Source organism: Streptomyces sp. SID5469, from assembly GCF_009862865.1.
GTDB lineage: Bacteria > Actinomycetota > Actinomycetes > Streptomycetales > Streptomycetaceae > Streptomyces > Streptomyces avermitilis.
Map to the genome: position 1 here is coordinate 5,208,966 of NZ_WWIN01000001.1, position 115,343 is coordinate 5,324,308.

Sequence of the window (115,343 nt, forward strand, 5' to 3'; positions counted from 1 at the left end):
ACCGTGGCGAGCGCTCGCTGTGCGGCCTTCTTGCCGAGGCCGTGCAACTCGGCGTTGGCGACGACGAATTCGCGGCCGGTGAGGAAGTCGTACATCGCCTCGCGCTCGGGGACGATGCCGATGTGCTGGTAGATCTGCTCGTTGCGCCAGACCGGCTGCCCGTCGAGGGTCACCGAGCCCGTGGAGGGGGCGAGGAATCCGCCCATCATGTTGATGAGGGTGGACTTTCCCGCGCCGTTCGGGCCGAGGAGGCCGGTGACGCCGGGGCCGATCGTCATCGTGATGTCGTTGACCGCCACCACGTTGCCGAACCAGCGTGAGACGTGGTCGATGTTCAGCGTGGTCACAGTCCGACCTTTCGGTAGCGGCGCATCAGAAGGCCGTAGCAGCCCGCGATGAGGCCCAGGACGACGATCAGGAAGACGACGCCCTGCGCGGACGAGGGTCCCGCTTCTCCGGGGAAGGAGGAGCTCGCGCCGAGGAAGGCGGTCTGCATTCCGTCGATGAGCGTGACGGGGGAGAAGAGGCCGAGCCAGGGGACGGCCGAGGTGCTGTTCTGCGCGTCGGCGATGGCCTGAACGGTGGAGACGGCCCCGTAGGAGATGGTCAGAACGGCGATGACGGCTGCGATACCGAAGCCGCGCCGGGGGGTCACCGCCGAGATGACGAGGCCGATGCCGGCGAAGAGCAGGGAGAGCAGTGCCACGGAGACCAGCCCTTGGGCGAATCCCTTCGTCTGGTCGGTGAAGTCGAGCTTGGCCAGCAGCGCGCCCACGTAGAGGACGAGCAGCGGCGCTGCCGTCAGGATGAACATCGCCGACGCCAGGGCCGCGTACTTGGCGCGAACGTAGTCGGCGGTCTCGATGGGACGTGAGAAGTACAGCGGTACGGTCTTGAAGCGCAGGTCTCGCGAGACGGACTGCGGCGCCTGGGAGGCCACGTACAGGCCGATGACGGCCTGCATGATGATCGCGTAGCGCGTGTAGTCGACGGGCAGGTCCTTCGCCTTGGTGGCGACGGCGACCGCGACCATGATCAGCGCGGGTACGCACATCACCACGAAGAGCAGCATCGGCAGCACCTTGGACTTCACCGAGCGGCCCAGGCCGTAGGCGCCGCGCAGGGACTGCGAATACAGGGAGCGGCGGGCGTACGCGCGGCCCAGGCGCGGCCCGTCGTAGTTGCGGTAGCCGATGTTGTGGATGCGGGACTGCTCGCCCGCGTGGGCCGGGGACTGCCCGCCCGCATGGGCCGTGGGCTGCTCAACCGCCATGGCCGACCGCCTCCTTCCGCTGCTCGTCGCTGTTCGTGAAGACCTCGGCGATCTGGTGCCTTCGCTGTTCCATCCGGACCAGGCCGAGGCCGAGGTCGGCCACCACGTCGCGGACCAGGTCGTACGTCTCCTCACCCGACGCGGTCAGCAGCAGGACATGACCCGCGCCCGGCAGCCCGCTGCCGTCGTGGGTGTCCACCCCGCGCGCGTGGAGCACGTCGCGGACCGCACGGGTGCCGTCCGGGTGCTCGTCGCTGTCGGTGACCTCGATCGCGAGGGTCGTGGTGGTCTGGGTGAAGTCCGTGGTGGAGCTGGAGCGCAGGAGCTTGCCGCCGTCGACGACGACGACGTGGTCGCAGGTGCGCTCCAGCTCGCCGAGCAGGTGCGAGGTGACCAGCACCGAGATGCCGAAGTCGGTGTGGATGCGGCGGATCAGGCCGAGCATCTCGTCGCGGCCGACCGGGTCGAGGCCGTTGGTCGGCTCGTCCAGGAAGACCAGCTGGGGGTCGTGGACCAGGGCCTGCGCGAGCTTCACGCGCTGCTTCATGCCCGTCGAGTAGCCGCCGATGGGGCGGTAGCGCTCCTCGTACAGGCCGACGTGGCGCAGCGTGTCGGCGGTGCGCTCGCGGGCGGCCGTGGGCGGGAGTCCGGACATGCGCGCCATGTGGACGACGAACTCGGTGGCCGAGACGTCGGGCGGCAGGCAGTCGTGCTCGGGCATGTACCCCACGCGCTCGCGGATGTCGCCGCCCTTGGTGGCGACATCGAGTCCGAGCACCTCGGCGCGGCCCTCGGTGGCGGGGGACAGACCCAGCAGGATCTTGATCAATGTGGACTTGCCGGCTCCGTTGGCACCGACGAGTCCGGTCACACCGGGTCCGACGTCCACAGAGAGCCGGTCAAGCGCGGTCACCCTGGGGTACCGCTTGCTCAGGCTTTCGGTCGCGATCACAGTCACGTCCTCGACGGTAGTGGCGCACACCACAGCAGTCGTCAGACCGGAGAGCTGTCTCCGCGTAAGACTCCAGTCGTACGGGCCCGTAAGGGACCCCTGCCTGAGAGCTAGACCGCAGGGTCCGGGAGTTTTCCACAGGCGGGCAGCGGCCTATTGACGCGACCCCCAACAACTGTCACATTCACCAGTGTCAAGTTACGGGCACGTACCGCAGTCGACGTGGACTGGACGGTGACATGACTGGCATGACTGGCATGACGCGCATGGTCGGCATGACCAAAGGAGCGGCAGCCGAACTCTCCGCGGAGCTGCGGGGGTTCAAAGAGGTGCAGCGCCTCGCGTACGCGTGTGCGGAGGCGGTCGCGGCGCAGCTGAAGCCCGGTGTGACCGAGCGCGAGGCGGCGCGGATGCAGCGGGTGTGGCTGCGCGAGCGCGGCGTGCGGGACTGGTTCCATCTGCCCTTCGCCTGGTTCGGCGACCGCACCGCGTTCGTGAACTTCCGCGTTCCGCTCCAGTTCTTCCCCACCGACCGCCGGCTGGAGCCGGGCATGCCGTTCATTCTCGACATGGCCCCCGTCCACAAGGGCTGCACGGCGGACATCGGCTACTCGGGCTCCCTGGGCCTCAACCCCGTGCAGGACAAGCTCCTCGCGGACCTGGAGGCGCACCGCGAGCTGATCCTGCGCGAGGTGCGCGAACGTCGCCCGCTGCGCGAGATCTACGAGGACGTGGACCGGCTCATGGTCCGCCAGGGGTATGCGAACCGGCATCGCGCGTACCCCTTCGGTGTGATCGCGCACAAGGTGGACCGGGTGAAGGAACGTGCCTGGTCACCGCATCTGTTCGGGTTCGGCACGCAGTCCCTGAAGGGGCTGGCGGGCGACGCGCTCCGTGGTCACCGCGACGGCTGGTCGCCGCTGTGGTCTCCGTACAGGTTCTCCGATCACCCGCCCAGGCCGGGGCTGTGGGCGGTCGAGCCGCACCTCGGCTTTCGGGGCACGGGCGCGAAGTTCGAGGAGATCCTGGTCGTCACCGACTCCCGGGACCCGGAACAGAGCGCCTTCTGGCTGGACGACGATCTGCCGCATGTGCGGCGCTGGGCGGAGGACAGATGAGTCTTGAGGGGGCGCGCGAGCGCTGGGTGCGGACAGGCGGAATCGAGCTGTGCGTAGCCGAGTTGGGGGACGAGACACAGCCCACGGTGGTCCTCGTGCACGGCTATCCGGACTCCAAGGAGGTGTGGTCCGAGGTCGCCGGGCGTCTGTCGGAGCGCTTCCACGTCGTGCTGTACGACGTGCGCGGGCACGGCAGGTCCACGGCGCCGCAGCCGCTGCGCGGCGGCTTCACGCTGGAGAAGCTGACGGACGACTTCCTCGCGGTCGCGGACGCGGTCAGTCCGGATCGGCCGGTGCACCTCGTGGGGCACGACTGGGGTTCGGTGCAGTCCTGGGAGTTCGTCACGGTCAAGCGCACCGAGGGCCGGATCGCGTCCTTCACGTCGATGTCCGGGCCGTCCCTCGACCACTTCGGCCACTGGATCAAGCGGCGGGTGAAGCGGCCGACTCCGCGTAGGGTGGGCCAGCTCCTGGGCCAGGGCGCCAAGTCCTGGTACGTCTACCTGTTGCACACCCCCGTGCTGCCCGAGCTCGCCTGGCGCGGCCCGCTCGGCAGACGCTGGCCCAAGATCCTCCAGCGGGTGGAGAAGGTACCGGCGGACGGCTATCCGACTCCGTCGCTCCCCTCGGACGCGGCGCACGGCGCCTGGCTGTACCGGGACAACGTACGGGCCCGGCTGAGCCGCCCGCGCACCGACGCGTACGCGCACGCGCCCGTGCAGCTCGTCACGCCCCTGGGGGACGCATTCCTGTCGGAGAAGCTCTACGACGAACTGGAACTGTGGGCTCCGCAGCTGGTCCGCCGCACCCTGCCGGCCAAACACTGGATCCCGCGGACGCGCCCCGACCAGCTGGCGTCATGGATCACGGAGTTCGTGATCGCGAGCGAGGGCGGGCGCCCGGCTCCGGTGGCGAGCGGCCCGTACGCCGACCGGTTCGGCGGGCAGCTCGTGCTGGTCACCGGCGCGGGCAGCGGCATCGGGCGGGCCACGGCCTACGCGTTCGCCGAGGCGGGCGCGCGCGTGGTGGCCGTCGACCGGAACGCGGAGGGCGCGGCCCGCACGGCGGAGATGTCCCGGCTGATCGGCGCTCCCGACGCCTGGGCCGAGACGGTCGACGTCTCCGACGAGCAGGCCATGGAGAAGCTCGCCGAGAAGGTCGCCACCGAGTACGGCGTGGTGGACGTCCTGGTGAACAACGCAGGAATCGGACTCTCGGGGTCCTTCTTCGACACGACCGCGGAGGACTGGCGGAAGGTCCTCGACGTGAACCTGTGGGGCGTGATCCACGGCTGCCGGCTCTTCGGGAAGCAGATGGCCGAGCGCGGACAGGGCGGCCACATCGTCAACACGGCGTCGGCGGCGGCGTACCAGCCCTCGAAGGCGCTGCCCGCCTACAGCACCTCCAAGGCGGCGGTGCTGATGCTCAGCGAGTGCCTGCGCGCGGAGCTGGCCGGGCAGGGCATCGGGGTGTCGGCGATCTGCCCCGGCTTCGTCCACACGAACATCACGTCGACCGCGCGTTTCGCGGGCGTGGCGGCGGAGGAGGAGAAGCGGCGGCAGAAGAGGGCGGCGCGGCTGTACCGGCTGCGGGGGTATCCGCCGGAGAAGGTCGCGGACGCGGTCCTGCGGGCCGTCGTACGCAACCAGGCCGTCGTGCCCGTCACCCCGGAGGCGCGCGGCGCCCACCTCATGTCCCGCTTCGCGCCCAGGGCACTGCGCGCGATCGCACGGCTGGAGCCTCCGCTGTGAGCGGTACCGCGAGCCACCCTCCGAGCGAGGGCCACCATGTGATCGCCCCGCGCCGGGTCTCCTTCGACTGGGGCCGGACTCCACTCCACTGGATCCCGGACGAGCCCGTCGCCACCCACGTCATCAACGTGCTGCATCTGCTGCTGCCGGCGGGGGAGCGGTGGTTCGTGAAGGTCTTCAAGGAGGGACTGCCGCTGATAACGGATCCCGGACTCCTCGACGACGTGAAGGGGTTCATGGGGCAGGAGGCCACGCACAGCGTGCAGCACGCGTACGTGCTGGAGCACCTCGCGGCGCAGCGGCTCGACGCCGCGGACTTCACCAAGTACGTCGACTTCCTCTTCGAGAGGCTGCTGGGCGAGCGGCCGCCCCTGAGCGCACCGATACCGGCCCGCGAGTGGCTGCGGTTCCGGCTCTCGGTGATCGCGGCGATCGAGCAGTTCACGGCGGTACTCGGCGACTGGGTGCTCGCCGCGGACGGCCTGGACCGGGCCGGGGCCGACGAGGTCATGACCGACCTGCTGCGCTGGCACGGGGCGGAGGAGGTCGAGCATCGCGCGGTCGCCTTCGACATGTATCAGCACTGCGGCGGCCAGGGCCTGCCCCGGTACGCCCGCCGGGTCGCGGGCATGGCGGTCACGGCACCCGTGATGCTCTACCTGTGGGCGTGGGGCGCCGCGCATCTTCTGCGCCACGACCCACAGCTCGCCGGACGGCTGCGCTACTCGCTCGCCGCGCACAACAGGGCCGTACGCAGGGGGCTGCTGCCCGGCTGGAAGGAGCTGGGCACGGCGATACCCCGGTATCTGCGGCGGTCGTACCATCCCTCGCAGGAGGGCTCGCTGCGCAGAGCCGTCACCTATCTGGCGCAGTCGCCGGCGGCACGAGCAGCGGCGGGGGCGGCCAGGCGGGCGGGTACAGCGTAGGCGGCCGCCGTCCGGCCGGGCAGGATCTGCCGGGGCCGGTCGGGTAGTCCAACGGGCCGGGGCCGTTGCCCGGTGAACGAGAAGGCAGGGAGCGCGTGAGCGAGTCGGGCGGGGTGACGTACCGGATCGAGGACCTGGCGCACCGCAGCGGTGCCACGGTCCGCACCATCCGCGCCTACCAGGACCGCGGGCTGCTCCCCCGGCCCGAGCGGCGCGGCCGCGCCAACGTGTACGCGGACGCGCATCTGGCCCGGCTGCGCCAGATCGCCGGCCTCCTCGACCGCGGCTACACCCTGGCCTCCATCAAGGAGCTCCTGGAGGCGTGGGACTCCGGCCGCGGCCTGGGCGGGGTGCTCGGGCTGGTCGCGGAGGTCGACGGTCCGTGGTCCGACGAGGAGGCGGGGCGGATCTCACGGGCCGAGCTGTCCGAGCGTTTCGGCGGCAGCCCCGACGACGCGGCGGTCGCGGACGCGCTCGAGCTCGGGGTGCTGGAGCCGGTACCCGGGCACGAGGACCTGTTCCTCGTGCCGAGCCCCCAAGAGCTCGCCGTGGCGGTCGAGTTGCATGAGGCGGGCGTTCCGCTGTCCGCGATCGCCGGGCACCTAAGGGAGTTGAGGGGGCAGGTGGAGCACATCGCCTCCCGTTTCCTGGAGTTCACGACCGAGCACGTGTTCGCGCGCTACCTCGGTGAACATCCGCCGAACGAGGTGGACGCGACGGAGGCGGCCTCGCTCGTTCGACGGCTGCGGCCACTGGCGCAGCAGACGGTGGACGCCGAACTCGCCCGCGCGATGCGCCTGTTCGCCACCCGGCACCTGCGCCTGCACCTCGGCGCGGACCAGCCGGCTCCCCCCGAGGAGGAGACCCGTTCCGTGTCGATTCCGGCGGACACGATGCGGGCCGTGGAGAGACTGGTTGGCTCGGACCAGGCCGCCTCCTTCGTCGCGTTGGCGGCCGAACGCGAGCTCCGGGCCAGGGCTTTGGACCAACTCGCCGCAAAGCATATGCATAAGCACATAGTTGACGAAGAGTCCTAAACAGCGGACCACTTGTCCACAGAATCGCCAATTCACCTGTGGATAACCGCACTTGGCTGTGGATCAAACCTCCGGACCGTCATCAGAATGCGTGATCAGCGTCTCGCTCGGGGCGCGCGGGATGAATGCCGGCGAGACGCACGTCACTCGCGCCATCGGTGCGGGCCCGGGACTCCGCCGCCGCACCGTTCACACCGCACCGTCGCGGACCGCTCACGCACTGTCATCACCACATCGCCCGCCCCCGCACCGTGCGTGGGCATTCCGCGGCTGCGCTTACGCTCGATGTATGAGTCTGCGTCTGAGCACCGTGATCCTGCCGTACGTCCGCTGGCACGAGGGCGGGCGTTCCGCATGGCAGCGTGCGGAGCAGCTCGGCTTCCACACCGCGTTCACCTACGACCACCTGTCGTGGCGGTCCTTCCGGGACGGCCCGTGGTTCGGCGCCGTGCCGACGCTGACCGCCGCGGCCGCCGTCACCGACCGCCTGCGCCTCGGCACGCTCGTGACCTCGCCGAACTTCCGGCACCCCGTGACGCTCGCCAAGGAGCTGATCTCCCTCGACGACATCTCCGGCGGGCGCGTCGCCCTGGGCATCGGCGCGGGCGGCACCGGCTTCGACGCCACCGCGCTCGGCCAGGAGCCCTGGACACCGCGGGAGCGCGCCGACCGCTTCGGCGAGTTCGTACCGCTGCTCGACCGGCTGCTGACCGAGGACTCCGTCTCGTACGAGGGCGACTACTACTCCGCGCACGAGGCACGCAACATCCCGGGCTGCGTCCAGCGCCCCCGGCTGCCGTTCGCGGTGGCCGCCACCGGTCCGCGCGGGCTGAAGCTCGCCGCGCGCCACGGGCAGGCCTGGGTGACCACCGGCGACCCGCGGCTGTACGAGAACGGCACCCCTGAACAGTCGGTTCAAGCCATTCGCGGACAGGCCGAGAAGCTGGCCGACGCGTGCGCCGCGATCGGCCGCGACGTGAAGGAGCTGGACAAGGTCCTGCTCACCGGCTTCACCCCGGACCGCGGTCGCCCGCTGGAGTCCCTCGACGCGTTCGTCGACTTCGCGGGCCGCCACATGGAGCTGGGCATCACCGACATCGCGATCCACTGGCCCATCCCCGACTCCGACTTCGCCGCGGACGAGAAGGTCTTCGAACAGATCGCCATGGAGGCACCGGCCCAGCTGCGCTGAGCCGGCCGAGGCAAGCCGCCCGAAGCGCGCGACGGCGCAAGCCGCGCAGAGCCCACCGCACGAGCCGCGCGGAGCTTGACCGGGCGAGGCCGAGCGTACTTTGACGGGGCGAGGCCGGGCGGCAGAGCTTGACGGGGCGTAACAGCGCTGGTGGGGACGGTTATCACTCACATGTGCGGACCACTGCACGGCCGTGCGCGCATATGCGGGAGAATGGGCCGGTGACCTCAGCGACTCGACGGCCCGAGACCCCGGCCTCCACCGTTCCGCCCCGGCTGATCGCCACGGACCTCGACGGCACCCTCCTGCGCGACGACAAGTCCGTCTCCGAGCGCACGGTCGCCGCCCTCGCGGCCGCCGAGGAGGCCGGCATCGAGGTCTTCTTCGTCACCGGCCGCCCGGCCCGCTGGATGGACGTCGTCAGCGACCACGTCCACGGGCACGGTCTGGCGATCTGCGGCAACGGCGCGGCCGTGGTCGACCTGCACGGCGGCCCCGGCGCGCACCGCTTCGTCAAGGTCCGGGAACTGGAGCGGGAGAACGCCCTCGACGCCGTGCGGCTGCTGCGCGACGCCGCGCCGGGCACGGTGTACGCCGTCGAGCAGACGTACGGCTTCTACCAGGAGCCCGCGTACCCGAAGCTGCACATGGAGGTCCCCGACAGCCTCGCGCCCGCCGAGAAGCTCCTGGCGCCGGACGCTCTCGGAGCCGACGAGCCCGTCCTGAAGATCCTCGCGTACCACCCGGAGATCGACCCGGACGCGTTCCTCACCCTCGCGCGCCTCGCCGTCGGCGACCGCGCCAACATCACCCGGTCGAGTCCCAGCGCCCTCCTCGAGATCAGCGGGCCCGGCGTCTCCAAGGCCAGCACCCTCGCGCTGTGCTGCGCCGAGCGCGGCATCTCCCACGAGGAGGTCGTCGCGTTCGGCGACATGCCGAACGACGTCGAGATGCTCACCTGGGCCGGCCGCTCGTACGCGATGGGCAACGCCCACCCGGACGTCCTCGCCGCGGCGTCCGGACGGACCGTCGCCAACAACGAGGACGGGGTGGCCGTGGTGATCGAACGGATACTCGCGGAGCGGTTGTAAGGAACACGCGGTTGTAAGGAACACGCGGTTGTATGGAACAGGATTGCCCCGTAGGCCTGTTGCCACGGCTTCGCGGCCCGTCAGTACGGCGCCTGCCACGTCACCGTCGTACCGGCCCCGTTCTCTCCCGTCCCCGGCCCGAACCAGCTGTCCCCGCCCAGTGACCCGGCGCGCCGCTCGAGGTTCGTCAGACCGCTGCGACGGCCGATGTCGGGGATGCCGACACCGTCGTCCGTGACCGTCAGCCGCACACCCGGCCGGCCGTCGGGCAGCGTCACCGTCGCGTCGACGACGACGTCGATGCGCGAGGCCCCCGCGTGCCGGAACGCGTTGGACAGGGCCTCGCGGAGAGCCGCGATGAGGTTGTTGCGGGTGAGTTCACCGACCGCCGTGTCGACGGGTCCGAGGAAACGGTACGACGGTGTGAAGCCGAGGGGGATCGCGGCCGTCTTGATCTCACGCAGCACCTGGGCCCGCAGCCCGGACGGCACCTCGGCGGGCCCCTGCTGGAGCGCGAAGATCGCCGTGCGGATCTCCTGGATGGTGACGTCGAGTTCGTCGACCGCCTTACCGACGCCTCGCCGCACCTCGGGCACGCCGGACCGGCGCTGCGCGCTCTCCAGCATCATCCCGGTGGCATAGAGCCGCTGAATGACGAGGTCGTGCAGATCACGGGCGATCCGGTCGCGGTCCTCGTACACCGCGAGCCGCTCCCGGTCCCGCTGTGCCTCGGCCATCATCAGCGCGAGCGCGGCCTGGGAGGCGAACTGCGCGGCAAGGGTGCGCTCGGTCTCCGTGAACGGGCGGCCGCCGCGTGCACGGGGGGTGACGAGGGCACCGTGCACCCGGCCGTCGCTCCGCAGCGGCAGCATCATGACCGGCCCGTAGTCGCGGAAGAGATGGGTGATCGTGCGGGGGTCGCCGGCCGCGTCCGCGAGGAACACGGCCCGGCCGTCGAGGAGTTCGGAGGCCAGTTCACTCTCCGGCGGGATGACCGCGCCCAGCGCCTTCGGGCGCTGATCCGCGGCCACGGCGACGATCTCCAGACCGCCCTCGTCCGCGGGCAGCAGCACGATCCCGGCCGTCGAACCGGAGAGCCGCCGTGCCTGTTCGGCGACGACCTGGAGGGCGTCCTCGGGATCGCCGCCGGACAGCAACGCGGTGGTGACGGCCACCGAGCCGTCGATCCACCGCTCGCGCTGCTTGGCGGCCTCGTACAGGCGGGCGTTGCCGATCGCGATGCCGGCCTCGATGGCCAGCACGCGGACCATGTCGAGGTCGTAGTCGTCGAACAGGCCGCCGCCGCGTTTCTCGGCGAGATAGAGGTTGCCGAAGGTCTTCCCCTGTACGCAAAGGGGAACTCCGAGGAAGCTGCGCATCGGCGGATGGTGCTCGGGGAAGCCGCACGAGCGCGGGTCCTCGGTCAGCTCCGCGAGCCGCACCGGCGCCGGGTCGTGGATGAGCGCACCGAGCAGCCCCTTGTGTCCGTCGGGCAGCCGGCCGATCAGGCGGGCGGTCTCCGCGTCGACCCCGTGGTGGACGAAATCCGCAAGACCGTCGCCGTCCTCGGCCACGACGCCGATAGCCGCATAGCGGGCGTTCGCCAGCTCGGCCGCCGTCTCGCAGATCCGGACCAGCGTGGAGTGCAGCTCGAGCCCGCTCCCGACCGACCGCATCGCCTTCAGCAACTGCGGCACCCGCGCGGTCAGCCCACGGGAATCGGCGTCATCCCCTCTGCCCGCTTCGGGCTCGGGGGCGTCGCCTGGCGATACGGGGGCTGCGGGCATGCCCGTAGCGTACTTAGTCCCATTTACAACGGAAAGTCCGAATACAAGTTCCGTCCGTCCCGCGCCCGCTCCACCTAGCGGGCCACCGCCCCCACCAGCAACCCGTCCTCGGTCTCCCGGCCCACCATCTCCCGCAGCGGCCCGTTCACGGCTGCCAGCTCCGCGTAGGCCCCGCGTTGCACCGCGCGCCCGTCCGCCAGCACGATCACCTCGTCGACCGCTTCCAGTCCGGCCAGCCGGTGGGTGATCAGCAGTGTCGTACGCCCCTCCGTCGCGGCCAGCAGGTCCGCCGTGAGCGCGTCCGCCGTCGGCAGGTCGAGGTGTTCCGCGGGTTCGTCGAGGACGAGCACCGGGAAGTCGGCCACCAGGGCACGGGCCAGCGCGAGCCGCTGACGCTGGCCGCCGGACAGCCGTGCCCCGTGCTCGCCGATCAGCGTGTCGAGCCCGTCGGGCAGCCCGTCCACCCAGTTGAGGAGCCGGGCCCGCGCCAGCGCGTCGCGCAGATCCCCCTCGGTGGCGTCCCTGCGGGCAAGGAGCAGGTTCTCGCGCACGGAACTGTCGAAGAGGTGCGCGTCCTGGGCACAGAGCCCGACGAGCCGCCGTACGTCGTCGCCGTCGAGGGCGTACGCATCCGTACCGCCCAGCGTGTACGTCCCCGCACCCGCGTCCAGGAACCGCAGCATCACCTGCGCGAGCGTCGTCTTGCCCGACCCGGAGGGGCCGACCACGGCGATCCTGCGACCCTTTTCGAGCGTGAGGTCGAGCCCGGCGAGCGCGTCCCGGTGCTGCCCCTCGTGGCGGGCGGTCAGCCCCGTGACGACGAGCGGGAACGGCGACGCGGGCGCCGTACGCGGCCGCTCCGGCTCCCGTACGGGCTCGGGGGCGTCCAGCACCTCGTACACGCGCTCGGCGCTCCTGCGCACGCGCTGCCGGTACTGCACGGCCGGCGGCAGTCCCAGCACGGCCTCGAACGCGGCCAGCGGGGTCAGGACGACGACGGCCATGGCCACCCCGCTCAGGCGCCCGTCGACGACCGCCTGCGCGCCTACGAGGGCGGCCGCCACCACGGTCAGTCCGGACAGCAGCGCGGTGAGCCCGTCGCCGAGCGCGGTGGCGGCAGCGGCACGGGAGGCGATACGGGTGAGCGTGGCGTCGGCCCGGCGTGCTCCGGCGATCCGTGCGGGCAGCGCGCCGGCCACCGTCAGCTCGGCCGTCCCGGTCAGCAGATCGGTCACCCGGGTCGCCAGCACGCCTCGGGCGGGCGCCAGCCTGCGCTCCGCGCGACGGGCCACGGCCGCGGTCACCAGCGGGACGCCGACCCCGGCCGCCAGCAGGCCGACGGCAAGGGCGGCCCCGGCCTCGGGCAGCAGCCAGGCGGTGAACCCGACCGAGGCGGCGGAGACGACCAGTGCGGCCCCGGCGGGCAGCAGCCACCGCAGCCAGTAGTCCTGAAGCGCGTCCACGTCGGCGACCAGCCGCGACAGCAGATCACCCCGCCGGGTCGTGCGCAGCCCGGCGGGGGCCAGCCGTTCCAGACGCCGGTAGACGGCGACCCGGGTGTCGGCGAGCATCCGCAGCACCGCGTCGTGCGACACGAGCCGCTCCGCGTAGCGGAAGACGGCCCGCCCGATCCCGAACGCCCTCGTGGCGGTCACGGCGACCATCAGATACAGCACGGGGGGCTGCTGCGAGGCCCGGGAGATCAGCCACCCGGAGGTCGCCATCAGCCCCACGGCGCTCCCGAGTGCGGCCGCACCGAGCAGCAGGGCGAACGTGAGGCGCCCTCGCCGGGGACCGGCCATGGCACGCACGCGAGAAAGCACTCGTCCGTGCCGCAGGGGAGAGCGGCGGACATCGTCCTCGGCGGCCGAGGGCACGGCATCGGCCGCCTCGCGACCGGACGTCTGGTCCCCTCCGCCGGACACAGCACCGGCGGCCCTGGCGGACTCCGCCGACTCCACGGCCGCGGCCGGCTCCGCGAGCTCCATCGCTGCCGACTCGACGGGCTCACACCGCACCACCCGGTCCGCCACCCCGAGCAGCGCCGGCCGGTGCACCACCAGCAGCACCGTCCGTCCCACTGCCAGCCGCCGCACCGCAGCCACCACCTCGGCCTCGGTCGCCCCGTCCAGGGCTGCCGTGGGTTCGTCGAGCAGCAGCACGGGCCGGTCCGCGAGGAACGCCCGGGCCAGGGCGAGCCGTTGGCGCTGCCCGGCGGAGAGCCCGGTGCCGTCCTCGCCGAGCAGCGTCTCGGCGCCCTCGGGCAGCGCGTCCACGAATTCCAGGGCTCCGGCGTCGGCGAGCGCCCGGCGCACCTCGGTGTCGTCCGCGCCGGGACGGGCCAGCCGCACGTTCTCGGCGATGGTCCCCGCGTACACGTGCGGCCGCTGCGGCACCCAGGCGATCCGCGAACGCCACTCCTCCAGGTCCGCCGAGGCGAGATCGGCTCCCCCGGCCCGCACCCGCCCCTCGGTGGGCGATACGAACCCCAGCAGGACGTTCAACAGCGTCGACTTCCCGACGCCGCTCGGCCCTACGAGCGCCACGGTCTCGCCGGCTGCCACCGTGAAGGACACCTTGGACACCGCGTCGGCCGACCGCCCGGGGTAGCGCACGGTCACGTCCTCGAAGGCGATCTCACCCTCCGGTGCCCGCAGTGAGCCGGAGACCGGCGCCGGGGTCTCCAGCACCGCGAAGATCTCCTCCGCCGCCGCGAGCCCCTCCGCCGCCGCGTGGTACTGGGCGCCCACCTGCCGCAGCGGCAGATACGCCTCGGGCGCCAGGACAAGGATGACCAGGCCGATGTACAGGTCCATCTCGCCGTGGACGAGCCGCATGCCGATGGTCACCGCGACCAGCGCGACGGAGATCGTGGCGAGCAGTTCCAGGGCGAAGGACGACAGGAACGCGATCCGCAGCGTCCGCATGGTCGCCTGCCGGTACTCGCCGGTGATCCGCCTGATGGACTCGGCCTGCGCCTTGGCACGGCCGAACACCTTGAGTGTCGGCAATCCGGCGACCACGTCGAGGAAATGTCCCGACAGCTGGGACAGCAGCCGCCACTGGCGGTCCATCTGGGTGCGCGTGGCCCAGCCGATCAGAATCATGAAGAACGGGATCAGCGGCAGCGTGCCGACGATGATCGCCGCCGACACCCAGTCCTCGGTGACGATCCGCGCGAGCACCGCCACGGGTACGACCACCGCGAGCCCCAGCTGCGGGAGATAGCGCGAGAAGTAGTCGTCGAGGGCGTCGATCCCCCGCGTGGCCAGGGCAACGAGCGAGCCGGTGCGCTGCCCGCTCAGCCACCCCGGTCCGAGCGAGGCCGCCCGCTCCAGCAGCCGCCTCCGCAGCTCCGACTTCACCGCCGCGCTCGCCCGATGCGCGGCAAGTTCGGTGAGCCACGCGACAAGACCGCGCCCGGCCGCGACGGCTGCCAGCAGCACAAGGGGCGTGCGGAGCTCAGCGACCGAGTGACCGTGCTGGAAGGCACCGACCACGATCTCGGCGATGAGCATCGCCTGAGCAATGACCAGCACCGCTCCGACAGCACCCAGAACGACGACCGCCGCCAGGAAGACGCGGGTGGCGCGAGCGTATCGAAGCAGACGCGGGTCGATTGGTTTCACGTGAAACACACCCTCGGTTCAACCGGCATGTTTCACGTGAAACATGCCTCTTCGTCGGACTCAGTGCGCAGCGTCGGCAATGTGCTGCGTGCCGATCCGCTTGCGGAACACCCAGTACGTCCAGCTCTGGTAGAGCAGAACGAACGGCGTGGCGATCCCGGCACACCAGGTCATGATCTTCAAGGTGTACGGGCTCGACGACGCGTTGGTCACCGTCAGGCTCCAGTCCGCGTTGAGGGAGGACGGCATGACGTTGGGGAACAGCGTCAGGAAGAGCATCACCACCGCGGCCACGATGGTCAGCCCCGACAGGGCGAACGCCCAGCCCTCACGCCTTACTTGGGCTGCCACCAGCGCGGCGACGAGCGCCAGCACGGCCACGATCATCGCCGCCATGGACTTGCCGTCGCCACTGTCGGCCTGGGTCCAGAGCAGGAAGACGAGCGCCAGCACGGCGGCCACCAGGCCGACCTTGAGCGCCAGCTTGCGCGCCCGCTCCCGGATATCCCCGACGGTCTTCAGGCCGACGAAAACGGTCCCGTGGAACGTGAACAGCGTCAGTGTGACCAGGCCGCCGAGAAGGGCGTACGGGTTGAGCAGATCCCCGAAGCTGCCCACGTACTCGAACTTCGAGTCGATCTTCACTCCGTGCACGATGTTGCCGAAGGCCACACCCCACAGGAACGCGGGGATCAGCGAGGTCCAGAAGATCGCGGTCTCCCAGTTGCGCTGCCAGCCCTCCTCGGGCCGCTTCGCCCGGTACTCGAAGGCGACACCGCGCACGATCAGGCAGACCAGGATGATCAGCAGCGGCAGATAGAAGCCGGAGAAGAGCGTGGCGTACCACTCGGGGAAGGCGGCGAAGGTCGCGGCGCCCGCGGAGATGAGCCACACCTCGTTGCCGTCCCAGACGGGTCCGATGGTGTTGATGAGGACCCGCTTCTCGGTGCGGTCGCGGGCCAGCAGCTTGGTGAGGACACCGACCCCGAAGTCGAAGCCCTCCAGGAAGAAGTAGCCGGTCCAGAGGACGGCGATGAGTACGAACCAGACGTCGTGAAGATGCATGACTCAGCTGCTCCCTGGCCTAGTAGGAGAAGGCCATCGGCTTGTCGGCGTCATGGGAGTCGCCGCCGATCCTGGTGGGCGGGTTGAGATCGGACTCGGTGAGTTCGGGCGGTCCGGCCTTGACGTACTTCGCGAGCAGCTTGACCTCGATGACGGCGAGGATCGCGTAGAGCGACGTGAAGATGATCATCGAGGTGAGGACCTCACCCTGCGAGACACCGGGGGAGACCGCGTCCCGGGTCCGCAGTACGCCGTAGACGGCCCACGGCTGCCGGCCCGTCTCGGTGAAGATCCAGCCCCACGAGTTGGCGATCAGCGGGAAGCCCAGGGTCAGGATCGCGATGCGCCAGTACCACTTGGTGAGCGTCGGACCGAGCGCCTTGTTCTTGAAGAGCACCAGGTGCGGCACCTCGTCGTCGCCGACCCGCAGCTGCTGCGGCAGCATGAACTTCTTCCTGGTCAGCCAGAGTCCGGCCAGTCCGATGGCGAAGGACGCCATGCCGAAGCCGATCATCCAGCGGAAGCCCCAGAAGGCGACCGGGATGTTGGGCCGGTAGTCGCCGGGCCCGTACTGCTCCTGCTCGGCCTTGTTGGTGTCGTTGATGCCGGGGACGTACGAGGTGAAGCTGTCCGAAGAGAGGAAGGAGAGTATTCCGGGGACCTCGATGGCAACGGTGTTGTGGCCCTTGTCCACATCCCCGTACGCGAAGATCGAGAACGGCGCGGAGTCCTGGCCGTCCCACAGCGCCTCGGCGGCTGCCATCTTCATCGGCTGCTGCTTGAACATGACCTTGCCGAGGAAGTCGCCGCTGACCGCGGTGAGCAGTCCGGCGATGACCACGGTGACCAGGCCGAGCCGCAGCGAGGTCTTCATCACGGGGATGTGCTTCTTGCGGGACAGGTGGTAGGCGGCGATGCCCACCATGAAGGCACCGCCCGTGAGGAAGGACGCGGAGAGGGTGTGGAAGACCTGCGTGAGCGTGGTGTTCTGGGTCAGCACCTGCCAGAAGTCGGTGAGCTCCGCGCGCCCCTTCTCCCTGTTGATCCGGTAGCCGACGGGGTGCTGCATCCAGGAGTTGGCCGCGAGGATGAAATACGCCGACAGGATCGTGCCGAGGGAGACCATCCAGAGGCAGGCCAGGTGGATCTTCTTCGGCAGCTTGTCCCAGCCGAAGATCCACAGCCCGATGAAGGTGGACTCGAAGAAGAAGGCGATCAGGGACTCGAAGGCGAGCGGGGCACCGAAGACGTCGCCGACGAAACGCGAGTAGTCGGACCAGTTCATGCCGAACTGGAACTCCTGGACGATGCCGGTGACGACACCCATCGCGATGTTGATCAGGAAGAGCTTGCCCCAGAACTTTGTGGCCCTGAGGTACTTCTCGTTCTCCGTGCGCACCCAGGCGGTCTGCAAGCCGGCGGTGAGCGCGGCGAGGGAGATCGTCAGGGGGATGAAGAGGAAGTGGTAGACGGTGGTGATGCCGAACTGCCATCGCGCCAGGGTCTCCGGCGCCAGAGCCAATTCCACGTCGTTCTCCTTTCGTCGCCGTGGTCACAGCGGCAGTTTGCCGTGCATGTCACACACATCACGGGACAACCCGGACACGCTTGTGAACGCGTTCACATTCACAAGCAATTATGACCCATGGCTGTTCGAAGTCAGAGGGGTGGGGGGTCCCTAAGAACGGACCCCGTCACCTCTCTGCCGAAAACGGGCCCCGCGGATACGGCTCTCCCGGCCCGCAGGACATCTCACCGCGACCCTCGCCGACACCCCGACCGACCCAGGCCCTGCCGAAGGCCCGTACGCGTAGAACACCTGGACAACGGACCGTCTTCGCCGGAGGGCCGGGAAGACCCCGGAGGGCCCCGGAGCGAGCCACGAAAACCCCGGGAGTCCCGGGATTCCCGGAGCCCCCGGAGCCCCCGGAGCCCCCCGGTGCACTAGAGCTCCTTGCGGAACCGTTCCGTCACCTTCAGGAAGATGTCGTTCGCCTCGTTCTCGCCGACCGTCACACGCACCCCTTCGCCGGCGAACGGCCGTACGACGACACCGGCCTGCTCACAGGCGGCCGCGAAGTCGAGCGTGCGCTCCCCCAGCCGCAGCCACACGAAGTTCGCCTGTGTCTCGGGCACCGTCCAGCCCTGCTCGCGCAGCGAGGCGACCACGCGCTGGCGCTCGCACACCAATGCGCCGACCCGGCCGAGCAGTTCGTCCTCGGCGCGCAGCGAGGCCACCGCGGCGTCCTGCGCCAGCTGGCTCACTCCGAACGGGACCGCCGTCTTGCGCAGCGCCGCCGCCACCGGCTCGTGGGCGATCGCGAACCCCACGCGCAGCCCCGCGAGGCCGTACGCCTTCGAGAACGTCCGCAGCACACAGACGTTCGGCCGCTCCCGGTAGATGGCCACGCCGTCCGGCACCTCGGGGTCACGGATGAACTCGCGGTACGCCTCGTCCAGCACCACCAGCACATCGCTGGGCACCCGGTCGAGGAACCGCTCCAGCTCGGCCCGGCGCACCACCGTGCCCGTGGGGTTGTTGGGGTTACAGACGAAGATCAGCCGCGTACGGTCGGTGATCGCGTCCGCCATCGCGTCCAGGTCGTGCACATCGCCCGGCGTCAGCGGCACCTGTACGGAGGTCGCGCCGCTGACCTGCGTGATGATCGGGTAGGCCTCGAAGGACCGCCAGGCGTAGATCACCTCGTCGCCCGGACCGCTCGTGGCCTGGAGGAGCTGCTGGGCGACCCCGACCGAGCCGGTACCGGTGGCCAGGTGCGACAGGGGCACTCCGAAGCGCTCCGACAGCTCGCTCATCAGCCCCGAGCACGCCATGTCCGGGTAACGGTTGAAGGACCCGACCGACGAGGCCACGCTCTCCAACACACCCGGCAGCGGCGGATAGGGATTCTCGTTGGAGGACAGCTTGTACGCCACCGGTCCGGCGGCCGCGGCCGGCTTGCCGGGCTTGTAGGTGGGGATACCCTCCAGCTCGGCACGCAGCTTCGGGCTCGTCTCGCTCACCGCATCCTCCTCACGCACACCGACTGGCTGATGACCGCCACCGGCTTCCAATGCTTCTCACCTTATGAGGATTCGGCGCGCCTGCGTATGGCCGAGCAGGCATCGGACCACGAAGGCGCACGAAATGGGGGCGCGCCCCGCTTCCACGCACGCGCCGGTGGCTCGCGCCGTGGCGCGCATCCCTCGTGAAGGTGAGTTGAGACCTCTTCGAAACATGACCCACTTGGCAGGCCCATGCGCGTCGACAAGTCAGGTATTGCCATTGGATCGTTCAACTCCCTTGTAATCCAAGGTACTTCCACTTATTGATCTTGCAGAAACGTGCCTGTCAACGCGTGCATATGCGTCCGCCCTACCCCACCGCATGAGCCCTACTATCGGCTCGCCATGACAGCAGCAGGGAAGCACCAGGTGAGCCGGGCGGAGACCTCCCGCCGAGGCGGTCGGCCAGGCCGGGCAGGCATCAGAGACGTGGCCGCGGCAGCCGGGGTCTCCATCACGACCGTCTCCGACGCCCTCAACGGCAAGGGCCGGCTGCCGGACGCCACCCGACGCCACGTCCGCGAGGTCGCCGACCGGCTGGGCTATCGCCCATCGGCAGCGGCCCGAACGCTCCGTACCGGCAAGTCGGGCCTCATCGGCCTGACCGTGACGACGTACGGGGATGAACCTTTCACCTTCACGGAGTTCGCGTACTTCGCGGAGATGGCCAGAGCCGCCACCTCGGCCGCGCTCGCCCGGGGCTACGCCCTGGTCATCCTCCCCGCGACCTCGCGCCACGACGTGTGGTCCAACGTCGCCCTGGACGGCACGGTCGTCATCGACCCGTCCGACCAGGACCCGGTGGTCAGCGAGCTGGTCCGGCAGGGCTTACCGGTCGTCTCCGACGGCCGCCCGGCCGGCACGCTCCCGGTGACCGCCTGGGTCGACAACGACCACGAGGCCGCGGTGCTGGGGATCCTCGACCACCTCGCCGACGCGGGCGCCCGCCGGATCGGACTCCTCACGGGGACCACCACGGACACCTACACCCACCTGTCGACGACCGCGTACCTGCACTGGTGCGAGCGCGTCGGCCAGGACCCCGTCTACGAGGCCTACCCGGCCCACGACCCGTGCGCGGGCGCCGTCGCCGCCGACCGGCTGCTGGCCCGCCCCGACCGCCCCGACGCGGTCTACGGGCTCTTCGACCCGAACGGCACCGATCTGCTGGCCGCGGCCCGCCGCTACGGCCTGCGCGTACCGGACGACCTCCTGCTGGTCTGCTGCAGCGAGTCCACCGTGTACGCGAACACCGAACCGCCCATCACCACGCTCTCCCTGAAACCGCGCCGGATCGGCACGGCCGTGGTCCAGCTCCTCATCGACGCCATCGAGGGCCTCGAGTCGGACCAACCGGTCGAGCAGGTGATACCGACCGAGCTGATCGTGCGTACGTCGTCCGAGCGACGTCCGCCGCGTACGACGGTCAGTCCGCCCCGCTCACCCGAGCAGGGGTAGCCGGACAGTGGCCCGCGGGTAGCTCACAGGTTGCCCGCGAGCGACCCAAAGACGGCGGCCCGGTGGGGAAAGCCCCTCCCAATTAGGGCGAAAGCCGCGGTGAACCGGGGTCCTTCCCCGATTCACCACCCCTGGGTCATCACATGGCGCGATCCGCATTCCTATGATGGGCGGACGACACCGCGGGCCGCTGCGACCAGGCAGTCCGATGCGGTGCAGATGCGGCGCGATGGTGGAGGGGTCGATGACTCAGGGGGCCGGTCAGGGACCCGAGGTGGTGCGCACGGAGACGCTGCGCGACTTCCGGGTACCCGCGTACGTCCACGAGACCGGTCCGTACGCGCAGAGCACACCTCCCGACGAGGTCACCGGACCCGTCGCGGAGCCGCGGGGCTACCCTGAGAGTTACCCGGAGGGGTACACGCCCACCCAGCGCGACCTGCCGGTCATCAATCGAGGTGACACGCTTCAGGTGACCATCGACCCCACGCCCCAGTCCGTCCCCCAGTCCGCCGACGGGCCCGGCCCCCTGTACGTCGTCGGTGACGTGCACGGCTATCTCGACCAGCTCGTCGCGGCGCTCCAGGAGCAGGGCCTCGTCGACGCCGCGGGCAGCTGGTCCGCGGGCACCGCGCGGCTGTGGTTCCTCGGCGACTTCACCGACCGCGGCCCCGACGGCATCGGCGTCATCGATCTTGTGATGCGGCTGTCCGCCGAGGCGGCCGCGGCCGGCGGGTACTGCAAGGCGCTCATGGGCAACCACGAGCTGCTGCTGCTCGGCGCGAAGCGGTTCGGCGACACCCCCGTCAACTCCGGCGCGGGCACCGCCACCTTCCAGGCCGCCTGGCTGCTCAACGGCGGCCAGAAGACCGACATGGACCGCCTCCAGGACCACCACCTTCAGTGGATGGCCCGCCTCGACGCCATGGAGCAGGCGGACGGACACCTCCTGGTGCACTCGGACACCACCGCCTACCTCGACTACGGCGACTCCATCGAAGCGGTCAACGACACCATCCGCGAGACCCTCACGCGCAACGACGCGGACGAGTGCTGGGACCTGTTCCGCAAGTTCACCAAGCGCTTCGCGTTCCGCGACGACGGCGGCGCCGAGGCGGCCCGGTCCCTGCTGGACGCCTACGGCGGTACGCGCATCGTCCATGGCCACAGCCCGATTCCCTACCTCCTGGGCGAGGTCGGCTCCGAGGACGACGAGGACGGCACCGGCCCCGTGGTGGAGGGTCCGCACGTCTACGCCGACGGGCTGGCCATCGCCATGGACGGTGGAGTGACCATGGCCGGAAAGCTGCTGGTCCAGCAACTTCCCCTGGATAGCTGAACGTTCACCGGGCAGGCGTCCCACGGCGGAAGACTGTGCTGGCCAGAGGGCAATTTCTGGAAACCCCCTGTCACCGTGTGCCGTCACCGCTCTACCATCGGCTTATCCGTAGCAGGCTCCCCTCCGTTTCTGCCCGACGGCTCGTCAGCGTGCGAGCCCCAAGCCCTACGGAGCATCGGGGGATGCAGATGAACAGCGTTCCGCAGCACCTGCTGAGCGAGGACCGCCAGGAATACGAGCGGATCCTCGGTGAGGTGCTGCGCTCCGCCCCACACCGCCCGGAACTCGCCGCCGTCGACCGGCGGCTCAACACCGAACAGCTGCGCACCATGGCACTCAACGCCACCGCACTCATCACAGCGGCCGCGGCGACCGAGTACCAGCACTATGTGAAGGTCCGCGAGGAACTGCGCCAGCCGGCGCCGTCCACCCCGCCCGTCCGCGAGGAAGCCGGTGCCATGGAGCCGGGCGCGGCCGCGGTGGGGCTCGCCACCACCCTGGGAGAGGCCGCCGAGACCGCCGGGGCCGGCGCCGTCGCCGTCGTCCTCGCCCCCGTCCTCGCCGGCACCGCCGCGGCGATATTCCTGCTCGTCGGCTACATCCTGAAGATGCTCAATCCCGAGCAGGCGTTCACCCAGACCCTCCTGACCACCGGGTGGGTCTTCGGCGCGGTCACCGCGGCAGCGATCCTGGTCGCCGCGGTCGGCCTGCTGCTCACCGCTCTGCGCAACAGCCCCAGCGCCCTGGAGACCAGCGCCCAGAGCGAGCTGACCGATGAAGTGGCCCGGGCCAGGGAGGCCTGGCACGAGGCCCTGCTGGAGCGGGGCCTCCTGCCGTTCCTCCGCGAGGCACTCGCCGACCCCGGCACGGCCGCACTGGGCAGCCCCGCCCCCTCGGAGGCACCCAGCCGCATCCCGCACCTCGGCTACCACCGCCCGGGCTTCACCAGCCCCGACGGCGGGCCCGCGGCGGGCCCCCGCCCCAGCTTCACGAGCCCGGACTTCACCAGCCCGGACTTCGGGGGGCCGGAGCACCAGCCGGAGTAACACCCGGCCGAACCGGCAGTCGGCCGCGACGACCATCGGCCGGTGCGGCCGGGCCCTTCGGACCTCAGCCGGAGTGACCGGGCCGCCGGAGGCCGACCGGCGCAGCCGGAAGCAACCCACCGGAGTCCGGCCCGCGCTCACCGAGAGCGCGGGCCGGAACTTCAGCTCCGGCTCTCTCGTCCCAGTCAGTCCGCCAACGGCAGATAGACCCGGTTCCCGGCCGCCGCGAACTCCTTGGACTTCTGTGCCATGCCTTCCTCGACCTCCGTCCGCGTCCCGCCGTGCTCACGGCGGATGTCCTGGGAGATCTTCATCGAACAGAACTTCGGCCCGCACATCGAGCAGAAGTGGGCCGTCTTGGCCGGCTCCGCCGGGAGCGTCTCGTCGTGGAACTCCCGTGCCGTGTCCGGGTCGAGGGCCAGGTTGAACTGGTCCTCCCAGCGGAACTCGAACCGGGCGTCGGACAGCGCGTCGTCCCACTCCTGCGCGCCTGGGTGCCCCTTGGCGAGGTCGGCGGCATGGGCGGCGATCTTGTAGGTGATGACGCCGGTCTTGACGTCGTCACGGTTGGGCAGACCCAAGTGCTCCTTGGGCGTGACGTAGCAGAGCATCGCCGTGCCCCACCAGGCGATCATCGCGGCACCGATGCCGGAGGTGATGTGGTCGTACGCCGGCGCGACGTCCGTCGTCAGTGGGCCGAGCGTATAGAAAGGAGCTTCATCGCAGATCTCCTGCTGAAGGTCGATGTTCTCCTTGATCTTGTGCATCGGGACGTGGCCCGGGCCCTCGATCATGGTCTGTACGTTGAAACGCTTCGCGATCCGGTTGAGTTCCCCCAGAGTTCGGAGTTCCGCGAACTGCGCCTCGTCGTTGGCGTCCGCGATCGAGCCGGGACGCAGACCGTCGCCGAGGGAGTACGTGACGTCGTATGCCGCGAGGATCTCGCAGAGCTCCTCGAAGTTCTCGTACAGGAAGCTCTCCTTGTGGTGCGCCAGGCACCACGCCGCCATGATCGAGCCGCCGCGCGAGACGATCCCGGTCTTGCGGTTCGCGGTGAGCGGCACATAGGGGAGGCGCACGCCCGCATGGACCGTCATGTAGTCCACGCCCTGCTCGGCCTGTTCGATGACCGTGTCCTTGTAGATCTCCCAGGTCAGTTCCTCGGCCCTGCCGTCGACCTTCTCGAGCGCCTGGTAGAGCGGGACCGTGCCGATCGGCACGGGGGAGTTGCGCAGGACCCATTCGCGCGTGGTGTGGATGTTGCGGCCGGTGGACAGGTCCATGACGGTGTCGGCGCCCCAGCGGGTCGCCCAGGTCATCTTCTCGACCTCCTCCTCGATGGAGGAAGTGACCGCGGAGTTGCCGATGTTGGCGTTGACCTTCACCAGGAACCGCTTGCCGATGATCATCGGCTCGATCTCCGGGTGGTTGACGTTCACGGGCATTACGGCCCGTCCGGCCGCGATCTCCTCGCGCACGACCTCCGCCGAGACGTTCTCCCGGACGGCCACGAACTCCATCTCGGGCGTGATCTCGCCGCGGCGCGCGTACGCGAGCTGCGTCACGGCCTGTCCGTCACGGCCCCGGCGCGGCTGACGTGGCCGCCCCGGGAACACCGCGTCCAGGTTGCGCAGCCCGCCGCGCGGCGAGGTGTGCTTGATCCCGTCGTCCTCGGGGCGAACGGGTCGGCCCGCGTACTCCTCGGTGTCGCCGCGGGCGATGATCCAGTTCTCCCGCAGCGGCGCGAGTCCCCTGCGGACATCGGTGTCGACGGACGGGTCGGTGTACGGGCCGGAGGTGTCGTAGAGCGTCACCGACTCCCCGTTGGTGAGGTGCACCTGACGGACCGGCACCCGCAGATCGGGGCGCGAACCCGCGACGTACGCCTTGTGCCAGCCGATGGATTTCCCGGCCTCCTGGTCGCCCTGGGGCGAGGCGAGCGCCTCGCCCGTCTGGCTGGAGGCAGGCGTGCGTGCGTCCTTGTTGGTCATGAGACCTACTCCCTACGCCGGCATTACCCGGTAACAGGTTCAGCGGTCGACGCAGCAATGTCCGCCCGACGATGTTCCACGTGAAACATCGCGGATGCGGAGGTCAGCGCCCTCTCAGCCCGGTGCTCCGAGCTCCCGCGTGTGCAAAGGTCCTCTCACGCTAGCGTCTGATTGGGCGAGCTGAACAGTGGGCCCCTCCCGTTCTTGCGATGATCGGTCGGTGACCACGACGCAACAGCCCCCATTCCCGCCGTCCGAGCCTCCGCGCGGCCAAGGCCCCGGCGGCGGCCGTGGACAAAGCGACGGTCCGGGGGGCCACAGCCCTGGAGACGGCCATGACCATGGCCAGGGCTCCGGAGGCGGGAACGGTCCCGGCCACTCGCACAGTCACAGTCATGGCCCGGCCGCCCCCGTTTCCCAACATCTGCGCAAGGTCATCGCCGCGATCCTGATCCCGTTCGCCGTGGCGGTCGTAGTGGGTCTCGCGGTGCTGTGGCCGGGCGGTGTCCCGGGACATGAGCGCAGCGGTGTGGGCTTCGACCGGCAGACCCAGCAGGCCACGGTCACCAAGGTCGACGAGGTCGACTGCAAGTCCGTGAACGCCTCGGGTGACACCCCGACCGGCGACACCTCCACCGCCGAAGGCTCCTCTGCCCAGCAGCAGGCCAGTGGCACCTGCAAGAAGGCAACCATCCGCGTCGACACCGGCAAGGACAAGGGCCGTACGTTCACCGAGATCGTCCAGCCGGACCAGACACGGCAGTTGCACCAGGGCGAGAAGGTCGTGGTCGCCTACGAACCCTCCGCACCCAAGAACTTGCAGTATTCGGTCACCGATGTGGAGCGCAAGTTCCCCATGGCTTTGCTCGCCGGCATCTTCGCACTCGCCGTCGTCGTCGTGGGCCGGATGCGCGGCGTCATGGCGCTGGTCGCGCTGGCCATCAGCTTCATGGTGCTGACCTTGTTCATCCTGCCCGCGATCCTGGAGGGCTCGAATCCACTGATCGTGGCGGTGGTCGGGGCGAGCGCCATCATGTTGATCGCGCTCTACATGTGTCACGGTCTTTCAGCCCGGACATCGGTGGCCGTACTGGGCACGCTGCTCTCGTTGGTGCTGATCGGCCTGCTCGGCTCACAGTTCATCGGCTGGGCCGCGCTGACCGGCAACACGGACGACAACACTGGCCTGATCCACGGCCTGTACCCGCACATCGACATGAGTGGTCTGCTGCTGGCGGGCGTGATCATCGGTTCCCTCGGTGTTCTCGACGACGTGACGGTCACTCAGACGTCGGCGGTATGGGAGCTGCACGAGGCCAATCCGACGATGGGCTGGCGCGGTCTGTATCGCGCGGGCATCCGCATCGGCCGCGACCACATCGCGTCGGTCGTCAACACGTTGGTCCTGGCGTATGCGGGTGCCGCCCTGCCCCTGCTGCTCCTCTTCTCGATCGCGCAGAGCAGCGTCGGCACGGTCGCCAACAGCGAACTGGTCGCCGAGGAGATCGTCCGCACACTCGTCGGCTCGATCGGCCTGGTCGCCTCTGTTCCCGTCACCACGGCCCTGGCCGCCCTGGTGGTCTCGGCGGACCGCCCGGGAACGCCCGCACCGGCTGCGGCCGCACCGCTGCGCTCCGGGAGGGGGCGCCGCCGCAAGCGCTGACGTCCACTCCAGGGCGGGGCGCATCCGCGGCTCGGCCCAGGAAGAAGGTGACTCCGGCCCGGCGGAGCGCCCGGCGAGGCGAACTGGCTCAATACCGCCGACACACGGCCGTCGGCGTTAAGCCATGTGAGTGCTGAACCGTTACGCCTCTGTTGACGTCAGGTGCGTCAACCCGCGCTCTGCTCCTCCGCGAGGATGCGGTCCAGCGCCTCGTCGAGATGGGCATCGAAGTCAGCAAGGGAACACTCCTGGCCCAGAGGCACCAGCTTGTCGGTGCGGTCGAGGAACGTCACCAGCGGTACCGCCCCGGACCGGAACAGTGCGTGATCGCCGCCCACCTGAAGCCGGATCAGCACCTCGCCGAACGCCTCGCGATCAGCGGGCGCGATGTGCACATCACCGTCACCGCACGGCCGGCCCACCCCGTCGATCAGCAGCTCCCGGCCGAACGTCCAGGTCACGGGCGCGTCGCCGGGCAGGTGGAAGGTCAGCTGCACGGCAAACGGATCACAGGTCTCGTATCGCAGCTCCACCGGAATGCGGAAAGAGAGCTCCTCCGACACGAGGAAGCTCATCATGACCTCTGCCTGCACCGACTCGCGCATCGCCTACCCCGTCGTTTGCCGTCGACTGGCCAGGAGTCAGCCCCTGACGCTGCAGGCATCTTGCTGAAAGTACACGTGAGATCACAAGGAGTGAGTTTTCAGATGCTGATAGAGATGGAGAGTGTCCCCAGCAGCCTTCCGATCTCTCCCTGCAACTGCCGTGCTGCCGGCAGCAACCGGTCGGCCTGGGAAAGCGGGAGGGAGAGCGCCATGGCCGCGGCCGTCGTGCCGGCCGTGATCGGAATCGCGGCGCAGACCGTACCCAGCGCGTACTCCTGCCGCTCGACCACGGGTTCCATCCGTCCCACGCGTTCCAGCCGCCTCAGAAGTGTGTGTTCGTCACGCACCGTATACGGGGTGATCGACTGCACCGGGTAGCGATCGAGGTGGTCCCGGCGGGCCCCCTCGTCGAGCTGGGACAGCAGACACTGGCCGATCGCGTGCGCATGCCCGGTCTCCCGGAAGTCGGCCCACTCCTCGACCGCCGGATTGCCCGGAGTATCGGCGACGCAGACGACCTCGATCTCGCCGTCGCGGTAGACCGCGAAGTACACGGGTACACCGATCGAATCGTGCCAGTGCGCAAGCACGTCGTTCACCGCGCTGCGACGTTTCTCCTGAGCTCCGCTGCTGCCCAGCCGCTCGGCCGCCTCCCCGAGGAAGAACAGCCCCTTCTCACGCCGTAGATAGCCTTCGTGGGCCAGCGTGCGCAGCAGATGGTAGGCGGTCGGCAGCGCCAGCCCGGCTTCGCGGGCCAGCTGTTTGGCGGGTGCCCCGTACTCGCGGGCGGCGACGGCTTCCAGCAGGCGCATCGCCCGCTGCACGGATCCGATCAGCGTGGTGGGGTGCGGCTCCGAGGGCAGAGCGGCCGATGGCAGAGCGGACGCTTCCGCTCGATGGGTGCGCGGCTCCGCCGGCGAACCGCGCCGCTGTGTGGGTGGGCCGATTGATCCGGTGGGTGCGGTGTCAGCGGTGGCCAAGGGGCACTCCCGAAGCGCGTGGAGGGGCCGCCCGTGCGAGGGAACACGGGAGGGGTGTGCGCCGCCCGCGGGGAGCAACCCCGGGTCGAATTCCGGACTTTAACCGCCCCTCACCGCACACAGACGGCCTCACCGGAAAACTTCCCCCACCCGAGGGAACCTGGCGTTCCTGTTACCGGCCCGCCCGTTACCAGCCGCTCACCCGTTCACGCGTCACCCCTGGCCGCGTGCTGACGGCTCACCAGTCGCTGTGCGACGAGGAGCTCGACATGAACTTCCGCACGACGAAGATCAGTCCGCCGACCAGCGCCACAAAGACCAGCAGCTTGAAAAGCAGGCCGATGACAAAGCCGACGACGCTCGCTATCAGGCCGCCGAAGACGACCAGGGCGATGACCGGCACCGCGACCCACTTAACCCACCACGGCATACCCGCGAAAATCTCTCGCATCGCCCTTGTCCTTACGTCTCCGCCCGTCGCCCCGAGTCCGGGGACCTGTTTCCGGGTCCTTCCATGTCCTGCATCCGATGCTAGGGCCGCAGAAGGCCCGAACGGGGGCCTCGCACCCCTTGTCGTCCCCTGACCGGTCCCCTAGGGAACCCTGAGACGGACATCAGCTCTCGGGCGGAGAGAACACCACCACGACCCGCAGATCCTCGGTGATGTGGTGGAACTTGTGGGCGACTCCGGCAGGCACGTACACGACGCTGCCGCGCGCGACCTGGGTGGTTTCCATACCGACCGTGATCGAGGCGCGCCCGCTGACGACCAGGTACACCTCGTCCTGCTGATGCGGCTTCTGCGGGTCGAGTTCGCCCGCGTCGAGCGCGTACAGGCCGACCGACATGTTCCGTTCGCGCAGGAACTGCAGGTAGGCGCCGTCGTTGGCGGCGCGCTCCGCCTCCAGTTCGTCCAGCCGGAATGCCTTCATCGCCCTTGTCCGCCCTCGTCCGCTCTCGTTCGCTCGCGTTCGCGATCAACCGTGATTAAAGCCGTGATCGCTGCCGTACTCGTTTGCCGATCTGTTCTGCCACGATCAGACACATGAAGAATTTCGTAGTCAAGACGATCGCCAACGCGGGGGCCCTCGCCGTCGCCGTGTGGCTGCTCGACAAGATCACCCTGACGGGCGACAGCACCGGCAAGAAGATCGGCACGCTGATAGTCGTCGCCCTGGTCTTCGGGCTGGTGAACTTCCTGGTCAAGCCGATCGTGAAGGTGCTGACCTTCCCGCTGTTCATTCTCACGCTCGGCCTGATCACGCTGGTGGTCAACGCCCTGATGCTGCTGCTCACCTCGTGGCTGGCCGACAAGCTCGACCTCAGCTTCCATGTCGAGGGCTTCTGGACCGCCGTCGTGGGCGGCCTCATCATCTCCGTCGTCTCCTGGGCCCTCAACGTCGTCCTGCCCGACGACAAGGACTGAGCGTCCCGATGACCTATCGCGTCTGCTTCGTCTGCACCGGCAACATCTGCCGCTCGCCGATGGCCGAGTCCGTCTTCCGCGCCCGGATCGCGGAGGCCGGACTCGACGGCCTGGTGGAGGTCTCCAGCGCGGGCACGGGCGGCTGGCACGAGGGCGACGGCGCCGATCCGCGCACTGTGGCCGTGCTGGAGGCGAACGGCTACGAAAGCGGTCATACGGCACGGCAGTTCCAGGCCTCGTGGTTCTCCCACCTCGACCTCGTGATCGCCCTCGACTCCGGCCATCTGAAGGCCCTGCGCCGGCTCGCGCCCGCCCCGGCGGACACGGAGAAGGTCCGACTCCTGCGTTCGTACGATCCCGCCGCGGACGCCGATCCGGACGTACCGGATCCGTATTACGGACAAATGGACGGCTTCGAAGAGTGTCTTGAAATGGTGGAGGCGGCGAGCCCAGGCCTGCTCGCCGCGGTACGGCAGCAACTGGAGGGACGGGCAGCATGACCTCAGGAGATTTCGTCGCGGAGACCGGTGACGGCACTCGGGCCGTTCGGGCCGGGCTACCGGACCCCGTGAAGCACGAGCCGACCCTCCCAGGCCCCGTCTTCGCCGCCCATTTCCATCTGCCCGGCGAGCCCACCGGCCCGTACACCTACGGCCGCGACGAGAACCCCACCTGGACCCATCTGGAACGGGCGATCGGCGAGTTGGAGGCGCCCGGACAGGACGGCGTCGAGACGCTGACCTTCGCCTCCGGCATGGCCGCCATCTCCGCGGTCCTCTTCTCCCAGCTGCGCGCCGGCGACACCGTGGTCCTGCCCGACGACGGCTACCAGGTACTGCCGCTGGTGCGCGAGCAGCTGACCGCGTACGGCATCGAGGTGCGCACCGCACCGACGGGCGGCGACGCCCAGCTCGACATCCTCGACGGCGCGAAGCTGCTGTGGATCGAGACCCCTTCGAACCCGGGTCTCGACGTGTGCGACGTACGGCGCCTCGTCGCGGCGGCCCACGCACAGGGCACCCTCGTCGCGGTCGACAACACCCTGGCGACCCCACTGGGGCAGCGGCCGCTTGAGCTGGGCGCCGACTTCGCCGTGGCCAGCGGCACCAAGATGCTCACCGGGCACGGAGACATCCTGCTCGGATACGTCACGGGCCGCGACGCGGCGCCGATGGCCGCCGTACGGCGCTGGCGCAAGATCGTCGGGGCGATTCCGGGGCCCATGGAGGCGTGGCTCGCGCACCGCTCGCTGGCCACACTGCAACTGCGCGCGGACCGGCAGAACGCCAATGCCCTCGCGGTCGCCGAGGCGCTGCGCGGCCGGTCCGAGGTGAGCGGACTGCGCTATCCCGGGCTGCCCGACGACCCCTCGCACAAGATCGCCTCGCAGCAGATGCGGCGCTACGGGTGCGTGGTGTCGTTTTCACTGCCCACGCGCGGGCGTGCCGAGCGTTTTCTCGACGCCCTGACACTCGTGGACGATGCGACCAGCTTCGGCGGGGTACGGTCCACCGCCGAGCGACGTGGCCGCTGGGGCGGCGACGCGGTGGCGGAGGGCTTCATCCGCTTCTCGGCCGGAGCCGAGGATCCAGAGGACCTGGTGGCGGATGTGCTGCGCGCGCTCGACGAGTCGGCACACTGACTACTTCCTGAGTGACCGGTCAGTAATCGGCTACGCACAACGGACGGTCCGAGCCTCCCCCCTCGTGGCTCGGACCGTCCCGGTTCCGCGCGCGAAGAACCGCGCGACCAAGGCTAGTTGACTCTGTGTCAGTGTCCAATCACAGTAGCGACAGAGACCTATCGACTTATTTATAGTTGGGCGCCGTCGGAGGTACCGGGAGGGGAGGGAGCGCCGTGGACCTGGCTCTGCTGCGCACCTTCGTGACCGTGCACCGGGCCGGCTCCTTCACCCGCGCCGCCGCCCTGCTCGGCCTCTCCCAGCCGGCCGTCACCTCGCAGATCCGCACACTGGAACGGCAACTGGGCCGCCCTCTGTTTCTGCGCCAGGCCCGCGGGGTGACCCCCACGACCATCGGCGACGAACTCGCCCACAAGGCCGCCCCGCATCTGGACGCCCTGGTGGAGATCGCCGAGACCGGCCTCGACGAGGAATCCTCGCTACGTACGCTCCATCTCGCCGGCCCGCCGGAGTTCACCGCCGAACGGGCCCTGCCCGCGCTCACGGAGCTGACCGGCGACGACGGCCAGGGCTTCGCGCTGCGGGCGTCCTTCGGCAACGCCGAGGAGACGCTGGAGGGGCTCGCCGCCGGACATCATGATCTGGCCATCACGACGGCCCAGCCACGCGGCGCCCTGCTCACCGCCACTCCGCTCTGCGACGAGGAGCACGTCCTGGTCGCCGCCCCTCGCTGGGCCGTCCGCATCGGCCACGGCAAGCTGCGCCGCAAGGGTGCGCCCGCCTTGGAGAACATCCCCCTGGTCGAGGTTCACGAGTCGCTGCCGTTCGTCGCCCGCTACTGGGCCTCCGTCTTCGACTCCCGCCCGGCCGCCTCCGGCACCGTCATCGTCCCGGACCTGCGCGCGGTCCTCGCCTGCGCCACCACGGGGGCGGGCCTCGCCGTACTGCCCCGCTATCTGTGCGCTCCGGCACTGGAACGTGGCGATGTCGTGCCGCTCCTGGACCCCGCGGTGCCGCCGCTGCGCACGTATTTCCTGGTGGTCCGCACCGGCACCCTCGCCATGCCGCACATCGCACGGGCGCACGAATGGCTCCTGCGGGCTGCCGCCGACTGGGTGTGAGGAGAGCTGCGGGCTGAGCACCGCGATGTTTCACGTGGAACAAGCTGGGCCACATTTCACCCATGACCGTTCGCCCCGTGGTCAAGCGCACCGCCCGCGCCATCCTGCTCGATGGTGACGACCTGATTCTGATCAAGCGGACCAAGCCCGGCGTCGATCCCTACTGGCTCACACCGGGCGGTGGGGTCGAACCGGAGGACACGACCGTCGTCGACGCGCTCCATCGTGAGGTGCACGAGGAGCTGGGCGCCAAGATCACCGATGTGGTGCCTTGTTTCGTGGACACCGTGGAACACATCGGGGAGGACGGCGGTGCCACCGGTGTGAAGGTGCAGCACTTCTTCGTCTGCCATCTGGAGTCCATGGACCCGGCACAGCGGCACGGCCCCGAGGTCGAGGACCCGTGCGGCGAGTACGAGATCGTCCGCATCCCCTTCACCCGGGTCGGAATCGCCTCCGTCCACCTCGTACCGCTGTCCCTGCGGCACTATCTCGACGGCAATATCGAGGGTGTACGGGCGATGCACGCGCCCGACCTGGGCTGACCCGTTCCTGACGCGGCCCCGGGTCAGTCCCCGGCCGCCACCAGTTCCTCCACCGAGTCATGGCGGATGCGGTCCGGCGGAATGCCGATGCCCCTCAGGGCGTCCACACCACTACGGATCATGCCTGGCGGGCCCGAGAGGTAGGCGTCGTACTCGTTCCAGGGCCCGTACTCGCGTATGACGTCGGGAAGCTGGAGATGCGCCCGCTGGTCCACGACAGGGCGAACCGAGAGCCAGGGGTGGCTCTGCTGCAACCGCAGCATCGTGTCGATGTCGTACAGGTCATGGTCCCTACGGGCGCCGTAGAAGACCTCGACCGGGCGGCGCTCACCGTGCTCGGCGACGTCCTCGACCAGCGCCTTGATGGGAGCGATACCGGTTCCGCCGCCCAGACAGAGCAATCCGCTCTCGGTGGTGTGGTCGACAGTCATCGAGCCGGCCGGCGGCCCGAGCCGGATGATGTCGCCGGGCCGGGCGCGGTGCACCAGCGCGTTGGACACCCAGCCCGCCGGGACCGCCTTCACGTGGAAGGACAGCAGGCCGTCGGAGCGGGGCGCCGAGGCGAAGGAGTAGTGCCGCCAGATCCGCGGCCACCACGGCGTCTCCAGGCTGGTGTACTGCCCGGCGAGGAAAGGATACGGCTGGTCGGGGCGGACCGTGATCACCGCGATGTCCGGGGTCCGGAGATCGTGCGAGACGACCTCCGCGTACCACCAGGCAGGGGCACGCAGCTCGTCCGCGGCCGCCGCGTCGATCATCACCTGGGAGATCGTCGTGTACGCACGGACCCAGGCCGCCTCGGTCTCCTCGTCCCAGATCCCGGACGCATACCGGCTCAGCGCACCGATGAGGCACTCGCCGACGGCCGGGTAGTGCTCCGGCCGGGTGCCGTACTTGCGGTGGCCGCGACCCAGGTTCTGCAGGTAAGCGACCAGGACTTCGGTGTTGTCGATGTGCTCGGCCGCGGTCAGCAGCGCCTTGAGCAGCCGGTCCCGCTGGGTGTCCATCGCGGCGGGGAACAGCGAGCGCAGATCGGGGTGGCGCACGAAGAGCAGCGCGTAGAAGTAGGAGGTCACCTTGCCGGCGACGGGCCCCACCTCGGCCATGGTGCGGCGGATGAGGACGGCGTCGGGGGACGCCTCCGGCCCCGGAGCGGGCCCCGGTGTGGGCACCTGCGGGTCGGGGCCAGGACGCGGGGAGCCGGGCTCCGGCGGCCCGGGTTCGCGCTGCGGGATGCCACGCTCGGGCAGCGCGGCCGCCGGCTGCGGCTGAACGGGGCCGGACTGCGGCTGTCCAAACTGCGGCTGTCCGGCCAGCGGCCGTAGGGCCTCGTGGGCCGACTCGGGCTGCGACGCCGCGATGGGAGCCGGGGCGGGCCGTGTCTCTTCGGTGAGCGTGGCCCCGAGATGTCGGGCGGGTGCGGGTGCCGCAGGGTCGGGGAGCGACCGGAGCGGCTCGCCGGACATGGGCTGGGTGGGCGCGACGACCGCTTCCTCCGTCGGCGGTATTCGCTGCTGCTCCGTGCCCTCACCCGCGGATGGCCGGCCGACCGGGCGCATCGCCGCGAGACGGCTGCCCTCGGGCGCTTCCTGGCCGCCGCCCTGAGGCGTCTCCGGCTGCTTGCGGGGCGTGAACCAGCCGGCCCCGCCGGTACCGCCGGACGTGCCGTTGTCGGCCGACGTAGTGGTCGGAGCGTCCATGGTGTGCCTCGCCTCGAACATCTTTCGGTCGGTCTGCGCACTTCCTCGGTCGGAAGACGCCTGCTTTCTCCGCAGACGGTCCTGCGCTTATCCCCGTTCAGTCCCTGATGGCCAATGCGGCCACTTTCAACCCGGATTCTTACCGCGTACGGACAAGTAAGGCGAGAGTGTGACATTGGCCGCAGTACTCACAGCGCAGCGTCCCACCCCGGACCAACGCCCGGCCGTGTAACGGAAAATGCGGGTCTTCGATCTCTCCGTCCCGTTAAGCTGCATCGGCCTGCGTTCGCGCCCCGCGGGACGTGCGGACATCACACCGGACGCGAACCGGACTCGACCATACCGGCCGCCGCCCCACACACAAGTCCCCCCTTGCTCCACCATGAATTGACGTTGGAGTGAACGAGCAATTCCTTCAATTACCGGGCGCGCCGCACCAATTCATAGGCATCCCACAGATCCCGGCCCGCGTAGGTGTAGGTGGCGAGGCCCAGCAGATGCCGGTCCGCATTGACCGCGACCGAGACCGGCACCGATCCGAAGAGTTCCGCGTCGGAGAGCGAGTCGCCGTAGGCAACACAGTCGGCCCGCGTCACCCCGAACTCTTCACAGAGCCGGTCGGCGATCTCCACCTTGGCCGCAGGAGTCAAAATCCCGGCCGGGTCCACGGGTTCGCTGAACGGCACGGCCGGGAACCTCGAACCGTACGCGGCGTGGGCGCCCCACCCGATGAGCCGCTCCACGAAGAACGAGGGTGAAAGCGAGACGACCGCACAGTACTCCCCACGCGAGCGGATGTCGGCCCAGGTGTACCGGATCCGCCGCAGCCAGGGTGCCTCTTGGAAGGCCGCCGCGACATGGGCCTCGGTGAGATCTCCCCATAGCGCATGCACACGCCGCGCATACCCGTGCGAGTCGATTCGCCGCGCCACGAAATCGCGCTCGAGATCGGCTATCTCCGCGTCGATACCCAGTTGCCTGGAAATCTCCACAGGGGCCGCCGTGCCGTGCAACAGCGTCCCGTCAAGATCGAAGAGGTGCAGTCGCGTCATGGAGGGCGAGATTAGCGATACCGGCACTCGCCCCTGCCCACCAGATCCGTGCCCGCTGTTTCACGTGAAACATCTGTCCTGGGGCTGTGGGGTGGGGCATGACATGTCCAAAGGCGTATCCGGCTGACGGCAAACCGGTGGACGTCCAGGGTGCCCTTCATGCAGCCTGACCTGCGTGTCGACACCTTCCTCCGCCTCTCTGCCCATCCGTCATCTGACGCCTCGCGATCTCACCGCCTGCGCCGACTTGTCCGAGGACCGGGGCTGGCCCCGCGAAGAGCACAAGTGGGGCCTGCTTCTCGCAGCGGGAAAGGGCTACGGCATCGACGACCCCGAAGGGGGTCTCGTGAGCGCCTGCGTCGTAACCGAGTACGGTCCTCAGGACCGCCCGGATCTGGGAGCGATCGGCATGGTCCTGGTCGCCGAACGGCATGCCCGCCAGGGCATCGGCCGCCGGCTGATGCGCCATGTGATGGCGGAGATGGCCACCACCCCCCTCACCCTGTGCGCGACCCCGTTCGGCCGTCCGCTCTATGAGGAGCTCGGTTTCAAGGTCGTGGGTCATTCCGAGATGGTGCGCGGGTACTTCGCTCCGGGTGGGGCGGAGCCAGCGGTGGTCACTCGGCCGGCCACGGCGGAGGACCTGATCCCGATCCTCCGGCTCGACGCCGAGGTCTTCGGTGCCGACCGCACCCATGTCCTCACCCGGCTTCCCGCCTTCGCCGATCAGCTGCGGGTGGCCGAGGAGAACGGCCGGATCATCGGGTACACGGCGGCCTGGCCCAACATGGACACTCATGTGGTGGGCCCGCTGACGGCCCGCGACACGGAGACCGCGAAGGCCCTCGTCGCCTCGCTCGCCGCTCACACCGACCGCCCGCTGCGGACAGACATCGATGTACGGCACGAAGAGCTGCTGGCCTGGCTGAAGGAGCGCGGGCTCGCGCCGGTCGGTCTCAACGCGGTGATGACGTACGGCATCCCGGACCTGCCCGGTGATGGAACCCGTCGATTCGCTCCGCTGACCGTGGCGGCGGGCTGAGCGTCGGCGCACTGAAAGACGCGTGCCCCCGAGGATCACCTGGGGACACGCGTCTCGTCGTGGAGCCCTGCGCACCGAGTCCGGTGCGCAGGGGCGGGAACGCGGTGGCGTCAGGAAAGCGCCTTCACGGCCGCGGCGGCGAAGCCGTGGTCCTGCTCCGGTGCGCCACCGCCGACCCCGAGCGCTCCGATCAGGCGTCCGTCGCGGTGGACCGGCACTCCGCCCGCGATGAAGAGCAGCGGCCGGTCGAGCGCGGTGGGCAGGGTGTGGAAGAGGCCGCCGGGCTGGACCGCCTCGACGAGGTCGGCGGTGGACGCGTTCAGCTGGAGCGCGGTGTACGCCTTGCGGGTGCTGGTCTCGCCCGAGATCAGCACGGCCCGGTCATCCCGGCGGAAGGCAAGCAGATGCCCGCCCGCGTCGAGGACGGTGATGCTGACCGTGACCCCGGCGGCCTCGGCTGCCCGGCGGGCGGCGGAGACGAGGACCTCCGCGTCCTCGGTGGAGAGCGGGGTGACAGCGGTGGTGCTCATGTGGTGGTTCTCCTTGGGAGGTGCTGCTGAGGTTGCGTGGAAAGTGGATCGAGGGGAGCGGGGCCGGCCCTGGCCCCGCTCCGAGTACGGTCCGGGCCGGCGGCTCGGCTTCTGTCCGGTCAACGGCCCTGATCCGGTCCAGTCAGTGGTGGACGGGGGTCTGCCGCTCTGCGGGCGCGGCGTCCGCGACGACGGCGCTCCGGCCCGTGTCACGGCGCTCCAGGGCGGCCGAGAGGACGGCGAGGACCAGGGCCGCCGCGGCGAGAACGGCGCCGACCCAGTTGGGAGCGGTGTATCCCAGACCGGCCGCGATGACGATGCCGCCGAGCCAGGCCGAGAGGGCGTTGCCGAGGTTGAAGGCGCCGATGTTCACGGCCGAGGCCAGCGTGGGCGCGCCGTGCGCATGGTCGAGGACCCGCTTCTGCAGTGGCGGCACGGTCGCGAAGCCAAGGGCACCGATCAGCATGATGGTGACCGCCGCGAGGACCTTGTTGTGCGCGGTAACGGTGAACAGGGCGAGCACGACAGCGAGGCCGCCCAGTGACACGTAGAGCATCGGCATCAGCGCACGGTCCGCGAACTTGCCGCCGATGAGGTTCCCGCCGACCATGCCGAGGCCGAAGAGGACCAGCAGCCAGGTCACCGAGCCGTCCGCGAAGCCGGCCACGTGCGTCATCATCGGCGCGATGTAGGTGATGGCCGCGAACACGCCGCCGAAGCCGAGGACGGTCATCGCCATCGCGAGCAGCACCTGGACGTTCTTGAAGGCGGCCAGTTCGTGGCGCAGACGGACACCCGGGGGCTTGGGCATCTCGGGCACCAGCTTGGCCACGCCCAGCAGCCCGACCACACCGAGCGCGGCGACCACCGCGAAGGTGACCCGCCAGCCGATGGACTGCCCGATGAGGGTGCCGAGGGGGACGCCGACGACATTGGCGACCGTCAGCCCGCTGAACATCATGGAGATGGCGCCGGCCTTCTTCTCGGGAGCCACCAACTCGGCGGCGACCACCGAGCCGATACCGAAGAAGGCGCCGTGGGCGAGGGAGGCGACCACTCGTCCCACCAGCATCAGCCCGAAGACGGGGGCGACGGCGGAGAGCAGGTTGCCGAGGACGAACAGGCCCATCAGCAGCATCAGCATCCGCTTGCGGGGCACCTTGGTGCCGAGCGCGGTCATGATCGGGGCGCCGAACACCACGCCGAGGGCGTAGCCGGTCACCAGAAGTCCGGCGGTGGGGATGGAGACACCGAAGTCGCCTGCGACCTCGGGCAGCACACCCATGATCACGAATTCGGTGGTTCCGATCCCGAAGGCCCCGATCGCGAGGGCCAGAAGCGCGAGAGGCATGGGGGACACCTTCCCAATGGATTGCAGGAGCGCTTTGCGTGCGTTCACAATAGTTGCAGACACTGGCTATATGCAAACGCGGTCTATTGCGTCCATGCTCTATCCTTGTGTTCAGTCACTCCAGGACGGAGGAAAACGCCATGACAGCGACGGACCCCGCGCTCACCGCCCTAGCCCAGGGCTGGTGCGCCCTTTCTCTGCTGCACGGGAGGATCGAGGGCCACATCGAGCGCGCGCTGCAGGCCAAGCACGGACTGAGCGTGCGGGAGTACTCCCTGCTCGACGTACTCAGCCGGCAGCACGACGGCGAGGGCGGCCATCTGCAGATGAAGCAGGTCGCCGACGCGGTCGTCCTCAGCCAGAGCGCCACCACCCGGCTGGTCACCCGGCTCGAGGACCGCGGGCTGCTCTCTCGCTACCTGTGCCCGACCGACCGTCGCGGCATCTACACGAATGTCAGCGAAGCGGGCCTCAAGCTCCTTGAGGAGGCGCGGCCCACCAACGACGCCGCCTTGCGCCAGGCTCTCGACGAAGCCGCCAGGAGCCCCGAGCTGGCCCCGCTGGTTCGGGTCGTGGAGTCGGTGAACGCGCCCGCATAGGCTGCGAGCATGGAAGATCTTGAGATACGGCCTGCCGTTGCGGGTGACATCCCCGCGATCGTCGCGATGCTCGCCGACGACCCGCTGGGCGCCCAGCGGGAGTCACCGGACGACCTGGCGCCCTATCTGACGGCGCTCGAGCGTCTGGCCAAGGATCCGAACCAGCACCTGGTCGTCGCCGTACGCGAGGACCGCGTCATCGGCACCCTGCAGCTCACGATCATTCCTGGTCTGTCCCGGCGCGGTTCCACCCGCTCGATCATCGAGGGCGTACGCATCCACGCGGACGAACGCGGCAGCGGGCTCGGTACACGGCTCATCGAGTGGGCGGTCGACGAGTCCCGGCGCCAGGGCTGCCAGCTGGTCCAGTTGACCTCCGACGCCACCCGCACCGCCGCTCACCGTTTCTATGAGCGGCTGGGCTTCGAGGCCTCGCACGTGGGCTTCAAGCTGCCACTCTGAGACGACCAGCCACAGCGCCGACACCCACAGCGTCGGCACCCCAGCGCGCCTCGCAGGCAAGAAGCGTCCTGTTTCACGTGAAACAGGACGCTCCGATGAGCTCACAACTGCGCACCGACGCCTATGGGATGCCGCGCCACCCCTCAGGATCCACCCCGCCCGGCACCGGAGCCCCCTCGTCGTACGGCTGCCGCGTGAACACGAACGACCCGAGGTCCAGGTGGCTCACGGACCCGTCAGGCCGTCGTACGGCCTTCAGGAGCTCTCCCGCGTAATAGCCGTCGAGCCCGGTCCAGGTGCCGTCACCGTTCGCCCGCAGGCGCGCCCGACGGCCGACGCCGCTCAGCGGCTCCAGCGAAACCCCTCCGTCGACGGTCAGCCGCAGCACGAAGGCCTGGGTCCCCCAGTACCACTGCCCCGCCAACTCCAGGACGCCCTCGTCGACATCGGGCAGCGGTCGCCACGGCTCGGGAATCCGGGGTTCGGCCTCGGCGACGATGCGCACGAGATCGGCGGCGACGGCCGACGGCATCGGGCCGGAAGTGCAGTTGACCAGCACGACGGCCGCCAGATCGTCCTCCACGCTGACGGTGAGGTTCGCAAGAAAGCCCGGCAGGGAACCGGAGTGCCCGACGAGGAGTCGACCGTCCCGGTACTGGAGCTGCATACCCAGCCCGTAGGCGGAGCCGGACATCACGTCCGCGGCCTCGGCGGGCGCGGCCGGCGTACGCATCTCCCGGACGGAATCCGCGCTCAGTACCCGCTCGTCTCCCTGGGCGAGGAAGACGGCGAAGCGCGCCAAGTCGCCGGTCGTGGACCAGAGCTGACCGGCCGGTGCCATCCTGCCGAGGTCCTCGGCAGGCTCCGGAAGCATCACATCGGCCCACGGATGCACCGCCCAGCCACCCGCATGAGGCGCCCGCGGGTCTCCGCTCGTCCGGCGCATGCCCAGCGGTTCGAGCACCTCGCGCCGCAGCACTTCCTCCCAGGGAGCGCCTCGCAGTTCCTCGACCAGAGCACCCAGAAGCGTGTAGCCGGGGTTCGAATAATGGTGCCGCCGGCCGACCGGATGCCTCAGCGGCAGTTCGCCCAGGACATCGGCAAGCTCCGGGCGAAGGGAGCCGGGCGTGCGCTCCCACCAGGGCGCGGGCGACTCGGCCGCCAACCCGCCCGTATGCGCGAGCAGTTCGGCGATGGTGGCCTCCCCCGCACCCGTGCCCGGCAGATGCTTCTCCAGGGGGTCGCCGAGGTCCAGCACTCCCTCGTCCCGCAGCCGCAGCACGAGTACGGCGGTGAAGGTCTTGGTGATCGAGCCGATCCTGTACTGCACGTTCTCGTCCGGCGCGTGCCCGTCCACCGAGGTCCGCGAGCCGTACCACACCGTCTGCCCGCCCCGTACGACCGCCGCTGCCAACGACGGGGCGCGCCCCTCGGCCTGAGCAACCGCGATCCGGTGCAGCAGAGCCCGGCGGGTTGCCGGGAGCAGCTCTTCTTGGGATGTCTTCATGGCCCCAGTCCACCCGGCCCCTCATCCCACGTCGAGCGCATTTCCTGAGAGGCGACAAAGCCGGCCGGGCGACGGATCAGGTTTGGGCCATGTCCACGAAGCGTGAGTAGTGGCCCTGGAAGGCGACCGTGATCGTGGCCGTCGGGCCGTTACGGTGCTTGCCCACGATGATGTCCGCCTCGCCCGCGCGCGGAGACTCCTTCTCGTACGCGTCCTCGCGGTGCAGCAGGATGACCATGTCAGCGTCCTGCTCGATGGATCCGGACTCACGCAGGTCGGAGACCATGGGCTTCTTGTCCGTGCGCTGTTCGGGGCCACGGTTCAGCTGCGAGAGCGCGATCACCGGCAGCTCCAGCTCCTTGGCCAGCAGCTTCAGGTTTCGCGACATGTCCGAGACTTCCTGTTGGCGGCTCTCGGACCGCTTGCCGCCCGACTGCATCAGTTGCAGGTAGTCGATGATGACGAGCTTCAGATCGTTGCGCTGCTTGAGGCGGCGGCACTTTGCGCGGATCTCCATCATCGACAGGTTCGGGGAGTCGTCGATGTAGAGCGGTGCGGCCGAGACGTCGGGCATACGGCGGGCGAGTCGTGTCCAGTCCTCGTCGGTCATCGTGCCGGACCGCATGTGGTGCAGGGCTACGCGCGCCTCGGCCGAGAGCAGACGCATCGCGATCTCGTTACGCCCCATTTCGAGCGAGAAGATCACGCTCGGCAGGTTGTTCTTGATGGAGGCGGCACGCGCGAAGTCCAGCGCGAGCGTCGACTTACCCATGGCGGGACGGGCCGCAATGATGATCATCTGGCCGGGATGCATGCCGTTGGTGAGCTGGTCGAGGTCGGTGAAGCCGGTGGGCACACCGGTCATCTCCCCCGATCGCGAACCGATCGCCTCGATCTCGTCGAGTGCGCCCTCCATGATGTCGCCGAGCGGCAGATAGTCCTCAGTGGTGCGCTGCTCGGTGACCGCGAAGATCTCGGCCTGGGCCCGGTTGACGATCTCGTCGACGTCGTCGTCCGCCGCGTAACCCATCTGCGTGATGCGCGTGCCGGCCTCGACCAGGCGACGCAGCACGGCACGCTCGTGGACGATCTCCGCGTAGTACTCGGCGTTCGCCGCCGTCGGAACCGTCTGGACGAGGGTGTGCAGATAGGAGGCGCCCCCGACCTTCGTGATCTCACCGCGCTTGGTCAGCTCGGCGGCGATGGTGATCGGGTCGGCCGGCTCGCCCTTGGCGTAGATGTCGAGGATCGCCTGGTAGATCGTCTCGTGCGCCGGCTTGTAGAAGTCATGGCCCTTGAGGACCTCGACGACGTCGGCGATCGCATCCTTGGAGAGGAGCATGCCGCCGAGGACGGACTGCTCGGCGTCCAGGTCCTGGGGCGGTACGCGCTCGAAGGACGAGCCCGCCCCCTCCCATGCGTCGCTGTCCCGACCACGGTCGTGCTGCTCGTCCCGTCCCCGGCCACCTTCGCGGCGCTGGCGGGAGGCAGGCAGACGATCACTGGGACCGCTGTCGGCCCAGGGGTCGTCCAAAGGCTCGGAAAGACTCACCGGGCCACCTCCTCCCGTCCGCCGCGCGGACCTCGCCGTGCCCTTCATTCGTACGGCACGACACTGACAACTAAGAGGCCCAACTCCGGTTCCGGTGCGTCGGTTTTGCCAGGTTTCCGAGGACGGAAGAAGGAGCGGGCGCCGGACCACGTTAGGCCTGTCGGCACCGTCAGCCAATCTGGTTATCCACAGGCCATGTGGACGACGGCCCCGATGCTGTGGAGAACTCCGCAAAACCTGTGCACGACACGGTGGACAGGCCTGTGAACAAGCCCTCAGCCCACCCGAGGGACTCGCTGTGACCTGCGCTTTTACCGTCCACGGGCTGTGCAGAAGAAAAAGTTTCCCCGTCGGCCCAAGATCTCCGCGAACGGTGCACAGCGACACGCCCGACCGACACGTCAGTAAGGGTCATAGCCATATTGCATCTCTTACCTGTGGAAGATTAGATTGGTGGCCATGACACAGGCTCCAGCGAGACCCAGCGCCGCCCGGCGTCGGCACGACCGAGAGATCGTCGCGCTGGCCGTTCCGGCCTTTGGCGCACTCGTCGCCGAGCCCCTCTTCGTGATGGCCGACAGTGCGATCGTCGGCCACCTCGGCACCGCGCAACTGGCCGGCCTCGGTGTCGCCTCCGCACTTCTCACCACTGCCGTGAGCGTGTTCGTCTTCCTCGCTTACGCGACCACGGCAGCCGTCGCACGCCGGGTCGGAGCCGGAGATCTGCGGGCCGCCATCCGTCAGGGCATGGACGGCATCTGGCTGGCCCTGCTGCTCGGCGCCGTCGTCATCGCCGTCTTCCTCCCCACGGCACCCGCCGTGGTGGACCTCTTCGGCGCCTCTGAGACAGCGGCCCCGTACGCGATCACCTATCTGCGGATCTCCGCGCTCGGCATTCCCGCCATGCTCGTGGTGCTGGCCGCCACCGGTGTGCTGCGCGGACTCCAGGACACCAAGACCCCGCTGTACGTCGCTGTTGCGGGCTTCGTTGCCAACGCCGTCCTCAACGTAGTCCTCGTCTACGGCGCCGGTCTCGGCATCGCAGGTTCCGCCTGGGGCACCGTCATCGCCCAGTACGGCATGGCCGTCGCATATCTGTACGTCGTCGTCCGGGGTGCCCGTAAACTCGGCGCCCCTCTGCGGCCGGACATCGCCGGGATACGGGCTTGCGCTCAGGCCGGCGCCCCCTTGCTGGTGCGCACCCTCTCGCTGCGCGCCGTCCTCATGATCGCCACTGCCGTGGCGGCCCGGCTCGGGGACGCGGACATCGCCGCACACCAGATCATCCTGTCTCTGTGGAGCCTGCTCGCGTTCGCCCTCGATGCGATCGCCATCGCCGGGCAGGCGATCATCGGGCGCTACCTCGGCGCGGGCGACACGGAGGGCGCCCGAGCAGCCTGCCGCCGCATGGTCGAGTGGGGGATCGCGGCCGGGGTGGTGCTCGGTCTGCTGGTGGTCGTCGCACGCCCCTTGTTCCTGCCGCTCTTCACCGGCGACTCCGCGGTCAAGGACGCTGCCCTGCCCGCACTGCTCCTGGTGGCGCTCTCCCAGCCGATCTGTGGCGTCGTCTTCGTTCTGGACGGAGTCCTGATGGGTGCCGGAGACGGCCTCTATCTGGCGTGGGCGATGTTGCTGACTCTGGCGGTCTTCACGCCCGTGGCTCTTTTGGTACCCATGCTCGGCGGCGGACTGACCGCCCTCTGGGGAGCGATGACCCTGATGATGACGGTACGCATGCTGACCCTGTGGCTACGCTCCCGCTCGGGCCGCTGGATCGTCACCGGTGCGAGCCGCTGACTGGCGCAGTGCCGATCGGTACGCGTTCGACGGGCGGAGGGATCACCGGGCCGGCTCCCCTCCGTTTCACGTGAAACAGAGCCCATCAGCCGCCCGTTTCACGTGAAACACGAGCGACGTCCGACTCGCTCCAGCCACGAAAAAGGGCCGCACCCGTCCGGATGCGGCCCTTCTCTCAGCTATGCCGAGCGCAGCGTTCAGGCCGCGACGACCTCGATGTTGACCTTGGCGGCAACCTCGGGGTGCAGACGCACGGACGTCTCGTGGGCGCCCAGCGTCTTGATCGGCGAGCCCAGCTCGATGCGGCGCTTGTCGACCTCGGGGCCACCGGAAGCCTTGATCGCCGAGGCGACGTCGGCCGGGGTGACGGAACCGAAGAGACGACCGGCGTCGCCGGAGCGGACGGCCAGGCGGACCTTGACGCCCTCGAGGCGGGCCTTGATCTCGTTGGCCTGCTCGATGGTCTGGATCTCGTGGATCTTGCGAGCACGACGGATCTGCTCGACGTCCTTCTCGCCGCCCTTGGTCCAGCGGATCGCGAAGTTCCGCGGGATCAGGTAGTTGCGAGCGTAACCGTCCTTGACGTCAACGACGTCGCCCGCGGCACCGAGGCCGGAGACCTCGTGGGTGAGGATGATCTTCATTTGTCGGTCACCCTTCCCTTATCGCGCGGTGGAGGTGTAGGGCAGCAGCGCCATCTCACGGCTGTTCTTCACAGCCGTGGCGACGTCACGCTGGTGCTGCGTGCAGTTGCCGGTCACGCGGCGGGCACGGATCTTGCCGCGGTCGGAAATGAACTTCCGCAGCATGTTCGTGTCCTTGTAGTCCACGTACGTGACCTTGTCCTTGCAGAATGCGCAGACCTTCTTCTTCGGCTTGCGCACAGGCGGCTTCGCCATGGTGTATCTCCTGTGTGATCAAGAAGTGTGGGTACGAACCACCCTTGGCCCGGGGGCCTAGAAGGGGGGTTCGTCCGAGTAGCCGCCGCCGCTGCCGCCGCTGCTGCCGCCGGAGCTTCCGCCCCAGCCGCCGCCACCGCCGCCGCCCTGGTTGCCACCGGCGGGAGTGCCGGTCGCCCAGGGGTCGTCGGCCGGAGCGCCGCCGCCCTGCGGAGCGCCGCCGGAGCCACCGCCCCAGCCGCCGCCCTGCTGGCCGCCGCCACCGCCGCCGTAACCGCCCTGGCCGCCCTGGCCGCTCCGGCCCGTGGTCTTGGTGACCTTGGCCGTGGCGTTCTTCAGGCTGGCGCCGACTTCCTCGACGTCCAGCTCGTAGACCGTGCGCTTGACGCCCTCACGGTCCTCGTAGGACCGCTGCTTCAGCCGGCCCTGCACGATGACGCGCATGCCTCGCTGGAGCGACTCGGCGACGTTCTCCGCCGCCTGACGCCAGACCGAGCAGGTCAGGAACAGGCTCTCGCCGTCCTTCCACTCATTGGTCTGACGGTCGAAGGTGCGGGGGGTGGACGCGACACGGAACTTCGCGACCGCCGCACCGGAAGGGGTGAAGCGCAGCTCGGGGTCGTCGACAAGATTGCCGACGACCGTGATGACGGTCTCGCCTGCCATGGGGGAACCTCTCGGCGGGTTTGCTGCTGGCTGCTTTTGGTGCTGCTACTCGAATCCCGAGATCAGCTGAGCGGGAGGCTCAGTGGGTCTCGGGGCGGAGGACCTTGGTCCGGAGGACCGACTCGTTCAGGTTCATCTGTCGGTCGAGCTCCTTGACGACCGCAGGCTCGGCCTGCAGGTCGATGACCGAGTAGATGCCCTCGGGCTTCTTCTTGATCTCGTAGGACAGACGACGACGGCCCCAGGTGTCGACCTTCTCGACCTTTCCGTTGCCCTCACGGACGACGGAGAGGAAGTTCTCGATCAGCGGGGAGACAGCGCGCTCTTCGAGATCGGGGTCGAGGATGACCATCACTTCGTAGTGACGCATGTGGAACCCACCTCCTTTGGACTCAGCGGCCACGGTCGTTCCGTGGCAGGAGGGTTGTGATGCGTACGCAACGGTATCGGCCGCCACTGACAATCGAATCCCACGATCGGAGGACCGAGCGGGATCCCTGTCGTGATCAGGGCTGCGACCTGGGTGGAACCTGGGTCGCGCCCCGGCCATGGGCTGGGCAGACACCGGTGCAGACGGTACACACTACCCGCACACACGCTTCCGGTTGAAATCCGACCGCAGGGACCGTCAGTCTGTACCCATCGGGTGTGTATGGCGCTACGATGCGCCGCCTTCCGCAGGAGGTGCCACATGGCACAGGCATTTCGACCCAACACCGCCGGATCCCTCTTCGCCACGGATGGAAAGGCCCATCCGCTCCAGGACACCTTGCTAGCGGTGACGCTGGTGCTCGGAGTGATCGCCTTCGTCACGGCGATGTTCCACGGTCTGCATCTGATCAGTTCCTGGGCCGGCCTGGTGGGGATCGCCACAGGCGCGTACGGGCAGTTCATCTCCGTGACGACCCGCGAGCGCTTCGGTCTGATCCTGGGCCTGGGTGCGTCCGCGGTCGGCTTCTTCCTCGGCATGGCCCATGGAGGTCTCTTCGGCGGGGTCTTCGGCTGACCCCGGGCCCCTCGGGGCCGGCTCTCCACTCACCATCGGCCGCTTCCGGTCGGAACATCCGGCCAAGCGGCCGATCCACACCGCTCGACGCTCCGGCAACACACCGGTCGGGGCCCAGGTTCGATGCGGCCAGACAGGGCGCTCGCAGGGCGCAGTAGGCTTCGGCGCGAGAGCCGGAGCCCCTGTACCCATGGGGACACACCAGCCCGAGGAGCGCCCCGAATGAGTCTGACCCTGAGGACCATCAGCCGAGAGCAGCATCTGGCATACATCCAGAGCCTGCCCGCGGCTAGTCACATGCAGGTCCCGGCCTGGGCAGATGTAAAGGCGGAGTGGCGCTCCGAGAGCCTCGGCTGGTTCGACGACAGGACCGGCGAGATGGTCGGCGCGGGGCTGGTCCTGTACCGGCAGCTGCCCAAGATCAAGCGCTATCTCGCCTATTTGCCCGAAGGCCCGGTCATCAACTGGTTCGCGCCGAACCTCGACGACTGGCTCCAGCCGATGCTCGCGCACCTCAAGCAGCAGGGCGCCTTCTCGGTGAAGATGGGCCCGCCGGTGATCATCCGGCGCTGGGAGGCCGCCTCCATCAAGGGCGGCATCCAGAACCCCGATGTGAAGCGTCTGCGCGACATCGAGGCGGACTTCATCGAACCGCGCGCCTTCGAGGTCGCCGACAAGCTGCGCCGCATGGGCTGGCAGCAGGGCGAGGACGGCGGCGCCGGCTTCGGCGACGTACAGCCTCGTTACGTCTTCCAGGTGCCGCTCGCCAACCGCTCCCTGGAAGAGGTTCACAAGAACTTCAACCAGCTCTGGCGCCGCAACATCAAGAAGGCCGAGAAGGCCGGCGTCGAGGTCGTCCAGGGCGGCTACCACGACCTGGAGGAGTGGCAGCGGCTGTACGAGATCACGGCCGTCCGCGACCACTTCCGGCCCCGGCCGCTGTCGTACTTCCAGCGCATGTGGACGGCCCTCAACACTGAGGACCCCAACCGCATGCGGCTGTACTTCGCGCGTCACAACGGCGTGAACCTGTCGGCCGCGACGATGCTCGTCGTCGGCGGGCACGTCTGGTACTCGTACGGCGCCTCGGACAACATCGGGCGTGAGGTCCGGCCCTCGAACGCGATGCAATGGCGAATGCTGCGCGACTCCTACGCCCTCGGCGCGACCGTCTACGACCTGCGCGGCATCTCCGACTCGCTGGACGAGACCGACCACCTCTTCGGCCTGATCCAGTTCAAGGTCGGCACGGGCGGCGAGGCCGCCGAGTACCTCGGCGAGTGGGACTTCCCGCTCAACAAGCTGCTCCACAAGGCGCTCGACATCTATATGTCGCGCCGCTGACCCCGCCCTGCTTGGCCCCGCCGGTCCGGCGGATGCACCACACTTTGCCTTGACACCTCTGATCAACCGCAGCCACCAGAAAGGTTCCGGGACCGGCCATGGCGCTCACGCTCTACGTCGACACCGCGCGCTGGCGAGCACACCACAAGCACGTGCAGGAGCAGTTCCCGGGACTCGTACCCGTCTGCAAAGGCAACGGCTATGGCTTCGGCCATGAGCGGCTCGCGGACGAGGCCACCCGCCTCGGCTCGGACGTCCTCGCCGTCGGCACCACGTACGAGGCCGCCCGGATCAAGGACTGGTTCGGCGGCGATCTGCTGGTGCTGACGCCGTTCAGGCGGGGCGAGGAGCCCGTGCCGCTGCCGGACCGCGTCATCCGCTCCGTGTCGTCCATCGACGGCGTGTACGGCCTCGTGGGCGCCCGTGTCGTCATCGAGGTGATGTCCTCGATGAAGCGGCACGGTGTGAGCGAGCAGGACCTCCCGCACCTGCACTCCGCCATAGAGAACGTCCGCCTCGAGGGCTTCGCCATCCACCTGCCGCTGGACCGCACCGACGGCTCGGACGCCGTCGAGGAGGTCATCGGCTGGATGGACCGTCTGCGCGCGGCCCGGCTGCCGCTGCACACGATGTTCGTCAGCCACCTCAAGGCCGAGGAACTCGCCCGGTTGCAGCAGCAGTTCCCGCAGACCCGCTTCCGCGCCCGTATCGGCACGCGGCTGTGGCTGGGGGACCACGAGGCGACGGAGTACCGCGGGGCGGTTCTGGACGTCACGCGCGTCTCCAAGGGCGACCGTTTCGGCTATCGGCAGCAGAAGGCGGCCTCCGACGGCTATCTGGTCGTCGTGGCGGGCGGCACGTCACACGGAGTGGGCCTGGAGGCTCCCAAGGCCCTGCACGGCGTCATGCCGCGCGCCAAGGGCGTCGCCCGCGCCGGCCTCGCGACCGTCAACCGGAACCTTTCGCCGTTCGTCTGGGCGGGCAAGCAGCGCTGGTTCGCCGAGCCCCCGCACATGCAGGTCTCGATCCTCTTCGTGCCCTCGGACGCCACGGAGCCGAAGGTCGGCGACGAGCTCGTGGCACACCTTCGGCACACCACCACGCAGTTCGACCGGATCCTGGACCGCTGAGGACCCCAGGACAGCGCCGCTGAGCCGAAAGGCCGTACACCCCGTGTACGGCCTTTCGCATGTCTTCCCCGCACCCTGTTCGCTCAGGGCGAACTGTCGCCGACCGACATCGGGCCCCTACTGCCCCATTCCACCTGCGGTCCCTCGAAGTGCACCGCGTGACGCGGCGGATGGGCGGCGGCACCGAGCACGAAGACGTCTGGAGCGCCGTCCAGCACGCCGCCGGACGGATCGTCGTCTCCGGCCCGGCGCACCACGTCCCGCTCCGGCATCAGGATGTCGCGTACGACCACCGCGCACAGGTACAGCGTCCCCAGCAGGTGCAGGACGACGGCGAGTTGGTAGCCCTCGGTCGGGAGCCCCTTGTGAGCGTCGCCGCTGGTCGTGTACGCGAGGTACATCCAGATCCCCAGGAAGTACGCGACCTCGCACGCCTGCCAGATCAGGAAGTCCCGCCAGCGCGGCCGGGCCAGGGCGGCGAGAGGGACCAGCCAGAGTACGTACTGCGGCGAGTAGACCTTGTTGGTGAGGATGAAGGCCGCCACGATCAGGAAGGCGAGCTGAGCGAGGCGTGGGCGGCGCGGGGCGGTCAGCGTGAGGGCGGCCAGGCCCGCGCAGACGGCCAGCATCATGACCATGGCCCAGGTGTTGGCCGCATCGGCGGTGATCTGGATGTTCCACCGCTGCGAGAGGACCAGGAAGACCGAGCCGAAGTCGACGCCGCGGTCATGGCTGAAGCGGTAGAACTTCGCCCAGCCCTCCGGTGCCAGGAACATCACCGGAAGGTTCACGACGAGCCAGGCGCCGACCGCGCCGAGCAGCGCGGTCGCGAACTCCCGCCACTTGCCGGCCCGCCAGCACAGCAGGAAGAGCGGTCCGAGCACCAGGAAGGGGTAGAACTTGGCAGCGGTGGCGAGTCCCAGCAGGATGCCGAAAGCGAGGGCCCGGCCCCGCGACCACATCAGCATCGCGGCGGCCAGGAGGGCCACGGCGAGCAGGTCCCAGTTGATGGTGGCCGTCAGCGCGAACGCGGGCGCCAAAGCCACCAGGAGCCCGTCCCAGGGCCGTCGGCGGTGTGTGCGGGAGGTGCACACGGCGATGATCGCGGTGCACACCATCAGCATCCCGGCGTTGGCCATCCAGTAGGCCTGCTCCTGGTGCTGGATGGTGCCGCTGCCCGGTGTGAGCCAGGAGGCGACCTCCATGAACACACCGGTGAGGACCGGGTACTCCAGGTAGTCCATGTCGCCGGGGAGCTTGTCGAAGTACGGCACGAGCCCGTCGGCGAAGCCGCGCCCCTGATAGAGGTGCGGGATGTCCGAATAGCACGCGTGCGTGTACTGCGAGCTGGCGCCGAAGAACCAGGCGCTGTCGTAGCAGGGCAGCTTCTGGACCATACCGAGGGCGAACATGCCGATCGCGACGAGCGCCACGATCCGCACGGGCGTCCACCAGGACGTCCCGAACAGTGCGCGTCGCCCGATGGGGCCGCCGATCAGCTCACTGCCGGCCGCGGCGACCTCGTCCTCCCTGGTCGGCCGTACCGGCTCCGGCTGGTGCACGCTCGCTCGCGTCGTCTCTGCACTGGGCATGCCGCACATCCTGCCGTACGCAGCTAGGAATACGCCGAGGGCCGCCACACCTGGTCGGTGTGACGGCCCTCGTTTCACGTGAAACAGACGGTTTCACGTGAAACACGCACGGTGACGGCTATCCGTTCGGTCCTCCGAAGATGCCTCCGTTGCCGTTGCCTCTGGTGTTCCCGTTCCCAGTGGACTCCGTCGGTGTCGCGGTGACGCCTCCATCGGTGCCACTGGTGTTCCCACCCGTGTCGGTGCCCCCGGTGTCGGTGCAGCCGAAGCCGAAGCAGCTGTCGGTCGGCGTGGGCGTCGGCGAGGTCGTGGTCTTGCTGGGCGTCGGAGTCGGCGTCGGGCTCTCCTCCACGCTCTTCGTGGGCGAGGGGATCACCGTCGGGGTCGGGTTGTCGTCGACCACCACACCGATGGGCTGCGGCGTCGGGAAGTCCTTCGGCGCCGTGTCCTTCAGGGCCTGTTCCATGTAGTCGTGCCAGATCTCGGCCGGGAACGAGGCGCCGTGGATCTTGTCCTGGCCACCCGTCCCGTACATCTCCAGGAACTGGCGCTTCTTGCTGGACTCGTTGTCGTCCATCCGGTACATCGTGATCGACGTCGAGAGCTGCGGGGTGTAGCCGACGAACCAGGCCGACTTGTTGCCGTCGGTGGTACCCGTCTTGCCCGCCACCTCACGGCCGGTCAGCTGAGCCGCGGTGCCGGTGCCCTGGTCGACCACGGTCTTCAGGACGTCGGTCACGTTGTCGGCGACCTTGGCGGTGAAGGCGTCGTCGACCTTGGCGATGTCACTGTGCTGGAAGACCGGACCGTCCTTGCTCGTGACCTTCTCGACCGAGTACGGGTCACGCTGCTTGCCGCTCGCCGCGAACGTGGCGTAGGCACCGGCCATGCGGATCGCGCTGGGGTCGGAGGTGCCGATCGAGAACGACGGGTAGTTGGCACTGGCCAGGCTGGTCTTGAGGATGCCCGCACTCAGGGCGGCATCCCTGACCTTGTCCAGGCCGACGTCCATACCGAGCTGGACGAAGGCGGAGTTCGCGGAGACCCTCATCGCCTCGCGGAGGTCGATCTTGTAGCTGGGCGCGTTGTACGACTCACCGCCGTCGTTCGTCTGGAGCCACTCCTTGCCCTTGTTGTCCGTCCAGACGTTGCCCTTGTAGTCCTCGATCTTGAGCTTGTTCTTGCCGCTGTACAGGCTCTTCGGGGAGACGACGGTGCGCTCGTCCTGCGACTGCGAGTCGTCGAGATCGGGGTCTTTCTTGCCCCACGACATGGCGGCCGCCAGCACGAACGGCTTGAACGTCGAGCCCACCTGGGCGCCGGTCTGGTCGGCGTTGTTGGTGAAGTGCTTGGTCGCGTCCTCACCGCCGTAGATGGCCTTGATCGCGCCGGTGGTCGGGTCCACGGAGGCTCCGCCGAACTGGACGTAGGTGTCCGTGTCCGGGCGCTGCTTGGGCTTGATGTTCTTCTTCCGGACCGCCTTCACCGCGTCCTCGAGCTCGGTGACCTTCTTCTTGTCGAAGGTCGTGTAGATCGAGTAGCCGCCCCGCTGAAGGTCATCGGCGGAGATCTCGCTGTTGTTGACGAGGTACGCCTTGGCGAGGTCGACGAGATAGCCGACCTGGCCGCTGAGGCGGGCGTTCGAGCGCGGGTTCTCGACCTTGGGGAGTTCCGTGTACTTGTTCCGCGTCGCCTCGTCCAGGTGGCCGTACTCGACCTCCTTGTCGAGGGTGTCCTGCATCTGGAGCTTCGCCCGCCGGCTGTTGGCCTCCGAAGTGGCGGCCGGGTCGAGCGACGTCGCACCCGCGGGGTCGTAGTACGTGGCGCCCTTGAGCATCGCCGCCAGGAAGGCGCACTGGCCGGGGTTCAGGTTCTTGGCATCTTCGTCGAAGTAAGCGCGCGCGCCCGCCTGGATCCCGTAGGCCCCGCGACCGTAGTACGCGGAGTTCAGATAGCCGGCCATGATCTCGTCCTTCGGGACCTTGGCCCCCACCTTTATCGCGACGAAGATCTCCTTGAACTTACGCGAGATCGTCTGCGACTGGTCGTCCAGCATCGCGTTCTTGACGTACTGCTGGGTGATGGTGGAACCACCCTGCGTCTCGCCGCCCCTGGCCATGTTGAAGAAGGCCCGGGCGATGCCCTTGGGGTCGACGCCGCTGTCGGTCTCGAAGGTCTTGTTCTCCTGCGAGATGACGGCGTACCGCATCGCCTTCGGGATCTGCGAGATGTTGACGATCTGGCGGTTCGTCTCACCACCGGTGGCAACCATCTGGCTGCCGTCCTTCCAGTAGTAGACGTTGTTCTGCGCCTTAGCGGTCAGAGCGACTTTGGGAACGCCCACCAGCGCGTACGCGACACCCGCGACCGCCACCATGCTGCCGAAGAAGGCGATGCACAGGCCCGTGACCAGCCTCCAGGACGGCAGCCAGCGCGCGGCTCCGTACTTACCGGCGCGCGGGTAGTCGATGAAGCGCTTCCGTTCGGGAACGGAGCGGCCCCTGCCGCGCCCTGGTCCATTCGGACCGCCTGGACCGCCTGGACCGCCTCGGCGGCCACCGCCGCCTCCGGAACCGCGTCCCGCGCCGTCGGCGGCCCTACGCCGGCCGGGCTCACTTCTCTGTGACGCCCGCCGGGCCTCGGCTCGGCCACCGTACGGGCGTTCCTCATCTCCCGCCCCATACGAGTCGGAAGGAGACCCGGTGGCGGCTCGCGGTGCCGCTCGGCGGCCGGAGGGCGCCGACTGGCCGCGTCGGGCCGCGGCACGTCCGCCTTCCTGCGGCTGCGGCAGTTTGCGACGGTGCTCGCTCATCGAACGATTACTCCTCGGGCAGGCGCACCTTTGCGCGCCTGGAAACGGCGGCTGGTTTCCGGTCCCCCCCAAGTACGGATGCGGTCGTTTTCGCATTCACCCGTACTGCACCGAGGACAGGGACGTCCTCGGGCGTCACTTGGTTCCCGGTGGTGTGCATGCCGCACAGACTACGCACCGTCAAAACCCACCGAGGACCGAAGTTCACCCCAAATCAGGCAACTTGCTTCCTACGAATCGGTGATGTGACCCCGTTCACCCTTCCCCCTCTTGTCGCATGCGGAGGAGCGATCTATCGTCATGATGTATCGAGTCGATACATCAGCTCGGCATAAAGGCCGTGCCGACACGGCCGCGACAGGGAGGAGGCGACGATGAGCCGGCGTTCCGGGATCCTCGAGTTCGCCGTACTCGGCCTGCTCCGCGAGTCCCCGATGCACGGCTATGAGCTGCGCAAACGACTCAATACGTCACTGGGTGTGTTCCGTGCGTTCAGCTACGGGACGCTCTACCCCTGCCTCAAGACGCTGGTCGCCAACGGCTGGTTGATCGAGGAATCGGGGAGCGCCCCTGAGGACGCCCTCGCCGCTTCACTCGCTGGGCGCCGCGCCAAGATCGTCTATCGGTTGACGGCGGAAGGTAAGGAGCACTTCGAGGAACTGCTCTCACAGACGGGTCCCGATGCGTACGAGGACGAGCACTTCGCCGCTCGTTTCGCCTTCTTCGGACAGACGTCGCGCGATGTACGCGTGCGTGTACTGGAGGGCCGCCGCAGTCGGCTGGAGGAGCGCCTGGAGAAGATGCGCGCCTCTCTGACACGCACCCGGGAGCGCCTCGACGACTACACCCTTGAGCTCCAGCGCCACGGAATGGAGTCCGTGGAGCGCGAAGTGCGCTGGCTGAACGAGCTCATCGAGAGTGAGCGGGCCGGACGGGACCTCAAAGGTTCCGCTTCCGCAGGCTCCGCTCAGCAGAACAGCACATCTGGAGAGACGGGCGGCCTGCCCCGGCACCGGGACGAGTCCCGGCCGGATCCGTCCGACGACACCACCACGTGAGGCCCATTCGGGGTTTCACCGAGTACACACAGGGAGCAACCGGAATGGGTTCGGTTCGCGTAGCCATCGTCGGCGTGGGCAACTGCGCCGCCTCGCTGGTGCAGGGCGTCGAGTACTACAAGGACGCCGACCCGGCGTCCAAGGTGCCCGGTCTGATGCACGTCCAGTTCGGCGAGTACCACGTCGGTGACGTCGAGTTCGTCGCCGCCTTCGACGTCGACGCGAAGAAGGTCGGCCTCGACCTCTCCGACGCCATCGGTGCCAGCGAGAACAACACCATCAAGATCTGTGACGTCCCGAACAAGGGCATCACGGTCCAGCGCGGCCACACCCTCGACGGTCTCGGCAAGTACTACCGCCAGACCATCGAGGAGTCCGCCGAGGCCCCGGTCGACGTCGTCCAGATCCTCAAGGACAAGCAGGTCGACGTCCTCGTCTGCTACCTGCCCGTCGGTTCCGAGGACGCGGCGAAGTTCTACGCCCAGTGCGCCATCGACGCCAAGGTCGCCTTCGTCAACGCCCTCCCGGTCTTCATCGCCGGCACCAAGGAGTGGGCGGACAAGTTCACCGAGGCCGGCGTCCCGATCGTCGGTGACGACATCAAGTCGCAGGTCGGCGCCACCATCACGCACCGTGTGATGGCGAAGCTGTTCGAGGACCGCGGTGTCCGTCTCGAGCGCACCATGCAGCTCAACGTCGGCGGCAACATGGACTTCAAGAACATGCTGGAGCGCGACCGCCTCGAGTCCAAGAAGATCTCGAAGACGCAGGCCGTCACCTCGCAGATCCCCGACCGCGACCTGGGCGAGAAGAACGTCCACATCGGTCCCTCGGACTACGTGGCCTGGCTCGACGACCGCAAGTGGGCGTACGTCCGCCTCGAGGGCCGTGCCTTCGGTGACGTTCCGCTGAACCTGGAGTACAAGCTCGAGGTCTGGGACTCCCCGAACTCCGCGGGTGTCATCATCGACGCCCTGCGCGCCGCGAAGATCGCCAAGGACCGCGGCATCGGCGGCCCGATCCTGTCGGCGTCTTCGTACTTCATGAAGTCTCCGCCGGTTCAGTACTTCGACGACGAGGCCTACGCCAACGTCGAGAAGTTCATCAAGGGCGAGGTCGAGCGCTAAAGCGCCTGTCCTTCCGGTCTTCGAGGGTCCCTGGGCATTCCGCCCGGGGGCCCTCACCGTATGTGAGGCTGTGCCCCATGGCTGTCGTGCGTGACCTGCGCATCCTCCTGCGCTTCCAGGGCTTCAGACGCCTGCTCGCCGTGCGGCTGTTCTCCCAGACCGCCGACGGGGTCTACCAGGTCGCACTCGCCACCTACGTCGTCTTCTCCCCGGAGAAGCAGACCTCGGCCGCGGCGATCGCCTCCGCGATGGCGGTACTGCTTCTTCCGTACTCCGTCATCGGCCCCTTCGCCGGCGTCCTGCTGGACCGCTGGCGGCGCCGACAGGTCTTCCTGTACGGCAACCTGCTGCGGGCCCTGCTGGCGTGCGTGACGGCTGTTCTGATGCTCGGCCATGTGCCGGACTGGCTCTTCTACGTCTCCGCGCTGTCCGTCACCGCGGTCAACCGCTTCGTCCTCGCCGGGCTCTCCGCCGCACTGCCCCGCGTGGTCGACGACAAGCGTCTGGTGATGGCCAACTCCCTGTCCCCGACCGCCGGAACGCTCGGGGCGACCGCGGGCGGCGGTCTCGCGTTCGCCGTCCGGCTGGTGGCCGCGGACTCCGACGCCGTGGTGGTACTGCTGGGTGCGGCCCTGTATCTGTGCGCGGCGCTCGCGTCGCTGCGCATCGCTCCGGACCTGCTCGGCCCCGACCAGAGGCCGGTACGGCCACGGTTGGGAGCGGCGCTCGTGGGCACCGCACGCGGCCTCGTGCTGGGCGTGCGCCATCTGGCCGAGGCCCCACGCCGGGAGGCGGCCTGGGCTCTCATCGCCATGACGCTGATGCGGTTCTGCTACGGCGCGCTGACGGTCATGGTGCTGATGCTCTGCCGGTACGCCCTGTCGTCGGATTCGGACGACGGTCTCGCTCTGCTGGGGCTGGCGGTGGGCGTCTCCGGGGCGGGGTTCTTCACGGCGGCCGTCCTGACGCCCTGGGCAGCGGGGAAGCTCGGCCCCGGGCGCTGGATCGTCGTCTGCGCCGCTGCCGCCGCCCTCCTGGAGCCCGCCCTCGGCCTGCCGTTCACCACCGTCCCGATGCTGGTCGCGTCCTTCGTCCTGGGGGTGACCACGCAGGGAGCCAAGATCGCCACTGACACGATCGTCCAGTCCTCGGTCGACGACAGCTTCCGTGGCCGGATCTTCTCGGTTTACGACGTGCTGTTCAATGTCGCATTTGTCGGAGCAGCCGCAGTGGCCGCCCTGATGCTGCCCCCTGACGGCCGCTCAGCCACCCTCGTGGTCACGGTGGCCGTTATCTACGGGGCAATTGCTGGCGCTATGGCCCGCTTTGATCTCCAGTAAGTGTCACATCAATGCCACAGCGCCCCTCCTGAGTTCAGAGTTGTCTGTGCGGACCGATAACTTACGGGCGTCTTATTTCGCGCCAACGCGCCCACGTTCGAGGGGGACCCCCAAGTGACCGTTCCGCCGCAGCCCCAGGGCCAGAACCCGTACGCTCAGCAGCCCGCCCCGCCCGAGGGTCAGCAGCCCGGCCAGCCGGGAGTTCCCCCGCAGCAGCCTTACGCGCCGTTCCCCAACCAGGGTGGACCGGTTCCGCCGCCGCCCGCGCCGGCCGGGCGTGCGGGCAAGAAGGTGATGCGCGTCCTCGGGATCATCGTCGTCGGCATAATCGTCATCGCCGTGAAGTTCGGCGCGGGCTGGTTCTTCAGCCGTAGCGATGCAGAGACCACCTCGGTGGGCGCGTGCATGCACAACGACGGCACGGACACCAACGCGGACCTCAACGAGGTCGACTGCTCTTCCGGCGACTCCCAGTACAAGGTCGTCGAGAAGTTCGACGACACCAGCGACGACAGCAAGTGCAAGGCCGTCAAGAGCTCCACGGTCTACTACGTCCAGTCGGGCGGCGGCCACAACGTGGTGCTCTGCCTCAAGGAGACCAAGTAACAACTAGGTCGACAGACGACGGAGGGGACGGTGTTTCACGTGAAACACCGTCCCCTCCGCGCATCCGGGGTCATGTTTCACGTGAAACATGACCCCGTTCCACAGCCCTCCACGGGCCTCAGTTCTGCTCGGCCCACCACTCCTTGAGCGCGGCCACCGCCGCGTCGTACTCCATCGGCCCGTTCTCCAGACGAAGTTCCAGCAGGAACTTGTACGCCTGACCGATGACCGGGCCGGGCCCGACGCCCAGAACCTCCATGATCTGGTTGCCGTCGAGGTCGGGACGGATCGCGTCCAGTTCCTCTTGTTCCTGGAGCTGGGCGATGCGCTCCTCCAGACCGTCGTACGCGCGGGACAGCGCGGCGGCCCTGCGCTTGTTGCGGGTCGTGCAGTCGGAGCGGGTCAGTTTGTGAAGACGGTCGAGGAGCGGGCCCGCGTCACGGACATAACGGCGCACGGCGGAGTCCGTCCACTCGCCCGTGCCGTAGCCGTGGAAGCGGAGGTGGAGTTCGACCAGCCGCGAGACGTCCTTCACCAGGTCGTTGGAGTACTTGAGCGCCGTCATCCGCTTCTTCGTCATCTTGGCGCCCACCACCTCGTGGTGATGGAAGGAGACCCGGCCGTCCTTCTCGAAGCGGCGCGTCCTCGGCTTGCCGATGTCGTGCAAGAGCGCGGCGAGCCTCAGCGTCAGGTCGGGGCCGTTCTCTTCCAGCGCGATCGCCTGCTCCAACACGATCAACGAGTGGTCGTAGACGTCCTTGTGCCGGTGATGCTCGTCACGTTCCAGCCGCAGCGCGGGCAGCTCCGGCAGGACGTGATCGGCGAGACCGGTGTCGACCAGCAGTGTCAGCCCCTTACGCGGGTGCGCGGACAGGACCAGCTTGTTCAGCTCGTCCCGTACCCGCTCCGCGGAGACGATGTCGATACGGCCGGCCATCTCCGTCATCGCCGTGACGACATCGGGGGCCACCTCGAAGTCGAGCTGCGCGGCGAAGCGCGCCGCCCGCATCATCCGCAGCGGGTCGTCCGAGAACGACTCCTCCGGGGTGCCCGGGGTGCGCAGAATGCGCGCGGCCAGGTCGTCGAGCCCACCGTGCGGGTCGATGAACTCCTTCTCGGGCAGTGCCACCGCCATCGCGTTGACCGTGAAGTCACGCCGGACGAGATCCTCCTCGATGGAGTCGCCGTACGACACCTCGGGCTTGCGTGAGGTGCGGTCGTACGCCTCCGACCGGTAGGTGGTCACCTCGATCTGGTAGCCCTCTTTCTGGGCCCCGACCGTGCCGAACGCGATCCCGACCTCCCACATGGCGTCCGCCCATGGACGGACGATCTTGAGTACGTCCTCGGGGCGGGCGTCGGTCGTGAAGTCCAGATCGTTGCCGAGCCGGCCGAGAAGGGCATCCCGCACCGAGCCGCCGACCAGGGCAAGCGAGAACCCGGCCTCCTGGAAGCGGCGGGCGAGCTCGTCGGCGACAGGGGACACCCGCAGCAGTTCACTCACCGCGCGGCGCTGCACCTGACTCAGGGCACTGGGGTTGTCTTCGTTGGCGTTCGGCACAACAGAAAAGGGTACGTGGCCGAGGCCACCGCGGGCGCCTCCATAAATCGCGCACGGACCCCGTCCCCGTGTACGAGCGCCGAACGGGCATCGACTACGAGCACATTCCGAGCACATAGCGGGACAGCCGGACCTTGCGCCCGATCTTGCGGAGCAGACCGCGGCACTTCCCCTCCGCGCACATCGTTACCATGCGTGGACGCACATTCCGACGACCACTGACGACGACGAGGGACGGGCGAGCGCGTGGCCGAGGCGGCAGACTTCCAAGGGATGAGTCCCTCACCTGCCCGCCGGTGGCTGAAGCGCACCGGCGCACTGCTCGCCGGAGCGCCTCTGCTGGCCGGCCTCCTCCAGCTGCCCGTGGCACCGTCCGCGTACGCCGCGGAGAAGGCCTCCCCGGCCGACGCTTCCGGATCCCGCACGGTCGACGTCTCCCTCGACTCGCTCAGCCCCAGCGTCCCCACCGACGGCGACACCGTCACCGTCTCGGGCACGGTCACGAACCACGGCAAGCAGACGATCACGGGCGCCCATGTGGGACTGCGGGTGAACGCGCCCCTGAGCGACCGCACGGCGATCACCGACGCCGCCGAGCGCAGGGGATACCAGCCGGGCGTGGACGGCGCCGAGATCGGCGGCAAGTACGTCGAGAAGTTCCCCCAGCTCGCCGCGGGCGTCTCACAGCACTTCGACATCTCCGTGCCCGTCAAGGAGCTGGACCTCGGTTCCGACGGGGTCTACCAGCTGGGCGTCTCGCTGTCCGGCCAGACCGCGGCTCAGCCGTGGGACCAGGTGCTCGGCATCCAGCGGACGTTCCTGCCCTGGCAGCCGGACGGCGCCGACCCGAAGACGAAGACCACCTACCTCTGGCCGCTGATCTCCACCGTCCACCAGACCGCGGAGACCGGCTCGAACGAACAGCAGACGCCCGTCTTCCGGAACGACGACCTGGCCAAGGAGATCTCCCCGGGCGGCCGCCTGGACCAGCTCCTGTCACTCGGCAAGGAACTCGACGTCACCTGGGTGATCGACCCCGACCTGCTCGCCTCAGTGGACGCGATGGCGGGCAGCTACAGCATCCAGAACGGGAACGGCAGCAAGACGGCGGGCAAGAACCAGGCGGTCGCCAAGCAGTGGCTCGCCGAACTGGAGAAGACGGTCGAGGACAAGGAGATCGTCGCCCTTCCCTTCGCCGACCCCGATCTCGCCTCGCTCGCGCACAACGGCAAGAACGTCACCGGCTCCCTGAGCCACCTGAAGGACGCCACGGACGTGGCGGCGAGCACCGTGGAGACCGTCCTCCATGTGAAGCCCAGCACGGACTTCGCCTGGCCCGCGGACGGTGCCGTCGACCCGTCGATCGTCAAGGTCGCCACCTCCGCGGGCGCCGACAAGGTGATCGCCCGCAGCGACAGCCTCAAGGAGACCGGCGGACTGTCCTACACGCCCTCCGCCGCCCGCCCCGTCGGCGGCGGCACCACGGCGGTCGTCGCGGACGCCCCCCTGTCCACGGCGTTCCAGGGCGACATGACCAAGGCCGACACCTCCACGCTCGCCGTGCAGCGATTCCTGGCCCAGAGCCTGATGATCAGCCTTCAGGATCCGGACAAGCAGCGCAGCATCGTCGTCGCCCCGCAGCGCATGCCGTCCGCGAGTCAGGCCCAGACGATGGCGCAGGCGCTGACGGCCCTCCAGGAAGGCAACTGGGCCCAGCCACAGGATCTGTCCGCGGCCGCGAAGGCCAAGCCGGACCCCGGCGCCACCACGCGGATCCCGTCCGCGTCCGCGTACCCCTCCTCGCTGCGCAAGCAGGAGCTGCCGCAGTCTGCGTTCGAAAAGATCGAGGCCATCCAGAGCAAGCTCGACAACTTCAAGGTGATCCTCACCGCCCCGCCCCGGGTCGTGACCCCCTTCGGGCGGGCCATAGACCGCGGCATCTCCGCCTCCTGGCGCGGCCGCGCCAGCGAGGCGGAGACCTTCCGCGAGGAGGTGGAGTCGTACCTCGACGTGCTCACCGAGCAGGTGAAGCTGATCGAGAAGTCCGACGCCAACCTGTCGGGCCGCAGTGCCACCATCCCCGTCACCGTGCAGAACAATCTGCTGCAAGGTGTCGAACACCTCGTGCTGCGTCTCAAGTCATCGAATCCGACTCGCCTCAAGATCGGCGACGGACCCTACGACGAGAAGCCCATCGCGGTCGCGGGCGGACACAGCCAGTCGGTGAAATTCACCACCTCCGCCAACGCCAACGGCCCCGTGACGGTCGTCGCCCAGCTCTTCACGGAGGACGGCCAGCCCTACGGCCCCGAGGTCGCCTTCGATGTGAAGGTCACCGAGGTCACGCCCACGGTGATGCTGGTCATCGCTGGTGGCGTCCTGCTCCTCGTGCTCGCCGGGTTCCGCATGTACACCCAGCGCAAGCGCGCCGCCGCCCGACGGACGGCGGAGGAACAGGAGGCCGGTCCGGGGGACGAGGGGCTGAACGAGGAACCCGAAGGCACCGTAGACACTGAGGACACCGAAGGCTCCACGGACGGTCCCCGGGACGAGTCCGGCACGGAGCCCGAGGCAGACGACCCGGAGCACCCGAGTGACCCGACACCGGACACCGCACCGGAAAGCGCCGACCCGTCCGGCACGGGTGAGAGAGTGGACCGTTGAGCGATGTCGTGGCCGGTGGGCCCGGGGACGATGAGGTGGGGTAACCATGAACGCGCCGTACGACGGTGACCGCGGCCAGGGCGCCGCGGGCAGCTCGGGGCACCCCGAGGGCCCGACGCCCGAGCCCGGCCAGGTGTCGCCGCAGCCCCCCGCGGACATGTACCTCCAGGACGCCTACGACCAGGACCCCTACCGGGCGCAGGACCTCTCCGCCCAGGACCCGGTCGCCGAGGCGCTCTACGACCGTGCCGCGCACCCCCCGCCGCCTCCGGGCGCGTACCAGCCGCAGCAGCCGCTCTACACGCAGCCGCCCACGTCGCAGTACGCCCCCGATCCGCGGGTGTGGGCCCAGACGCCGGCGCCCGAACCCGAAGGGCCGACGCAGTACCTGCCGTACGGCGACGACCCTCGTACGACCCAGTTCGTGGGTGTCGACGACCTGGTCACACAGGCCGGTGAGGAGCGCCACGAGCCGGACGCCTTCGCCCATCTCTTCCGCGACCAGCAGCAGGGCGGCGGACACCCGCGCACCGAGTCCCCGGCGGTCCCCGGTCCGTCTCCGGAGCCGTCCGCCGCGGGTCAGGGACCGGTGGCACAGGCCCAGGCGCCGGCGTCCGAGCAGACGATGCAGCTCACCCCCACAGCCGCTCCCACAGCCGCTCCGGCCGCCGCCCCGAAGAAGGGCGGGCGTGCCTCAGGTCTGCTGAAGTCGAGCGCGGTCATGGCGGCGGGCACGCTGGTGTCCCGGCTCACCGGCTTCGTCCGGTCCGCACTCATCGTCTCCGCGCTGGGCGTCGGCCTGCTCGGAGACACCTTCCAGGTCGCGTACCAGCTGCCGACCATGATCTACATCCTGACCGTGGGTGGCGGCCTCAACTCCGTCTTCGTGCCGCAGCTCGTGCGCGCCATGAAGGAGGACGACGATGGCGGCGAGGCATTCGCCAACCGCCTGCTGACCCTCGTGATGGTGGCCCTCGGCGCACTCACCGCGCTCGCGGTCTTCGCCGCGCCGCTCCTGATCCGCCTGCTGTCCGACTCGGTCGCCAGCGATCCGGCGGCCAACCAGGTCGGCATCACCTTCGTCCGCTACTTCCTGCCCTCGATCTTCTTCATGGGCATCCACGTGGTGATGGGCCAGGTTCTGAACGCGCGAGGCAAGTTCGGCGCGATGATGTGGACCCCGGTCCTCAACAACATCGTCATCATCATCACGCTCGGCATGTTCATCGGGGTGTACGGCTCCGCGGCGAGCTCCGGGATGAAGGTCACGACCATCCCGCCGGAGGGAGAGCGGCTCCTCGGCGTCGGTGTCCTCCTCGGCCTCGTCGTGCAGGCCCTCGCGATGATCCCGTATCTGCGCGAGACCGGATTCCGGCTGCGGCTGCGCTTCGACTGGAAGGGCCACGGCCTCGGCAAGGCAGCGATGCTCGCCAAGTGGACCGTGCTCTTCGTCCTCGCCAACCAGGCGGGCGCCCTCGTCGTCACCCAGCTGTCCACCGCGGCGGGCAAGGACTCTCCCGTCGACGGCACCGGCTTCGCGGCCTACGCCAACGCCCAGCTCATCTGGGGCCTGCCGCAGGCCATCATCACCGTGTCCCTGATGGCCGCCCTGCTGCCGAGACTCTCGCGCTCGGCCCACGAGGGCGACGCCGGCGCTGTCCGCGACGACATCTCCCAGGGGCTGCGCACCACGGCCGTCGCGATCGTGCCCGTCTCCTTCGGCTTCGTCGCACTCGGCATTCCGATGTGCACCCTGATCTTCGGTTCCTCGGGCACCAGCGAAGCCACGAACATGGGCTACATGCTGATGGCCTTCGGCCTCGGCCTGATCCCGTACTCCGTGCAGTACGTCGTGCTCCGCGCCTTCTACGCCTACGAGGACACCCGCACGCCCTTCTACAACACGGTCATCGTGGCCGCCGTGAACGCCGGCGCCTCGGCCCTGTGCTTCTTCCTGCTCCCGGGCCGGTGGGCCGTGGTCGGCATGGCGGCCTCGTACGGTCTCGCGTACGCGATCGGTGTCGGCGTCGCCTGGAACCGGCTGGGCAAGCGGCTCGGCGGCGACCTGGACGGCGCCCGCGTCCTGCGGACGTACGCGCGTCTCGGCATCGCCTCGTTGCCGGCGGCACTGCTCAGCGGTGCGGCCTGCTACGGCGTCGGTCAGACGCTGGGCCAGGGTGTCGGTGGGTCGTTCGTCGCCCTTCTCGGCGGCGGAGCCGTACTGCTCGGCGTCTTCTACGTAGCTGCGCGGAAGATGCGCATCGAGGAGCTCAACTCAATGGTCGGTATGGTTCGCGGGCGCCTGGGGCGCTGAGGCGGGGGTACGCGCACAACCATCGTCCGCCACCGTGTGTCGTGCATAGCGGCGGACTGTGGGCACAATTGGTTTCTGCGTCGGACAGCGCGCAACGGATGGGGAGGCAGGGACGACGGTGGCGGAACGGAGCACGGCTGCCGTCGACGTGGCAGACAACAGCGGCGATGAGCCGCTGACCGCCAAGGCGGACCAGTCCACGTCCGACGGGGTGGCCCAGAACCGGGAGCGGGACACGGACAGCAAAGAGGCACAGGGGAGCGGCGGGACCGAGAGTCCCGGAAAGGCCTCACCGCCCGAACTGCACAGCGGGCACAAACTCGCCAGACGCTACCGTCTCGAAGAGTGCGTCACCCGTCTGGACGGTTTCAGCAGTTGGCGTGCCGTGGACGAGAAGCTGCGTCGCGCCGTCGGCGTGCATCTGCTGCCCGCCGATCACACGCGCGCCCGCTCCGTGCTGGCCGCGGCCCGCTCGTCGGCGCTGCTCGGCGACCCGCGCTTCGTGCAGGTCCTGGACGCCGTCGACGAGAACGATCTCGTCTATGTGGTGCACGAGTGGCTGCCCGACGCCACGGAGCTGACCACGCTGCTGGCCTCGGGCCCGCTGGAGGTGCACGAGGCCTACCAGATGGTCACCCAGGTTTCCCAGGCCATGGCCGCCGCACACCGCGAGGGCCTTTCGCATCTGCGGCTGAACCCGGGTGCCGTGCTGCGCACCTCGTCCGGGCAGTGGCGTATCCGCGGGCTCGCCGTGAACGCCGCGCTGCGCGGCATCAGTTCCGACACCCCGCAGCGCACTGACACGGAAGCGATCGGCGCGCTCCTGTACGCCGCGCTCACCCAGCGCTGGCCGTACGAGAGCGACGCATACGGTCTCTCCGGGCTGCCCAAGGGCGTGGGGCTCATCGCTCCCGACCAGGTGCGGGCCGGCGTCCACCGGGGTCTGTCGGAGCTCGCCATGCGCGCGCTCGTCAACGACGGTGCGACCGCCTCACGTCAGGAGCCGCCGTGCACCACGCCGGAGGAACTGGTGAAGGCGATCAGCGAGATGCCGCGCATCCGCCCGCCGGAGCCCGCGTTCACCGCCCCGCCGGAGTACCAGCGCACGACGTACCAGCAGGGCACGTACGGCCGCCAGATGCCGCGTCCGGGTGTCACACAGGCCATTCCGGCCCCGCCGCCCCCGCTGCAGAGCCGTACCGGAAAGGCTCTCAAGTGGGCTGTCTCCGGGCTGCTCATCGCCGCGCTGGGCCTGGGCAGCTGGCAGCTCGCGGAAGTCTTGATGGACCACCGCAAGTCCGACGACACCGGACCGACGCACACGACGGACGGCAACGACAAGGGCGGCAGCAAGACCACACCTCTGAAGCCGATCACCATCCAGGATGCGCAGGAGTACTACCCGGACGGGAAGCCGCAGCACGCCAAGGACGTGGGGCTCACCTACGACGGTGACAGCTCCACCTACTGGCGCACCTACTCGTACAACGGCGGGCCGGTGCTGGCGCCGTTCAAGCAGGGTGTGGGCATCGTCTACGACCTGGGATCCGCGCGGAGCCTGTCGGCGGCCTCAATAGGGCTGAACTACGGCGGCAATCACACCACGGTGTCGCTGTACGCGGCCGACTCACTCTCGTCGTCGGCCCCACTCAGCTCCATGAAGAAGATCGACGGCGCCGATGCCACGACCTCCGGTCGGCAACTGAAGATCTCCGCTGCCAAGGCGGTGAAGACGCGGTATGTGCTTGTGTGGATCACCGCAGCCCCCTACTCGGGCAAGGACGAGTACAGCGGCGCCGGCTACAAGCAAGCGATCACCGATGTGAAGTTCACTGGCTGACAGCTCGTCGATGACGGGGAGGGGGTCCGATGGCCGATGAGGCCGCGTACGGCACCGCAAGCGATCAGGACCTCCTCTCCCGCCATGTGGCGGGCGACCCCGAGGCCTTCGGGGAACTCGTGCGCCGCCACCGCGACCGGCTGTGGGCGGTGGCGCTGCGGACGCTGGGGGACCGCGAGGAGGCCGCTGACGCCGTCCAGGACGCGCTGGTCTCCGCCTACCGGGCCGCCCACACCTTCCGCGGCCAGTCGGCCGTCACAACGTGGCTGCACCGCATCACGGTGAATGCCTGCCTGGACCGCGCCCGCAAGGCCGCCTCCAGGAAGACGTCCCCCGTCGACGACACCGAACGCCTGGAACAACTCCTGGAGCCGCACGAGTCCGCATCCGCCCCCGCCGAGCGCAACGATCTGCATCGCGAGCTGATGGAGGCACTGGGTACTCTGCCGGCCGACCAGCGAGCCGCCCTCGTCCTCGTGGACATGCAGGGCTACCCGGTGGCTGAGGCGGCCCGCATCCTCGACGTACCGACAGGGACGGTGAAGAGCCGCTGTGCGCGCGGCAGAGCCAGACTTCTGCCGCTGCTCACCCATCTCCGCGCGGAGAGCGGCGGCGAGGCCGGTAAGAAGTCGGCCGGCGGAAGGAACCGGACGCAGGGTGCATCCGTCCCACCGGCAGCGGGACCACATGATGCAGGGCCAAGCGATTCAGCTGCTGTGAAGGGCGGAGGTGGGCGAGCGTGACATCCACGACCGACACGGCCGGACACCCAGAAGTCGAGGAGATCTCGGACCTCACCGAAGGCCTTCTTCCGCCTTCCCGTACCGCGGATGTGCGTCGGCATCTGGACGACTGCGTCCTCTGTGCCGACGTCTACGACTCTCTGGAGGAGATCCGCGGGCTGCTGGGTACGCTGCCGACCCCGGCTCGTATGCCCGACGACGTAGCGGGGCGCATCGACGCGGCGCTCGCCGCAGAGGCCCTGTTGGACTCCTCCGCACCCGCCCTCGACTCCGGGGTCGCTGCTCCTGCGGAGTCCGCGACCGCTCATGTTTCACGTGAAACATCGGCCGCCACTCCGGCCGACCGCCCCACTGGTCGTCCTCGAGCGGCGACCGGCCCCGGCCGTACGAACGTCAGGCGCCGTGGTCGCCGCCGGATCGCCCTCGGCGCGGTCTTCACCGCCGCCGCTCTGGGGCTGGGGACACTGTGGGTACAGACGCTGAATGACGACACCGGGAAGACCTCCGGTCCCTCGGCACTTCACACCGATGCGGCGCACACCTACTCCGACGGCAAACTGGGGAGTCAGGTCGCGGACCTGCTCTCCACAAAGAAGGCCGGTGGCCGCACCGGGAGCGGCAAGCCGTCGATGGGTATCGAGTCCGACTCCACAGGGGCTACGGGCATGAAGCCGAACAACACCTTCGGGACCGCCACGGTGAAGGTGCCCACCTGCATCGAGCGGGCCATCCCCGATGACCACGTGCTGCTCGCCGCAGACAAGGGTGTCTACGAGGGAGTCGGCGTCTATCTCCTGGTGACCCCGGACTCCTCCGACAGCACGCGCGTCGCGGCCTACGTCGTCGATGCCGCCTGCACGAAGCAGGCCTCGCCAGCCCCCGGCAAGGTTCTGCTGAAGCGCTCGTACGCGCGGTCCTGAGCCCAGCCGCGTCGAATCGCTCTCTTCCCAGGCGCCCCATGGCATCTGTGTGCGGCGCCCCATCTCCGTGTGCCCGGACACACCGGGAATGCTGGCCCCTTAGGATCCGTTGGGTGGGGTGAGAGTTCTGAGAGAGGCTCCCACCGGTAGTACGAAGCAGTCTCCAGAGACGAGGAATCAAGCCGTGAGCGACGTCCGTAACGTGATCATCATCGGTTCAGGGCCCGCCGGCTACACGGCGGCGCTGTACACCGCACGCGCGTCGCTGAAGCCGCTGGTGTTCGAGGGCGCCGTCACCGCGGGCGGCGCGCTGATGAACACCACCGAGGTGGAGAACTTCCCCGGCTTCCAGGACGGCATCATGGGCCCCGAGCTCATGGACAACATGCGCGCGCAGGCCGAGCGCTTCGGTGCCGAGCTGGTTCCGGACGACGTCGTCGCCGTCGACCTGACGGGCGAGATCAAGACCGTCACGGACACCGCGGGCACCGTGCACCAGGCCAAGGCAGTCATCGTCACCACCGGCTCGCAGCACCGCAAGCTGGCCCTGCCCAACGAGGACGCTCTCTCCGGACGCGGCGTCTCCTGGTGCGCCACCTGTGACGGCTTCTTCTTCAAGGGCCAGGACATCGCCGTGATCGGCGGCGGCGACACCGCGATGGAGGAGGCCACCTTCCTCTCGCGCTTCGCCAAGTCCGTGACGATCGTCCACCGCCGGGACACGCTGCGCGCCTCCAAGGCGATGCAGGAGCGTGCCTTCGCCGACCCCAAGATCAAGTTTGTCTGGGACAGCGAGGTCGCGGAGATCAAGGGCGACCCGAAGCTGGCCGGCCTGTCGCTGCGGAACCTCAAGACCGGTGAGATCTCCGAGCTGCCGGTGACGGGGCTGTTCATCGCGATCGGCCACGACCCGCGCACCGAGCTCTTCAAGGGTCAGCTCGACCTGGACGAGGAGGGCTACCTCAAGGTCGACGCGCCCTCGACCCGGACGAACCTGAGCGGTGTCTTCGGCGCCGGCGATGTCGTCGACCACACCTACCGCCAGGCGATCACCGCGGCCGGCACCGGCTGCTCCGCCGCCCTGGACGCCGAGCGCTTCCTGTCCGCGCTCGCGGCCGCCGAGGACGCCGCGGAGCCCGAGAAGACCACTGTCTGACCCCCTTCCCGCCCCACCGCATCACCAAGTTAAGGAGCCCGCCGTGGCCGGCACCCTGAAGAATGTGACCGACGACTCCTTTGAGCAGGACGTCCTCAAGAGCGACAAGCCCGTCCTGGTGGACTTCTGGGCCGCCTGGTGCGGTCCGTGCCGCCAGATCGCGCCGTCGCTCGAGGCAATCGCCTCCGAGTACGGCGACAAGATCGAGATCGTCAAGCTCAACATCGACGAGAACCCGGGCACGGCCGCCAAGTACGGCGTCATGTCCATCCCCACCCTGAACGTCTACCAGGGTGGCGAGGTCGCCAAGACCATCGTCGGTGCGAAGCCGAAGGCCGCGATCGTGCGTGACCTCGAGGACTTCATCGCCGAGTAGTGCGCCGCCGCACACAGGCGGCGGATGTTTCACGTGAAACACGAATGGGCCAACCCTTCCGGGTTGGCCCATTCGCATGAGGGCCGTCGGCAGAGAAAGCACGCGTCCTCGACCACCGAGGAGCGACAGGGGCCATCGGTCACAGCGGGCGCAGGGCGGGTTCCTTCTGTACGGCTCCCAGGAGACGGTCGAGCGCCAACTCCACGTCTTCCTTCCAGGAGAGCGTCGTCCGCAGTTCCAGCCTCAGCCGCGGGTAAGTCGGGTGCGGTCGTACCGTCTTGAAGCCCACCGCCAGCAGATGGTCCGCGGGCAGAACACACGCCGTCTCTTTCCAGTGGGCATCACCGAAGGCCTCGATCGCCTTGAAGCCCCGACGCAGCAAATCCTTGGCGACCGTCTGGACCATCACACGGCCCAGCCCCTGCCCTTGGTATCCCGGCATGATGAAGGCGGTCATGAGCTGAACCGCGTCGGGCGACACCGGGCTTGTGGGGAACGCCGTGGAGCGGGGGACATAGGCCGGGGGCGCGTACAGCACAAAGCCCACCGGGACGTCGTCCACGTAGACCACACGGCCGCAGGATCCCCAGTCCAGAAGGACTGCAGAGATCCACGCCTCCTTCTCCAGTGCGGACGTACCCGCCTTTACCGCGGCCTCGCCGCTGACGGGGTCCAATTCCCAGAAGACACACGCGCGACAGCGCTTGGGAAGGTCCGGAAGGTTGTCCAGCGTGAGCGGTACGAGCCGGCGCCCCATGAAGGCAGTTCCTCGCTTCCTTCGCCCGCAGCGTCGCGGGCGGCCGTCAGAGCGCTCCGCTCCCTGAGGAGGCTGCCGACGAAGCCGCCGACCGCCCCGAGGCCCAGGCCAGCGGTCACCAGTCCGGTACGGCTCACGGTTCGCATGGCCCCCGCCTCCCCAATCACGGTGCCGTCAGGTGGATGCGCCATACCCGAAAGCATCGTATCCACGATGCGATTCCATCGATACCGTCTCAAAGCAAAGAGCGGACCGTGTTCCGGTACACACCGGACACGATCCGCTCTGGTGGTCGGCCGATAGGGAAAACCGTCCTGCCACCCGGCGACTCAGCTCTCCGTCTCCTCGGAGTCGTCCTCCGAGAGAACCTGCTGAAGAACCGGCCCCTCACCGGGGGCGAGGGAGCTGAGGATGCGCTGCAGGTCGTCCATCGAGGCGAACTCGACGACGATCTTCCCCTTCTTCTGGCCGAGGTCGACCTTCACCCGGGTTTCGAAGCGGTCCGAGAGCCGAGTCGCGAGTTCACTCAGCGCCGGGGAGAGCCGGGTACCGGCGCGCGGTCCCTTGGAGCGCGGAGCCGTCTGCGGACGCGATCCCATGAGGGTCACGATCTCCTCGACGGCCCGTACCGAAAGTCCCTCGGCCACGATCCGGTGAGCCAGGCGGTCCTGCTCCTCGGAGTCCTCGACGGACAGAAGAGCCCGTGCATGCCCCGCCGACAGCACCCCGGCGGCGACCCGGCGCTGGACTGCGGGAGAGAGCTTCAACAGACGCAGGGTGTTGGAGACCTGCGGACGGGACCGGCCGATGCGGTCCGCCAGCTGGTCGTGCGTGCAGTTGAAGTCCTTGAGGAGCTGGTCGTAGGCGGCAGCCTCTTCCAGCGGGTTCAGCTGGGCACGGTGCAGGTTCTCCAGCAGCGCGTCCAGGAGGAGCTTCTCGTCATCGGTGGCCCGCACGATCGCCGGGATGGCATCCAGCCCCGCCTCACGGCAGGCCCGCCAGCGCCGCTCGCCCATGATGAGCTCGTAGCGCGCCGGACCCACCTGCCGTACGACGACGGGCTGCAGCAGGCCGACCTCCTTGATGGAGGTGACAAGCTCCGCGAGCGCATCCTCGTCGAAGACCTCACGGGGCTGCCGTGAGTTCGGAGTGATGGCGTCGAGGGGCAGCTCGGCGAAGTGGGCGCCGACCGGCGCCGCGGGCGCCTCCCCGAATCCGTTCGATGACAGCTCGTCTGTTTCATGTGAAACAGGCGGGAGCGTAGCCACCTTCGCGGCCGCCACCCCTCGCTCCGCGGTCAGTACCGGCACCGCTGCCGGCGACGTGGACCCACCACCGCTTGCCGCAGCAGGAACTGCCGCCTTCTCCCCTGTCGGGGCTGCCGGGATCAGTGCGCCGAGACCACGGCCCAACCCCCTCCGTCGCTCGCTCACTGGATCCCCTCCACCATGCTCTGTTCGTTCTCTGCGCCCAGGTGGGCATGCTGCGCGTCGTAGGCCACACCGACGCCGCGCAGTGCGATCTCTCGTGCCGCCTCAAGATACGAGAGGGCACCGCTCGATCCCGGATCGTAGGTCAGCACCGTCTGCCCGTAACTCGGCGCCTCCGAGATGCGGACCGAGCGCGGAATGCTCGTCCGCAGCACCTCTTCGCCGAAGTGGCTGCGTACCTCGTCCGCGACCTGGGACGCGAGACGCGTCCGGCCGTCGTACATGGTGAGCAGGATGGTCGACACGTGCAGGTCGGGATTGAGGTGCCCCCGTACCAGGTCGACGTTGCGCAGCAGCTGGCCCAGGCCCTCCAATGCGTAGTACTCGCACTGGATCGGGATAAGGACCTCCGCGCCGGCGACCAGCGCGTTGACGGTCAGCAGTCCGAGCGACGGCGGGCAGTCGATGAGGATGTAGTCCAGCGGCTGCTCGTACGCCTGGATCGCCCGCTCCAGCCGACTCTCTCGGGCCACCAGGGACACCAGCTCGATCTCCGCACCGGCGAGATCGATCGTGGCGGGGGCACAGAAGAGGCCTTCGACATCGGGGACCGGCTGGACGACTTCCGAGAGTGGCTTGCTGTCGATCAACACGTCGTAGATGGAAGGAACCTCGGCGTGGTGGTCGATTCCCAGCGCGGTGGAGGCATTGCCCTGAGGGTCGAGGTCGATCACCAGGACGCGTCCGCCATGCAGGGCAAGCGAAGCGGCAAGGTTGACCGTGGTCGTGGTCTTGCCCACGCCGCCCTTCTGGTTGGCGACCACCATGACTCGGGTCTGCTCGGGCCGTGGCAGGCCCTCGCCGGCCCGGCCCAGTGCTTCCACCGCAAGTTGGGCAGCACGACCGATGGGAGTGTCGTCCATCGGGGGCGGTGTTTCACGTGAAACATCCTCCCCCATCGACTCGGTACGGGGACCGGGGACCGGATCGGTCATCGGTCCCGCGATGTTGGCGTCGGACCGCAACGATTCACTCTCCTCGACTTCAGGCTCGCAATGAACAGAGCCTCCCATGCCTTCGGGGTCGTGAACCAGCGAGGCCCGTTGTTCTGTGGAGAAATCCACCTCTGTGGACAACTCCGTGCCCTCCACGGGTGACAAAGTCCCGCCGGAAGCGGAGTCTTCTCCGAGAGATCCGAGGGGCTTGCGGTCGCGGGGTTCGGCCGCGGCCCGACCTCGACTGATGATGCCGTGCAGCAATGAGCGACGTTTCACGTGAAACACGATGCACAGCGCTCACGGCCGAACCCTGGCGACACTCCGGCATGCGTAGGTTTGGCAGCTTGTGTGGAGTACGTCTCGTCGTCAGGACGGATCAGCGCCGTCGACGCGTCCGTCCTGTCCGTGCCGCCTTGGCTCGCTTCGCTGCGAAGCGCACACCACCGGGGCTCTCCCCGACCTCGACACGCACCACGGTTGACAGCGGATCCACGACACCCTCACCCACATGCAGTACGGACGTCTCCACGGCGCCGAGCTTGCTCAGAGCCGTGGCGGCGCTCTTCAGCTCCTCCTCCGCCGTGTCGCCCTTGAGGGCAAGCATCTCTCCGTACGGACGCAGCAGCGGGATGCCCCAGGTGGCCAGGCGATCCAGCGGAGCCACGGCACGCGCGGTCACGACATGGACGGGGGGAATCTTGCCCATGACCTCCTCGGCGCGGCCACGGATGACCGTCACGTGGTCGAGGCCCAGGAGCTCCACGACCTCGGTGAGGAAGTTCGTACGACGCAGCAGGGGTTCGAGCAGCGTGATCTTGAGGTCCTCCCGGACGAGCGCCAGTGGAATGCCGGGCAGCCCGGCGCCGGAGCCCACGTCGCACACCGTCACGCCTTCGGGCACGACCTCGGAGAGCACCGCGCAGTTCAGCAGGTGCCTCTCCCACAGCCGGGGCACCTCGCGAGGGCCGATCAGGCCGCGCTGCACTCCCGCCTCGGCCAGCAGCTCCGCGTACCGGACCGCGTCCGCGAACCGATCACCGAATACCTCGCGTGCCTGCTCGGGCGCAGGGGGAAGCTCCGCTGCCTCCGTCACGGGGACCGTCCTTCCGTACCGCATAAGCGCACTGAGCGCTGACCACCAGGACTATCAGGAACCATCAGCTGCCCGGGTTCCACGGCTTCGGGGACTACCAGGCTGACAAACTTCGGCCCCGCCTGCGCAACAGACGGGGCCGGAGGAACGTACGTACCGAATCAGGCGGGAAGCACGACGACGAAGCGCTGCGGCTCCTCGCCCTCGGACTCGCTCCGCAGCCCCGCGGCCTTGACCGCGTCGTGGACCACCTTGCGCTCGAAGGGCGTCATCGGCTTCAGCTTCACGGGCTCGCCAGAGCTCTTGACCTCGGCCGCGGCCTTGGCGCCGAGCTCCGAGAGCTCCTCGCGCTTCTTGGCGCGGTAGCCCGCGATGTCCAGCATCAGACGGCTGCGGTCGCCGGTCTCCCGGTTCACGGCAAGGCGCGTGAGCTCCTGGAGCGCCTCCAGCACCTCACCGTCCCGGCCGACCAGCTTCTGCAGGTCACGGCCGCCGGTGTCACTGATGATCGAGACAGCGGCACGGTCGGCCTCGACGTCCATGTCGATGTCGCCGTCGAGGTCGGCGATGTCCAGCAGACCCTCGAGGTAGTCCGCCGCGATCTCGCCTTCCTGCTCCAGGCGGGTCAGGGTGTCGCCACCCTCGGTGGCGGCGGAGGTGGTGCCTTCCGTCACGGGATGGACTCCTTCTTACTTCTTGGACGGGGACTTGGGCCGCTGCGGACCCTTGCGCTGTCCGGACTGGGCCTTGCTGCGGGTACCGGTGCTGGGCTTGTTTGCGCCGCCGGCCGGCTTGGCGGCGGGCTTGGCGTCGTCCGGTTCATCGGACTTGCTCAGCGACAAAGGGGTGCTCTTCGGCTCGGACTCGCCGGCGGCCTTCGCGCTGCCCGACTGGCGCTGGGACTTGCTCTGCCGCTTGGGCTGCTGCCGCCGGGGAGCGCCACCGGTCGTCTGCGTACCGTCCTCGGTCTCGGCGACGGCGGTAGCCTCGCCCTTCCCGATGGTGCCGTCGGACTGGGCCGCCAGGCCCGCCTTGGTCAGAGCGTTGATGAACTTGCGCTCGAACTCGTTGCGGTCGCGCCCCTTGGCGACGATCGCCTTGACGACGGCCCTCTGGCCGCGGCTGCGGGTCTTGCCGTGGTGCAGGACGTGCTTCTGCAGACGCTCCAGGAACGCGGCCTGGGCCTTGGAGCCCGGAGTCGGGTTGTTGCGGATGACGTACATCTGCTGGCCCATGGTCCACACGTTGGTGGTCAGCCAGTAGACGAGGACACCGACCGGGAAGTTGATGCCGAAGATGGCGAACATGACCGGGAAGACGTACATCAGCATCTTCTGCTGCTGCATGAACGGCGTCTTCACCGTGGTGTCGACGTTCTTCGTCATCAGCTGGCGCTGCGTGTAGAACTGCGACGCCGACATCAGGACGATCATGATCGCGGTGACGACCCGGACGTCCATCAGGGTGGCGCCGAGCTGAGTGACCTTGTCCGCGCTGTCGGTGAACTTCGCCGCGAGCGGGGCGCCGAAGATGTGCGCCTTACGGGCGCTCGCCAGCAGCTGATCGTCGATGACGCCGATCGTCTTGCCGGTCGCGATGCCGTTGAGCACGTGGTAGAGGGCGAAGAAGAACGGGGACTGCGCCAGGATGGGAAGGCACGAGGAGAGCGGGTTGGTACCCGACTCCTTGTACAGCTTCATCATCTCTTCGGACTGGCGCTGCTTGTCGTTCTTGTAGCGCTCCTGGATCTTCTTCATCTCGGGCTGCAGGGTCTGCATGGCCCGGGTCGCCTTGATCTGCTTCACGAAGAGCGGGATCAGGCAGATGCGGATCAGGATCACCAGGGACACGATGGACAGGCCCCAGGCCCAGCCCGTGTCGGCACCGAAGACCTTCCCGTACACCGAGTGGAACTGGACGATGACCCAGGAAACGGGAATCGTGATGAAGCTGAAGAGGCTGGCAATCGTGTCCACTAATCATGCTCCTTGGACATGGGACGGGGTCTCTGCGGCCGGGCTCGAGGGAATGTGCCCCTCGATGGCCGGTTCGGCGGCGGAGGGCCCGCCCTTGCGTGCGCGCCAGGCGTTACGCAGCATTTCGTGCCACCGCGGACGCTTGCGCGGCGGAACATGGTCCACACCGCCCAGCGACCACGGATTGCACCGCAGGATGCGCCAGGCGGTGAGTGCCGTTCCCTTGATCGCACCGTGCCGGTCGATGGCCTGGTACCCGTAGTGGGAGCACGACGGGTAGTACTTGCACACCGGCCCGAGCAACGGGCTGATGGTCCACTGGTACAGCTTGATCAGCGCCAGCAGCGGGTACTTCATCGCGCGCCCCCTCCCAGCAGCCGCTGAAGGGCGGCATCCAGGTCTTGGGCCAGCTGTGCATGGTCGGCGTCACCCGCACCGGGCAGCGCTCGTACGACTACCAGGCTACCGGGGGGCAACAGGGCCACTCGGTCACGCATCAGGTGGCGAAGCCGGCGCTTCACCTTGTTGCGTACGACCGCGCCACCCACTGCTTTGCTGACGACGAAACCCGCACGCGTCGGGGGAGCGCTCTCCCCAGGCGCGTGCGGGTCCGTTGCACCGCTACGTAGATGGACGACGAGAAGCGGGCGTCCGGCCCGGCGTCCTCGGCGTACCGCGGTCGCGAAGTCCTCGCGCCGCCTCAGCCGATTCTCGGTAGGCAGCACGTCATGACCTGATCGGGATCAGGCGGACAGGCTGGCGCGACCCTTGCCACGGCGGGACGCGAGAATCGCGCGGCCGGCACGGGTGCGCATACGCAGCCGGAAGCCGTGGGTCTTCGCGCGACGACGGTTGTTCGGCTGGAAGGTGCGCTTGCTCACTCGGGGGCTCCAGAGAAAATTGGTAGTTGCGGGGTGCCGTCTTGGCTGTCACCGTGCGCCCACGAGTAGCTCGCTTACGCCCGAGTGCACCGCTTCCCGATCACCGGTAAGTGCCCTGGTAGGAGCACTAGCAAGTGATCTATGCCCATCGGAGGCAGGCGGCAGCAGCCATCGACAACTCGACCTGGTCACGGTACGCGGGGCTACGCCATCCGGTCAAACCAGTGGTCACTGGGGGACACTATCCACAGGCTGGGGACAACAACTTGAACCCTACCGGTCGCCCTGACTACCGTGGCTGAACTCCGATTCGTTCCCTTCCCCCCGACCCAGCTGTTTCGTTCCAGACCGCCCCACCCGAGTTACATCCCGACTAGTCCCAGAACCACACGTTCGTGGGACCCCGTGAGAGAGCGTGCCCTGTGGCTGACGTACCTGCCGATCTTGCCGCAGTGTGGCCACGCGTACTCGAGCAACTCCTCGGCGAGGGCCGCGGCCAGGGTGTCGAGGTCAAGGACGAGCACTGGATCAAGCGCTGCCAGCCGCTGGCCCTGGTCGCCGACACCGCTCTGCTCGCCGTACCGAACGAGTTTGCGAAGGGCGTTCTCGAAGGCCGCCTCGCGCCGATCGTCAGCGAGACACTGAGCCGCGAGTGCGGTCGCCCGATCCGCATCGCAATCACTGTCGACGACTCCGCGGGCGAGCCGCCGGCGTCGGCGTCCCCCGCCCCGCCGCGCTACGAGGAGCCCGAGCTCCCCTCCGGCCCCGGCCAGGGCCGTGACCCGTACGAGAGCCGGGGGCGCGAGGGATACGAGGGGTACGGTCGTCACCGCGCCGACGACCACCGGCAGGGCCACAACGACCGCCACCAGGGCGGCCCCGGCGACCAGCTGCCTCCGTCCCGCGGGGACCAGCTCCCGACCGCGCGGCCCGCGTACCCGGACTACCAGCGCCCCGAGCCGGGCGCCTGGCCGCGGCCGTCGCAGGACGACTACGGCTGGCAGCAGCAGCGCCTCGGCTTCCCCGAGCGCGACCCGTACGCGTCGCCGTCGCAGGACTACCGCCCGCAGTCGATGGACCGTCCGTCGTACGACCAGGACCGGCCCTCGTACGACCATGACCGGCCGTCATACGACCATGACCGGCCCTCGTACGAGCAGCAGCGAGCGGACTACGACCAGCAGCGGTCCGACTACGACAAGCGTCCCGATCGCCGCAACATCCCGGACTCGTCCCCCGGCAGTGGTCATGTGCACCGCGGCGGCCCGGTCGGTTCCGCGCTGCCCGCCTCCAGCGGCGCCCCCGGTCCGCTGGCCGCGCAGCCCGCGCCGGCCACCGGACCCGGCGAGCCCACCGCGCGCCTGAACCCCAAATACCTCTTCGACACCTTCGTCATCGGTGCCTCGAACCGCTTCGCGCACGCCGCCGCGGTCGCCGTCGCCGAGGCGCCGGCGAAGGCGTACAACCCCCTCTTCATCTACGGGGAGTCGGGGCTCGGCAAGACGCACCTGCTGCACGCGATCGGGCACTACGCGCGCAGCCTCTACCCGGGCACGCGTGTGCGGTACGTGAGCTCCGAGGAGTTCACCAACGAGTTCATCAACTCCATCCGCGACGGCAAGGGCGACAGCTTCCGCAAGCGGTACCGGGAGATGGACATCCTTCTGGTCGACGACATCCAGTTCCTGGCGGACAAGGAGTCGACGCAGGAGGAGTTCTTCCACACCTTCAACACGCTCCACAACGCGAACAAGCAGATCGTGCTCTCCAGCGACCGGCCGCCGAAGCAGCTGGTGACCCTGGAGGACCGGCTGCGGAACCGTTTCGAGTGGGGTCTGATCACCGACGTCCAGCCGCCCGAGCTGGAGACCCGTATCGCGATCCTTCGTAAGAAGGCGGTGCAGGAGCAGCTCAACGCCCCGCCGGAGGTGCTGGAGTTCATCGCCTCGCGGATCTCCCGCAACATCCGTGAGCTGGAGGGCGCGCTGATCCGGGTGACGGCGTTCGCGTCGCTCAACCGGCAGCCGGTGGACCTTGGGTTGACGGAGATCGTCCTCAAGGACCTGATCCCGGGCGGCGAGGACTCGGCACCGGAGATCACCGCGCCCGCGATCATGGCGGCCACGGCCGACTACTTCGGGCTGACGGTGGAGGACCTGTGCGGCACCTCGCGCGGGCGCGCCCTGGTGACCGCCCGCCAGATCGCCATGTACCTGTGCCGCGAGCTGACGGACCTCTCCCTGCCGAAGATCGGCGCCCAGTTCGGCGGCCGCGACCACACGACCGTCATGCACGCCGACCGCAAGATCCGCGCGCTGATGGCCGAGCGGCGCTCCATCTACAACCAGGTCACCGAGCTGACCAACCGCATCAAGAACGGCTGACAGCCACCGCAGCACGTCGCTGAGGGCGCCCCGGGACGATTCCCGAGGGCGCCCTCTTCGTCTTCCCAAGGGCCCCTTCGGCCTCTCCGAGGGCGGCAAGGCGTCCTCCGCCTGCTGCTGCCGAAGGCCCGCTTCGAAGGCCCGCTCGCTACTCCCAAAGGCCCGCTCACTGCTTCCGAGAGCGTTCAGCGCCGTTCCCCAGGACGTCTTTCGCCGGTCCTGAGGCGTCTTTCGCCGCTCTCAAGGACGTTCTTCGCCGCTTCCGAGGCCGCGTGCGGGGCGCCGACGGGCCGTGCACCGTCCACCCGCTGTTCGAATACGAGCCGAGTTACGGCCGCCCTCCACAGATATGCGGACTTTCTCGCGTCCACACCCTGGGGACTGGGAAGTTGTCCAGATCGTGTCCACAGGGTGTGCTGTTAAAAGACCATCGTCCCAGCTCAACAGCTTGTGGATTGGTGGACAGAAGATCTCCACAGACTGTGGACAGAGTGATGATCCACAGCCTGTGCACCAAGTTGTCCACCGGCGGCCCACAGGCTGAGCCCCGTTGTCCCCAGCAAAACCCAGCTTCTCCACACGGCTGTCCACTGTTCGGCAACGCGACGCGCCTGCTCACCGTGTCGAGTGAAAGGCGTCACACCAAGGTGCCGGGTTGGCCTGTGGGGAACGTGGGTAAAGCTGGGGACGGCGTTGGGGAGAAGTGCCCCAAGCCTGTGCATCGAGTGTGCAGAACTTTTCGCTGTCCACAGATGACCCCGGTTGTCCACCGCCTCCACCCACAGGGTCAGTGGACAAAATTTGGGGCCTGACCTGCGAAAACGAGGTTATCCACGGTTTCCACAGGCCCTACTACTACTCCCAACTAGAGAGAGCTGGGAATCCGCTTCGAAGGGGGCCCTGTGCACAACTCGCTGTCTCGGCCCCGGCTGCCGCTCGACGCGACTTGACCCAGGGCGGCAACGACTGTCAGTGCGGTGCGTCAGACTGGTCACCGGTGTCCTGCCCCTCACAGGGATCGACGACACCGAGTCAGACGACGAAGGCCAGGCAGGGCGAGAGCGCCGGCAATAGCAGGAGGCGGCTTACGGTGAAGATCCGGGTGGAACGCGACGTACTCGCGGAGGCAGTGGCCTGGGCGGCTCGCAGCCTCCCGGCACGACCGCCGGCGCCTGTCCTCGCCGGCCTCCTGCTGAGGGCCGAGGACGGGGCTCTCAGCCTCTCCAGCTTCGACTACGAGGTCTCCGCACGCGTGTCGGTGGAGGCGGAGGTCGAGGAGGACGGCACGGTCCTCGTGTCGGGCCGTCTGCTCGCCGACATCTGTCGCGCCCTCCCCAACCGGCCGGTGGAGATTTCCACAGACGGTGTACGGGCGACGGTGGTCTGCGGCTCCTCCCGCTTCACCCTCCACACCCTGCCGGTGGAGGAGTACCCGGCGCTCCCGCAGATGCCGAACGCCACGGGCACCGTCCCCGGTGAGGTCTTCGCGTCCGCCGCCGCCCAGGTGGCCATCGCCGCCGGGCGCGACGACACGCTGCCCGTCCTCACCGGTGTGCGCATCGAGATCGAGGGCGACACGGTCACCCTGGCGTCCACCGACCGCTACCGCTTCGCGGTCCGCGAGTTCCTGTGGAAGCCGGAGAACCCGGATGCGTCCGCGGTCGCCCTGGTGCCCGCCAAGACCCTCCTGGACACCGCCAAGGCGCTCACCAGCGGCGACAGCGTCACCCTGGCGCTGTCCGGCTCGGGGTCGGGCGAGGGCCTGATCGGCTTCGAGGGCGCGGGGCGGCGTACGACCACGCGTCTGCTGGAGGGTGACCTCCCGAAGTACCGCACGCTGTTCCCGACGGAGTTCAACTCCATCGCCGTCATCGAGACCGCCCCCTTCGTGGAGGCCGTCAAGCGCGTGGCCCTCGTCGCCGAGCGCAACACCCCGGTGCGGCTCAGCTTCGAGCAGGGCGTGCTCATCCTGGAGGCGGGCTCCAGCGACGACGCACAGGCTGTGGAAAGGGTCGACGCGCAGCTGGACGGCGACGACATCTCCATCGCCTTCAACCCGACCTTCCTGCTGGACGGCCTGAGCGCCATCGACTCCCCGGTGGCACAGCTCTCCTTCACGACGTCCACGAAGCCCGCTCTGCTGTCCGGCAAGCCGGCCGTGGACGCCGAGGCGGACGAGGCCTACAAGTACCTGATCATGCCGGTGCGCCTCAGCGGCTGATGCCCGGCGGCCTGGCCGGGCAGACGCCCGGCCGGACCCCGTCGCGCCCGGCGGCGCGCCGCGCCCCCTCGGATGACGCCGCAGGTGAGGGCGTACGTATGAGCGCGTATGCCCACAGGTGTGCATGAGCGTCCGGGTTTAGGCTCGGACGCGGGTACGAAAGTGCCTTTCGCGGGTACGCAGTGCCCTCATGCCACGTCGCAACCTAAGGAACAACTGATGGAGCTCGGTCTCGTCGGCCTCGGCAAGATGGGCGGCAACATGCGCGAGCGGATCCGCCGCGCAGGTCACACCGTCATCGGATACGACCGCAACCCGGACGTCGCCGATGTCCACAGCCTCGAAGAGCTTGTGGGCAAGCTCAAGGGCCCGCGCGTGGTGTGGGTGATGGTCCCCGCCGGTGCCGCGACGCAGTCCACCGTCGACGAGCTGGGCGAGCTCCTGGAGCCCGGCGACATCGTCGTGGACGGCGGGAACTCGCGCTGGACGGACGATGAGAAGCACGCGGAGGAGCTGGCCGCCAAGGGCATCGGGTTCGTCGACTGCGGCGTCTCCGGCGGCGTCTGGGGCCTGCAGAACGGCTATGCGCTGATGTACGGCGGCGACGCCGAGAACATCGCCAAGGTGCAGCCGATCTTCGACGCGCTCAAGCCCGAGGGCGACTTCGGCGCCGTACACGCGGGCAAGGTCGGCGCGGGCCACTTCTCGAAGATGGTCCACAACGGCATCGAGTACGCCATGATGCAGGCCTACGCCGAAGGCTGGGAGCTGCTCGAGAAGGTCGACTCGGTCACGGACGTCCGCGAGGTCTTCAGGTCCTGGCAGGAGGGCACGGTCATCCGTTCCTGGCTGCTCGACCTGGCGGTCAACGCCCTCGACGGGGACGAGCACCTGGAGAAGCTGCGCGGCTACGCCGAGGACTCCGGCGAGGGCCGCTGGACGGTGGAGGCCGCCATCGACAACGCGGTCCCGCTGCCGGCGATCACGGCGTCGCTGTTCGCGCGGTTCGCCTCGCGGCAGGACGATTCGCCGCAGATGAAGATGATCGCCGCGCTGCGGAACCAGTTCGGCGGCCACGCGGTCGAGAAGAAGTAATCCACAGATCCACGGGCCGACGGGCCGTGGATCCACACCCTGGGGGAGGTCGGCGAACGACCATGCACGTCACGCATCTGTCGCTGGCCGACTTCCGCTCGTACGCCCGGGTCGAGGTCCCGCTCGACCCGGGCGTCACCGCCTTCGTGGGACCCAACGGGCAGGGCAAGACGAACCTCGTCGAGGCGGTCGGCTATCTCGCCACCCTCGGCAGCCACCGGGTCTCGTCCGACGCGCCCCTGGTCCGCATGGGCGCCGAACGCGCGATCATCCGGGCCCAGGTCCGGCAGGACGAGCGCCGGCAGCTCGTCGAGCTGGAGCTGAACCCGGGCAAGGCCAATCGCGCTCGCATCAACAGGTCCTCGCAGGTCAGACCCCGTGACGTGCTGGGCATCGTACGTACTGTCCTGTTCGCCCCGGAGGACCTCGCGCTGATCAAGGGCGACCCCGGGGAGCGGCGCCGTTTCCTCGACGAGCTGATCACCGCCCGCTCCCCGCGCATGGCCGGCGTCCGTTCCGACTACGAGCGGGTCCTCAAGCAGCGCAACACCCTCCTCAAGACGGCCGCGCTGGCCCGCCGGCACGGCGGCCGTTCCATGGATCTGTCCACCCTCGACGTGTGGGACCAGCACCTCGCCCGCGCCGGCGCCGAACTGCTCGCCCAGCGCCTGGACCTGATCGCCGCGCTCCAGCCGCTCGCCGACAAGGCGTACGAACAGCTGGCACCCGGCGGCGGCCCGATCGCCCTGGAGTACAAGCCGTCCGCCCCGGGTGAGGCCCACACGCGGGACGCCCTCTACGAGCAGTTGATGGCCGCGCTCGCCGAGGCCCGCAAGCAGGAGATCGAGAGGGGCGTCACCCTGGTGGGTCCCCAACGTGACGAACTTCTCCTCAAGCTCGGCCAGCTTCCGGCAAAGGGATACGCGTCACACGGCGAGTCCTGGTCGTACGCGCTGGCGCTGCGCCTGGCGTCGTACGACCTCCTGCGCGCCGAGGGGAACGAGCCGGTGCTCGTCCTCGACGACGTCTTCGCCGAGCTGGACACCCGCAGAAGAGAGCGCCTCGCGGAACTCGTCGCCCCGGGAGAGCAGGTGCTGGTGACCGCCGCGGTCGACGACGACGTGCCGGGGGTCCTGGCGGGAACGCGGTACACCGTGTCCGAGGGGACCGTGGAGCGCGTATGAGCGACACCCCCGCACAGACTCCCGAGCCTTCGAAGAAGACGCCCGAACCCTCCGGAGTGGACCTCGCGCGCGTGGCGCTCAGAGCGGCCAAGGAGCAGGCACGCGCGCGTGGGGACGCCGCACAGCAGAAGAGGCAGGCGCGGCGCGGCGGCCTGCGCTCCGGCGCGCGCGCCGACGGCCGCGACCCCATGGCGCTCGGCGCGGCGATCAACCGGCTGCTCACGGAGCGTGGCTGGGAGACCCCGGCCGCGGTGGGCGGGGTGATGGGGCGCTGGCCGCAGATCGTCGGGGAGGACCTCGCCAAGCACTGTGTGCCGCAGCGGTACGACGAGGACGAGCGTGTTCTGACCGTGCAGTGCGACTCCACGGCCTGGGCGACGCAGCTTCGGCTGCTGGCCCCGCAGCTGGTCGCCCGCCTCAACGAGGACCTCGGGCACGGCACCGTGCGGCTGCTCAAGGTGCAGGGGCCCGGCGGCCCCGCCCGCCGTTACGGCCCCCTGCGCGCCCCTGGGAGCACGGGCCCCGGCGACACCTACGGGTGACCGGCAGCGGCTCGAGCCCGTCGGCAACGGGTGATCGGGCCGGGTCCCGCCGTCCCTCCAGAGCTGATCAGGACCGGCCTGAGCCGCCGTTCGCGGCGGACCTGGGGCAGGCCCTGGCCGCTGTCCGGGCCTGCCCGGCACCGGGCCCTGACCGACCTTCGGAGCCGCCTGGGACCGGCTCGAACAGTGGTCCGCGGCCGGCGGACACGGAACGGGTCCTGGCCATTGGCCCCCCGCCGACCGGTACGGCGAGCTGTCGGCCCCCGGCCGAACCAGGACGACGGCGGAGCCCTCGGCTCCGGCTGAATCAGGACCGCGGAGCCCTCGCTCGGAGCCGCCCGGGACCGGCCCCGAGTCGTCGCTCATCGCTTGCCACGACCGGCCCACGCCGTCGGCCGGGGCCGACCGCGTGCGGTTGCGAAGATCTTCCTGACTCCGCAGTAGCCAAGGGTTGACACCCGGAAGCGCTGAGTGCCTCTGTGAGCCTCTTGGAGCCCCGTTCCGTATATGGGGAGTCGGCCGAGACCGGTTGAGGGCGGCACATGCGGACTCAGGTACCGGCAAACCCCCATCACTGTCGGCGCTACCGGTAGACTGGAAGCTAATCCCGCCCCACTAGTGGGGACCTTCGGGAAATGGTGTGCAACGCTGACTAAGGCTTACCAACGCAACACGCCGCAGCCGCTCCGGCCACCCGCCGGGAGATCGGCTTGTGCTGTGCCAGAAAGGGCGCTTCGTGGCCGATTCCGGCAACCCCAACGAGAACATCCCGTCCACCGACGCCGGCAACGGCGAGGCCAACACCTCGATCGGCGAGGTCGCAGCCTCGAACGGCGAAGTCACAGCCTCGTACGACGCCAGCGCCATCACCGTCCTCGAGGGTCTGGACGCGGTCCGCAAGCGACCCGGTATGTACATCGGCTCGACCGGTGAGCGCGGACTTCACCACCTTGTGTACGAGGTCGTGGACAACTCCGTCGACGAGGCGCTGGCCGGCCACGCGGACACGATCGACATCACGATCCTCGCCGACGGTGGCGTGCGCGTCATCGACAACGGCCGTGGCATCCCCGTGGGCATCGTCCCCTCCGAGGGGAAGCCGGCCCTCGAGGTCGTGCTGACGGTCCTGCACGCGGGCGGCAAGTTCGGCGGCGGCGGCTACGCGGTCTCCGGCGGTCTGCACGGCGTCGGCGTGTCCGTCGTGAACGCCCTGTCGAGCAAGGTCTCCGTCGAGGTCAAGACCGACGGCTTCCGCTGGACGCAGGAATACAAGATGGGCGTCCCGACAGCCCCGCTCTCCCAGAACGAGGCTACGGACGAGACCGGCACCTCGGTCACCTTCTGGGCCGACGCGGACATCTTCGAGACCACCGAATACTCCTTCGAGACGCTCTCACGGCGCTTCCAGGAGATGGCGTTCCTCAACAAGGGTTTGACGATCAAACTCACTGATGAGCGCGAGTCGGCGAAGGCCACCGCCGGGGCGGACGAGGCGGGTGCGGACGAGAAGGACGAGGTCAAGACCGTCACGTACCACTACGAGGGCGGCATCGTCGACTTCGTGAAGTACCTCAACTCCCGCAAGGGAGACGCGGTGCACCCCACCGTCATCGACCTCGAGGCCGAGGACAGGGACAAGAGCCTGTCCCTCGAGGTCGCGATGCAGTGGAACAGCGGCTACACCGAGGGCGTGTACTCCTTCGCCAACATCATCCACACCCACGAGGGCGGCACGCACGAGGAGGGCTTCCGCGCGGCGCTGACCTCGTTGATCAACAAGTACGCGCGCGACAAGAAGCTGCTGCGCGAGAAGGACGACAACCTCACGGGCGACGACATCCGCGAGGGTCTGACCGCGATCATCTCGGTCAAGCTGAGCGAGCCGCAGTTCGAGGGCCAGACAAAGACCAAGCTGGGCAACACGGAGGCGAAGACCTTCGTCCAGAAGGCGGTCTACGAGCACCTCAACGACTGGCTGGACCGCAACCCGAACGAGGCCGCGGACATCATCCGCAAGTCGATCCAGGCGGCCACCGCGCGCGTGGCGGCCCGCAAGGCGCGTGACCTCACCCGCCGCAAGGGCCTCCTTGAGTCGGCGTCCCTGCCGGGCAAGCTCTCCGACTGCCAGTCGAACGACCCCACCAAGTGCGAGATCTTCATCGTCGAGGGTGACTCCGCCGGCGGTTCGGCCAAGTCCGGCCGCAACCCGCAGTACCAGGCGATCCTCCCGATCCGAGGAAAGATCCTCAACGTCGAGAAGGCGCGGATCGACAAGATCCTGCAGAACCAGGAGATCCAGGCGCTGATCTCCGCCTTCGGTACCGGAGTCCACGAGGACTTCGACATCGAGAAGCTCCGCTATCACAAGATCATCCTGATGGCGGACGCCGACGTCGACGGCCAGCACATCAACACCCTGCTGCTGACCTTCCTGTTCCGCTTCATGCGGCCGCTGGTCGAGGCCGGGCACGTGTTCCTCTCCCGCCCGCCGCTCTACAAGCTCAAGTGGGGCCGGGACGACTTCGAGTACGCGTACTCGGACCGCGAGCGCGACGCCCTGATCGAGCTCGGCCGCCAGGCGGGCAAGCGCGTCAGGGAAGACTCGATCCAGCGCTTCAAGGGTCTCGGTGAGATGAACGCCGAGGAACTGCGCATCACGACGATGGACCAGGAGCACCGCGTCCTCGGCCAGGTCACCCTCGATGACGCCGCCCAGGCCGACGACCTGTTCTCGGTCCTGATGGGCGAGGACGTCGAGGCTCGCCGCGCGTTCATCCAGCGCAACGCCAAGGACGTCCGCTTCCTCGACATCTGAGTCGGTCTCAGCTGACCGCATCAGGAAGGATCTTCACCAGCAATGACCGACGAGAACACTCCGAGCACTCCTGAAGAAGAGGGCGAGATCGCCCTGCGTGTCGAGCCCGTCGGGCTCGAGACCGAGATGCAGCGCTCGTACCTCGACTACGCGATGTCCGTCATCGTGTCGCGCGCGCTGCCCGACGTACGGGACGGTCTCAAGCCCGTCCACCGCCGTGTGCTGTACGCCATGTACGACGGCGGCTACCGGCCCGAGAAGGGCTTCTACAAGTGCGCCCGTGTCGTCGGCGACGTCATGGGCAACTACCACCCGCACGGCGACTCCTCGATCTACGACGCGCTGGTCCGCCTCGCGCAGCCGTGGTCGATGCGGATGCCGCTGGTGGACTCCAACGGCAACTTCGGTTCTCCGGGCAACGACCCCGCGGCCGCCATGCGGTACACCGAGTGCAAGATGATGCCGCTGTCGATGGAGATGGTCCGCGACATCGACGAGGAGACCGTCGACTTCACGGACAACTACGACGGCCGCTCGCAGGAGCCGACCGTTCTGCCCGCCCGCTTCCCGAACCTGCTGATCAACGGCTCGGCGGGAATCGCGGTCGGCATGGCGACCAACATCCCGCCGCACAATCTGCGCGAGGTGGCGTCCGGCGCCCAGTGGTACCTGGAGAACCCCGAGGCCTCCCACGAGGAGCTCCTGGACGCGCTGATCGAGCGCATCAAGGGCCCCGATTTCCCGAGTGGTGCCCTCGTAGTGGGCCGCAAGGGCATCGAGGAGGCGTACCGCACGGGCCGTGGCTCCATCACGATGCGCGCGGTCGTCGAGGTCGAGGAGATCCAGAACCGCCAGTGCCTGGTGGTCACCGAGCTCCCCTACCAGGTCAACCCCGACAACCTCGCGCAGAAGATCGCCGACCTCGTGAAGGACGGCAAGGTCGGCGGCATCGCCGACGTCCGCGACGAGACGTCCTCGCGCACCGGCCAGCGCCTGGTCATCGTCCTGAAGCGGGACGCGGTCGCCAAGGTCGTCCTGAACAACCTGTACAAGCACACCGACCTGCAGACGAACTTCGGCGCCAACATGCTGGCGCTCGTCGACGGCGTGCCGCGCACCCTCTCCCTGGACGCGTTCATCCGCCACTGGGTGACGCACCAGATCGAGGTCATCGTCCGCCGTACGAAGTTCCGGCTCCGCAAGGCCGAGGAGCGCGCGCACATCCTGCGCGGCCTCCTCAAGGCCCTGGACGCCATCGACGAGGTCATCGCGCTGATCCGGCGCAGTGACACCGTCGAGATCGCACGCGAGGGCCTGATGGGCCTCCTGGAGATCGACGAGATCCAGGCCAACGCCATCCTCGAGATGCAGCTGCGCCGGCTGGCCGCCCTGGAGCGTCAGAAGATCATTCAGGAGCACGACGAGCTCCAGGCGAAGATCACCGAGTACAACGCGATCCTCGCTTCGCCCGTGCGCCAGCGCGGCATCATCAGCGAGGAACTCGCCGCGATCGTCGAGAAGTACGGCGACGACCGCCGCTCCAAGCTGGTGCCCTTCGACGGCGACATGTCCATCGAGGACCTCATCGCCGAAGAGGACATCGTCGTCACCATCACGCGCGGTGGCTACATCAAGCGGACCAAGACCGAGGACTACCGTTCGCAGAAGCGCGGCGGCAAGGGCGTACGCGGTACGAAGCTGAAGCAGGACGACATCGTCGACCACTTCTTCGTGTCGACGACGCACCACTGGCTGCTGTTCTTCACCAACAAGGGCCGCGTCTACCGCGCGAAGGCGTACGAACTCCCGGACGCCGGCCGGGACGCGCGAGGCCAGCACGTCGCCAACCTGCTGGCCTTCCAGCCGGACGAGGCGATCGCCGAGATCCTCGCGATCCGCGACTACGAAGCGGTGCCCTACCTGGTGCTCGCCACCAAGGGCGGGCTGGTCAAGAAGACGCCTCTGAAGGATTACGATTCGCCCCGCTCCGGCGGTGTCATCGCGATCAACCTCCGTGAGACGGAGGACGGTTCCGACGACGAACTGATCGGAGCCGAACTCGTATCGGCCGAGGACGACCTGCTTCTGATCAGCAAGAAGGCACAGTCGATCAGGTTCACCGCGACCGACGAGGCGCTACGGCCCATGGGCCGTGCCACCTCGGGCGTCAAGGGCATGAGTTTCCGTGAGGGGGACGAGCTGCTCTCGATGAATGTTGTTCGACCCGGTACGTTCGTGTTCACTGCCACAGACGGTGGGTACGCGAAGCGGACCGCCGTCGACGAGTACCGCGTCCAGGGTCGCGGTGGCCTCGGTATCAAGGCCGCCAAGATCGTCGAGGACCGCGGCTCGCTCGTCGGCGCGCTGGTGGTCGAGGAGACCGACGAGATCCTCGCCATCACGCTGTCCGGTGGTGTGATTCGTACGCGAGTCAACGAGGTCAGGGAGACGGGCCGTGACACCATGGGCGTCCAACTGATCAACCTGGGCAAGCGCGATGCCGTCGTCGGCATCGCTCGTAATGCCGAGGCCGGCCGCGAGGCGGAGGAAGTCGACGGTGGCGATGCCGTGGACGAGACCACCGAGGGCATCGAGGCCGCCGGTACGGACGAGGGCGAGCAGTCCTCGGACGAGTAGCGAGGAGTGAGTCATCGTGAGCGGAGCCACGGGCGCCGGAGCGACCGGTACGGAAACCGGTACGGAAACGGACGGCGGCCGTGGCTCCGCCACGGATTCGACTGACTCCCATGATTCTCATGGATCCCAGGGGGGAACTGTGACGGACACCCGAGGCCCGCAGGCCCAGCAGCCCAAGGCTGGAGCGGGCCCGGCCGCGCCGGGTGCCGCGTCGGCCGGCGCACCGGCCCAGGCTCCGGCCTCCGCCGCCACTGCGGCGGGCTCTCCGCTGCCGGGGGAGCGCCAGCCGCAGCCCGCGGGGCCGTACCACCCGCCGCAGGCCTACCAGCCGGCTCCGGCGGGTGCCGTACGCCGCCCCCGCACCGGCGCGCGCACCGCGCCCCGTACGCGCAAGGCGCGGCTGCGGGTGGCCAAGGCCGACCCGTGGTCGGTGATGAAGGTCAGCTTCCTGCTCTCCATCGCGCTGGGCATCTGCACGATCGTGGCATCAGCGGTGCTGTGGATGGTCATGAACGCGATGGGCGTCTTCTCCACCGTCGGCGGCACGATCTCCGAGGCCACCGGCTCGAACGAGGCCAACGGCTTCGATCTGCAGGCGTACCTGTCGCTGCCGCACGTTCTGACGTTCACGACGATCATCGCGGTCATCGACGTCGTCCTCGCGACCGCGCTGGCGACCCTCGGCGCGTTCATCTACAACCTCTCCGCGGCCACCGTGGGCGGCATCGAGCTGACGCTGGCCGAGGACGAGTAAACGTTGTCGAGCCTGTGAACGGCGCCTGCGAGGTCCCGGGAACTATCGATTTTGGGACTGGCCACGTCGTGCGCTAATCTTCAGAGGTCAGCGCGCGGGACATACACCGCAAGGCGCGGCGGGGCTATAGCTCAGTTGGTTAGAGCGCATCCCTGATAAGGATGAGGCCACAGGTTCAAATCCTGTTAGCCCCACCAGCACAGAGACCCCCAACCAGTCATGGTTGGGGGTCTTTGGCGTCTACGGCTGACATCAGCACCGGCATCGGCGCCGCACGAACAGTGTCGGGCAACGCGGGACCTCAGCGGCCGGCGCCGGGCGGAGAAGGCGTCGGGCATACAGACACGGAGAAGGTGTCGGGCACGGCGACACGGAGAAAGTGTCGGGCACGATGAAGGCCCGGCACCTCTTCCGAGGTGCCGGGCCTTCGTTCCTGGGGTCTTCCTGTGTCGCGTTGTACGCAAGTTCGCCGCTACGTCAGGAGGTCGGACGATCGCGTCGATCGGTCGGTCGGGGCGGAGAGCGGCGTGCTCAGTGCCGCAGGGGCGCGTCCGGCTCGGCGGGGGTCTCCTGGGCGCGCAGGGCGGCGGTGTCCGTGGCGGTGTCGTCCGAGGTCGGGCGGTGGCGGCAGCTCGGGGAGGAGCCGTGCGCCTCGGCGCGGATGCGCTGCTTCATCGTGGGGGGCAGGGACCGGGCGTAGGACCACATCCCGTGGGACAACATCGCCGGTGCGGTCACGGTGGCGTTGCCGTTGCGCGTGGTCCCGCTCTGCGGTACAGCCGCGGCGGCGGTCGTCGTGATGAGTCCGAGCGTCGTGCACAGCGCCAGGAAGGCGGTGACGATGGCGGTCCACAGCTTCATGACCTTGTTCTGGGCCATGGCCCCTCACTTTCGGGTCGGGCGATTTGCGTACTTTCCTCATGATGTGTATGGGGGCCGCGAAGTGGTGGACCGACGCCCGCGGCGCGTCGATCTTCCGATCAACACCACTCGGATGGACGCAAGGGGCCTGGAAAGTCCCTGAAAGCAAGGAAGAGCACGGAAAGTCACAGTCTGTGACGTGTGATCACCCTGAGATCAGAATGACGCCCTCCGGCCGGACAGCTGTATTCCGGGCGGCAGTTGGGGGCCGATGCAGGTCACCGATCGATATCGGTCGGTGTGTATAGTCGGGCGCCAGAGGTCCCCTACGTCAAAGAAAGACGAGGTCGCGCGGTGAAGAAGCTTCTCCTGGTCGCACTGGCCGCCATCGGCGGGCTCCTCGTGTACCGCCAGATCCAGGCGGATCGCGCCGAGCAGGATCTGTGGACGGAGGCGACTGACTCCGTGCCCACGGGTTCGTGAGTAGCCACAGACAACAGTCTCAGAGCAGGCCCCGACCGCCGGTGCGGTCGGGGCTTTGTGTTGTACGGGGGCGGCGGCGCGGCTCGTGGCGGGCACCCGGGTTCACGATGGCAAAGCAAATGCTTGCGACGGCAAATTCCGGCCCCGTGGAGAGGATCGTTTCGGCCGCTCGGGAGGAATGCGCGGGCGGCCGCGTGACGGGCGGGGCAGGATGGTCGACGGTCCGGGCTACGGCGAGGGGGCGCGTCATGGGGCGGCGCACGGGGTGGTGGCGTACGGAAGCGCGACGCGCGGCGGGGTGGCACGGGGTGCTGCGACGCGGCCGGGCGCTGGCGGCGGCGGCCGGAGCGGCCCTGTGCGTCACGGTGGCGCTGCCCCAGACGGCGACGGCGGCCGGCACGCCGACGCCGTACGCCTTCGCCGAGGACGCGCGAACGGTGAAGGGCGCCACCGGCACCACGGACGCCGTACGGCTCGAGCCCGGAGGGACCTACAGGAGCGCCGTACGTGATGGCGGCAAGCTCTACTACCGCCTCGAACTCGACGCCACCGCCGACGCGTACGTCTCCGTGACCGCGGTCCCCGGGACGGCGGCGACCGTCACCTCGTCGGACGGCCTCAAAGTGTCCGTGCAGGATGCCGACAGCCATACCTGCTCCACCGGGGCCGCCCACTTCGGCGCCACGCAGAGCCCGCACCCGATCGCCGCGTGGGCGTCGCGCGAAGTCGGGCCCGACACGTATCTGTGCAAGCAGGCGGGGACGTACTACGTGGTCGTCGAACGCCGCACCACGCCCGGATCCGCGCCGGGCGACTGGGACCTGGAACTCGACTACGTGTCCGAACCCGCCCTCAAGAAAGCGGCGGGCTCCGGTGCGACGAGCGCGCCCGAGGCATGGAACTCCGCCTCCCCGCAAGCCCTCGTGGGCGACGCGACGCGCCGCGCGGGAGGCGCCGGCTTCGCCTCGGCGGCCGCCCTCGGGCAAGGGGTCTGGAAGGACGCGGTCCGGCCCGGACAGACACTGTTCTACAAGGTGCCCGTCGACTGGGGGCAACAGCTCTACGCCACCGCGGAGACGGGCAGTTCGACCGGCGGCGACGGCTTTGTGGGCACCGCGCTCACCATGTCGCTCTACAACCCGGTACGCGGATACGTCGACGACGTGGGCTCCGGCTACAGCGGCGACCAGACCTCGGCCGCGCTCGATCCGCTGCCTCCCGTCGCCTACGACAACCGGCACGCCGTGCAGAACCGGGTGAGCGGGATGCGCTTCGCGGGCTGGTACTACCTCGCGGTGCATCTCGGCGCTCCCGTCGCGGACAAGTTCGGGAAGGGGCCGTTCGGGCTGACGCTGCGCGTGCGGGTGAGCGGTACGGCGGGTTCCGGTCCGTCGTACGCGGGGCAGGCCGAGCCGAGCGGTGTGTTCGAGGTGACCCGGCAGGACCGGGAGGAGGCGGCCGCCGGGGCGGGGGGCAGCACCGCAAACGTGCCGGGCGGTACGACGGGAAGCGCGTCCGGAGGGGCCACGGGCGGTGGCACGGGGGCCGCGGAGACGGGCGCCGACGGTGCGCGAACCGGTGACGACGGCACGATGACGCTGGTCGCCGTGGGCGGGATCGGCACGGGGAGCCTGCTGGTGCTGGCGCTCGTGGTGTGGACGGCGGTGGCCCGCCGCCGGGCGGTGTCCGACGGCGCGGCGATGGGGGCGGCTCCCGTCGTACGAGGGGAGTACGGCCCGCCGCGGGCCTGGTAGTCAGAGCTGTGCCAGTGCCCAGAAGCCCACCGCGAAGCAGGCCAGCGCGAGGAGCAGGACCGGCACGGCGACCTTCGCCGGCGGGCCCGGGCGCTTGGGGCGCCTGCGACGACGCCGGGAAATCGCCTGTGGCCGGGTGTGAACCTGCGCGGCTGGAGCGGTGTGCGCACCGGCGGAGGCGTACGCGTGGTGCTGCACCGAGGCGGCGGGGGCCGCGGACGGGCGGGGAGAGGGCACACGCGTGGGTTCGAGGTGCGGGGCGTAGGCCGGCGACGGGAGCGCGACCGAGGCGGGGGGAGTGGGCGGCCGCTCGGGAAGGGGCTGGGGCCTGACGGGCGTGGACGGCCGGGGCGGCGGCAGATGGAAACTGCCGGTGTCCGACATGGTGAAGGAGCGCGAGGGCGTCGCGTCGGGCAGCGGCGGCATCTGTACGGGGCCGGGAGCGGAACCGGGAGCTGATGCCGGTTGCGGCGGGAGGGGCGCGGAGTTCGGCGGTGGGGGAAGGGGCGTGGGCGGCCCGGGCTGCGGGGGACCGGAATCGGGCTCAGGGGGTATGTGGCTGGAGCCTGTGGTCGGCCTTACCTCACCGCAGTCTTCGGCCGGCCGCACGGCACCGGTGCTGCCCGTCCCCGGCGCGGCCCCCGATGCCGCCCCCGACGCGGCACCCGGGTCGTGGTGCCGTCGGTTCGGGCGCTGGTTCGGCCGTTCCGGGCGGGGGCCGGAGCTGGAGTCGTCGCCGGACGGCGTGCTCCCGGTGGCGTCCCGGCCGGGCCGCTGAGGCACGGCATGCGCCGCCGTCACCCCCGGAGCCCTCTTGAGCGGTCCGTCGGTGCCGAATCCGGGCGGGAGCGGGCCGAGTTGGTCGAAGATCTCGACGAGTTCGTCGTCGGGGCCGGGCTCGGGCAGCAGCTCCGCGGCCGCGGCGAGCGCTTTGCGCGCCCCCGTCGCGGTGCGGAACCGCGCGGCCGGGTCCGGCTGCAACAGCACGGCCACGACCTGCCACAGCGGCTCGGGAATGCCCCGGGGCGCCGCGGGAGTGCCGTTCGCCAGGAAGTACTCGATGAGTGCCCTGGCGTCCGGCTTGGCGCCCTCCAGCAGATACAGGGCGACCAGCCCCACGGCGAACAGGTCGGCCGGGAAGTCCGGCTCGTCGCCCATCAGTTGCTCGGGCGCCAGGTAACCGGGCGTCCCCACCACGTAGTTGGTCTCCGTCAGCCGCGGTTCGCCGAGGCGCATGGCGATGCCGAAGTCGGACAGGCGCAGCCGGGGCCGACCCGTGCCGGTGGCTTCGAGCAGCACGTTGGCCGGCTTGATGTCGCGGTGCACGACCCCCTCCGCGTGCACCGCGGTGAGCCCCGAGAGGAGCTGGTCGAGCAGGGTGCAGACGAACGACGGGGGCAGCGGACCGTAGTCACCGATCAGATGGACCAGCGAGCCCCCGGCGACCAGATCCATGGTGAACAGGACCTTGTCGTCGTCGGCGGCCCAGCTGGCGGGTGCGAGCACATGCGGGTGGTCGATCCGCATGGCCTGCTCGCGTACGAAGCGCAGCAGCGCGTGTGCGTCGCTCTGCTGCAGCACCTTGGCGGCCACATAACGGCGCCGCCGGTGGTCCCAGGCGCGCCAGACCGCACCGACTCCCCCGCGCCCGATGGGGTCGACCAGTTCGTACCGTCCGGCGAAGACCTCACCCATGGTCGTACGTCGTTCCCCCTTCGGCAGTCGGTCGGGCGGCCGTACCTCGGCCCTCGGCTCCCGGCTTCACGGGACGCCGACGCGCAAAAGGTGTCCGGCGAGCCCGGTACCGGAGACCCGCCGGATGCCGTGTGCGGCGTCCGGCGGTGGGGACTTCCACGCACCCCCGCGTGGAAGTCCCCGGTGGCCGGGCGGTGGCTCAGTTCTGGTGGGACTGGTAATGGGCGACCGCGTCGGAGGTGCGGCCCGCGCCGTACACCCGGAGGAACTCTGCCAGTTCCGGGTGGCTCGGGGCGAGAGTGTCCGCAGCGTCGATGATGTCTCCTGCCGCCGCCACCGAGCGCAGCAGCGACTGGATCTCACGAACCACCCGCTTGACGGTGGGCGCGCCTGAACTGCTTGTCGACTGCGTGGTGTTGCTGAGCACCGAGCCCCCCTGCGACTTCTTGATCTCGTCCATCCGCTCGGTCGCCTCGGCGGCGCTGACACTGCCGTCCGCGACCTGCCCCGCCAGGTCTTGCAGGAGTTGCACCCGCTGGACCACCGCGGGGTTGCCGATCTTGGCCCGCTGACCGCTCATCAGCTGCGACAGCATCGGTGCGGACAGTCCCAGTACCCCCGCGAGACGAGCCTGGTTGAGCCCGAGATCCTCGATGAGCCTACGGAAGAGCGCCCCCAGTGGCTCCCCGTACCAGTTCCGCTGCAGCTCCCGCGCTCTCGCGGTTGCTTCCTGCTGTGCGGCGTCCATTGCGTCTCCCCATCGCTTCCCCAAGTACCGTGGTTCGCTGTAGCGAACCACGTGGAGCATCTTACGGAGAGTGGTTGCCCACGGGGACCCCCAATCTTTTTGCGAGATACCGGGGGTGACCCGGTACTCTGGTCCTCGGTGCCCGGTGGGATGTGTTTTCCACTGCCGGACGCTCCTCTTCCGGGGCCTTAGCTCAGTTGGTAGAGCGCTGTCTTTGCATGGCAGATGTCAGGGGTTCGACTCCCCTAGGCTCCACACCTCGGACCGGCCAGACGCCCTCGCGGCGGCTGGCCGGTTTTTGCATGCCCCGCTGTGGCGCGCGTCACGTCACATAATTTGCTGGCTTTGCATTTCATTGCGCAAATGGATGTCGAGCGTCCGATCGGGCGGCGGTGCCGTGAGAGCTCTCGCTGACGTGTCCATGAGGACTGTGCCGATATGAGTGCCCGGCGTGAGCTGGCGCTTTGGTGGTACGTAACCAGAAGAATGCGCTCCGTTAGTGGAATGTGTGTGGAACTTGCGCACATGGGTCGTTGCAAACGTCATCGTGCGCGGGGTACGTAAACGGGCGCTTCTGGTTCCACGTGAAACAGTGCTGTGGGGCAGGAGACTCTCAAGTCTCCTGCCCCACAGCACTGTTGACGCATATGGCCGAAGCCGGACTCAGCGGTGCTCGTCGCGATCAGCCGCGTCCTCCTCGGCTTCCTTGACCTGGACTTCGGGGTCCAGGACGGACTGACCGGTGCCGTCGACCGACGCCAGGCGGTCACTTGCCGGTACTTCGGTCGCGGCGGGCGGTTCGACCAGCCAGTCGGGGTTGGCCTGCTTGTCCCACCACTTCCAGGCGGCGAAAGCGCCGCCTGCCAGGATGCCCAGAATGGCCAGCCCCTTGGCGACGCGGCCGACCCGGGCCCGCCGCTCGTGCTTGCGGACCAGTTTCTGGATCTCCTGAGGTGAGACCTGGCCGCGCAGCGCGGCCAGTGCGGCGACACTCCGGGCCGCGGCCTCCTCGCGTACTGGACCGGCCGCGGCCACTGCCTGCTCGATTTTCGGGCGGGAGTAGTCGGCGGCCTGCCGGGCAGCTTTACGGGTAAGGACAGCGGCGTCGTGCGCGGCCTGGTCGACCTTCGGCGGCACATGAGCGCGGGCCTGCTCCAGTCGCGGCGCCAGATGGACGTCGTACTGGACGCGGGCCTGGTCGGCGGCCTGGGACACCTTGGGCGCAAGCCGTACGCGTGCTTCCTGCGCGTAGTGCGAGGCCCTGTCCTTGGCCGTGTCGGCGTAGGGCGCCACCACTTCCGCGGCGTGCAGCACGCTGTCCTTCGCCGAGCCGGTCGCGGCGCGCACGCTTTCGATGCGGGTCACGGGTTCCTCCTCCTCGGTGGCGTACTTCAGGGGGGCAGGGTGTCCCCCGAAAGACACAGTTCACCTTTCCACCCTTAACGGGATCATGCCCCTCAGGGGACTTTGAGGCATGTGAGGGCAGGCATCCGGGTCATGGAAACGGACTCCGGGGTTGATCTACTAACAAGAGCCGATCAAGTGAGATAGCGGATGAATAAGGTTCAACGGGACCTTGGTGACGACAATGCCACGGATCGTCGTGCCGTGCCCCCGTCCCGGCACTACTCGACTGCTTTTCTGGGTGACCGGCTCCGGTTTTCTGCAAGACCGGCTCCGGGGCATTCGGCCGGAGGTGTCAGTCGGGCCGTGCCTCGCGCCGTGCGTGCGAGGATCGGTGCCCACACAAGGCAACGGAAGGCAGATCGTGGCCGAGCAGCTTTACGCCACCTTGAAGACCAGCCAAGGCGACATCGCGGTGCGGCTGCTGCCGAATCACGCGCCCAAGACGGTCCGGAACTTCGTCGAGCTCGCGACCGGTGAGCGTGAGTGGACCAACCCGGCCACGGGTGAGAAGTCCAAGGACAAGCTCTACGACGGCACGGTCTTCCACCGGGTGATCAGCGGTTTCATGATTCAGGGCGGTGACCCGCTGGGCAACGGCACCGGCGACCCCGGTTACCAGTTCCAGGACGAGTTCCACCCGGACCTGCGCTTCGACAAGCCGTATCTGCTGGCCATGGCCAACGCGGGCCCGGGGACCAACGGCTCCCAGTTCTTCATCACCGTCGCCCCGACGGCCTGGCTGAACCGCAAGCACACCATCTTCGGCGAGGTGACCGACGTGGCCAGCCAGAAGGTCGTGGACGCGATCGCGGGAACCCGTACCAACCCGGGCACCAAGCGCCCCGTCAGCGACATCGTCATCGAGTCGGTCGTCATCGAGACCCGCGAGGGCCGAGGGGCCGTCGAGTTCCGCAAGGGCTGAGCAGAAGCGGCCTCGCACGGCGGGCTCCAGAGGACTTCAAGGGTCTCCAAGGGTCCCCAAGGCATTCCAGGGCACTCCAAAGGACTCAGAAGAGCCGCGAAGGGAACCAAACGCCCCGCTCATCCGTAAGCATGGCGCGGGGCGGTGCGTTGCCCACGCGGAAGCCGGGTGGGCTTTCACGTGGCCGTCACGCAGCCGTCGTACGGAAAAATGAGGGGACCCCACATGGACGACCCCATGAACCAGAAACCACAGAACGCCCAGGGCGTGCCCACCTGCTACCGGCACCCGGACCGCGAGGCCGGCGTCCGCTGCACCCGCTGCGAGCGCCCCATCTGCCCCGAGTGCATGGTCGACGCCTCGGTCGGTTTCCAGTGCCCCGAGTGCGTCCGTGGGGGCTCCGGCACCGGTCACGCTCCGACGGCCACCCAGCCCCGTACGATCGCGGGCGGCACCGTGGCCGCGGACCCGAGGCTGATCACCAAGATCCTCATCGGCCTCAACCTCGCGGTCTTCCTGGTCCAGCTGTCCGTGGGTGATCGCTTCACCGAGCGCTTCGAACTCCTCGGCCGCGCCTACGTGCCACTTCTCGGTTCGTTGCAAGGTGTCGCCGAGGGGCAGTCGTACCGGCTACTGACCGCGATGTTCCTGCACGACCCCCACAGCTATGTCCACATCCTGTTCAACATGCTCAGTCTGTGGTGGATCGGCGGCCCCCTGGAAGCGGCCCTCGGCCGTATCCGCTATCTCACCCTCTACTTCGTCTCCGGTCTTGCGGGCAGCGGGCTCACCTATCTGATCGCCGCCCCGAACCAGCCCTCGCTCGGCGCCTCCGGCGCCATCTTCGGGCTCTTCGGCGCCACCGCCGTCCTCATGCGCAGGCTCAACTACGACATGCGCCCGGTCATCGCGCTGCTGGTGATCAACCTGATCTTCACCTTCGGGTGGAGCAACATCGCCTGGCAGGCGCACATCGGCGGGCTCGTCGGCGGAGTGGTGGTCGGCTATGCGATGGTCCACGCACCGCGTGACCGGCGGACCCTCATCCAGTTCGGGGTCAGCGGCCTGGTCCTGGCCGCCGTGGTCCTCATGACGGTCCTCAGAACCATCCAGCTCACCTGAGCCGGGGCAGCCGCAGACGGGCCCTAGCCCGAGGTTGTACCCAGGGTTGTCCACAGTGTGTGGCGGATCTTGTGCAAGCAGTGGGGAACAAGCGTGCCCCCTGTTACTGACCGGAGTTTCCCCAGGTCAGACAGGGGGCGAACAGGCTTGCGGATACCGGTAAGTCAGTCACACCGGCGTCAACACTCGATGGGTTATCCACAGATCGTCTTTCTTTTCCCCATGTGGACAAGCCTGTGGATAACTCGGTGAACAGCCCTGGGCAGAGCTATTTCGGAGCAGCTACTTCCACTGGGTCGAGACGCCGAATCCAGCGGCGATGAAGCCGAAGCCCACCACGATGTTCCAGTTGTCCAGGGCGTCGATCGGCAGTGACCCGTCGGTCACATAGAAGACGACGATCCAGGCCAGACCGATGAGGAACATGGCGAGCATGACCGGGGCGACCCAGCCGCGGCTGCCCAGCTTGATATTCGTCGCCTGCTTCGACGGCGGCGGCGTGTAGTCGGCCTTCTTGCGGATACGTGACTTCGGCACGAGGGTCTCTCCTGTCGATGCGCTGCGTGGCCGCGCAGGGAACTGGGGCGGGCTCCGGGGCAGCGTACAAGGGGACACTGAGTGCTCCCCCGGGCGTCCGTTAGCGTAGTGCTTCCGCGGCGCCGAAGGAGATAAGGGTACGTTGAGCAATACTGCCGACTCCCACGGAACGGGTTCCGGTTCCCCCGAAACGGGTTCCGGTTCGGACTCCGAGGCGGCCCGCCCCCGTCGTTTCCCGCCCGTCCGCGTCCTCACGGTGGCCGTGTTCGCGCTCGCCGGCCTCATTTTCTTCACCAGCTTCAACACCGCCAAAGGCACCAATATCCGTACGGATGCCTCGATGCTGAAGCTCTCCGACCTCATTCAGGAACGCAGCCACAAGAACGGCCGGCTCGACGAGTCCAATGCCGCGCTGCGCGACGACGTCGAGGCCCTCGCCCAGCGCGGTGGCGGCAACACCAAGGCCGAGGAGGAGAAGCTCGCGGCGCTGGAGAAGAGCGCCGGCACCCAGAAGCTCAAGGGCAAGGCCGTCACGGTGACGCTCAACGACGCCCCGCCGAACGCCACGGCCAAGCTGCCCGGCTATCCCGAGCCGCAGCCCGACTACCTGGTCATCCACCAGCAGGACCTCCAGGCCGTGGTGAACGCCCTGTGGCAGGGCGGCGCCGAGGGCATCAAGGTGATGGACCAGCGGCTGATCTCCACCAGCGCCGTGCGCTGCGTCGGCAACACCCTGATCCTCCAGGGCCGCGTCTACTCGCCCCCGTACAAGATCACGGCGATCGGCGACCCGGACAAGCTCCAGGAGTCCCTCGCCGCTTCCCAGGCGATCCAGAACTACATGGTGTACGTGAATGTGTACGGCCTCGGCTGGAAAGTCACCGAGAACGGGACGGTGACTCTTCCCGGCTACTCGGGCACAGTGGATCTGCACTACGCCAAACCCGTCGAGTAGGCCGCGTAGGCCCGCGTAGGTCCCGCAGGCCCTTCAGGAGCTGCCGGTGCGCGTGATCGTCAGGACCGTCAGCGAACTGTGCATCACCCTCGGCACGTTGATCGTTCTCTTCGTGGTCTACGTCCTCTTCTGGACCGGCGTGAAGGCCGACAGCGCGATGGGCCACCAGGTCGATGTGCTCCAGGAACAGTGGTCGAAGGGGACGGTCCGTCCGACGGCCGCGCCCGGCGCCTCCGCCCGCACGAGTCCCGAGAAGCCCGCCCCCTACACGTACGGCAAGCCCTTCGCCGTGATGTACATCCCGCGTCTTGGTTTCACGTGGAACAAGCCCGTGCTCGAAGGAACCGGAACGGAAGTCCTGAAGAAGGGGCTCGGCCACTACGCGAACACCGCGCGGCTCGGTCAGAAGGGCAACTTCGCGGTCGCCGGTCACCGGCGCACGTACGGCGATCCCTTCAAAGATTTTCCCAAGCTGCGGCACGGCGACGAGGTGGTGCTGACGGACGGGACGACATGGTTCACGTACGTCATCGACACCGGGCCCTACAAGACCGTGCCGACGGACGTTGAGGTCATCGACCCTGTGCCACGTAAATCGGGGTACGAGCGCGAGGGCCGCTATCTGACGCTGACGACGTGTGAGCCGGAGTGGGGACACAGTCACCGGCTGATCGTCTGGGCGCATCTCGACTCCACACAGCCTGTGGAGGCCGGGAAACCGGAGGCTCTACGCCGTTAGTCTGGTGCGGTACGGCGACGGAAGGGACGGCATGTACGGCTGGATCTGGCGGCATCTCCCGGGGAACCTCTGGGTGCGGGCGTTGACCTCACTCGTACTCGTTCTCGCTGTGGTCTACGTCCTCTTCCAGTATGTCTTCCCCTGGGCGGAACCGCTGCTGCCCTTCAACGACGTGACGGTGGACGGCCAGTGAGTACGCGCATTCTCGTTGTCGACAACTACGACAGCTTCGTCTTCAACCTCGTCCAGTACCTGTACCAGCTGGGTGCGGAGTGCGAGGTGCTGCGCAACGACGAGGTGTCGACCGCGCACGCCCAGGACGGCTTCGCCGGCGTCCTGCTCTCGCCCGGCCCCGGTGCCCCCGAGCAGGCAGGTGTCTGCATCGACATGGTCCGGCACTGCGCGGCGACCGGCGTGCCCGTCTTCGGGGTCTGCCTCGGCATGCAGTCCATGCAGGTGGCGTACGGGGGTGTGGTGGACCGGGCGCCCGAGCTGCTGCACGGCAAGACCTCACTCGTGGAGCACACGGGCAAGGGCGTCTTCTCGGGGCTTCCCTCGCCCTTCACGGCGACGCGCTACCACTCGCTGGCGGCCGAGCCCCGGACCGTGCCGGACGAGCTGGAGGTCACGGCCCGCACGCACGACGGGATCATCATGGGGCTCCGGCACCGTGAACTCCCGGTCGAGGGCGTGCAGTTCCACCCCGAGTCGGTGCTGACCGAGCACGGTCACCGGATGCTGGCCAACTGGCTGGTGGAGTGCGGCGACACGGATGCCGTGGCGAGGTCGGCGGGGCTCGCCCCGGTGGTGGGCAGGGCCACGGCGTGACCGCGCTGCGCCCCGAGCGCGAATCCGGCGCGTACGGAGACGCCGGAGAACACGGTTCCTCGTACGGGCAGCAGCCGTACGAGGCCGCCGGTGCGTTCGAGGTGCCCGGCGCGTTCGAGCAGCGCGGTGCGTTCGCGGCCGCGGTCGAGCAGCTGTCCGATCCGCTGAACGATCCGCTCCCGGGGGCAGGGCCCGCGGGGCACCCGGCCTACGAGGGCGGGCAGGGGGCGTACGCGGCGCCGGCGGCGCCGGTGCAGGAGGCCGGGTACTACCCGTCGTACGAGGAGCCGGTGGCCCCGCCGCCCTACACCGGGCAGGTGCCCGCCCCCGTGCCGCAGCCGTACCCCGGGCCGGTGGCCGCCCCCGTACCGCCGCCGCACGACCAACCGGTCGCGATGGCGCCGCCGTTGGACGACAGGACGGTCGCGCTGCGGGCCGCGGACGTCGCCGAGGCGCGGCGCATGGCCGATGGTGGGGCGAGCGGTGCCGGGAGCGCGCCCATATCCGCTCCAGGAGGCCGTGCAGCGCGCCGGAAGGCCGCCCGGAGGCAGGGACGGCACGGCGGCGCCCAGGAGGCGCCCGAAGGGCCTTCTGGGGCCTCTGATGCGCCTGGGGCGGCCGACGGGGCTCCCCGCTCGCGGATGGAGGCACGGCGGGCGGCGCGTGCGAGCAAGCCCGGTGCGGGGGTCATCGCGAGCCGGATGGTCGGCGAGGTCTTCATCACCACCGGTGTGCTCATGCTGCTGTTCGTCACCTACCAGCTGTGGTGGTCGAACGTCAGGGCGCACCAGCAGGCCGGCAGTGAGACGAACCACCTCCAGCAGGACTGGGCGAGCGGCAAGCGGAAGCCGGGGGCGTTCGAGCCGGGCCAGGGCTTCGCCATCCTGGACATTCCGAAGCTGGACGTGGTCGCGCCGATCGCGGAGGGCACCAGCAAGACCAAGGTGCTCGACCGCGGGATGGTCGGGCACTACGCCGAAGGGGCCACCAAGACGGCGATGCCGGACGCCAAGACGGGCAACTTCGGGCTGGCGGGGCATCGCAACACGCACGGTGAGCCGTTCCGGTACATCAACCGTCTGAAGCCGGGCGACGCGATCGTCGTGGAGACGCAGGACACGTATTTCGTGTACAAGATGACGTCGATCCTGCCGGTGACGCCGCCCAGCAACACGAGCGTGCTGAATCCGATACCCCCGGGATCGGGTCTCACGAAGCCGGGCCGCTACATCACTCTCACCACCTGCACCCCCGAATTCACCAGCAAGTACCGGATGATCGTGTGGGGCAAGATGGTGGAGGAACGGCCGCGCAGCAAGGGCAAACCGGACGCGCTCGTCGAGTAAGGACAGATGAACAGTGGCAGCGACGACCGACCAGGAAGAGCGTGCCGAGGCGGGGGTGCCGGAGCCGGGACACCGGTTGCGTGGCCGGATCGCGATGGCGGTCAGCGTCTTCGGTGAACTCCTCATCACGGCGGGCCTGGTACTGGGCCTGTTCGTCGTCTACTCGCTGTGGTGGACGAACGTCCTGGCGGACCGCAAGGCGAACCAGCAGGCCGACAAGGTGCGCCACGAATGGGAGACCTCCGACACCGGGCCGGGGGCGCTGGACACCAAGGACGGCATCGGCTTCCTGCACGTACCCGCGATGAACAACGGCGAGGTGCTGGTCAGGAAGGGCACGTCGACGCAGGTCCTCAACAACGGTGTGGCCGGCTACTACACGGACCCCGTCAAGGCGATGCTGCCGATGACCGGCAAGAACGGCAACTTCACACTGGCCGCGCACCGGGACGGGCACGGCGCGAAGTTCCACAACATCGACAAGGTGCGGAAGGGCGATCCGGTCGTCTTCGAGACGAAGGACGACTGGTACGTCTACAAGGTCTTCGCGATCCTCCCGGAGACCTCGAAGTACAACGTGAAGGTCGTGGCCGGGCTCCCCAAGCAGGCGGGCGTGACGAAGCCGGGCCGCTACATCACGCTCACGACGTGCACGCCCGTCTACACGTCGGAGTACCGGTACATCGTGTGGGGGAAGCTCGTGCGGGTGGACAAGGTGAACGCGAAGCGGACCCCGCCGAGGGAACTGGGCTGAACCCACCAGAAAGCCCCGGCCACCGTGAGCGGTGGCCGGGGCTTTCTCGTGGACGGGGCGGGTCAGTCCTCCGTGCGGAACGCCGTTCCGGTGGCTCCTCCGAAGAACGTGGTGCCGCCGTTGTTGTTCCCGCCGTTGTTGTTGTTGCCGCCCGCGGCCGTCAGATTGACCGCGGTGCCCTGGGCGACCTGGGTGCCCGCCTGCGGATCCGAGGCGATGACGATGGCGTTGTCGTCCTGGGAGCCCGTGATGTTGCCGACGTTCAGACCGGCGTCCTGGAGGGCCTTCTTGGCGTCCTTGAGGGACTGGCCCCCCAGGTTCGGGACGGCGACCTGCTGCGGGGCCTTGCCGACCTGAATGTCCACCGCGGAGTTCTTCTTCACCTCGGTGCCCGCCGTGGGCGAGGTCTGGATGACCTTGCCCGCCTGCGAGGCGTCGCTGGTGTCGACTTCGGTGCAGTTGCCGGTGAGGTTGTTGGCCTGCATCTGCTGCTTGGCCTCGTCACAGCTCTTGCCGGTGACGTCGGGGACCGTGACCTTCTGCGCTTCTGCCGCCACGGTCAGGGTGATCGTGGTGCCCTTCTGCCGCTCAGAGTCGCCCGAGGGGTCCTGGGCAGTGACCACGCCGGGTGTCTGGTCCGACACCTCGGTCTTCTTTTCGACCCTGAAGCCCTTGTCTTCGAGCTGGGACTTCGCCTTGCCGAAAGTGAGGCCCGTGACGTCCGGAACCGCGATCTTGGGTGCCCCGGTCGACAGGACCAGATTGACCAGGCTGTTCTTCTTGACCTTGGTCTTGGCGTCCGGGCTCTGCGAGCAGACGTTGCCCTTCGCCTGGTCCTCGCACGGCTTCTTCGTGATCGACAGCTTCACATCGCCGTTGACGGCCTGTTGCTTCGCGTCGGCCAGCGTCAGACCGACGAAGTTCGGGGCCGGAACGGTGTCGTTGGCCGCGCGGTCCCCGTCGAAGATCCACTTGCCGATCAGGATCGCGCCGATCAGGACCAGCGCACCGGCCACGACCAGCAGGATCGTCGACGTGTTCGACTTCTTCTGGTCCCTCTGGCGGCGCCGGTCCGGGCGGTCGTCGAAGCCGAAGCCGCCGTCGTCCGGATTCATCGGAGGCAGCATCGTCGTGGCGCCGGCGTCCGCGCGCAGGGCGGTCGTCGCCTGGTCGTCGCCGTAGCCGTTGTAGCCGACCGACCCCATGGCCGCCGTGGCCGCGACGGGCTGGCCGTCGAGGCACGCCTCGATGTCGATGCGCATCTCGTCGGCGGACTGGTAGCGGTAGTCCGGGTCCTTGGTCAGCGCCTTCAGGACGATCGCGTCCATCTCGGGCGTGATCTCGGGGTCGAAGACGCTCGGAGGCTGCGGCTCCTCGCGTACGTGCTGGTACGCGACCGCGACCGGGGAGTCGCCCACGAACGGGGGACGTACGGTCAGCAGCTCGTAGAGCAGACAGCCGGTCGAGTACAGGTCGGAGCGTGCGTCGACCTGCTCGCCCTTCGCCTGCTCCGGCGAGAGGTACTGGGCCGTGCCGATGACCGCGGCCGTCTGCGTCATCGTCATGCCGGAGTCGCCCATCGCGCGGGCGATACCGAAGTCCATCACCTTGACCTGGCCGTTGCGCGTCAGCATGACGTTCGCCGGCTTGATGTCGCGGTGGACGATGCCTGCGCGGTGGGAGTACTCGAGGGCCTGGAGGATGCCGATGGTCATCTCCAGGGTGCGCTCGGGCAGCAGCTTGCGCCCTGAGTGCAGCAGCTCGCGCAGCGTGGACCCGTCGACGTACTCCATCACGATGTACGGGATGGAGATGCCCTCGATGTAGTCCTCACCCGTGTCGTACACGGCGACGATCGCGGGATGGTTGAGCGAGGCGGCCGACTGGGCCTCCCGGCGAAACCGGGCCTGGAACGACGGGTCACGTGCGAGGTCCGCCCGCAGCGTCTTCACCGCCACGGTGCGGCCGAGCCGGGTGTCGTGGGCGAGATGCACCTCGGCCATGCCACCACGGCCGAGCACATGGCCCAGCTCGTACCGGCCGCCGAGGCGACGCGGCTCTTCCATAGCTTCCTACCAGCCCTCTCCGTCGGTCCCGACCACACCCTCGTGTGGTCCGGCGGTGTGCTGTCCGGGCTTACCGTACCCGGCTCGCCTTGTGTGACCTGGCCACATCCGCCACCCGATACAGGACCGGTATCGCAACGTGCACTGATGTGAAGGGGACGTGACGGGGTTCACTTCTTGCTGTCGATGACTGCCTTCATCACGCTCCTGGCGATGGGCGCGGCGAGACCGCCACCGGAAATGTCGTCGCGATTGGCGTTCTCGTCCTCCACGACCACGGCGACGGCGACCGGCGAGCTGCCGTCGCTGAGCTTCGCGTAGGAGATGAACCAGGCGTACGGGTTCTCGCTGTTGTTGAGACCGTGCTGGGCGGTACCCGTCTTGCCGCCGACGGTGACGCCGGAGATCTGGGCGTTCGTACCCGTGCCCTGCTTGACGACCGTCTCCATCATGGACTGCAGGATCTGCGCGTTCTTCTCGGAGAGCGGCTTGCTCATCTCCTGCGGGTCGGTCTGCGAGAGCACGTCCAGGCTCGGCGCCTGCAGCTTGTCGACCATGTACGGCTTCATCAGCGTGCCGTCATTGGCGACGGCCGAGGCGACCATGGCCATCTGCAGCGGGGTCGTGGCGGTCTCGAACTGGCCGATCGAGCTGAGCGCGGTCTGCGGCTTGTCCATCTTCTCGGGGAAGTTGGAGGCGCTGGCGCGCACCGGCGTGAACTGCTCCTCGTTGAAGCCGAACTTCTTGGCCTGCGCGAGCATCTTCTCCTTGCCGAGGTCGGCGCCGATCTTGCCGAAGACGGTGTTGCAGGAGTACTGAAGGGCGACCCGCATCGTCGCGTTCTTGCAGGGGATGTTCCCCTCGTTCTTCAGCTCGGTGCGGGTGTTCGGCAGCGTGTACGGCAGCGGCGAGTCGGTCTTCTGGTCCGCGCCGTTGTACAGCCCGTTCTCGAGCGCGGCGGCCGCGGTGACCACCTTGAAGGTGGAGCCCGGCGGGTAGGTGTCGCGCAGCGCCCGGTTCAGCATCGGCTCGTTGGGGTTGTTCTTCTTCTGGAGCTTCGTCCAGGCCTCGCCGTCGGTCTTCGTGGAGTTGCCCGCGAAGGTCGAGGGGTCGTACGAGGGGGTCGAGGCCAGCGCCAGGATCGCGCCGGTCTCCGGGTCGATCGCCACGGCGGCGCCCTTGCCGCGCGCCTTCAGGCCCTGGTACGCGGCCTTCTGCGCGGCGGCGTTGAGGGTGGTGACGACATTGCCGCCCTGCTTCTTCTTGCCGGTCAGCATGTCGAGGGTGTTGCGGAAGAACAGCCGGTCGTCGTTGCCGGTGAGGATGCCGTCCTCGATGCTCTCCAACTGGGTGGCGCCGAAGGCCTGGGAGGCGTACCCGGTGATGGGCGCCCACATCGCGCCGTCCTTGTAGGTGCGCTTGTATTCGAAGTCGTTGTAGCCGCTGCCGGTGCCCTTCGCGGACCCGGTGATCGACTTGCCGTCGACGATGATGTCGCCGCGCGGTGTGGCGTATCGCTCGATGGCGACGCGGCGGTTCTTCGTGTCGGACTTCAGGGTGTCCGCCTGGACGTACTGGATCCAGTTGTCACGGATGAGCAGGGCGAGGACCAGGAGCCCGCAGAAGATCGCGATCCGGCGCAGGGGCTTGTTCACGGGCGGACCACCTGGGTCATCTCGGCGTCGGGGCTGGGCGCGGGTGTGGGTGCCGGGCGGCGGGCGGTGTCGCTGATTCTGATCAGGATGCCCATGAGCGCCCAGTTGGCGATGACGGAGGAACCTCCGTAGGCCACGAACGGCATCGTCATACCGGTCAGCGGGATCAACCCCATGACGCCGCCTGCGACGACGAAGACCTGGAGCGCGAAGCCGCCGGAGAGGCCGACGGCGAGGAGCTTGCCGAACGGGTCGCGGGCCGCGAGCGCCGTTCGGATGCCGCGCTCCACGATCAGGCCGTAGATGATCAGGATCGCCATGATCCCCGCCAGGCCCAGTTCCTCGCCGAAGCTGGCGAGGATGAAGTCGGAGTTGGCGGCGAACCGGATGAGTTCCGAGTGACCCTGTCCCCATCCGGTGCCGAGCGTGCCGCCGGAGCCGAAGGCCCACAGGGCCTGCATGGCCTGCTCGGAGTGGAGGATGCCGTCGTGGGTTCCGGCCTGGCTGAGCTTGTACTCGTGCAACGGGTTGAGCCAGGCCTGGACACGCGTCTGGATGTGCGGTTCGAAGCTCGCCACGCCGACGGCGCCGACCGCCGACATGAGCAGACCGAAGACGATCCAGCTGGTCCGCTCCGTGGCGACGTACAGCATGATCACGAACATGCCGAAGAACAGCAGCGAGGTACCGAGGTCGGTCTCGAAGACCAGGATCAGGATGGAGACGAACCAGACCACCAGGATCGGGCCGAGGTCGCGGCCGCGCGGCAGGTAGAGGCCCATGAAGCGGCGGCTGGCGAGGGCCAGCGCGTCGCGCTTGACCATGAGGTAGCCGGCGAAGAAGACCGCGAGGATGATCTTCGCGAACTCGCCGGGCTGGAGGGTGCCCAGGCCGGGAATCGAGATCCAGATCTTGGCGCCGTAGATGTTGGCGCCGAGGCCCGGAACCAGCGGCAGCAGGAGCAGGAGCAGGGCGCCGAACATGGAGATGTAGGTGTAGCGCTGCAGGACGCGGTGGTCCTTGAGGAAGATCAGCACGGCGACGAACAGACCGATGCCCAGCGCGGTGTACATCAGCTGGCGGGGCGCTGCCTGGGCGAAGTTGGGCAGCGACTGGAGCAGCTTGGACTGGTCGAGACGCCAGATCATCACCAGGCCGAGGCCGTTGAGCAGCGTCGCCAGTGGCAGCAGCAGCGGGTCGGCGTACGGTGCGAACTTGCGTACGCCGAGGTGGCCGACGCCTGCGAGCAGGCCGAGGCCGAGGCCGTAGCTCAGCAGCCCGGCGGGCATTTTGTCGTCGATGGCCAGGCCGACGTTGGCGTACGCGAAGACCGGGATGACGACGGCGAACACCAGCAGCGCCAACTCGGTGTTGCGGCGGCTCGGTGCGCCGATCGAGCCGATGGTCGACGTGTGGTGCGTCGGCGTGTTCGTACTACTGCTCATGGTGTGACAGGGCCCCTCACGGCTTCTTACTGCTTACCGCACAGCGAGACCAGCTTCTGCTCTTCGTCGGAGAGGCTGGGGCCGGGTGTGGGAGTGGGTGCGGTCTTGGACTTGGAGGACGACGGTGCCGACGTCGACGGGTTCGGGGTCGGCGACGACGTGGCCTTGGACGTCAGAGAGGTCTTTGTGGTTCCCGTGGTCCCACCTGCCTCGCCCTCGCCGGTCTTGGCGTTGTTCTGGCTCTCGGAAGCACGGCGCAGGGCGTCCTTCTTACAGGCGGACGCCTGTACGGCGAGTTCGCTGACCTTCGACTCGGCGTCCTTGAGACCGCCCTCCGCGATGGTCGCCTTGACCTGCTTCTGCTGGTACGGCGGCAGGTACTTGAGTTCGATCTCGGGGTGGTCCTTCTGCACCTTCGAGAGTGAGACCCAGGCCAGGTCCTGGCTGATGCCCCGGTACAGGGCGACGTGCTCGCCGCTGGCGCCGACGTAGTACTGCGTCTGCGTCCAGCGGTAGCCACCGTACGTTCCGCCGCCGATGACGGCGAGGGCCAGCACGATGTAGAAGGATCTCTTCAGCCACTTGAGGCCGGTGCGCGGCTTGACGAAGTCCTCGTCCGAGTAGCTGCCGAAGCTGCCCGCGGGGACGTAGCCGGTGGTGTCGCCGGAGCCGGGCGGGCCGAACTCGCCGCCACCGCCTCCCTGCCCGGGCAGCTGGCGCCCCAGGTGCGAGGCGCGGCCCGCGGGCGTCTGCATGGCGCCGTTGTCGTGCAGCTGGTTCTGGTTCTCGGCGACCGCGCCCACCACGACCGGGGTGTCGGAGAGCTGCACGGCGAGGGTGTCACCTGCATCGATGTCGAGGACGTCGGCGACGATGACGGTGATGTTGTCGGGGCCACCGCCGCGCAGCGCGAGCTGGATCAGCTCCTGCACGGTCTCCTGCGGGCCCTGATAGCTGGCGAGGGTGTCCTCCATCGTCTGATGGGACACGACTCCGGAGAGGCCGTCGGAGCAGATCAAGTAGCGGTCGCCGGCGCGGACCTCACGGATGGAGAGGTCGGGCTCGACGTGGTCGCCGCTGCCCAGCGCGCGCATCAGCAGGGAGCGCTGCGGGTGGGTGGTGGCCTCTTCCTCGGTGATGCGTCCCTCGTCGACGAGGCGCTGCACCCAGGTGTGGTCCTGCGTGATCTGCGTCAGCACGCCGTCCCGCAGCAGGTACGCGCGTGAGTCGCCGACATGGACGAGGCCGAGGCGCTGCCCGGTCCACAGCAGGGCGGTGAGGGTGGTCCCCATGCCCTCGAGCTGGGGGTCCTCCTCGACCATCATCCGCAGCTGGTCGTTGGCGCGCTGCACGGCCGTGCCGAGCGAGGTGAGGATGTCGGAACCGGGCACGTCGTCGTCGAGCGCGACGATGGTCGAGATCACCTCGGAGCTGGCGACCTCACCGGCGGCCTGGCCGCCCATTCCGTCGGCGATCGCGAGCAGGCGCGGTCCGGCGTAACCGGAGTCCTCGTTGCCCTCGCGGATCATGCCTTTGTGCGATCCGGCGGCGAAGCGCAGTGACAGACTCATGCGCACCTCGCCCGTCGGCTCCGGGTACATCCGCACGGTGCCCACCCTCCGGTCGGGAGCGCGCCGGGGCCCGTCGTGTGGACCGCCGCTGCGTGCTCGCTCCGCTCGCTCATTGTCGTACTACTTCCGCAGCTCGATGACGGTCTTGCCGATGCGGATCGGCGCACCCGGCGAAATCGGTGTGGGAGTCGTCAGCCGGGTCCGGTCGAGATACGTGCCGTTGGTGGATCCGAGGTCCTCGACGATCCACTGGCCGTCGCGGTCCGGGTAGATCCTGGCATGCCTGCTGGAGGCGTAGTCGTCGTCCAGCACGATCGTGGAGTCGTGCGCACGGCCCAGGGTGATGGTCTGCCCCTGGAGCGCGACCGTCGTGCCCGTGAGGGTGCCCTCGGAGACGACCAGCTTGGTGGGAGCGCCACGGCGCTGGCGGCCGCCGCCGCTCGGCGGCGCCGCCTGCTGGCGCTGCTGTGGAGGCGCGGCCTGGCGGGCCGCGGCCGGCTGCTGCCTGTTGGCGTCCCGGCGCGAGCCGCGCTGTGTGACGCGCGTTCCGAACAGGTCGCTGCGGATGACCTGCACGGCCACGATCACGAACAGCCACAGTACGGCTAGGAAACCCAGCCGCATGACCGTGAGGGTCAGCTCTGACATTGCCCCCGCTTCACCCTTCGGCTTGCCGGTAAATGATGGTGGTGCTGCCCACGACGATCCGCGAGCCGTCGCGGAGCGTAGCGCGGGTGGTGTGCTGCCCGTCCACCACGATGCCGTTGGTGGATCCGAGATCCTGGATCGTCGAGGGCGTTCCGGTCCGGATCTCACAGTGCCGGCGCGAGACGCCGGGGTCGTCGATCCGCACGTCGGCTTCGGTGCTGCGGCCCAGCACCAGCGTCGGGCCGGAGATCTGATGGCGGGTGCCGTTGACCTCGATCCAGTGCCGGATACGGCCGCCGGACTGCGGGGCCGCCGGTGCGCCCGGCCGGTGGGCCGTGGGCGCGGGGCCGGGGCGCCCGCCGGGCGGCGGGGCGGAGGGCATGGGCGGAGCGCCCGCGGGGGCGGCCGGCGGATAGCCGTAGCCTCCCGCCATGGCTCCGCCGCGGCCCGCGGGCGGACCCGCGGGGGCGCGCTCGGGGGCCTGCTGGTTGCTGGTGGAGGCGAGCGTACGGCTGCGCACCCGGTACAGACCGGTGTCGAGATCGTCCGCCTTCTCCAGGTGGACCTTGATGGGGCCCATGAAGGTGTAGCGCTGCTGCTTGGCGTAGTCGCGCACCATGCCGGCCAGCTCGTCCCCGAGCTGGCCGGAGTAGGGGCTGAGACGCTCGAAGTCGGGCGTGCTCAGCTCCACGATGAAGTCATTGGGTACGACGGTCCGGTCGCGGTTCCAGATAGTCGCGTTGTTGTCGCACTCCCGCTGGAGTGCGCCTGCGATCTCGACCGGCTGGACCTCGGACTTGAACACCTTGGCGAAGGTGCCGTTGACCAGACCTTCGAGGCGCTGCTCGAACTTCTTCAGGACTCCCATGGGGCACCTCCTCCTAGAACTGCTTCCGTCCTGTGTACTGCTTGTACCGCTTCTGCCGCCGCCCGCTTGCTGACGTCTTCCTGGTACTGCTTACTGATCGTATCCACGCGCCGGGAAATCGGCTGGTTCCCCCTGTCGGCCCGGTCGACGGGTGTCGAAGCCCACTGAGGTCCTCTGCCGGATTCCCTGCACAGCTGCCCTTCGAACTCCTTATGCCAAGGATCGTAGAGGCGGCCGCAGACAAGTGTCCCGCACCTGACTGTGGACCCTGCCCGCCTCCAGGGGAGACGGGCAGGACCGGTACGAGGTTGATACGTGAACAAGCACACCCTGATACGTGGCGAGAGGGCGTCGGGTTCGAGGTGGTGAGGGGTGTGATGCCGGGGCCGGTGACCTGCGCCCGCTCGCTCTCCGTGCCCCCGGGAAAGCGATGTGAACCCACCCTCTCCAGCGTGCTAATCTTCTCGATGTCGGAAGGCGCCAGCACCGCAAGGGGCAGGAGCCGGAAGGCACACCCAATGCGCGGGTGGCGGAATAGGCAGACGCGCTGGATTCAGGTTCCAGTGCCCGCAAGGGCGTGGGGGTTCAACTCCCCCCTCGCGCACAAGCTGAAAGCCCCGCAGGTCTCAGACCTGCGGGGCTTTCGCGTTGTCGGGACCCGGGGCCCGGGGCGGGGCCTGATCGGTCGTGGTGGGTTGTGGCGGGTTGTGAGGAAGCTCTCAGGCCCGGGCGGGCTCAGGCGGCGAAGCGGTCCGCGAGTTCCTTGGCCTTCGCGGCGGCGTCCTCGTGGGCCTTGGCGCGGGAGGCCTCGGCGAGCGGGACCAGCTCGGACATCGCCGGGTTGTGCGCCGCCATCGTGAGCTCAGGAACGATGAACTCCAGTTCGAGGCCGAGCGCGTCGCTCAGGACGGCCTTCAGGTAGTTCTGCACGTACTCGTAGGGCTCACGCGGGGTGCCCGGCGCGTACGAGCCGCCGCGGCTGGCGATGACCGTTACCGGGGTGCCCGTCACCTTCGAGTTCTCGTTCGCGGCGGTGCGGCCCATGAGGATCACGTTGTCCAGCCACGCCTTGAGCGTCGACGGGATCGCGTAGTTGTACATCGGTGCGCCGATCAGGACCGCGTCGGCCTGCTCCAGCTCCGCGATGAGCTTCTCGCGCTCGGCGAACGCGGCGGCCTGCCCGGGGGTGTGGGTGGCCGGGTCGGCGAAACCGGCGGTGTGGGCGTCGGCGGTGATGTGTGGCACCGGGTTCGCGGAGAGGTCGCGGTAGATCACCGTGCCGTCCGGGTGCTGCTCCTGCCATGCCGTGCGGAAGGTCTCCGCGACGGCGCGCGACGCGGACGCCGCGCTCGGGAACACGGACGAGTCGATGTGGAGAAGGGTGGCCATGGGGGGGCTCCAGAAAGGTTGCCAAATAAAGGGGTGGGTGGTCAGGGCACGGTCCGTGCTTCCGCCCGGGTGTGGTCAGCAGCACTGCGTACTGGACTATAGATAACACAGCTACTTACTTTTTTTCATCCCTATGTGGGGCGCCAGTACGCTGGGGGCATGGCGGTCCAGGAGAGTCACGAGCAGCAGGCGCACCAGCAGCCGTGCGCGCGTGTCGATGACGGCATCACGCGCGTCTTCCAGCTGCTCGGCAAGCGCTGGACAGGTCTGATCGTGGCCGTGCTGCTGGAACGGCCCGTCCACTTCGCCGAGCTGCGTCGGGCGATCCCCGGCATCAGCGAGCGCATGCTCTCGGACCGGCTCACGGAACTCGCCACGGCCGGGCTCGTGGTGCGCGAGGTCGACGAGGGACCGCCGCTGCGGGTGGCCTACCGGCTGACGACCGCCGGCGCCGCGCTCGAAGCCTCACTCGGGGAGCTGCGGACCTGGGCCGGGGTGTATCTCGCGGAGGACGGGCGGTGTCCGGAGGAGTTCCGCACGTGAGGCACCGGACCTCCGGGCGCAAGGCGTAGGCGTAGGTGTTCCGGGCGTAGGCGTAGGCGTAGGCGTAGGCGTTCTGGGCGTAGGGCGGAGGCGTTCCGGGTGTCGGGGATCCGTCGATCGGTGGGCCGGTGGGCCGGTGTGCTTTCGGCACGGGGTTTTCCACAACCGCGGAGTTGTCCACAGGGTCTGACGCGATTTCGCCGGCCGGTTGTACGGTCTGCACGAGTTGATGTTCGCGTGACGTTCGGGCGGCTGCTTGTGCAGCGGGGGAGGCGGTCGCAGTGACCGAGGTCGGTTCAGAGGCGGTTGGTTCGGAGACGGTCGGTTCGGAGGCTGGGGCGGCGGCCGTCGCGGCCCGGGCGGCCAGGATTCCCCCGGTGCGGGGGTTCGCGTCCCGGACCGCGCAGAGCGGCTCGCCCAAGGAAGAGGGCAAGGCGCTGCGCCGCCGGGTGCCGCGCGCCGCGCACGCCGAGCTGGCGCTGGACGTCGACCGGCCGGACGCGGTGACCGCGGTCGAGGAGTCCAACCGCGGCAGACTCCCCGAGCTCACCCCGATCCGCGTGGGCAGGATGGCGGCCACGCCCTTCGCCTTCCTGCGCGGCGCGGCCGGCCTCATGGCGTACGACCTCGCACGCACCCCCATGACAGGCATCGCCGCCCAGATCTGCGGCGACGCGCACGCGGCGAACTTCGGTCTGTACGGGGACGCGCGCGGCGAGCTGGTCATCGATCTCAACGATTTCGACGAGACGGCGCACGGCCCCTGGGAGTGGGACCTCAAGCGCCTCGCC

General features: G+C 68.7%; 100 protein-coding genes, 3 tRNA genes and 1 riboswitch (2 of these 104 cut by a window edge). Of the genes, 56 read left to right on the forward strand and 47 right to left on the reverse strand.

Going from position 1 to position 115,343, the window contains the following annotated elements; translation table 11 throughout:
- The 3 genes in view from GTY58_RS22255 to GTY58_RS22265 are tightly spaced (each overlapping or abutting the next) and all read right to left on the reverse strand, a layout consistent with a single transcriptional unit that may run on beyond the window.
- Positions 1-347, reverse strand: partial view of an ABC transporter ATP-binding protein gene (locus GTY58_RS22255; RefSeq protein ID WP_010985675.1) — the 5' end (the start) only. It extends 565 nt beyond the left edge of the window; only the first 347 of its 912 coding nucleotides appear in the window; it begins with the start codon at positions 345-347; its stop codon lies beyond the left edge, outside the window.
- Positions 344-1,273, reverse strand: a complete 930-nt coding sequence (locus tag GTY58_RS22260; protein WP_010985676.1) for an ABC transporter permease subunit — start codon at positions 1,271-1,273, stop codon at positions 344-346. Before GTY58_RS22260 ends, GTY58_RS22255 begins: the two co-directional genes overlap by 4 nt.
- Complete coding sequence (locus tag GTY58_RS22265; protein ID WP_010985677.1) at positions 1,263-2,225, reverse strand: ABC transporter ATP-binding protein; 963 nt, start codon at positions 2,223-2,225, stop codon at positions 1,263-1,265. The genes GTY58_RS22260 and GTY58_RS22265 overlap by 11 nt, the downstream gene beginning before the upstream one ends.
- A 257-nt stretch (positions 2,226-2,482) precedes the next feature.
- Here GTY58_RS22265 and GTY58_RS22270 point away from each other — a divergent pair, with 257 nt between their 5' ends.
- The 6 genes from GTY58_RS22270 (at position 2,483) to GTY58_RS22295 (ending at position 9,340) form a co-directional block, all read left to right on the forward strand.
- Positions 2,483-3,343, forward strand: coding sequence for a M24 family metallopeptidase (locus tag GTY58_RS22270; RefSeq protein WP_237529461.1), 861 nt, complete (start codon positions 2,483-2,485; stop codon positions 3,341-3,343).
- Positions 3,340-5,094 (forward strand): SDR family oxidoreductase, encoded by a 1,755-nt coding sequence (locus GTY58_RS22275; protein ID WP_010985679.1) that lies wholly within the window; start codon positions 3,340-3,342, stop codon positions 5,092-5,094. The genes GTY58_RS22270 and GTY58_RS22275 overlap by 4 nt, the downstream gene beginning before the upstream one ends.
- Positions 5,091-6,020 carry a metal-dependent hydrolase gene (locus GTY58_RS22280; protein ID WP_010985680.1) on the forward strand — a complete coding sequence of 310 codons (930 nt, stop codon included), beginning with the start codon at positions 5,091-5,093 and terminating at the stop codon, positions 6,018-6,020. Before GTY58_RS22275 ends, GTY58_RS22280 begins: the two co-directional genes overlap by 4 nt.
- 95 nt (positions 6,021-6,115) lie before the next feature.
- Complete coding sequence (locus GTY58_RS22285; RefSeq protein WP_107083094.1) at positions 6,116-7,057, forward strand: MerR family transcriptional regulator; 942 nt, start codon at positions 6,116-6,118, stop codon at positions 7,055-7,057.
- A gap of 289 nt (positions 7,058-7,346) precedes the next feature.
- Complete coding sequence (locus tag GTY58_RS22290) at positions 7,347-8,249, forward strand: LLM class flavin-dependent oxidoreductase (RefSeq protein WP_037647689.1); 903 nt, start codon at positions 7,347-7,349, stop codon at positions 8,247-8,249.
- Between the two features lie 203 nt (positions 8,250-8,452).
- Positions 8,453-9,340 (forward strand): Cof-type HAD-IIB family hydrolase, encoded by an 888-nt coding sequence (locus GTY58_RS22295; protein ID WP_171033169.1) that lies wholly within the window; start codon positions 8,453-8,455, stop codon positions 9,338-9,340.
- Between the two features lie 80 nt (positions 9,341-9,420).
- Here GTY58_RS22295 and GTY58_RS22300 read toward each other — a convergent pair whose 3' ends face one another.
- The 5 genes from GTY58_RS22300 to hisC form a co-directional block, all read right to left on the reverse strand.
- Positions 9,421-11,016 carry a GAF domain-containing protein gene (locus GTY58_RS22300; RefSeq protein ID WP_237529464.1) on the reverse strand — a complete coding sequence of 532 codons (1,596 nt, stop codon included), beginning with the start codon at positions 11,014-11,016 and terminating at the stop codon, positions 9,421-9,423.
- Between the two features lie 185 nt (positions 11,017-11,201).
- Positions 11,202-14,756, reverse strand: coding sequence for a thiol reductant ABC exporter subunit CydD (gene cydD / locus GTY58_RS22305; RefSeq protein WP_010985685.1), 3,555 nt, complete (start codon positions 14,754-14,756; stop codon positions 11,202-11,204).
- 60 nt (positions 14,757-14,816) lie between these two features.
- Entirely contained in the window at positions 14,817-15,821 is a 1,005-nt protein-coding gene (gene cydB / locus GTY58_RS22310) for a cytochrome d ubiquinol oxidase subunit II (RefSeq protein WP_010985686.1), read from the reverse strand.
- 19 nt (positions 15,822-15,840) lie between these two features.
- A complete protein-coding gene (locus GTY58_RS22315) occupies positions 15,841-17,349 on the reverse strand; it encodes a cytochrome ubiquinol oxidase subunit I (protein ID WP_010985687.1) in 1,509 nt (502 codons plus the stop codon).
- Positions 17,350-17,765: 416 nt separating this feature from the next.
- Positions 17,766-18,845: a histidinol-phosphate transaminase gene (gene hisC / locus GTY58_RS22320; protein WP_010985688.1), complete on the reverse strand. Its 1,080-nt coding sequence runs from the start codon at positions 18,843-18,845 to the stop codon at positions 17,766-17,768.
- Between the two features lie 387 nt (positions 18,846-19,232).
- Here hisC and GTY58_RS22325 point away from each other — a divergent pair, with 387 nt between their 5' ends.
- From GTY58_RS22325 to GTY58_RS22335, 3 genes are all read left to right on the forward strand, one after another.
- Positions 19,233-20,345 carry a LacI family DNA-binding transcriptional regulator gene (locus GTY58_RS22325; protein ID WP_010985689.1) on the forward strand — a complete coding sequence of 371 codons (1,113 nt, stop codon included), beginning with the start codon at positions 19,233-19,235 and terminating at the stop codon, positions 20,343-20,345.
- A gap of 229 nt (positions 20,346-20,574) precedes the next feature.
- Positions 20,575-21,684, forward strand: coding sequence for a metallophosphoesterase (locus GTY58_RS22330; protein WP_010985690.1), 1,110 nt, complete (start codon positions 20,575-20,577; stop codon positions 21,682-21,684).
- A 182-nt stretch (positions 21,685-21,866) separates the two neighbouring features.
- Positions 21,867-22,730: a hypothetical protein gene (locus GTY58_RS22335; RefSeq protein WP_037647703.1), complete on the forward strand. Its 864-nt coding sequence runs from the start codon at positions 21,867-21,869 to the stop codon at positions 22,728-22,730.
- A gap of 185 nt (positions 22,731-22,915) precedes the next feature.
- On the opposite strand, the gene thiC is transcribed toward GTY58_RS22335, so the two are convergent.
- Complete coding sequence (gene thiC / locus GTY58_RS22340; RefSeq protein WP_010985692.1) at positions 22,916-24,721, reverse strand: phosphomethylpyrimidine synthase ThiC; 1,806 nt, start codon at positions 24,719-24,721, stop codon at positions 22,916-22,918.
- Positions 24,714-24,870: riboswitch (TPP riboswitch) on the reverse strand. Its footprint overlaps the gene before it by 8 nt.
- Before the next feature lie 71 nt (positions 24,871-24,941).
- Between thiC and GTY58_RS22345 the strand changes: the two genes are divergently transcribed.
- Complete coding sequence (locus tag GTY58_RS22345; RefSeq protein WP_010985693.1) at positions 24,942-26,384, forward strand: YibE/F family protein; 1,443 nt, start codon at positions 24,942-24,944, stop codon at positions 26,382-26,384.
- 167 nt (positions 26,385-26,551) lie between these two features.
- Here GTY58_RS22345 and GTY58_RS22350 read toward each other — a convergent pair whose 3' ends face one another.
- From GTY58_RS22350 to GTY58_RS22365, 4 genes are all read right to left on the reverse strand, one after another.
- Positions 26,552-26,989, reverse strand: coding sequence for an SsgA family sporulation/cell division regulator (locus tag GTY58_RS22350; RefSeq protein ID WP_037647705.1), 438 nt, complete (start codon positions 26,987-26,989; stop codon positions 26,552-26,554).
- Between the two features lie 98 nt (positions 26,990-27,087).
- Positions 27,088-27,867: an IclR family transcriptional regulator C-terminal domain-containing protein gene (locus GTY58_RS22355; protein WP_237529471.1), complete on the reverse strand. Its 780-nt coding sequence runs from the start codon at positions 27,865-27,867 to the stop codon at positions 27,088-27,090.
- A 340-nt stretch (positions 27,868-28,207) separates the two neighbouring features.
- Positions 28,208-28,420 (reverse strand): DUF5326 family protein, encoded by a 213-nt coding sequence (locus GTY58_RS22360; RefSeq protein ID WP_010985696.1) that lies wholly within the window; start codon positions 28,418-28,420, stop codon positions 28,208-28,210.
- Positions 28,421-28,583: 163 nt separating this feature from the next.
- The gene (locus GTY58_RS22365; RefSeq protein ID WP_010985697.1) at positions 28,584-28,901 is read right to left on the reverse strand and encodes a cupin domain-containing protein; all 318 of its coding nucleotides are present in this window, start codon (positions 28,899-28,901) and stop codon (positions 28,584-28,586) included.
- 113 nt (positions 28,902-29,014) lie between these two features.
- Here GTY58_RS22365 and GTY58_RS22370 point away from each other — a divergent pair, with 113 nt between their 5' ends.
- The 5 genes from GTY58_RS22370 to GTY58_RS22390 all read left to right on the forward strand — a co-directional run bounded on the left by GTY58_RS22370 (position 29,015) and on the right by GTY58_RS22390 (position 32,703).
- On the forward strand, positions 29,015-29,395 hold the full coding sequence (locus tag GTY58_RS22370; RefSeq protein WP_010985698.1) for a phage holin family protein: 381 nt from the start codon (positions 29,015-29,017) through the stop codon (positions 29,393-29,395).
- Between the two features lie 8 nt (positions 29,396-29,403).
- Entirely contained in the window at positions 29,404-29,895 is a 492-nt protein-coding gene (locus GTY58_RS22375; protein ID WP_010985699.1) for a low molecular weight protein-tyrosine-phosphatase, read from the forward strand.
- Positions 29,892-31,037: a cystathionine gamma-lyase gene (locus GTY58_RS22380; protein ID WP_010985700.1), complete on the forward strand. Its 1,146-nt coding sequence runs from the start codon at positions 29,892-29,894 to the stop codon at positions 31,035-31,037. Before GTY58_RS22375 ends, GTY58_RS22380 begins: the two co-directional genes overlap by 4 nt.
- A 215-nt stretch (positions 31,038-31,252) precedes the next feature.
- Positions 31,253-32,158: a LysR family transcriptional regulator gene (locus GTY58_RS22385; protein WP_010985701.1), complete on the forward strand. Its 906-nt coding sequence runs from the start codon at positions 31,253-31,255 to the stop codon at positions 32,156-32,158.
- Between the two features lie 62 nt (positions 32,159-32,220).
- Positions 32,221-32,703 carry an NUDIX hydrolase gene (locus GTY58_RS22390; protein ID WP_010985702.1) on the forward strand — a complete coding sequence of 161 codons (483 nt, stop codon included), beginning with the start codon at positions 32,221-32,223 and terminating at the stop codon, positions 32,701-32,703.
- Positions 32,704-32,726: 23 nt separating this feature from the next.
- Here the strand turns inward: GTY58_RS22390 and GTY58_RS22395 are convergent, their stop codons facing one another.
- Both GTY58_RS22395 and GTY58_RS22400 read right to left on the reverse strand, forming a co-directional pair.
- Positions 32,727-34,424 carry a globin domain-containing protein gene (locus GTY58_RS22395; protein ID WP_010985703.1) on the reverse strand — a complete coding sequence of 566 codons (1,698 nt, stop codon included), beginning with the start codon at positions 34,422-34,424 and terminating at the stop codon, positions 32,727-32,729.
- Between the two features lie 398 nt (positions 34,425-34,822).
- On the reverse strand, positions 34,823-35,455 hold the full coding sequence (locus GTY58_RS22400) for an HAD-IB family phosphatase (protein ID WP_037647821.1): 633 nt from the start codon (positions 35,453-35,455) through the stop codon (positions 34,823-34,825).
- Between the two features lie 175 nt (positions 35,456-35,630).
- Here GTY58_RS22400 and GTY58_RS22405 point away from each other — a divergent pair, with 175 nt between their 5' ends.
- Positions 35,631-36,497, forward strand: a complete 867-nt coding sequence (locus GTY58_RS22405; protein WP_010985705.1) for a GNAT family N-acetyltransferase — start codon at positions 35,631-35,633, stop codon at positions 36,495-36,497.
- Between the two features lie 110 nt (positions 36,498-36,607).
- On the opposite strand, the gene GTY58_RS22410 is transcribed toward GTY58_RS22405, so the two are convergent.
- Both GTY58_RS22410 and GTY58_RS22415 read right to left on the reverse strand, forming a co-directional pair.
- Positions 36,608-37,027, reverse strand: a complete 420-nt coding sequence (locus GTY58_RS22410) for a heme-binding protein (RefSeq protein WP_010985706.1) — start codon at positions 37,025-37,027, stop codon at positions 36,608-36,610.
- Positions 37,028-37,169: 142 nt separating this feature from the next.
- Entirely contained in the window at positions 37,170-38,378 is a 1,209-nt protein-coding gene (locus GTY58_RS22415) for an MFS transporter (RefSeq protein ID WP_010985707.1), read from the reverse strand.
- 140 nt (positions 38,379-38,518) lie between these two features.
- Between GTY58_RS22415 and GTY58_RS22420 the strand changes: the two genes are divergently transcribed.
- Together GTY58_RS22420 and GTY58_RS22425 are read left to right on the forward strand one after the other, a co-directional pair.
- The gene (locus tag GTY58_RS22420) at positions 38,519-38,977 is read left to right on the forward strand and encodes a MarR family transcriptional regulator (protein ID WP_010985708.1); all 459 of its coding nucleotides are present in this window, start codon (positions 38,519-38,521) and stop codon (positions 38,975-38,977) included.
- 9 nt (positions 38,978-38,986) lie between these two features.
- Positions 38,987-39,439, forward strand: coding sequence for a GNAT family N-acetyltransferase (locus GTY58_RS22425; protein WP_010985709.1), 453 nt, complete (start codon positions 38,987-38,989; stop codon positions 39,437-39,439).
- Between the two features lie 121 nt (positions 39,440-39,560).
- On the opposite strand, the gene GTY58_RS22430 is transcribed toward GTY58_RS22425, so the two are convergent.
- Both GTY58_RS22430 and dnaB read right to left on the reverse strand, forming a co-directional pair.
- Positions 39,561-40,946, reverse strand: a complete 1,386-nt coding sequence (locus GTY58_RS22430; protein ID WP_010985710.1) for a serine hydrolase domain-containing protein — start codon at positions 40,944-40,946, stop codon at positions 39,561-39,563.
- 76 nt (positions 40,947-41,022) lie between these two features.
- On the reverse strand, positions 41,023-42,498 hold the full coding sequence (gene dnaB / locus GTY58_RS22435; RefSeq protein ID WP_010985711.1) for a replicative DNA helicase: 1,476 nt from the start codon (positions 42,496-42,498) through the stop codon (positions 41,023-41,025).
- Between the two features lie 459 nt (positions 42,499-42,957).
- On the opposite strand from dnaB, the gene GTY58_RS22440 reads away from it, so the two are divergent.
- On the forward strand, positions 42,958-44,295 hold the full coding sequence (locus tag GTY58_RS22440) for an MATE family efflux transporter (RefSeq protein WP_037647715.1): 1,338 nt from the start codon (positions 42,958-42,960) through the stop codon (positions 44,293-44,295).
- A gap of 197 nt (positions 44,296-44,492) precedes the next feature.
- On the opposite strand, the gene rplI is transcribed toward GTY58_RS22440, so the two are convergent.
- From rplI to rpsF, 4 genes are all read right to left on the reverse strand, one after another.
- Positions 44,493-44,939 (reverse strand): 50S ribosomal protein L9, encoded by a 447-nt coding sequence (gene rplI, locus GTY58_RS22445; RefSeq protein WP_010985713.1) that lies wholly within the window; start codon positions 44,937-44,939, stop codon positions 44,493-44,495.
- A gap of 18 nt (positions 44,940-44,957) precedes the next feature.
- A complete protein-coding gene (gene rpsR, locus GTY58_RS22450; protein WP_003949403.1) occupies positions 44,958-45,194 on the reverse strand; it encodes a 30S ribosomal protein S18 in 237 nt (78 codons plus the stop codon).
- Positions 45,195-45,251: 57 nt separating this feature from the next.
- Positions 45,252-45,860, reverse strand: a complete 609-nt coding sequence (locus GTY58_RS22455) for a single-stranded DNA-binding protein (RefSeq protein ID WP_010985714.1) — start codon at positions 45,858-45,860, stop codon at positions 45,252-45,254.
- A gap of 79 nt (positions 45,861-45,939) precedes the next feature.
- Positions 45,940-46,230 carry a 30S ribosomal protein S6 gene (gene rpsF / locus GTY58_RS22460; RefSeq protein WP_006604399.1) on the reverse strand — a complete coding sequence of 97 codons (291 nt, stop codon included), beginning with the start codon at positions 46,228-46,230 and terminating at the stop codon, positions 45,940-45,942.
- Positions 46,231-46,551: 321 nt separating this feature from the next.
- Between rpsF and GTY58_RS22465 the strand changes: the two genes are divergently transcribed.
- The 3 genes from GTY58_RS22465 to GTY58_RS22475 all read left to right on the forward strand — a co-directional run bounded on the left by GTY58_RS22465 (position 46,552) and on the right by GTY58_RS22475 (position 49,340).
- Positions 46,552-46,866 (forward strand): hypothetical protein, encoded by a 315-nt coding sequence (locus GTY58_RS22465; RefSeq protein ID WP_010985715.1) that lies wholly within the window; start codon positions 46,552-46,554, stop codon positions 46,864-46,866.
- A 222-nt stretch (positions 46,867-47,088) separates the two neighbouring features.
- A complete protein-coding gene (gene femX / locus GTY58_RS22470; protein ID WP_010985716.1) occupies positions 47,089-48,210 on the forward strand; it encodes a peptidoglycan bridge formation glycyltransferase FemX in 1,122 nt (373 codons plus the stop codon).
- 98 nt (positions 48,211-48,308) lie between these two features.
- Positions 48,309-49,340: an alanine racemase gene (locus tag GTY58_RS22475; protein ID WP_010985717.1), complete on the forward strand. Its 1,032-nt coding sequence runs from the start codon at positions 48,309-48,311 to the stop codon at positions 49,338-49,340.
- Between the two features lie 83 nt (positions 49,341-49,423).
- On the opposite strand, the gene GTY58_RS22480 is transcribed toward GTY58_RS22475, so the two are convergent.
- Entirely contained in the window at positions 49,424-50,932 is a 1,509-nt protein-coding gene (locus GTY58_RS22480; protein WP_037647719.1) for a glycosyltransferase 87 family protein, read from the reverse strand.
- 118 nt (positions 50,933-51,050) lie between these two features.
- Positions 51,051-53,744 carry a transglycosylase domain-containing protein gene (locus GTY58_RS22485; RefSeq protein WP_037647720.1) on the reverse strand — a complete coding sequence of 898 codons (2,694 nt, stop codon included), beginning with the start codon at positions 53,742-53,744 and terminating at the stop codon, positions 51,051-51,053.
- A 374-nt stretch (positions 53,745-54,118) separates the two neighbouring features.
- Between GTY58_RS22485 and GTY58_RS22490 the strand changes: the two genes are divergently transcribed.
- The 4 genes from GTY58_RS22490 to GTY58_RS22505 all read left to right on the forward strand — a co-directional run bounded on the left by GTY58_RS22490 (position 54,119) and on the right by GTY58_RS22505 (position 57,875).
- Positions 54,119-54,802 carry a PadR family transcriptional regulator gene (locus tag GTY58_RS22490; protein WP_010985720.1) on the forward strand — a complete coding sequence of 228 codons (684 nt, stop codon included), beginning with the start codon at positions 54,119-54,121 and terminating at the stop codon, positions 54,800-54,802.
- A 44-nt stretch (positions 54,803-54,846) separates the two neighbouring features.
- Entirely contained in the window at positions 54,847-55,929 is a 1,083-nt protein-coding gene (locus tag GTY58_RS22495; RefSeq protein WP_010985721.1) for an inositol-3-phosphate synthase, read from the forward strand.
- Positions 55,930-56,006: 77 nt separating this feature from the next.
- Positions 56,007-57,269, forward strand: coding sequence for an MFS transporter (locus tag GTY58_RS22500; RefSeq protein ID WP_010985722.1), 1,263 nt, complete (start codon positions 56,007-56,009; stop codon positions 57,267-57,269).
- A gap of 114 nt (positions 57,270-57,383) precedes the next feature.
- Complete coding sequence (locus GTY58_RS22505) at positions 57,384-57,875, forward strand: hypothetical protein (protein WP_010985723.1); 492 nt, start codon at positions 57,384-57,386, stop codon at positions 57,873-57,875.
- 118 nt (positions 57,876-57,993) lie between these two features.
- Here the strand turns inward: GTY58_RS22505 and GTY58_RS22510 are convergent, their stop codons facing one another.
- Positions 57,994-59,436 (reverse strand): CCA tRNA nucleotidyltransferase, encoded by a 1,443-nt coding sequence (locus GTY58_RS22510; protein ID WP_010985724.1) that lies wholly within the window; start codon positions 59,434-59,436, stop codon positions 57,994-57,996.
- A 246-nt stretch (positions 59,437-59,682) separates the two neighbouring features.
- Between GTY58_RS22510 and GTY58_RS22515 the strand changes: the two genes are divergently transcribed.
- The 7 genes from GTY58_RS22515 to trxA all read left to right on the forward strand — a co-directional run bounded on the left by GTY58_RS22515 (position 59,683) and on the right by trxA (position 69,449).
- Positions 59,683-62,100: a DUF6049 family protein gene (locus GTY58_RS22515; protein WP_010985725.1), complete on the forward strand. Its 2,418-nt coding sequence runs from the start codon at positions 59,683-59,685 to the stop codon at positions 62,098-62,100.
- A gap of 46 nt (positions 62,101-62,146) precedes the next feature.
- Positions 62,147-64,414 (forward strand): murein biosynthesis integral membrane protein MurJ, encoded by a 2,268-nt coding sequence (gene murJ, locus GTY58_RS22520; protein ID WP_010985726.1) that lies wholly within the window; start codon positions 62,147-62,149, stop codon positions 64,412-64,414.
- Between the two features lie 118 nt (positions 64,415-64,532).
- Complete coding sequence (locus tag GTY58_RS22525) at positions 64,533-66,254, forward strand: protein kinase family protein (protein WP_010985727.1); 1,722 nt, start codon at positions 64,533-64,535, stop codon at positions 66,252-66,254.
- A gap of 29 nt (positions 66,255-66,283) precedes the next feature.
- Positions 66,284-66,997, forward strand: coding sequence for an RNA polymerase sigma factor SigM (gene sigM / locus GTY58_RS22530; protein ID WP_010985728.1), 714 nt, complete (start codon positions 66,284-66,286; stop codon positions 66,995-66,997).
- Positions 66,994-67,917 (forward strand): hypothetical protein, encoded by a 924-nt coding sequence (locus GTY58_RS22535; RefSeq protein WP_010985729.1) that lies wholly within the window; start codon positions 66,994-66,996, stop codon positions 67,915-67,917. Before sigM ends, GTY58_RS22535 begins: the two co-directional genes overlap by 4 nt.
- Positions 67,918-68,101: 184 nt before the next feature.
- Positions 68,102-69,073, forward strand: a complete 972-nt coding sequence (gene trxB, locus GTY58_RS22540) for a thioredoxin-disulfide reductase (protein ID WP_010985730.1) — start codon at positions 68,102-68,104, stop codon at positions 69,071-69,073.
- A 43-nt stretch (positions 69,074-69,116) separates the two neighbouring features.
- On the forward strand, positions 69,117-69,449 hold the full coding sequence (gene trxA / locus GTY58_RS22545) for a thioredoxin (protein ID WP_010985731.1): 333 nt from the start codon (positions 69,117-69,119) through the stop codon (positions 69,447-69,449).
- A gap of 139 nt (positions 69,450-69,588) precedes the next feature.
- Here trxA and GTY58_RS22550 read toward each other — a convergent pair whose 3' ends face one another.
- The 9 genes from GTY58_RS22550 to rpmH form a co-directional block, all read right to left on the reverse strand.
- Entirely contained in the window at positions 69,589-70,206 is a 618-nt protein-coding gene (locus tag GTY58_RS22550; RefSeq protein WP_010985732.1) for a GNAT family N-acetyltransferase, read from the reverse strand.
- Positions 70,207-70,535: 329 nt separating this feature from the next.
- Positions 70,536-71,639 (reverse strand): ParB/RepB/Spo0J family partition protein, encoded by a 1,104-nt coding sequence (locus GTY58_RS22555; RefSeq protein WP_010985733.1) that lies wholly within the window; start codon positions 71,637-71,639, stop codon positions 70,536-70,538.
- The gene (locus GTY58_RS22560; protein ID WP_010985734.1) at positions 71,636-72,709 is read right to left on the reverse strand and encodes a ParA family protein; all 1,074 of its coding nucleotides are present in this window, start codon (positions 72,707-72,709) and stop codon (positions 71,636-71,638) included. Before GTY58_RS22560 ends, GTY58_RS22555 begins: the two co-directional genes overlap by 4 nt.
- A gap of 301 nt (positions 72,710-73,010) precedes the next feature.
- Entirely contained in the window at positions 73,011-73,727 is a 717-nt protein-coding gene (rsmG, locus tag GTY58_RS22565) for a 16S rRNA (guanine(527)-N(7))-methyltransferase RsmG (RefSeq protein WP_037647725.1), read from the reverse strand.
- A 161-nt stretch (positions 73,728-73,888) separates the two neighbouring features.
- A complete protein-coding gene (locus tag GTY58_RS22570) occupies positions 73,889-74,401 on the reverse strand; it encodes a R3H domain-containing nucleic acid-binding protein (protein WP_010985736.1) in 513 nt (170 codons plus the stop codon).
- 15 nt (positions 74,402-74,416) lie between these two features.
- Positions 74,417-75,703 (reverse strand): membrane protein insertase YidC, encoded by a 1,287-nt coding sequence (yidC, locus tag GTY58_RS22575; RefSeq protein ID WP_010985737.1) that lies wholly within the window; start codon positions 75,701-75,703, stop codon positions 74,417-74,419.
- Positions 75,704-75,706: 3 nt separating this feature from the next.
- On the reverse strand, positions 75,707-76,060 hold the full coding sequence (yidD, locus tag GTY58_RS22580; RefSeq protein WP_010985738.1) for a membrane protein insertion efficiency factor YidD: 354 nt from the start codon (positions 76,058-76,060) through the stop codon (positions 75,707-75,709).
- Positions 76,057-76,428, reverse strand: coding sequence for a ribonuclease P protein component (gene rnpA, locus GTY58_RS22585; RefSeq protein WP_010985739.1), 372 nt, complete (start codon positions 76,426-76,428; stop codon positions 76,057-76,059). Before rnpA ends, yidD begins: the two co-directional genes overlap by 4 nt.
- Positions 76,429-76,446: 18 nt before the next feature.
- The gene (rpmH, locus tag GTY58_RS22590; RefSeq protein ID WP_010985740.1) at positions 76,447-76,584 is read right to left on the reverse strand and encodes a 50S ribosomal protein L34; all 138 of its coding nucleotides are present in this window, start codon (positions 76,582-76,584) and stop codon (positions 76,447-76,449) included.
- Positions 76,585-77,006: 422 nt separating this feature from the next.
- On the opposite strand from rpmH, the gene dnaA reads away from it, so the two are divergent.
- The 9 genes from dnaA to GTY58_RS22635 all read left to right on the forward strand — a co-directional run bounded on the left by dnaA (position 77,007) and on the right by GTY58_RS22635 (position 90,413).
- Positions 77,007-78,968, forward strand: a complete 1,962-nt coding sequence (gene dnaA / locus GTY58_RS22595) for a chromosomal replication initiator protein DnaA (protein ID WP_010985741.1) — start codon at positions 77,007-77,009, stop codon at positions 78,966-78,968.
- 1,090 nt (positions 78,969-80,058) lie between these two features.
- A complete protein-coding gene (dnaN, locus tag GTY58_RS22600; protein ID WP_010985742.1) occupies positions 80,059-81,189 on the forward strand; it encodes a DNA polymerase III subunit beta in 1,131 nt (376 codons plus the stop codon).
- 219 nt (positions 81,190-81,408) lie between these two features.
- Complete coding sequence (gene gnd, locus GTY58_RS22605) at positions 81,409-82,284, forward strand: phosphogluconate dehydrogenase (NAD(+)-dependent, decarboxylating) (protein ID WP_010985743.1); 876 nt, start codon at positions 81,409-81,411, stop codon at positions 82,282-82,284.
- A 62-nt stretch (positions 82,285-82,346) separates the two neighbouring features.
- Positions 82,347-83,468, forward strand: coding sequence for a DNA replication/repair protein RecF (gene recF, locus GTY58_RS22610; protein WP_010985744.1), 1,122 nt, complete (start codon positions 82,347-82,349; stop codon positions 83,466-83,468).
- Positions 83,465-84,010 (forward strand): DciA family protein, encoded by a 546-nt coding sequence (locus GTY58_RS22615; RefSeq protein WP_010985745.1) that lies wholly within the window; start codon positions 83,465-83,467, stop codon positions 84,008-84,010. Before recF ends, GTY58_RS22615 begins: the two co-directional genes overlap by 4 nt.
- Before the next feature lie 736 nt (positions 84,011-84,746).
- Positions 84,747-86,825, forward strand: coding sequence for a DNA topoisomerase (ATP-hydrolyzing) subunit B (gene gyrB, locus GTY58_RS22620; RefSeq protein ID WP_010985746.1), 2,079 nt, complete (start codon positions 84,747-84,749; stop codon positions 86,823-86,825).
- Positions 86,826-86,867: 42 nt separating this feature from the next.
- The gene (gyrA, locus tag GTY58_RS22625; protein WP_010985747.1) at positions 86,868-89,462 is read left to right on the forward strand and encodes a DNA gyrase subunit A; all 2,595 of its coding nucleotides are present in this window, start codon (positions 86,868-86,870) and stop codon (positions 89,460-89,462) included.
- Positions 89,463-89,478: 16 nt separating this feature from the next.
- Positions 89,479-90,216, forward strand: a complete 738-nt coding sequence (locus GTY58_RS22630) for a DUF3566 domain-containing protein (protein ID WP_037647730.1) — start codon at positions 89,479-89,481, stop codon at positions 90,214-90,216.
- Between the two features lie 120 nt (positions 90,217-90,336).
- A tRNA-Ile gene (locus GTY58_RS22635) sits at positions 90,337-90,413 on the forward strand.
- A gap of 334 nt (positions 90,414-90,747) precedes the next feature.
- Here the strand turns inward: GTY58_RS22635 and GTY58_RS22640 are convergent.
- Positions 90,748-91,095: a DUF6344 domain-containing protein gene (locus GTY58_RS22640; RefSeq protein WP_010985749.1), complete on the reverse strand. Its 348-nt coding sequence runs from the start codon at positions 91,093-91,095 to the stop codon at positions 90,748-90,750.
- A 336-nt stretch (positions 91,096-91,431) separates the two neighbouring features.
- On the opposite strand from GTY58_RS22640, the gene GTY58_RS40835 reads away from it, so the two are divergent.
- Positions 91,432-91,560, forward strand: a complete 129-nt coding sequence (locus tag GTY58_RS40835; RefSeq protein WP_003999697.1) for a DLW-39 family protein — start codon at positions 91,432-91,434, stop codon at positions 91,558-91,560.
- A 248-nt stretch (positions 91,561-91,808) separates the two neighbouring features.
- Positions 91,809-93,314: a hypothetical protein gene (locus tag GTY58_RS22650; RefSeq protein ID WP_010985750.1), complete on the forward strand. Its 1,506-nt coding sequence runs from the start codon at positions 91,809-91,811 to the stop codon at positions 93,312-93,314.
- Here the strand turns inward: GTY58_RS22650 and GTY58_RS22655 are convergent, their stop codons facing one another.
- Both GTY58_RS22655 and GTY58_RS22660 read right to left on the reverse strand, forming a co-directional pair.
- Complete coding sequence (locus GTY58_RS22655) at positions 93,315-95,009, reverse strand: serine/threonine-protein kinase (protein ID WP_010985751.1); 1,695 nt, start codon at positions 95,007-95,009, stop codon at positions 93,315-93,317.
- Positions 95,010-95,208: 199 nt separating this feature from the next.
- Complete coding sequence (locus GTY58_RS22660) at positions 95,209-95,757, reverse strand: transcriptional regulator (RefSeq protein WP_010985752.1); 549 nt, start codon at positions 95,755-95,757, stop codon at positions 95,209-95,211.
- Positions 95,758-95,939: 182 nt separating this feature from the next.
- On the opposite strand from GTY58_RS22660, the gene GTY58_RS22665 reads away from it, so the two are divergent.
- Positions 95,940-96,012, forward strand: a tRNA-Ala gene (locus GTY58_RS22665).
- 408 nt (positions 96,013-96,420) lie between these two features.
- Here the strand turns inward: GTY58_RS22665 and GTY58_RS22670 are convergent.
- Positions 96,421-97,122, reverse strand: coding sequence for a DUF5324 family protein (locus tag GTY58_RS22670; protein ID WP_010985753.1), 702 nt, complete (start codon positions 97,120-97,122; stop codon positions 96,421-96,423).
- A 403-nt stretch (positions 97,123-97,525) separates the two neighbouring features.
- Between GTY58_RS22670 and GTY58_RS22675 the strand changes: the two genes are divergently transcribed.
- Positions 97,526-98,086: a peptidylprolyl isomerase gene (locus tag GTY58_RS22675; protein WP_010985754.1), complete on the forward strand. Its 561-nt coding sequence runs from the start codon at positions 97,526-97,528 to the stop codon at positions 98,084-98,086.
- 237 nt (positions 98,087-98,323) lie between these two features.
- Positions 98,324-99,208: a rhomboid family intramembrane serine protease gene (locus GTY58_RS22680; protein WP_037647826.1), complete on the forward strand. Its 885-nt coding sequence runs from the start codon at positions 98,324-98,326 to the stop codon at positions 99,206-99,208.
- Between the two features lie 282 nt (positions 99,209-99,490).
- Here the strand turns inward: GTY58_RS22680 and crgA are convergent, their stop codons facing one another.
- Entirely contained in the window at positions 99,491-99,745 is a 255-nt protein-coding gene (crgA, locus tag GTY58_RS22685; protein WP_010985756.1) for a cell division protein CrgA, read from the reverse strand.
- 142 nt (positions 99,746-99,887) lie between these two features.
- On the opposite strand from crgA, the gene GTY58_RS22690 reads away from it, so the two are divergent.
- Genes GTY58_RS22690 through GTY58_RS22710 form a run of 6 tightly spaced genes read left to right on the forward strand, consistent with a single transcriptional unit; the run spans position 99,888 to position 104,367 of the window.
- Positions 99,888-100,700, forward strand: coding sequence for a DUF881 domain-containing protein (locus tag GTY58_RS22690; protein ID WP_010985757.1), 813 nt, complete (start codon positions 99,888-99,890; stop codon positions 100,698-100,700).
- 46 nt (positions 100,701-100,746) lie between these two features.
- Positions 100,747-101,439, forward strand: coding sequence for a class E sortase (locus GTY58_RS22695; RefSeq protein WP_010985758.1), 693 nt, complete (start codon positions 100,747-100,749; stop codon positions 101,437-101,439).
- Positions 101,440-101,470: 31 nt separating this feature from the next.
- Positions 101,471-101,632 (forward strand): hypothetical protein, encoded by a 162-nt coding sequence (locus GTY58_RS39750; RefSeq protein WP_042494480.1) that lies wholly within the window; start codon positions 101,471-101,473, stop codon positions 101,630-101,632.
- Complete coding sequence (locus tag GTY58_RS22700; RefSeq protein ID WP_010985760.1) at positions 101,629-102,267, forward strand: aminodeoxychorismate/anthranilate synthase component II; 639 nt, start codon at positions 101,629-101,631, stop codon at positions 102,265-102,267. The genes GTY58_RS39750 and GTY58_RS22700 overlap by 4 nt, the downstream gene beginning before the upstream one ends.
- A complete protein-coding gene (locus GTY58_RS22705) occupies positions 102,264-103,613 on the forward strand; it encodes a class E sortase (RefSeq protein WP_010985761.1) in 1,350 nt (449 codons plus the stop codon). The genes GTY58_RS22700 and GTY58_RS22705 overlap by 4 nt, the downstream gene beginning before the upstream one ends.
- Positions 103,614-103,626: 13 nt before the next feature.
- The gene (locus GTY58_RS22710; RefSeq protein ID WP_010985762.1) at positions 103,627-104,367 is read left to right on the forward strand and encodes a class E sortase; all 741 of its coding nucleotides are present in this window, start codon (positions 103,627-103,629) and stop codon (positions 104,365-104,367) included.
- 62 nt (positions 104,368-104,429) lie between these two features.
- On the opposite strand, the gene pknB is transcribed toward GTY58_RS22710, so the two are convergent.
- From pknB to GTY58_RS22740, 6 genes are all read right to left on the reverse strand, one after another.
- Positions 104,430-106,433, reverse strand: a complete 2,004-nt coding sequence (pknB, locus tag GTY58_RS22715; RefSeq protein WP_010985763.1) for a Stk1 family PASTA domain-containing Ser/Thr kinase — start codon at positions 106,431-106,433, stop codon at positions 104,430-104,432.
- A gap of 170 nt (positions 106,434-106,603) precedes the next feature.
- On the reverse strand, positions 106,604-108,088 hold the full coding sequence (locus tag GTY58_RS22720; RefSeq protein ID WP_010985764.1) for a penicillin-binding protein 2: 1,485 nt from the start codon (positions 108,086-108,088) through the stop codon (positions 106,604-106,606).
- Positions 108,085-109,533 carry an FtsW/RodA/SpoVE family cell cycle protein gene (locus GTY58_RS22725; protein ID WP_010985765.1) on the reverse strand — a complete coding sequence of 483 codons (1,449 nt, stop codon included), beginning with the start codon at positions 109,531-109,533 and terminating at the stop codon, positions 108,085-108,087. The genes GTY58_RS22720 and GTY58_RS22725 overlap by 4 nt, the downstream gene beginning before the upstream one ends.
- A gap of 26 nt (positions 109,534-109,559) precedes the next feature.
- Positions 109,560-111,134 carry a Stp1/IreP family PP2C-type Ser/Thr phosphatase gene (locus GTY58_RS22730; RefSeq protein WP_171033225.1) on the reverse strand — a complete coding sequence of 525 codons (1,575 nt, stop codon included), beginning with the start codon at positions 111,132-111,134 and terminating at the stop codon, positions 109,560-109,562.
- A 90-nt stretch (positions 111,135-111,224) separates the two neighbouring features.
- Entirely contained in the window at positions 111,225-111,752 is a 528-nt protein-coding gene (locus GTY58_RS22735; RefSeq protein WP_010985767.1) for an FHA domain-containing protein, read from the reverse strand.
- A 10-nt stretch (positions 111,753-111,762) separates the two neighbouring features.
- Entirely contained in the window at positions 111,763-112,620 is an 858-nt protein-coding gene (locus GTY58_RS22740; RefSeq protein WP_010985768.1) for a DUF3662 and FHA domain-containing protein, read from the reverse strand.
- Positions 112,621-113,140: 520 nt separating this feature from the next.
- On the opposite strand from GTY58_RS22740, the gene GTY58_RS22745 reads away from it, so the two are divergent.
- Positions 113,141-113,224: transfer RNA gene (locus tag GTY58_RS22745), tRNA-Leu, on the forward strand.
- Positions 113,225-113,355: 131 nt separating this feature from the next.
- On the opposite strand, the gene GTY58_RS22750 is transcribed toward GTY58_RS22745, so the two are convergent.
- Positions 113,356-114,009, reverse strand: coding sequence for an NAD(P)H-dependent oxidoreductase (locus GTY58_RS22750; RefSeq protein ID WP_010985769.1), 654 nt, complete (start codon positions 114,007-114,009; stop codon positions 113,356-113,358).
- A gap of 159 nt (positions 114,010-114,168) precedes the next feature.
- Between GTY58_RS22750 and GTY58_RS22755 the strand changes: the two genes are divergently transcribed.
- Entirely contained in the window at positions 114,169-114,552 is a 384-nt protein-coding gene (locus GTY58_RS22755) for a helix-turn-helix domain-containing protein (protein WP_037647743.1), read from the forward strand.
- Between the two features lie 281 nt (positions 114,553-114,833).
- Positions 114,834-115,343: the 5' end (the start) of a DUF2252 domain-containing protein gene (locus tag GTY58_RS22760; RefSeq protein ID WP_010985771.1), read on the forward strand. The gene runs 957 nt beyond the window's last position; 510 of the gene's 1,467 nt are visible here — the first part of the coding sequence; the start codon lies at positions 114,834-114,836; the stop codon falls past the right edge of the window.

Excerpts from the sequence above, each read along its gene's own strand:
- cydB (WP_010985686.1), bottom strand. The coding sequence starts at position 15,821 with ATGCATCTTCACGACGTCTGGTTCGTACTCATCGCCGTCCTCTGGACC.
- GTY58_RS22270 (WP_237529461.1), top strand. The coding sequence starts at position 2,483 with ATGACGCGCATGGTCGGCATGACCAAAGGAGCGGCAGCCGAACTCTCC.
- GTY58_RS22420 (WP_010985708.1), top strand. The coding sequence starts at position 38,519 with ATGACAGCGACGGACCCCGCGCTCACCGCCCTAGCCCAGGGCTGGTGC.
- GTY58_RS22440 (WP_037647715.1), top strand. The coding sequence starts at position 42,958 with ATGACACAGGCTCCAGCGAGACCCAGCGCCGCCCGGCGTCGGCACGAC.
- GTY58_RS22400 (WP_037647821.1), bottom strand. The coding sequence starts at position 35,455 with ATGACGCGACTGCACCTCTTCGATCTTGACGGGACGCTGTTGCACGGC.
- recF (WP_010985744.1), top strand. The coding sequence starts at position 82,347 with ATGCACGTCACGCATCTGTCGCTGGCCGACTTCCGCTCGTACGCCCGG.
- GTY58_RS22390 (WP_010985702.1), top strand. The coding sequence starts at position 32,221 with ATGACCGTTCGCCCCGTGGTCAAGCGCACCGCCCGCGCCATCCTGCTC.
- GTY58_RS22330 (WP_010985690.1), top strand. The coding sequence starts at position 20,575 with ATGGTGGAGGGGTCGATGACTCAGGGGGCCGGTCAGGGACCCGAGGTG.
- GTY58_RS22560 (WP_010985734.1), bottom strand. The coding sequence starts at position 72,709 with ATGGGAGGCTCTGTTCATTGCGAGCCTGAAGTCGAGGAGAGTGAATCG.
- GTY58_RS22490 (WP_010985720.1), top strand. The coding sequence starts at position 54,119 with ATGAGCCGGCGTTCCGGGATCCTCGAGTTCGCCGTACTCGGCCTGCTC.
- GTY58_RS22380 (WP_010985700.1), top strand. The coding sequence starts at position 29,892 with ATGACCTCAGGAGATTTCGTCGCGGAGACCGGTGACGGCACTCGGGCC.
- GTY58_RS22350 (WP_037647705.1), bottom strand. The coding sequence starts at position 26,989 with ATGCGCGAGTCGGTGCAGGCAGAGGTCATGATGAGCTTCCTCGTGTCG.
- GTY58_RS22430 (WP_010985710.1), bottom strand. The coding sequence starts at position 40,946 with ATGAAGACATCCCAAGAAGAGCTGCTCCCGGCAACCCGCCGGGCTCTG.
- GTY58_RS22730 (WP_171033225.1), bottom strand. The coding sequence starts at position 111,134 with ATGTACCCGGAGCCGACGGGCGAGGTGCGCATGAGTCTGTCACTGCGC.
- GTY58_RS22365 (WP_010985697.1), bottom strand. The coding sequence starts at position 28,901 with ATGAAGGCATTCCGGCTGGACGAACTGGAGGCGGAGCGCGCCGCCAAC.
- GTY58_RS22455 (WP_010985714.1), bottom strand. The coding sequence starts at position 45,860 with ATGGCAGGCGAGACCGTCATCACGGTCGTCGGCAATCTTGTCGACGAC.
- GTY58_RS22370 (WP_010985698.1), top strand. The coding sequence starts at position 29,015 with ATGAAGAATTTCGTAGTCAAGACGATCGCCAACGCGGGGGCCCTCGCC.
- GTY58_RS22755 (WP_037647743.1), top strand. The coding sequence starts at position 114,169 with ATGGCGGTCCAGGAGAGTCACGAGCAGCAGGCGCACCAGCAGCCGTGC.
- rpsR (WP_003949403.1), bottom strand. The coding sequence starts at position 45,194 with ATGGCGAAGCCGCCTGTGCGCAAGCCGAAGAAGAAGGTCTGCGCATTC.
- GTY58_RS22300 (WP_237529464.1), bottom strand. The coding sequence starts at position 11,016 with ATGCGGTCGGTCGGGAGCGGGCTCGAGCTGCACTCCACGCTGGTCCGG.
- GTY58_RS22740 (WP_010985768.1), bottom strand. The coding sequence starts at position 112,620 with ATGGGAGTCCTGAAGAAGTTCGAGCAGCGCCTCGAAGGTCTGGTCAAC.
- GTY58_RS22725 (WP_010985765.1), bottom strand. The coding sequence starts at position 109,533 with ATGAGCAGTAGTACGAACACGCCGACGCACCACACGTCGACCATCGGC.
- GTY58_RS22410 (WP_010985706.1), bottom strand. The coding sequence starts at position 37,027 with ATGAGCACCACCGCTGTCACCCCGCTCTCCACCGAGGACGCGGAGGTC.
- GTY58_RS22640 (WP_010985749.1), bottom strand. The coding sequence starts at position 91,095 with ATGGCCCAGAACAAGGTCATGAAGCTGTGGACCGCCATCGTCACCGCC.
- GTY58_RS22655 (WP_010985751.1), bottom strand. The coding sequence starts at position 95,009 with ATGGGTGAGGTCTTCGCCGGACGGTACGAACTGGTCGACCCCATCGGG.
- GTY58_RS22415 (WP_010985707.1), bottom strand. The coding sequence starts at position 38,378 with ATGCCTCTCGCGCTTCTGGCCCTCGCGATCGGGGCCTTCGGGATCGGA.
- GTY58_RS22295 (WP_171033169.1), top strand. The coding sequence starts at position 8,453 with ATGCGGGAGAATGGGCCGGTGACCTCAGCGACTCGACGGCCCGAGACC.
- GTY58_RS22425 (WP_010985709.1), top strand. The coding sequence starts at position 38,987 with ATGGAAGATCTTGAGATACGGCCTGCCGTTGCGGGTGACATCCCCGCG.
- GTY58_RS22395 (WP_010985703.1), bottom strand. The coding sequence starts at position 34,424 with ATGTTCGAGGCGAGGCACACCATGGACGCTCCGACCACTACGTCGGCC.
- GTY58_RS22550 (WP_010985732.1), bottom strand. The coding sequence starts at position 70,206 with ATGGGGCGCCGGCTCGTACCGCTCACGCTGGACAACCTTCCGGACCTT.
- GTY58_RS22335 (WP_037647703.1), top strand. The coding sequence starts at position 21,867 with ATGCAGATGAACAGCGTTCCGCAGCACCTGCTGAGCGAGGACCGCCAG.
- GTY58_RS22360 (WP_010985696.1), bottom strand. The coding sequence starts at position 28,420 with ATGCGAGAGATTTTCGCGGGTATGCCGTGGTGGGTTAAGTGGGTCGCG.
- gnd (WP_010985743.1), top strand. The coding sequence starts at position 81,409 with ATGGAGCTCGGTCTCGTCGGCCTCGGCAAGATGGGCGGCAACATGCGC.
- GTY58_RS22260 (WP_010985676.1), bottom strand. The coding sequence starts at position 1,273 with ATGGCGGTTGAGCAGCCCACGGCCCATGCGGGCGGGCAGTCCCCGGCC.
- GTY58_RS22290 (WP_037647689.1), top strand. The coding sequence starts at position 7,347 with ATGAGTCTGCGTCTGAGCACCGTGATCCTGCCGTACGTCCGCTGGCAC.
- murJ (WP_010985726.1), top strand. The coding sequence starts at position 62,147 with ATGAACGCGCCGTACGACGGTGACCGCGGCCAGGGCGCCGCGGGCAGC.
- GTY58_RS22615 (WP_010985745.1), top strand. The coding sequence starts at position 83,465 with ATGAGCGACACCCCCGCACAGACTCCCGAGCCTTCGAAGAAGACGCCC.
- gyrA (WP_010985747.1), top strand. The coding sequence starts at position 86,868 with ATGACCGACGAGAACACTCCGAGCACTCCTGAAGAAGAGGGCGAGATC.
- GTY58_RS22480 (WP_037647719.1), bottom strand. The coding sequence starts at position 50,932 with ATGCCCAGTGCAGAGACGACGCGAGCGAGCGTGCACCAGCCGGAGCCG.
- rplI (WP_010985713.1), bottom strand. The coding sequence starts at position 44,939 with ATGAAGATCATCCTCACCCACGAGGTCTCCGGCCTCGGTGCCGCGGGC.
- GTY58_RS22485 (WP_037647720.1), bottom strand. The coding sequence starts at position 53,744 with ATGAGCGAGCACCGTCGCAAACTGCCGCAGCCGCAGGAAGGCGGACGT.
- GTY58_RS22495 (WP_010985721.1), top strand. The coding sequence starts at position 54,847 with ATGGGTTCGGTTCGCGTAGCCATCGTCGGCGTGGGCAACTGCGCCGCC.
- GTY58_RS22660 (WP_010985752.1), bottom strand. The coding sequence starts at position 95,757 with ATGGACGCCGCACAGCAGGAAGCAACCGCGAGAGCGCGGGAGCTGCAG.
- GTY58_RS39750 (WP_042494480.1), top strand. The coding sequence starts at position 101,471 with ATGTACGGCTGGATCTGGCGGCATCTCCCGGGGAACCTCTGGGTGCGG.
- pknB (WP_010985763.1), bottom strand. The coding sequence starts at position 106,433 with ATGGAAGAGCCGCGTCGCCTCGGCGGCCGGTACGAGCTGGGCCATGTG.
- GTY58_RS22500 (WP_010985722.1), top strand. The coding sequence starts at position 56,007 with ATGGCTGTCGTGCGTGACCTGCGCATCCTCCTGCGCTTCCAGGGCTTC.
- rpsF (WP_006604399.1), bottom strand. The coding sequence starts at position 46,230 with ATGCGTCACTACGAAGTGATGGTCATCCTCGACCCCGATCTCGAAGAG.
- GTY58_RS22475 (WP_010985717.1), top strand. The coding sequence starts at position 48,309 with ATGGCGCTCACGCTCTACGTCGACACCGCGCGCTGGCGAGCACACCAC.
- femX (WP_010985716.1), top strand. The coding sequence starts at position 47,089 with ATGAGTCTGACCCTGAGGACCATCAGCCGAGAGCAGCATCTGGCATAC.
- GTY58_RS22465 (WP_010985715.1), top strand. The coding sequence starts at position 46,552 with ATGGCACAGGCATTTCGACCCAACACCGCCGGATCCCTCTTCGCCACG.
- GTY58_RS22750 (WP_010985769.1), bottom strand. The coding sequence starts at position 114,009 with ATGGCCACCCTTCTCCACATCGACTCGTCCGTGTTCCCGAGCGCGGCG.
- sigM (WP_010985728.1), top strand. The coding sequence starts at position 66,284 with ATGGCCGATGAGGCCGCGTACGGCACCGCAAGCGATCAGGACCTCCTC.
- GTY58_RS22650 (WP_010985750.1), top strand. The coding sequence starts at position 91,809 with ATGGGGCGGCGCACGGGGTGGTGGCGTACGGAAGCGCGACGCGCGGCG.
- GTY58_RS22375 (WP_010985699.1), top strand. The coding sequence starts at position 29,404 with ATGACCTATCGCGTCTGCTTCGTCTGCACCGGCAACATCTGCCGCTCG.
- GTY58_RS22680 (WP_037647826.1), top strand. The coding sequence starts at position 98,324 with ATGAACCAGAAACCACAGAACGCCCAGGGCGTGCCCACCTGCTACCGG.
- thiC (WP_010985692.1), bottom strand. The coding sequence starts at position 24,721 with ATGACCAACAAGGACGCACGCACGCCTGCCTCCAGCCAGACGGGCGAG.
- GTY58_RS22325 (WP_010985689.1), top strand. The coding sequence starts at position 19,233 with ATGACAGCAGCAGGGAAGCACCAGGTGAGCCGGGCGGAGACCTCCCGC.
- GTY58_RS22735 (WP_010985767.1), bottom strand. The coding sequence starts at position 111,752 with ATGTCAGAGCTGACCCTCACGGTCATGCGGCTGGGTTTCCTAGCCGTA.
- GTY58_RS22275 (WP_010985679.1), top strand. The coding sequence starts at position 3,340 with ATGAGTCTTGAGGGGGCGCGCGAGCGCTGGGTGCGGACAGGCGGAATC.
- yidD (WP_010985738.1), bottom strand. The coding sequence starts at position 76,060 with ATGAAGTACCCGCTGCTGGCGCTGATCAAGCTGTACCAGTGGACCATC.